The sequence below is a fragment of the Paraburkholderia dipogonis genome (assembly GCF_042680985.1).
Taxonomy (GTDB): domain Bacteria; phylum Pseudomonadota; class Gammaproteobacteria; order Burkholderiales; family Burkholderiaceae; genus Paraburkholderia; species Paraburkholderia phytofirmans.
Map to the genome: position 1 here is coordinate 1 of NZ_JBHUFR010000026.1, position 112,479 is coordinate 112,479.

Below are 112,479 nucleotides of genomic sequence, written 5' to 3' on the forward strand. Positions count from 1 at the left end.
GTCTTGATCTGCTCGTAGAGCGGAGGGGCGGCGAGTGGCAGCACGTTGGCGGGGTCGGATTTCGTCATGGTTCGTGGGGTTGTCTGTACTTGTTATGACAAGTCGAATCACAGTCTAGTGACGGAAGCCCTTCGGGCGAACGAAGATTTTGTGCTTTGTATTTCTCACGTCGTTCGAACCGCTGACCTTGTTGCCCGCGCTGGCGGCGGTTACCGAAAGGCTAGGACTGGTCGCCACGGCGTCCATCACGTTCGACGCGCCGTATCACATTGCCCGGCGTTTCGCCTCGCTCGACCACATCAGCGGCGGACGTGCGGGATGGAATTTCGTGACGACGTCGAACCCGGACGCCGCACTCAGTTTCGCTCTCGACGAACACGTCGAACATGTCGAGCACGACGAGCGCGACCGCGAGTTCTTCGATGTGGTCACCGGCCTTTGGGATAGTTGGGCCGACGACGCGTTTATCCGCGATACGGAAACCGGCACCTGCTTCGATCCGCAGAAACTGCATGTGCTGAACTACAAGAGCGAGAACTTCTCGGTGCGCGGGCGGCTGAATATCGCGGGCCCCGTTCAGGGCTGGCCCGTCATCGTGCAGGCGGGTTCATCCGAAGCGGGGCGTCAGATCGCGGCCGAAACCGCCGAGGTGGTGTGCACCGCGCTGAGCCGTCGAAGGCGGCAAGCGCTTCTACGCCGATGTAAAAGGCCGCATGCACAAACTCGGCCGGCAACGCGACCATATGAAGATTCTGCCGGCCGCTTTTGTGGTGGTGGGCGATGCGCTCGACGAGCGCTCTGATAATCATATAGCCGACCTGAAGGCTGCCGCGCCCTTTTGCCATGCGAGTCCGGCGCGAAGACCGGCGTGCATTGGCGAACCGGGGTGCGGATTGTGTCGAGGCCCGTTAGCGAGCGGCATGTTGTTGCGCAGGCCAATGTTTCCGCACAACGCGTTCCAAGCGTGCATGCCACATGTGAATCGAAGCGTTCAACCGACTCCGCCCGGCCACGGTAGCGCACTGACGGGCGTACCGACTTTTCGTCCAACTATCTCGTAGATCGTTGCATCGTCATGCTCGAATGCGGTGGCCCATTCGTTCAGATGATCGCGCCAGGCACAAAGGCTTCGATCGTCGATGTACTGTCTCTCCGCGATCGATGCCGCGCGCAAGTTTTCCTCCCACAGTTGCAGCGTCCTCACGCAGTGGCGGCGCAGATTGTTGACGTCCGACACTTCCAGACCGCCTGCCCGCATTGCCGTCAACGCATGCCCAAGGTCGGGCAGTTCGTCGTCCGTCAATGAATAGGGACTGGAAAACTCACCGCCGCTTAATCGGACGTTGCCGTTGCCTCGCCCCGCGGACATGATTCCATGACTGACGAGCACGCCGTCTGCCGCGAGGCGTTCCTGCAAGACGGAAAAGTACTCCAGAAGATCGCCGCGGCTGTCGAATTCGAACAGGCCCAGGCTCGTGATCCGGTCGAACGAGCCCTTCACATCGGGGTAGGCTTGCAGGCGGATTTCGACGCGGTCCGTGAGGTTGGCTTTCTTGACGCTCTCGTTGGCCCAATCGAACTGATTTTTCGACTGGGTAATCCCCACGCATCGCGCGCCGAACTTTTCGGCTGCCCGAATCACCAACGCGCCCCAACCACAATCGACATCGAGCAGATGCTGGCCGGGCTCGAGCCCGATTTTCGTGAGGACGTGGTCGATCTTTTTCAGCTGCGCCGTCGCGAGATCTTCATCGCCGCGCTCGAAGTAGGCGCACGAGTAGACCATCAGCGGATCGAGCACCATCGCGTAGCAATCCTGCGGAAGATTTCCGCCATGCTCGCGCAGTGCTTTGCCCATGAACACATTCCCGATGGCCGCATGCTCGCGATGATCCGGGCGACCTTCGTCGTGTGATTGCCAGCTCCGCGGTGCCGTGCGCACCGACGTGCTCATCTGCGAATATACGGTACTGACCCAACGGGTGAGTTTTCCGTCCTGAGGCATCTGTTGTCTCCGTTGTTTTGCTGGATTTCATCGGGCCACATCGGCGCGCCGGCCGGGTACGTCTTCCCGCTTGTTCGTCGGTGCGAAACGCGTGGTCCGCGGAATCCAGACGCGGCGAAACTGCTCCATTTCATGCTCTTCGGCGAACACGGACATCGACGGTTTAACGAGGTCGTGCCTCGATACGATTCCGAGCAGACGTCGCGTATTCTCGTCTTCGACCACCGGCACACGGTCGAGTCCCGTTATGGCGAGGCGGGCGGCCACGCTGCGGCAAGTTTCTCGCGGCAGCGCGATTTCGAGCCTCGCGTGCGAAACGAATGTGCCGATCCGGGCATTGGCCTGCGCGGCGGGAATCAACTCGATCAGCGCCCGCTCCGCCATGCCCACCAAAGTCCCGGCGGAGACAACCGGATACGCGCGGTACTTCTGTCGTGCTCCGAAATAGTCTCGAAGCACATCGGCGACCGTCATGTCGGCATCGATCGTCTGGACGTTGCGGGTCATGACCTCGTCGACATAGTGTCTTTCCAGCGGGTCGATGCTGTACTCGCGATAGATGTGAAAGCCGCGGCGCGCGACCTTTTCCGTCAGGATCGAGCGACGCATGAGCAGAACCGTGAAACCGTAGGCGATTGCCGCGGCCGCGAGCAGCGGCAGCAGCGCGTTGGCGTCGCCCGTGAGTTCGAACGCGAACACGGCCGCCATGACGGGGGCGCGCATCATGCCGCCCAGCGCCGCGGCCATGAAGATGAGCGGCCAGACCGCGGGTTCGCCGCCCGGCATGTAAGGCCCGGCGATCGCGCCCACGCCGGCGCCCATCATCAGCAACGGCGCCAACACGCCGCCCGATGTGCCCGATGCCAGCGCGATGACCCAGATCACGGCCTTGACGAGGACGATCGCGACGACGACGCCCACGGCCAGGTGGTTCTGCAACAGATCGCCGATGACGTCGTATCCGACACCCAGCGTACGCGGCTGAAAATATCCGCCGATACCGACGGCGATGGCGCCCAATGCCGGCCACCACATCCAATGGATGGGCAGTCTGGCGAACAGGTCTTCGATCTTGTAGAGCCCTGAGGACAACCCCCAGGACAGTGCGCCGGCGATGACCCCGGCAATGCCCGATGCGACGAGACCGATCGGGCCCAGCGGCAGCGTGTGCAGCGGAAAGAGCGGACCGCTGCCGAGTAGCAGCGGGCGCGTGAATCCGGCCACGGCACATGCGATGGCGACCGGCAGGAGGCTGCGCGGCCGCAGTTCGAACAATAGAAGCTCGATGGCAAGGAGCACGGAGGCGACGGGCGTGCCGAACACCGCGGTCATGCCGGCCACGGCTCCCGCCACCAGCAACGCCTTTCTCTCGGCGCTCGACAGATGGAAGTACTGCGCGACGAGCGAGCCGATCGCTCCGCCCGTCATGATGATCGGGCCTTCCGCGCCGAACGGACCGCCGCTGCCGATTGCGATCGCCGAGGCGAGCGGCTTGAGGATCGCGACTTTGGGCGACATCTTGCTCTTGCCGAACAGTATCGCTTCGATGGCTTCCGGGATGCCGTGGCCACGAATCTGCTCGGAGCCGAAGCGCGCGATCAGGCCCACCAGGATGCCGCCGAGCACCGGAATCACGACGACAAGAAGTCCGAGCGTGTTCAGCGACGGCGAATGATTGGCCGTGGAGAGCGTCTGGAAGAAGAACAGGTTCGTGAAGAACCGGATGAGGTGCAGCAAGAAATCGGCGGCGACCGTGCTCAACGCCCCGCCAACCGCGGCAATGGCGCTGATGCGCAGAAGTCGGACATCTGTTGCGAAGTCGCCCCTGTGTTCGCTCATGATTCTCCCTGGCCTGAGCGCCGATGATGTCAACCGTCAAGGCGCATTTATATCACAACATGATCTAATGTGCGCACATCGCGAGTCGCGTGGTCGAGCGGATAGCTGCGGGACGCGAGCCTGACATTGCTCGCGCTGCTGCGCGGCGGCTACCCCGACGAGGCGCGGCGCCGGCGCTCGAGAGCGAACTCGTGGCGCATCTTGCACAGATCTGGCGGCAACCCGATCAGGGCATCTGGGAAAGCCGCGGCAAGCCGCAGCAGAATACCGTTTCGAAAGTGATGGCGTGGGTCGCGGTGGACCGCGCCATCCGCGCGGCGACGCAATCCCATCAGCAAGCGCCGCTACGCGAGTGGCAACGGTTGCGCCTCCGCATCCATGCCGACGTTTGCCGCGACGCCTTCAGGACCGATCTCGACTCCTTTACGCAGACGTATGGCGGCGATGAACTCGACGCAAGTCTCTTGCTGCTGCCGCTCGTGGGCTTCATATCGCCGCACGACCACGACCCGCGTATGCGAGGCATGGTTGCCGCGATCGAGCGGCATTTGATGAGCGATGGCCTCGTCTTCCGTTAACGTACCGCGCACGCCGGCTCGTGGGAAATTCCCGCAGGCGTTTTCCCACGTCGCGCTGGTGAATACCGGGCTGACGCTGACTCGCGGACACACGCGCGCGGCAACATCACTCAAGCGAACGGCGACGATTAGCGCGCGGGCCTCGCTCAACCTCATTGCAGTCGCTGGCGAGCGGGTCGGTGGCTGCGCAGGCGAGCGTGTCCGCGGGTTCATCGTGCATCGCATCCGGTGTCGAACGCCCGTACATGTACGAGCGATTGAACGGATAGTCAGATCGTTGGGCGCGCAGGTGGCCGGCGGGCAGACCGCGTCCCGCGGCCCTGTCGTCGGCGCGCGCCACCAGAATCTGGAACAGCGAGGTCCAGCCGCGCTCGAATCCCATCGCCGAGCCGGCCAGATAGAGGCGATATGCCCGGATGATCTTCTCCGCATCGGCGCCGAGTAGGCGGCGCGCCTCGTCGAGACGGGCTTCGAGCGCATCGGCCCAGCACCACAAGGTGCGCGCGTAATGCGGACGAAGACACTCGGCGTCCAGCGGTTCGAGATTGCCGCGCGTCATCGCGTTCAACATGACGCTCACGTGCACCAACTGACCGCCGGGGAAAATGTACTTGTCGATGAAATCACCCATGCCGCCGTCGAGTTGTGGATTGTCCACGCCGCCGGCCGTAATGCTGTGGTTCAACATGAGGCCTCCCGGCTGCAGCAGGCGCTGCATCTTCGCAAAGTACACGGGCAGGTTGGGGCGGCCGACGTGTTCGCACATGCCCACCGAAGCGATCTTGTCGAAGGTGCTGGATTCGTCGAGGTCGCGGTAGTCCTGCAGCAGCATCCGCACGCGGCCCCGCAGTCCCTTTTCATCGACGAGGCGGTTCACGTAAGCGTGCTGGTTTTTCGACAGCGTGATGCCAGTGGCGGTAACGCCGTAGTGCTCGGCGGCCCAAATCAGCAGGCCACCCCAACCGGCGCCCACGTCGAGGAAGCGTTCGCCGGGACGCAGCAGCAGCTTCCTGCAGATGTGATCCAGTTTGGCTTGCTGCGCCTGCGCCAGCGACATGTCGGGCGCGGCAAAGTACGCACACGAATACACACGCAACGGGTCGAGCCACAGCGCGTAGAAAGCGTCGGAAACGTCGTAGTGATGCTGGACCTGCGCGGCGTCGGCGGACCGGCTGTGGTGAGTGCGCTCCCATAGGGCAAAGCGGGCACGCTTGAGGCGGCTCGTGAGCCATCCGGGCGTGTCCTGAGTCGGGTCATGACGAAGAAGCTTGGGAGCGGCGGCCATCAGATCGTGCATCGTGCCGTCGATCTCCAGCCGGCCTTCCACATAGTCTTCCGCCAATCGCCCAATCGCACCCTGGGTCAGATGCAGAAGCGTTCGGATGTCACGGATGACGAACGAGATTCGCGGCTGCGTGGCGCCGATGCGCCCGCCGTCCGGAAGCCGCAGTGAACACGGCAGCGGCAGGCCGGCGAGCTGTTGTTCAGCCGATTGCCGCAAAACGCTAGATAGCATCATGATCGCCGTCTCCTTCAGCGGGTCGGCTCCTAGGTCCGGTGCCGCAGCTGTACTCGCGTGCGGACCATCATGCAGTCGATTATATATCACAAGTTGATATATAAGCTGGTACATACTTGCCGTGTGCTGATAGACGTTTCGTCGCCCATTCGCCATATGATTTGCAGAACGATGGGATCGTCGCGGCGCGCGAAATTCAAGTGCGTGAACGACTCGCCGAGCCGGGTGTCACCGCTGGCACAGCGCTCGCGAGACTCGATAAAGGACATGTGCAAGGCAAAGTGGCCATCGAGGTTTCCAGGGCAATCTGACGCGCGGAGCAAACCATGGCAGGGCGTTTGCATGCGAATCGAGGAGCAGGCTTTGGCGATTGTGTCGAAAGCCGGACGGGCAGCGCTCACGTGAACCAGCGGCATGCGAACTCGGCGGCCAGCGCCGCGCCCGCAAACACCGTGGCAAGCCAGCACAGCGCGCGCAAGGTCCAATGCGCGCTGAGATCGCCTACCGCCGAGCGTTTCATGCTCAGCAGCACGAGCATCACCATGACGGGTGTCGCGGTAGAGCCGTTGAGTACCGCGCTCCAGTAGAGTGCCCGGACCGGTTCGACTCGTGCGAGCGTCAACGCGACGCCGAGCGAAATGCCGAGCGCCATCACGACGACCAATGCCCACGCAACCGGCCGGTTGCGTTGCCTGCCGGCGCGACGGTCGCGCGCGCTCACAGCCGCATTGGCAGCGGAGCCGGCGAGCGGGGGCAATGCGAGGAGGGCCGTACCGATGAGCGCCAGCCCGAGCACGTGCGGCGCATAGCCTCCAGCCAGCGGCCGAAGTACGCTCGCGGCGTCGTACGCATTGTCGAGCCCGTGTCCGCGCGCGTGGAGTGTCAGGGCGGCCGCCGCCATGATAAACAGGCCGGTCGAATTGGAGAGAATGGTCCTGACGAGTGTTTCAAGGCGGTTTTTTTTGAGCTGCCGGTTGCTTCTCGCGCCGTCCGCGCCGACCGCTTGTGGCGGCTGTTCCTCGATCTGCTGTTCGGCCTGGGCGAACAGCAGGTACGGACTGATGGTCGTACCCAGCACCGCCAGCAACATGGTGAAATAGTCCACGCTCCATGTGATTCGCGGTGCGACAGCGCGCAGCGCGAGCGTCGGCCATGACGATTCGCTTATCAGCGTAACGCCGACGTAGGCAAACAGGCACGCTGCGAGCCATTTCAGAATCCGCGCATAGCGCGCATACGGCACGAACCACTGGAGCGCGATCGACAGTACGCCGAAGATTGCGGCGAAGAGGGGCACCGAGCCGCGCCACAGCAGTTGTGCGCCAACGCCCATTGCAATGACGTCGGCCGCAATGTTGAAGACGTTGGCGACGAGAAAGCGCATGACGGCAACGTAGAACAGCAGCCGCGAATAATGCTCGCGCATGTTCAACGTCAGGCCCTTGCCCGTCTGCGCGGCGATCCTCGCGGCGACGAGCTGGAATGCCACCATGGACGGATACGACAGCGCGCACATCCAGAGCATGTCGTAGCCGAATTGCGCGCCGGCCAGCGAATATGTCATCACGCCACTCGGGTCGTTGTCCGTCGCGGTCGAAACCAGTCCGGGGCCGACGTGGGTCGCCCACGAATGCGCAGGCAGCCCGTCGCGCGCATCCGGGCCTTGTTCATGTTCGACGACGAGGGACATGGTTCTCCTTGCGCTGCCGCAAGAGCGAGTACGGTCGTAACCAGGGAACGGCTGACACCGGCTGCCGCTTATCCCCGAACACTGCGGGGATTGCGGGTCAGCGACTGCGAGTCCTGCATCGTCCAGCGAGCGCGGCTGTCAGGGATTTTGTGAGACTTTTGATTCAATGGTGAGCGCCCGGGCATCGCGTGGCGAGATGCAGATGGTGCAAGGGTCGAGCAAAGCGCATTCCTGCACGAGGGCCTCCTGGCTCGCGTCACTATTATCGGCGGCGGGCCGGCGCCGCTACTTCGTGACCGCGCCGCGAATATCGGGCAAGCCGGGCGTGCCGCTCGAATTGCAGGCGCAGGGGCCTTGAGGGGAAAGCGTCCGCGTGATGCGGAAACTGGCGGTGCAGGGCGTTGAATGGAATGAGCCCGAAGCAAAATTGTCCGGCCGCATGGGTTCGCGCCGGCTCCAGTCGACCATTTCCCGAATTTGCCTCGACGCTGCGAGCATTCGTCGGCGCTTCTTCTTTTCCAGCCATTGCAGCGATTCCTGGACAACCTCGGTCGGAATGTCGTCGAACGGCGGGTGACGACCGTGACCCGAAGCGCACGCAGGCTTTTCTCTCGAGCTTAGGACTGGTCCGGCAGCACTTCGCGCTCAAAGCGCACTTGCTGCGCGTCTCGCTCTATCGCAAACAACTCGCTTCTCGATTCGCTGCGTGGCACGAATTCACCGGCATAGCCCAAAATCCGTCGACCGCCTCCTGAGCGATTGACTCTTCGCCGTAGTCCGTGCTGCTGCCGAAAGTTGACAGTGCCCCTGCGACTGGATGTGTTATCGCAGCCAACGAAAACCGCCTGATCCACTCGCCATAACCCCTTACCAGAAAGCCTCCAGAGCGATCGATGTATTGCTGGCGGGACCTCTCATAGACTTCCCGAAGCGCAAACCACGGCACATGCGGCAAGTCATGATGAACCAGATGATAGTTATTGTTCAAAAACAGCAGACGCCAGAACCACGCCGCTTCGTTAATCACGCTGCGATGCTCATGCGCTTGCGCCTCACGATGTTCCTGAAATGAACGGATCGAACTCAACGACAGCGCACCATAACCCGCGCCGACAATAAAAACCCACGCCGGGATCCCGCACGCAAGTTGCATCCAGGCCGCGAGCCCCGCAACGGCGGCGAAGTGCGCAAGCCACAGCGGAACATCGCGCCAATCGCCGCTCTTGACCTTACGCAGCGTATCCACGCCCGTCGCGGCGATGGAGAACGCAGGCCCGACCAGCAAGCGCCCGATAAACGTATTACGGAAAGTCAGCAGCGCGCGAATTGCCCAACCCGAGCGTCGCCATACGAGCGCGCTGACGAAGTAGCTTTCCGGGTCGCGCTCGGAATGCGTCAGATGCGGATCGTCGTGATGCTGAAGATGTGAATCGCGATAGATGCCATACGGAAACCACACGGCGAGCGGCGCGAAACCGAGCAGGGCGTTGACGAACGGCGAACGCGTAGGGTGACCGTGCAGCAGCTCATGTTGCAACGACATGTACCACGTGCCGAGAACGGCCAGCAGCAGCGTGGTGAACGGCAGTCCGAGCACGCGCGCATGCGTCGCCACGCCGAACCATCCGCCATAGATCGTTACGATCAACGTCCAGGTCGGCCATTGCGTGCGCCATGTCCAGTTTGTCGCCATGCGGGCGAGGGTGTTGCGTTGCGCGTCGTCGAGATAAATCGCCATGAACAGGATCGGTCGGAATGCAGGTTCAGACCGATCCTACGGACCCTCACGCATTGCCAGAACCAATTTGTTCAGCAATGCATCCGTGAAAACGTGAAAAGGCGGCCGGCGCTCTAGCGCCGGCGCGTCTCCAAGCCGTGCTGGTCAGGCGCTCAGGGCGCGTTCGCCACGCGGCAGGCGTGATCCTGGAGACCTTCGGCCGTGCCGCTGCCGTCGTCCATGTCGATCCCGCTGTTGACGATCAGCCAGCCGTCCTTGTCAGCGGACGGCCCCGCGCCCGTCACGAGGATGGTTTGCATGGCCATTGCCGCCGCGCCCTGGTTGTCGCGCGCGACGATGCGAAACGGGTTGTCGGCGCCCGCGAGCGAGCTCACGCGCATGATGCGGTAGCGATTACCGTCGAGGGTCTCCCAGTGCCATTCATCCGGTGAATCTTTGGCGTGACGCGCGAGCGCTTCGCTGATATCCGCGCGCATGCAATCGATATGAATGTGCAACTGGTTCTGCGAGCGACGATATTGCGAATTGATTTCGAGGCTCAGTTGATTGTCGGGCAGCGAGCGCTTGACCGATTTTTCGACGTAGGTGCGCGCGTCCCAGGCGTCGACCCAGTAATCCTGCGCATGCGGCGCAAGCACGAGCGGGCTTTCGATACCGGTGATGCGGTCGGTAGGAATCAACAGGTGCTGCGAGCGTCCGACGATATCCTTCAGGATAGCGTAGCGTTTGTTGAGGTCGACAAACGTGCATTGACCCGGCGTGCCAGTTGCCTGCTGGGACGGCACGCAACGCAGATCGACGATTTTCCACAGCGCATTCGAGTCGACCGCGGCGAGGCGGGCGCATGCGCTGGCGGCCAAGGCGAGGGCCAATGCTGCGGCGATTCGCGCGCCGTTGCGTAAAAGGGCCCGCTGCGGGAGAGCGGGCATCAGAGTTTTCATCGGCGTTGTAGTTGAGTTTTTTTAGAGGTTGTGTGAAGGCGGTTGCGGTATCAAAGCACCGGCGCCGGCAACGCGCCAAGCAACTGTTCGAACGCAATGCCGATCGCAAGAAGACGCCGGTCCTCGCCGAGCGGGCCGTCCAGTTCGAGTCCGACCGGCAGGCCGCTCGCGGTCATGCCCGCGGGCAGCGAGAGCCCCGGAATGCCTGAGGTGCTGGCCGGATCGGTATTGTGCAGGAACGCGTCCATGGTGTCGATTGCCGCCGAACCGTCGATCGACACGACCGACGAGCCGTTCACCTCGTCGATCGGCACGGCGGCGAGGCGCGTGGTCGGAAACAGCAGCGCGTCGATCCGCTCGTCGGCGAAGGTCGCGGCCATGTACTGCTGCAATCGCGGCCGCCAATGATTCAGCGCGGCCTCGTAGCGGTCGCCGAGCACATCGCTTAGCACGCCGTCGTAAATCGCGCGCACGTCCGGGCTGGCAATGCGGGCCGCCATTTCGACGACGGTCTTGACGGGCGCGTCGTTAGCGACGAGCCACGCGAGCACGTCGTCGCGTGGCTCATGGATCGCGATCGGGCCGCCCACCATGCCGTTCAGATCGTCCAGTTCGCTCATCGCCACCGGCACGAATACCACGCCCGCCGCTTCGAGCTGCTGCAACGCGGCTCGCGCGACGTCCTCCACCTGCCGCTCGAGTCCTTCCCAGAGCGGCGCGGGCAAGCCGATGCGCAAGCCGTTCAACGCGACGGCCGGCAATGCGCCGGCGCCGGTGATCACGCCGTCGAGCAGCGCAATATCGGCGACGGTGCGCGCCATCGGCCCAACCGTGTCGCGCGTGTGGCTGATCGGCACGACGGCGTCCGGGTCGTGATAGCGCCGTTCGGCGCCGCCCTTGCCGACCGATGGACGAAACCCCGCCGTGCCCGTCAACGCGGCCGGAATGCGGGTCGAGCCGCCGGTGTCGGTGCCTAGACCCGCGGGTACGATGCGCGCGGCAATCGCCGCCGCGGTGCCGCCCGACGAACCGCCCGGAATCAGCGAGGGATCGTAGGGATTGCGCACCGGGCCCGCATGCGCGGCGAGGTTCGTACTCGTGATGCCGAACGCCAGTTCATGCATATTCGCCTTGCCGAGCACGATCGCGCCGGCGTCGATGAGGCGCTGCACCGAGGGCGCATTGGTCTTCGGTATGAAGCCCGCGAGCGCCGGCGTGCCCGCCGAGGTTTGCATGCCCGCCGTGTTGATGTTGTCCTTCACGACGATGGGCAAACCCGCGAGCGGCAAGCGGGCCTTTTCGGCGGCGGGCAAGGCGTCGATGCGCCGCGCGGCGGCGAGCGCGCCGTCGAGCTCGAGCGTGGTGAGCGCATTGAGGCTCGCGAGCGCCGCCGCGCGCGCGAGCAAGGTGGCCACGTAATCGGCGGCGTTGAGGCGGCCGGATTGGATCGCGGCTACGGCTTCGGTAGCGCTCAACGCGAGTTGTTCATCGACGGTCCATGTCATGGCCGGCGTCTCCTTGTCCTGATGGGGTGTCCCGGCGCGAGGGTTTCATGAAGCGCAGGGCGAAGCGCGCCAGCGTGGGCACGAGCTTCGGGCGCAGCAGTCTCGCATCGTAACCGCTCATGCGGCGGTCGTTTTCCGCGAGGCAGAGCGCGAACAGGTCGGGTGCGTTCATTGCCTCGCCGATCACACCGCTGCTCGCGGGCAGAAAATTCGAATCGTGCGCCATGCCTTTCGTGTCGATGCCGCGCGCGATCGCGAGGCGCTGCCAGACCAGCACCAGCCAGATCGCGGCCACGCGCAGCGAATGCCACGGTCTGCGCCACAGCGGCATGGTGCGCCGATACCACGCGACCCAGTTGATGAAAAACAAAATGTGGCGCGCTTCCTCCTGAATCACGGGTTCGAAAGTCTCGACCAGCGCCTCGGGAAAAAAGCCCGACTGCTGCGCGGAGCGGAATAGTCCGAACGCAAAAAAACTGTCGATGCACTCGCTATAGCCCGTGCGCATCCATTCCCATTCGGCGTCGCGCGGCGGCAAATAGTCGGGCTCGGGCGCGATCTCGATGCCGTAGGCTGCGATCAGCCGGGAGAGCACGTGCTTGTGACGCGCTTCTTCGTCGCCGTCCATGGAGATGGCTTCGCGCAGCAAGGGGTCGCGCAATTGCGCGGCATAGGTATGGACAGCGATCGACGCACGGCCTTCGGTTTGCACCGCGATGTCCCAGATGGGCAGCGAACACAGCCGTTCGAGTGCATCGGGCGGCAAGGGCGGCCAATCGAGCACGGCCGGCTTATAAGGGTTGTGGGTTTCAAGCAGCATGCGGCAAAACATCTGCTTGTGCGCCTCGGAACCGATCTTCACGCGAGCGGGGTCGCGGAATGTCCAGTGGCGCAGGGCACGGTCTTCGGCAACATCTGTCAGTGTATCGGACATGGCAGGCGTACAGAGGAGGGCGAACTCGATGTGTCGCCCATTCTGGCACAACCGTTCAAAATCCGATGCCGAGCGGTGCAAGCTCGCTGGCGCCGCTCGCAACTCACAGGATGCGAACGACGCGAGCGGTGACTTTACTGGTGGTTATCGATCCACATGCGTCCCCAACGAAATGCGTAGGCCAGCGCGTGCTCTTCGTCGAAGAAATAATCGAGCGCGTCGAATGAATAGTGCTGGTCGTGATTCGCGGAAGTTTTCTCGATGGTCAGATTGGCGGCGAACAGGCCATTGGGGAGTTGTTGTGCGGCTGGTGCAACTTCGTAACCCTTGTAGCGAATATGTGCGTTCATGATTTTTGGCAGTCGTTATGCCCCGCTTGCGTCGAAAAGGCCGGCACCTCGGACGCAACCCGTAGCGTCACGCGGCCGGTAAATCAGCGGGCAAGGTGAAGCCTAGGCCGCGCTGCGCAGCGGGTGAACCAATCTTTAGTCGTAAGCAAATCAGAAGGGATGTGTGCAGGAGCCCCGATCGGATCATATTCGCTGTGTTCGAACACACTATCCGGGGTTGCGGAATACGGGTCTGTTATGTGCCGCACGGTTCGAGCGAACGACCGCGCCGTGGGCCGCCCAGGCGGGTCCACGGCGTCGTGAAGCGATCGGCAAAGAGGGGATTAAACCGCGTGCAGCAGGCGCGCGGGTTGTGCGTCCTTGAGCGCGTTGCCGAGCGGCGCGGCGTCCGGCACGCGGTGCGCGTTGAACGCCAGCGCGAACTGCGCGGCCTGCTGGCCGACGGTGGCGAGCTGCTCGACGACCTTCGCGTCCGAACAGGTGTCGACGGTGTCGAAGCGCGTTTCCAGCGTGTTGATGCCGGCGCCGAACGGCGTGGGCCAGCCGCGCAACGCGTGGACGATCGAACGTAACGACGTCAGCACCGAGCCCGCGGCCTGCCAGCCATACGCCGTGACGATACAGCCGACTGCGCGGCCGTCCAGATACGGGCGCTCGTCGGCGCGCAATTCTTCGAGCGTATCGAGCGCGTTCTTGACGAGACCGGACACGCCGCCGTGATAGCCGGGCGTGGCGATGATCAGCGCGTCCGCATGGCGCACCGCCTCGATCAGTTCAAGCTGCTCGTCCGTGCGGTGCGGCTGTTCCGGCGCGTAGTGGGGCAGGCTGTGCAGGAAGGTGCCGCCGAACAGACGGGTATTCGCTCCAGCGTCCTGCGCGCCGCGCAGGGCGAAGCCGAGCGCGCGCTCGGTCGACGAAGCGGCGCGAGTCGTGCCGCCAATGCCGATGACGAGCGGCCGGCGATGATGATTGAAACTGGTCAACGAAATGCTCCTTCGGTAGCGGCTCACGGTGCGCCGGCACGGGGCTGCGCGCGGCGGACCGGGGCGAACCGGACTTTGAAGCGTTATCTTAATCAGCGCCGGGCGCCGCACGAAGCGACTTTTTGTTCTAACGATATAACCGCGCGGTTTGCCGGAGCGGCGGCGCGGGCGCCTTCAGCGTAGCCGGAACCTATGCCGCACGCGCTGCAATGCACTTGAAGCCGCGCCGGATAAGCATATGGCGAAGCATTGTTTGGGGGCGCGATGACACGCGGCTATGATCGAATCGTCTCCTCCATGACTCCTCCTTGACATGGGACTCGGCCCCGCCACGCAAATGGCGGGGCCTTTTTTTATCCACTGACCGGGAGTCTCGCGGCCGGGCCACTTCACGATAAAGCCGTTTTCCGCATGTTACGATCGTCCGCAAAGCCAATCACGGCGAGGTCGAGCAAGCAATGGCAACTCTTTATGACACCCTCGGCGTGCCCACGCACGCCACCGACGAAGAAATCAAGCGGGCCTATCGCAAGGCCGCGATGAAGTGGCATCCCGACCGCAACAGCGGCGCCGAAGACGTCGCGCGCGCCACCTTCCAGGAAATCAAGGACGCGTACGCGATCCTCTCTGACGCCGCGCAACGCAAGGTTTACGACGCGGTCTACGCCGAGCAGATGCGCGGTTGGGAAGCGCAGCATGCGCGCCGGCAGAAGGCGCAAGCCGAGCGCGAAGCGGCGGCGCGCGCTGCCGACGAAGCCGCGTACGCCGAGATGGTCTCGCTTGCCATGCGTTTCGCCGACGAAGGCCACAACCGCGACGTGCTGTTCGGTGTGCTGCTCGGGCGTCGATGCGAGGCGGGGCGAGCCGCGCAGATCGCGGACAGCGTGTCGGCGTTGCAAGCGGCGCGGCGCGAAACGGCCAAGGCCGAGACCGAACCCGTCGCGGCGGCTGCGCCGGAGAGTGTCGATGGTTCGGTCAGGACCAAAGCGGCTTCAGCGAAAGATGACGCCGCCGCGCAGGCTTCGCAAGGGCAGCGCGCGAATCAGGACAAGCGCGAAGAACCCGTCAGCGACACGCATCCTGCCGGTGCCCTGAGCGGCCTCTGGTTCCAGTTTCTCAACGGCTTGCGGCTTTGACGCATCACGCCGGTTGTCCGGCGATCCGTGCGAGTTCGGCGGCGAGTTCGGCGACGAGTTCGTCGATATAGGCATCGTTCAGACCGCAGTCCGCGAGCGCGCTTTGCAGCTTGAACACGTACTCCGCGTTCGTGCCGAACAGACCGCTCGCCACGGCCATCGATGGTGCGATCAGCGTCGCTCGCGCGTCGCCTTCGTATTGCGGATTTCCGTGATCCGCCACGAAGGCGATCGCGGATAGTTCGGTGCCGTCCTCGAGCGTGAGTGGCGCCCACGTCGGACGATAGGCGCCCGTCACCGTCTCGCGAATCCAGAGAATGCGCAGTTCTTCTTCGAGCGTCTCGCCGCACAGGCGCAACGCGACGCCCCGCGTGCTGCCGCCTTGCTCGAGCGAGAGCATGCGGCCCGGCTGCTGCGGCGTGCCGCGTCCAGCGATCATGCGGATGCAGAAGCTGCGATGCCAGCCTTGCAGGGTGGCGATGCGGCGGCTGTCGAAGTCCGAGATCGGATTCCACATCAGCGAGCCATAGGCGAAGACCCAGACATCGCCATTGTCCGGACGCTGCCGCATGGTGTGCGCGAGCGACGCGTCGATCTGCGCCTGCGTCCACAACATTCCTTTGGGCAGCGATTCAAAACTTTCGAGGTAGGCGCCCGAGCTTATGGCGTTTCTGTTCAGCATCCCGTCATTTCCGTCGTGGGGTGGCGCTTCGCGCTCGCCGTCGACATGGCGTGCGCATAAAACGTCAGCACCAGTATGCGGGCGGGACTCGCCGGAATAAATCCGTCTTGAGGAAGTAGTGCATCGTCGGCAGCAGCACAATCGGCTGGCGCACAACGCGCGATGTCCTTGTTGCGAGCCGCGCGGCGAGACCACCGAACCCGCAGCCGTGTGACGAATGACGCCCTGGCCGGTAGACCATAGAGGTAGACCGAATTGATATAGAGAGCAGGCTTTAGCGTTCGAATCTGCACTTCTAGAATCAATGACAACGTCCGCAGCATGGGTTCCCGGGGTCGCCCGAACGCCGCCTTGAAGAGCGACGCCTGCTCATTGCCATGCGGTCCTGCTTCGTTTGACTTCCACGCAGTCAATCCAGAGAGGCACGACGGCCATGTTCACTTTCATCGTAGTAGTTGCGGTGGCGGCGTTTGTTCCCTACGTCGCGGCACCCGGCATTGCCAATGGTGTCAAGGCGATCAGCACGCCGCCCGCGGCCATGAGGTTCGACGCCGCGCCCGCGGCGGCATCGGACGGGAGCGACGCGGCCAACCGCATCGTGTCCGGCCGACGCGAGAGCGGCGCTTCGGTCTGACGTGCCCGATCCCGGCTCGAACTCTACCGAAGGCTGAATGAAAGCTTGACGCTTGCGCTGGTACACTTCGGCGCACGCGCGATGCGCGGTGCCCGCGAGTAAGCAAGCCCTGGTGCAAATTTTCGTGGCGCAACAAATTTGAACATCGTAGTGTCACGAGGGCGCAAGACTGAGCCGGCAGAATTGCACACAGAAACAAACAAAAAAATACGGGTACGGGGTAAGCGTGACCAGAAAATACAAGGTGCTGTTTCTCTGTCGCGAGAATTCAGCACGCAGCATCATTGCCGAAGCTTTGTTGCGGGAACTGGCGGGACACCGGTTCGACGCGTTCAGCGCGGGACCGGAACCGGCCGCGCGGGTTCATCCATGCGCGGTCGCGCAATTGCGGCCAGGCATCTCGGACCTCGGCATTCTCAGCCCGAAAAGCTGGCTGGAATTCACCGGTGAATGGGCGCCGCGTATGGACCTCGTCGTCGCGCTGGACGAATCCGTCGACACTCACCACGCACCTGCATTTCCAGGCGAGCCTGTCTCATGCACCTGGGCCTTCGCCGATCCGCTCGCACACGACATTGCCGAGTCCGAACGCGCGCGCGTGTTCGAGAAAGTATTTTGGCAAATCGTGCGGCAGATGAGCGCGTTTATCGAACTGCCGCAATATGCGGCGCCGGCCGGCGCCGCCGCAACGGTCGCGATTCCCGCATTGAGTGCCTCTTCGCAGCGCGTCACGACATGCGGCGCGTGAACGCATTGCGCGTGCGCTCGGAATGCAACGCCATAGTGTTTAGTGCTGCTCCGTCCGGATATACAGCAGGCGCGGGCACTCGGATGCACATGGTCACAGCGGAACAGAGCGAAAACCAAGCGGGACAAGCGCACGTGACAACGCATCACAGTGTGCATGGCACAGGTACATGCGTGCTCGCGGACGCGCCGAACGGCGGTTTCCCACGGAGGACGTGCGGGGTGATTTTTTTACGCTAGCGGCGGAATAATACGGTGGTCTATCGATTGTTCGAACGCGCGAGCGGACTGCCGGCGAACGGGTCGTTCTGCCAGTCCACGCGTTTTTTCGGCTGCGGGGCAGGTGCCGGCGCGGCCGACAATTCAAAGTGGTCGATGGATTGACCTGCGCTGATTGCCTGTTTGAGCCATTGAGGCATTTCGCCCTGGCCGTCCCAGCTATCTCCAGTTGCGCTACGGTAGCGTCCGGCCTTTTGCGCGGCCGGTTCGGATGCCAGCACTGCCGCAAGGTCTTCGGGTTTGATGCCAAACTCTTCCATGCGATGGCGGAGATACGCAATCATGCTATCTCGCTTCCTTTCGTCCATAAGATATTCGTCCTTCTAAAACGTCCGGTGTTCTGTCAATTACAGATTGCAAGGGAAATCCGCGAAAGCATCGATCCATATAAATGGGGACGGCCCGCGGTGTGTTATCGATTGAAGAAATCTCTAAAGGCAGCGTTTAGAAAACGTCGCTCCATATATCGCGGCGCAGCAATTAGCCGAGACGGCCGCCGATCAATTTCATGGGTGTCAATCAGTGAATATTCAAGCGCTTTGCCGCGCGGCGAGGAAGGCTGCGGGTGTCTCGCGCCAAGCCTCATGCCCACAAGGGAAAAAACGGTATTGACGATGCACTAATTGCGGCAGGCCGGTTTCATCTCCACGCTCCGTCTCTCGCCGGTACTTCGCGCGCGGGGCCGATTATTGACGTTATGTCAGCATCATAACGCACTGTGCGGCCAAAGCACGTACCGGCTTGGGTGATTTTGTACAAATCTCTTCTAACCCACTACTTCGGCTGCGGCAGACCGGAGCGGGTGTTCCGCGATTGAATTCCTGAGTGGCCGAGCTATAAAAGAAAACAGCGGAGCCAAAATCCGTGTTTCCAGCCTGCGCAGACTGATTCCGGTCAGCCGCGAGAACGCGTCCGACATCGGTTGCAGGTCTGGCAAATCATTGCTCGTTTAGTTCGATGACTCGCCGCAGCAGTTCGCATCGGCATCGACTCGTCCGTCAGCCCATTGGGCAACCTCGCTTTTTTCGCGGATCTATTCTTTGGAGGACGAGAACTGCTGCGCCGGATTCAAGGAGTCTGGACATGAAACTACGATTATGGATGGCGCTGGCCAGCGCCGTGTTCCTGCTGGCGCCTAAAACGGCGGGTGCGCTGGGCCTCGAAGACCAGCAGGGCGCCGGCATGTCGGGCCGCGCGCTGATGCAACAGAACGCGAACGAATCGGCGCAAGCGACGACCGACATGTCGTTCAGTGAATCGGGACAGGGCATGCCCGGCGCCCAGCCGGTGCAGAACGTGTCCTACGGCGGCGTAGCCGCGGGGCGATCGCAGGCGGGAGGTCCACCGAGCCAGCCCTGCATGTCTTCCGCGCCGCAATGCAGAATCTATTTTGGCCAATGACCGGTCTTTCTCTGGGAATGCGGTGCGCATGTGCGAGCACCGCTTCCCGTCAACTGCCGTTATGCGAATGCCAGCGTGTCTAGCGGATGATCGGCGCGCTCGCTGAAGCGGCCCACCATCGTGTTGAAACTTTGTCCTTCCGCTGCGGCGCCTTCAGTGAATCCGCGCAATTCGTCCAGCAGTGCGCGCCACGACGCGTGCCAGCGCGTTTCCTTGATGCAGGCGCCCAACGAGTCCGCGATGCGCAACACGCCGTTGTCCGGATAGAAAGTGACGGTGAGCGGCATGCCGTCGATCACGCAAGTGGCGGTGCAAGGGCGGGTAGTAAGCATGGGCGATGTCCTTTTATTGTCAGTGGGGAGCGCATGTTGAAAACGCTGACGTGCGCTTCAGCAAACGCTGTGCCCAACTGACGTTCGCGCTTCGCAGTGCCTGCCGCGCCATTCCCACGCCGGGAATCGAGCACGAAGCCGCACCAATAACCCCACATTCGACTGCAATTTTCCGGAGTGGTCAGCGAGCGATTTAATACGATGTTATGGTGTGGTCTATTCGGGTTTTCACCCGCTGATTCTCCAGGCTGCAATCGCGTCACCTCCGGCAAGCAGGCCTATATGGCCTGCTTTTTCAATCGTGCCGGCCGGTCTGCGAATGGATTAGCGCGGTGCGGCCGCTCCAATCTCACCCGTTGTTAATAGACTCGCAAACAATACTATGTTGATCGAAGACAATCTGCCCGCGAGCACAGCCTCGCTGGACGATGGCGCCTCGTCGTCCCTGCGTTCATGGCTGGCTGTCGTGGCTGTCGCCATCGGCGCTTTCGCTTTCGTCACTACCGAGTTCTTGCCGGTCGGACTGCTGCCGCGCGTCGCCGCGGAGCTGGGCGTGTTGCCCGGCACCGCCGGCCTGATGGTCACCGTGCCCGGCGTCATCGCGGCCATCTCCGCGCCGGGGCTGATGCTGGTGGCGGGGCGCATGGATCGCCGGCGAGTGTTTCTCCTGCTCACGGCTTTGCTGCTGGCGTCGAATCTGATCTCCGCTTTTGCGCCGAATTTTCTTTGCATGCTGCTCGGGCGCGCATTGCTTGGCGCCGCGCTGGGCGGATTCTGGACGCTGGCCACGGCAGCTTCGGGGCGTCTCGTGAAACCGAAGGATTCGGCACGGGCCATGGCCACGATACTCACCGGCGTGACCTGCGCCACGGTGATCGGCGTGCCGCTCGGCACGTTCATCGCGAGCTTCGCATCGTGGCGCGTGTCGTTCATGGCGACCGGCGTGCTGGTCGCGGTCGCGCTGGTCGCACAGTTCTTCTTCGTGCCGTCCTTGCCGTCGAGCGCCGCGCTGCGTCTGCGCGATCTGGTGGCGCTGCTGCGCCGCCCGCATCCGCGCCGCAGCATGCTGATGGTGGCGCTCGTTTTCGGCGCGCATTTTTCCTCGTACACGTACATCACGCCGTTCCTGCTGCACAACGCGAATCTCGACATGTCGACCATCACGTGGCTGCTGCTTGGGTTCGGCATCATCGGGTTCTTCTCGAACTTCGCGGTTTCGTCGACCGTGACGCGCAGTCTGAAAGTGTCGGTCGGCGCAATGGTTTCGCTGCTGATGTTCGCACTGGTCTTGTTGCCGCTACTGCAGCATTCGACAATCGGCGTCGTGGCGCTGGTGCTTGCGTGGGGCATTTCCTTCGGCGCGTTGCCGCTGTGCTTCAGCATCTGGATTCAGCGCGCCACGCCGGATTCGCCCGAGGCCGGCTCGGCGTTGTTCGTGAGCATCATTCAGGTGGCGATTGCGCTGGGGTCGCTGGTGGGCGGCATGGTGGTCGACCATGTGGGGATTTCCGCCGACTTTCTGCTCGGTAGCGGCCTCGCGTTGCTGGGGCTCGCCGCGCTGGCGAGCTTCGGCCGCAGCGAGCAGAAGGTCGCCGCCGAAGCGGTGGCTTGCCCCGCGTGCACGGAATAATTGCTGGGCATCGGTTCGGCCGTTCAGACCATGCTCGCGGAAATGCAACCGGAACACAAAAGAGTGATGAATCGACAACGCAATTCAGCTATCAAACGTCGCTTGCGGTGCGCGCTGTTCGCAATGGTCACGCTCAGTTCCGCTACTGCATTTGCTGCCAGCTTCGACTGCGGCCGGGCGCGATTGCCGGATGAAAAGGCCATATGCGCGTCACGGCAGCTGAGCGAGATGGACGTCGAAATGGCCGTGCGCTACCAGATGCTGACGGGCCTGGTCGCGATGGGCGCGCGAGGCAATATGCAGGACGAGCAGCAGGTGTGGCTGAAGTCGAGAAAAGCATGTGGCGGTAATCAGCTGTGTCTGCTCAACGCGTACCGGCGACGCATCGGCACGCTCAAGGACGAATACGCCAACCTCGCGAGCCGCGGGCCGTTCTGAGTGCGCTGGTTGTCTGCCAGAAGCGGATGCGGCATAAGGAGCCGCGAAGGCAAGCCGGATTCAATCCGTCTGTGAGCAGCGCAAGCGCCCGCCGCACCTCTTCCGCACGCGACCGAACGTATCGCTCACGTCCCAGCCTCAACGCGTTACCATGAAAAGCTTCCGCTGCTTTCCCCCCGATTCAGGTCCCGATGCGCTCAACTTTCACCAAATGGCTTTTTATCGTCTACCTCCTGGGTAGCGGCACGCTGTATTCGATCATCATCCTGATCCTGTTTCCGTTTGTCGGACGTGCGGGACGATACTGGCTCGCGAGGCAATGGTGTCGCGCACTGGTTTTCGTCATGCGTTGGCTACCCGGCGTTTCATGTTCGATAGACGGGCTCGACAACCTTCCCGACGGTCCGGCGATCATCCTGTCACGTCATGAGTCGACGTGGGAAACCCTCGCGTTTCTCGCGCTTTTTCCGCGCCGTGTCAGTTTCGTGTTCAAGGAGGAATTGCTGCGCATTCCGTTCTTCGGCTGGGTGTTGCGTGGCCTCGACATGGTCAGCCTGAACCGCGGCTCCGCTCGACAGGCTCACCAGGCGGTGACGAAGGAAAGCGCGGAGCGGCTGGCCAAGGGCGATGTCGTCGTCATTTTCCCGGAGGGCACGCGGGTCGCGCGCGATGCGCCGTTGCGGATGACGTCCGGCGGCGTCCGGCTGGCGTGCGCGACCGGCGTGCCGGCCGTGCCCGTGGTCCTGAACGCGGGCAAGGTCTGGCCGACCAAAGGCTGGCCGGACGGCCGCGGGCATATCCGCGTGGTGGTTGGGCCGCCGCTGTCTCCACACGACATGACGCAGCAGGAATTGAGTCACGCGGTCCACGAGTGGATGAAAAACGAACTGCTGCGGCTTTGATCCTTGCCGAGCCCGCATGTCCGCATGCGACACAGCGTACCGTTCGCCGATGCCATAGCCTGGCGTACCGCTCGATTGAACTGGAACCCAATTGAGCATATGGTGATTGCTCCCTAGTCCAATCGGAGTTCGGTATGCGACGTCTTGCAATGACTGCGGCCGCATTGATGGCCGCTGGTTTCACCCTGTCCGCGAGTGCCCAGGTCGTAGTCACCATCGGTCATTCGGCGCCGCTCACCGGTCCGCAGGCGCCGAACGGCAAGGACAACGAGAACGGCGCACGGCTCGCCATCGACGAGCTGAACAAGTCGGGCGTCACCGTCGCGGGTCAGAAGGTCACCTTCAAACTGGACTCGGAAGACGACCAGGCGGACCCGAAAATCGGCGTGCAAGTCGCGCAGAAACTGGTCGACAGCGGCGTGGTCGCCGTGGTCGGACCGTATAACTCGGGCGTGGCGATTCCAGCATCGCGCGTCTACAACACCGGCAATGTGCCGATGCTGCCGGTCGCATCGAACCCGGCGCTGACGAAACAGGGTTTCAAGAACATCTTCCGGATCGGAGCGAGCGATGAGCAACTCGGCGGCACGATGGGCCAGTTCGCCGCGAAGACGTTGAAGGCCAAAACGGCCGCTGTCATCGACGACCGCACGGCGTATGGTCAGGGCGTCGCCGAACAGTTCGTGAAGGTCGCCAAGGCGAACGGCATCCAGATCATCGAGCAGGAGTTCACCAACTCGTCGGCGACGGATTTCCTCGGCATTCTGACGACCATCAAGGCCAAGAATCCCGACGTGATTTTCTTCGGCGGCTATGCGGCGCAGGGCGCGCCGATGGCCAAACAGATGCGCCAGCGCGGACTCAGGGCAAAGCTGCTCGGCGGCGACGGCATCTGCTCGGCCGACATGGGCAAGGTGGCGGGCGATGCGGCCTCGATCGTCTATTGCGCGCAGGGCGGCATTGCGCTGGAGAAGACAGCAGCCGGCCGCGAGTTCCTGCAAAAGTACAAGGCGGCCTACAACATCGATACGCAGGTCTACGCCGTGAGTTACTACGACGGCGTCAAGTTGCTGGCCGACGCCATGGTGAAAGCGGGCACGACAACGGACAAGGCCAAGCTGACCGCGCAGCTCGCGAAGGAAAACTATAAGGGCGTCGCCGGCACCTATTCGTTCGACGAGTACGGCGACCTGAAGGGCGCGCCGACCACCGTGTACGTCATCAAGAACGGCTTGCCCACGCCCTACGGCCAATAACCGCGGCCGGCCCATCCACTTCACGAAGCAGACATGAAAATTTCACGCACCATCCAGACCGTTGAAGTTCACACCGGCGGCGAGGCATTCCGCATTGTCACCAGCGGTTTGCCGCGTCTGCCCGGCGACACGATCGTCAAACGGCGCGCATGGCTGAAGGAAAACACCGACGATATCCGCCGGGCGCTGATGTTCGAACCGCGTGGACATGCCGATATGTACGGCGGTTATCTGACGGAACCGGTCAGCCCCAATGCCGACTTCGGCATCATCTTCCTTCACAACGAAGGGTATAGCGACCATTGCGGCCACGGTGTTATCGCGCTGTCGACGGCGGCGGTCGAACTGGGTTGGGTTCAGCGTGAGATACCCGAAACGCGCATCGGTATCGACGCGCCGTGCGGGTTCATCGAAGCATTCGTGAAGTGGGATGGCGAACACGCCGGCACCGTTCGCTTCGTCAATGTGCCGTCGTTTATCTGGAAGCAGGACGTGAGCGTCGAGACACCGTCGTTCGGTTCCGTGACGGGCGATATCGCGTTCGGCGGCGCGTTCTACTTTTACACCGACGGCGAGCCGCATGGTCTCGCGGTGCGGGAGTCGTCGGTGGAAGAACTTATCCGCTTCGGCGCCGAGGTCAAGCAGGCGGCCAATCAGGCGTTTCCTGTCGAGCATCCCTACATTCCCGAGATCAACCACATCTACGGCACGATCATCGCGAATGCGCCGCGGCATGCGGGGTCGACGCAAGCCAACTGCTGCGTATTCGCCGATCGTGAGGTGGACCGTTCGCCCACCGGCTCCGGAACGGGCGGCCGGGTCGCCCAGCTTTATTTACGTGGACAACTTGGCAAGGACGACACCCTCGTGAACGAGTCCATTATCGGCACCGTGTTCAAAGGGCGTGTCCTGAGCGAAACGACGGTGGGTGATTTCAAGGCCGTCATTCCGGAAGTCGAAGGCAACGCTTTTGTCTGCGGCTTTGCGACCTGGATCATCGACGAGCGGGATCCGCTCACCTACGGGTTCCTCGTCCGGTAGGCCGGACGACGAACGCCGCCTAGAACCGCTCGACCCACGGGCGGAGTTCGACTTCCCATGTCCACGCGCTGCGTTGCTGACGATGAATGTGAAGGTACTCCCTGGCAATCGCGTCGGGGTCCAGCCATTTGTCGTCGGCGTCTTCCGAGCCTCGCGCGCTGCTGGCAATGCCGCCGTCGATCACGAAATGCGCAACGTGAATATTCTTCGGCGCCAACTCGCGCGCCATGCATTGGGCCATGCCTCGCAGCGCGAATTTGCCCATGGCGAACGGGGTCGAGCCGGGTAGCCCCTTCACGCTGGCCGTTGCACCGGTCAGCAGGACAGTGCCGTGGCCGCGCGCCAACATGCGCATCGCCGCGGCCTGGGCGACGAGGAAGCCGCCGAGGGCGGTGATTTTGAAGGCTTCTTCGAGCTTCTGCGGCTCGATGGCTTCGAGTGGCGCGCGATAGCGGCCGCTCGCGTTGTAGACCACGAGATCGGGAGCGGCGAATGCTTTCTCCACGCGCTCGAAGAGGGCGGTGACCTGGTCCGGCTGACTGGCGTCGCAAGCAACGGGCAGGGCGCCCGTCTCGTTGACGAGTTCCGTCAGCTTGCCGGTGTCGCGGGCGGCGAGCGCGACCTGCATGCCCTCGGCCGCGAACAGGCGCGCTAGCGAGGCGCTCAAGCCCTTGCCCGCGCCGACAATCAATGCAGTCTCGGTTCGACTCATGGTTCCTCCGGAATCAACAGGGAAGCGTCGCGGCGTGGGTGTGCCGCGTCATGCCTTGCTGATTGTAGGCGTTCACCGTGAAATGCACCGGGGTGGCGGAGGGTGGCGCTGCCTGCTCAACCTGACGTTTCGATGACGCTCCAGATCCTTTCGTCGGAATCGCCGGTGAACCGTCTGGCGATAACAGCCCGGCACTTGTCGCAGCGATAGTGCTCGAGGGCTAGCGTGCCGTTGCACTCCGCGACACCGATCAGCGTGAGGTTGTCCTGCCGTTGCACATCGACTGGCAGGCCGTCGATATCGGAGCATCCATCGCAGACTTCCATGGCGCCTCCTGACGTTCGCATCCATCGTTCAAAAGAGCCCGCGTGAGACGGGCGAAGACTGATGCACCCGCAGCAGAGAACGCGGGCAAAACCAGTATCGGACGCTATGGAGCGATTGTGCAAGTGCAAAAAAATAAATTTGAAGGGGTTGGATGGGCGAGCGCCGCGTGCTTCAGTCGACCAGACTGGAACCCGTTCTCGCGACGACCAGAACGACACAACCGCTCGCGGATGAACTCGCATGGCTGGAGCCTGCCGCATAAGTCAGCGCATCGCCGGGCTGGAAACTGACGCCGTCGCTATCGGTGAAGACACCTTCCACAACGACAATCAACTCGGTCGTATCGTGGCGATGTGCGGGGCCCTGGGCTCCCGGGGCGACTTTCATCCAGTAGCTGGACCACGCGCCTTCCTCATCGTCCGACAGTGGAATCCAGAAATAGCCTGGAATGTCCGTGCCGCCGATTTGCAGCGGACGCCAATCGTCGTCATGAATCTTGTAGTGGCGCCGGCCGGCCAAAGCGGTGAAACCAACTGCCGGCATCCCGGTGATTTTCGATGAATTCATAGAGTTTCCTTAGTGCGATGCGTGCCGATCGATTGCGGCAAGTTCTGGCTGCACGTCGAGCATCATCGTAAGCGCTTAATCAGAAGCCGTGTGCTTGCAGTCGCGCTGCATACCGCTGGGCGAACAGTTCGAGGAAATAGACCGTCAACGCGCTTTATGCTTCCGCTCGCATTACCGCACGTCATGCGAAGGCCGGCGTTTCGCCGCGCAGCCAGTCGATCACGCTGCGGGTTGTCGGCGTGATCGTGCGACCGTGAGGAATCACGACAAAATACGCATCGCCGACCTTAACGGACGCTCCAGGGACGCGCATCAACTGGCCGCTATCGAGCAGGTCGCCCAGCAACCGGTGCCAACCGAGCGCGATGCCTTGCCCCTGCAACGCGGCCTGAATCGCATCGGTGTAAAGACTGCAGCGGAGTGCGTAATGCAATTTGGGCGGCCGCAATCCCGCCGACTGGAACCACGCTTCCCAACCCATCCAGCCTTCGGACGTCGAGTCGGACTCGATCAACGCGGCCTTCGCGAGGTCGGCGAGCGAAGGCGGCGAGCCATTCGCTTGCAACCACGCGGGCGAACAAACTGGAAACACTTCTTCGTCGAACAATGGCGAAGACGTGCCGTCCCGCCATTTCCCGTTGCCGTATCTCACTGCGATGTCCACGTCGTTGTGGCGCAGGTCAGCGGTGAACATCTGCGTGGTCAAACGAAGCTTCAACTGAGGTTCGAGAAGCCTCAGCGCCTGAAGCTTGGGCAGCACGCGGAAATGCGAAAAGGCTGCGGTAGTGGCGAGAACCAGTTCCTGTTCCTCAGTCCCGCTCGCGAGCCGGTCGAAGGCACCCGCAATGCGTTGCATCGATTCCGCGACCACGAGGTAGAGCGCCTCTCCCTCGTTCGTCAGTTTGATCGACCGGTGCAGCCGATGAAACAGGCGAACCCGCAGCGACTCTTCCAGAAACTTCACCTGCCTGCTCACGGCCGCTTGCGTGACACCGAGTTCATTCGCGGCCAAGGTAAAGCTGCTCAGCCGCGCGACAGCCTCGGATTCGACTAAAGCCGTCAGCGACGGTATGAGCCTTCGATAACCTTTTGCGCCTTCAGTCGCTGCTTTCATCTTTTGCTTGTGGGGTGGGAGAAGCCTGTGAGGGAAGCGGCAATGCGTCCATTGCGAGCCGCCGGTAAGAGTCGGGCTATGACTTCGGAAGATAAGCGAGCGGCGTGGATCGCCCCGCTTGGTGGTTACCCTTAACGCCCGGTTTGACCTCGTTTGCGAGCACGCGAAGGCATCGGCCCGAAAGCCTTGCTCACTGGCGGTTTGAGCGCATCCGGCAGTTCTCGCGGACGCTTGCCGTCAGCCATGCATAACCGTAGGTATGGCAAAGGGCACAGAAAATGTAGCTGGTTGAAGGTAATTGGCGATGTACGCTGTCATTAACGCAACAAACATTGGAGATACGCAATTCGGCGGTCGAAAATGTTAAGTGTCGGGAGGATAGTCGTGAATTATGCGACTTTGCGACGCTTGCGGCCATGGTTTCTAGACATGGCCCAAGGCGCGCGAATCACCGGCAGCCGCAACGCTCATCCCTGACCCGCACTCGACCGCTAAAGCGCGCGTATTCCTCTGCGCATAGGCGACTCGATAAGGGGCCTCCAGGTTTTCGAACTTGCCAGTTGGAATGACAGAATGACCCCAAACCTCACCTTCGCGTCGGAAGAGGCGGTGTATCCACGCGTCGCCACATCGAGCACGACGTCTTCGATCGCAGCATCCGCAGCCGTGCCGGCGAATGAAATTCTCAAGGTTCAAAACCTCTCGAAGATTTTCGGTCCGAAACCCGAACGCGCAGCGGAGTTATTGCAGCAGGGCCTCGGGCGCAACGAGATTTTCAAACAGACCGGCAATATGGTGGCGGTCGACAATGTCAGTCTCAGCGTCCGGGCAGGCGAGATCTTTGTGATCATGGGACTCTCCGGCTCCGGAAAGTCCACGCTGGTTCGCCTGTTGAATCGCCTGATCGAACCGACTTCGGGCAAAGTGGTTCTGGAAGGTCGCGACATCGCGCCCATGTCCACGCCGGAACTGCGTGAAGTACGGCGCAAGAAGATGGCAATGGTCTTTCAGTCATTCGCGCTGCTGCCCAACCGCACGGTGATCGATAACGTCGCGTACGGCCTCGAAGTCGCGGGCCTCACGAAGCAGGAACGGTACAAGGTCGCGCAAAGCGCGCTGGTGCGTGTCGGGCTCGGCTCCTACGAAAAGCTCTATCCGGGCGAACTGTCGGGCGGCATGCAGCAGCGCGTGGGGCTCGCTCGCGCGCTCGCCGTGAACCCGTCCGTGCTTCTGATGGACGAAGCTTTTTCGGCGCTCGACCCGCTCATTCGCTTCGAAATGCAGAACGAACTGCTGCGCCTGCAGAAAGAAGAACAGCGGACCGTGGTCTTCATTTCGCACGACATCGAAGAAGCGATCAAGATCGGCGGCAGGGTTGGCGTGATGAAAGACGGCCGGCTGGTTCAGGTCGGCACGCCGGTTGAACTGATCCAGACGCCTGCCGACGACTACGTGCGCAACTTCTTCCGCAATGTCGACGTGTCGCGCTTTCTCAAGGCTTCCAGCTTTCTCTCGAACGTCGACCGGGCGCGGATTTCGTGCGACGGCGGTGCGTCGTCGGACCGGTATCTGAATCAGCTTATCGACGCCGGTGTGGAATGCGGCTACGTCTGCGATGAAGCCGGCCGCTATCAGGGCTGCGTCACGCCTGCGTCCTTGCACAAATGCGGGAGCGGACCGATTCGCGATGCGCTGCTGCACGACATGGTCGCGGTGTCGTCGGATGCCGACTTGCACGAACTCTCGAACATCGCCCTCGGCCAGCAACACGACGTGCCGGTCGTCGACGCGGCCGGGAAACTTACCGGTGTCGTGTCGTGCCGCACGATTCTCAAACAGGTCATGGAACGGAGGGCGTCATGAATTCGTCAATTTTCGGGCGCGCGGCGGAAAACGCGGTCAACTTTCTGTTCCAGCATTTTCGCGGCGGCTTCGACGCGTTTTCCGCGGCCTTGGGCGCGGTCGTCAAGCTTCTCGAAGACGGTCTCGGCGCGATTCCTTTCGTCGTGATGCTGGTCGCGCTGGTCGCACTCGCGCTGTGGCGCAAAGGCTTCGTGTTCGCAGCCTTCGTCGGCATCGCGATCGAGGTCATTCACTACATGGGACTTTGGGCGCAAACCATGTCGACCCTCGCGCTGGTGATCGCGGCGACGCTTTGCAGTCTGCTGATCGGTATTCCGCTCGGCATCTGGGGTGCGCGCAACGCTCGCGTGGAAGTGATCGTGCGCTCGCTGCTCGATTTCATGCAGACCATGCCCGCGTTCGTGTATCTGATTCCGGCGGTCATTCTGTTTGGGCTCGGCCGCGTGCCCGCGGTGATCGCGACGATCGTCTTCGCCATGCCGCCGGTGGTTCGCCTTACCACGCTGGGAATCAAGCAGGTGCGAGAAGAGCTGATGGAAGCCGGGCGCTCGTTTGGCAGCACCGACACGCAGCTGCTCTGGAAGATTCAACTCCCGAACGCGTTGCCGTCCATCATGGCCGGCATCAATCAGACCATCATGATGGCGCTTTCAATGGTCGTGGTCGCTTCAATGATCGGTGCGGGCGGCCTGGGTGAATACGTGCTCAGCGGGATTCAGCGGCTCGACATCGGCATCGGTTTCGAAGGCGGTCTCGGTGTCGTTCTGCTCGCCATCATTCTCGACCGTCTGACTGAAAGTTTCGGCGTCAAATCCATCAAGAAGAAGAGCAAGGCGCGCACGTCGAAGCGTGCCGTGCGCGAGACAGCAAACAAACCCGCGGCTACGCAATAACAAAACAGCAAATTCTTTTAATAGCGAAGGAGTACCAGATGAACACCGGAATTCTCAAATCGTATGTGGTGAAGCTCGCCGCAACCGCACTCTGTTCCTTCGGCCTATACAGTGGCGCAGCGATGGCGGCTGCCCCGCTCAAGATTACGATCACGAACTGGGCCGACGTGCTGGCCGTTGCGAACGTGGCGAAGTACGTGATGGAGACGAAGCTGCAGCAGCCTGTGCAGTTTGTTCAGGCGGACATCGGCATTCAGTATCAAGGCGTCGCTCGCGGCGACGTCGATCTGATGGTGGGCGGGTGGCTGCCGGTCACGCACGGCATGTACTACGCGAAGTACAAGAACGACATGGACGACGTCGGCATCATCTATACCGGCGGGAAAAACGGCTGGGCGGTTCCGGCGTATGTGCCAGAGTCCGAGTTGTCGTCGATCGCCGATCTCAACAAGCCGGACGTCAAGAGCAAACTGAACAGCACCATTCAAGGCATCGAACCCGGCGGCGGTCTGATGCAGGCCTCCGAGAAGACCATCAAGGAATACAACCTGGCGGGCTACAACCTGCAATCTTCCAGCGAAGCAGGGATGCTTGCGTCGATCCAGCGCGCGTACCAGTCGAAACAGTGGATTGTCGCCACGGTATGGAGTCCCCATTGGCTGTTCCAGAAGTGGCAAATGCGCTATCTGAAAGATCCGAAAGGCACCTTGGGCGGCGAAGAACAGATCCATGCCTTCGGCTCCAAGCAGTTCGCCACCAAATTCCCGCGCGCGGATGTCTTCATGAAGCATTTCAAGCTGACGCTCGCCGACGTGGAAGCGATCGAGTTCGAGGGAAACAGCACGAACGACTACGCCACCGCGGCGAAGAAATTCGTCGACGCGCACCCGGACAAATTGAAAGCGTGGCTTGAGAAGTAACGTTGGATCCCAGGCGCGTACGAGCGCAGATGCCCGAGGCGGCGCGCCACGAAATATTGCTTTATGACTAGCACGGAGTATGTCTGTGAACGATAACGTTCGATTCTTTTCAGAGAGCCTGCAAGACCGTGACCCGGTCATCTCGTCGGAAATCGCGCTGGAACTGCGTCGCCAGCAGTCCCAGATTGAACTGATTGCGTCCGAGAACATCGTGTCGGCAGCCGTGATGGAAGCGCAGGGAACCGTCCTCACCAACAAGTACGCCGAAGGCTATCCGTCCAAGCGCTATTACGGCGGCTGTGAACACGTCGACCGTATCGAAGCGCTCGCGATCGATCGCGTCAAGGCCTTGTTCGACTGTGAATTCGCCAACGTGCAGCCACATTCCGGCGCTCAGGCAAACGGCGCGGTCATGCTCGCGCTTTTAAAGCCGGGCGATACGGTGCTCGGCATGTCGCTCGACGCAGGCGGCCATCTGACGCATGGCGCCCGCCCGGCGTTGTCCGGCAAATGGTTCAACGCGGTTCAGTACGGCGTCGACCGGGACACGCTGCGCATCGATTATGACGAAATCAGACGCCTCGCTGAGGCGCATCGTCCCAAGCTCATCATCGCGGGCTATTCAGCCTATCCGCGCGCGCTCGACTTCGCGAAGTTCCGGGAGATCGCCGACAGCGTCGGCGCGCTGTTGATGGTCGACATGGCGCACATAGCCGGCATCGTCGCCGCCGGCCGGCACGAGAACCCGGTGCGTTTCGCGGACGTGGTGACGTCCACCACGCACAAGACGCTTCGCGGTCCGCGCGGCGGCTTCATTCTCACGAATAACGCCGACATCGCGAAGAAAATCAACTCCGCAGTGTTCCCCGGTCTGCAAGGCGGCCCGCTCATGCATGTCATCGCGGGCAAAGCCGTGGCGTTCGCCGAGGCTTTGCGTCCCGAGTTCACGACTTACATCGACCAGGTTTTGCAAAACGCGCAAGCACTCGGTGAAGTGTTGAAACTGGGCGGTGTCAACCTCGTCACCGGTGGCACCGATAACCATCTTCTTCTCGTCGACCTGCGCCCGAAGGGACTCACCGGCACGCAGGTGGAAAAGGCGCTTGAACGCGCCGGCATTACCTGCAACAAGAACGGTATTCCATTCGACACGGAAAACCCGACGGTGACATCCGGCATTCGCCTCGGCACGCCGGCTGGCACGACGCGTGGCTTCGGCGTCAAGCAGTTCGAGGAAGTGGGCGCGCTCATGCTCGAAGTCCTGGCGGCGCTGGAAAAACAGCCGGCCGGCGATGAACTCGTCGAGCGTTCGGTGCGCAGCCGCGTTCGCGATATATGCAGCCGTTTTCCGATTTATACGCACGCCGAAACGGTGGTCTAAGGCGGGTGCGGGCGTTTTTTGGTCGAACCGCGCCGCGCATTCGCGGCATTGATTTTCAACACTACGTCGCTGCAATGAACGGCACAGTTTGCCATCACGAAGACATTGCAGTGGCAGTTCGAATTGGGAGAGACACTGATGAGCTTCGAGGGAGTACATGCGCCTTTGGTCACGCCGTTCAAAGCCGACGGCGAAATCGATCATGACCTGCTTGGGCAACACGCGCTCGACCTCGCCGGACGAGGCCTGTCGGGTCTCGGCGTCGGCGGCACGACCGGCGAATACTACGCGCTCAGTTTCGAGGAACGTGTGCGCACGTTTCATACCGTGGCCGAAGCCGCGGGCGGAAAGACGTTCCTGACGGCGGGAATCAACGCCACGACAACACGCGAAGTGTTGCGGCTGGGACAGGAAGCGAAGAAGGCAGGGCTTTCGGCATTGCTGGTAGCCGCGCCGTACTACGCGCAGCCGACCCAGGACGAGCTGTTGCAGCACCTGCTCGCGGTCGACGACAGTCTCGACATGCCGATCATGCTCTACAACTTTCCGGCGCGCACGGGCACGGACATTAGCGACCGCGTGCTCGAGGAACTGATCGAGCGCCGCAACTTTGTCGCCATGAAGGAAAGCACCGGCGACATCGCGCATCTGCATCACCTTGCCACGCATTTCCGCAGCAAGCTCGTGCTGAGTTGCGGCATGGACGACCAGGCGCTGGAGTTTTTCGTCTGGGGTGCGCGGAGCTGGGTTGCCGGCGCGGCGAATTTCCTTCCTGAAGTGCATGTCGAATTGCTCGAAGCCTGCGTCAAACGAAACGACTTCACAACCGGTCGCGAGTTGATGACGCAACTGCTGCCCGTGCTGGAACTGCTTGAGCGAAGCGGCAAGTTTATCCAGTATGTGCGCTACGGCTGTGAACTGGCGGGCACACAGGTGGGCAACGCGCGCGCGCCGCTCGGCACGCTCACGGACGACGAGCGCCGCGAGTTCGCGAAGCTCGTGCAGCCGCTGCTGCGCAAGGGACGCTGATTTGCATGGCCTCGAAACTGGAATTCGCTCGTCTTCCCGCTGCCGACGGTGTGAATGGCTGGTGGGAAAGTCTGCCCGCGCCACCCGCCGTGAAGACCTTGCGCGGCGACAGGCGCTTTGATTTCGTGGTGGTCGGCGGGGGAATCACAGGACTTTGCGCGGCTCGGCGTTTGGCCGAGTTGGCGCCGGAGGCATCCGTCGCGCTCGTCGAGGCGGATCGTATTGGCCGCTCGACGGCGGGGCGCAATTCGGGTTTCTTTGTCGATTTGCCCCACGACATCAGCAGTGAAAGCTATTCGAGAAGTGTCGACGCGGATAAGGCCGACGTGCGGATGCAGCGCCACGGCATCGACTACGTACGGGCGATTGTCCGCGCAGAGGGCATCGAGTGCGACTGGCGCGACGACGGCAAATACCACGCGTCGGCGAACAAACGCGGCAAGGAGGCGCTCGAACACTTCGCTGACGGCTTGCGGCGTATCGGCGAGAAGTTCGAATGGCTCGACGAGGCCGGTATCGCGAAAGTTACCGGCACGTCGTTCTATCACAGTGCGATATTCACACCCGGCTGCAGCACCGTGCAGCCGGCGGCATTGATGCGCGGCCTCGCGCGAACCATGCCGTCGAATGTGGAAGTGTTCGAGCTCAGTGCCGTCAGACGGCTCGAACACATGCCTACCGGCAAGGTGCTGTCCTTTGCCGAAGGCACGATCACGGCCGCTAACGTGATTCTTTGTACGAATGCTTACGCGGCGACTTTTGGCGAACATCCGAATGGCTTGCTGCCGGTCTACACCTTCGCCTCGATGAGCCGCGTCATGAAGCAGGCGGAGATCGAGGCGCTCGGCGGAATCAATTCGTGGGCGCTGATTCCGGCGGATCCGATGGGGACCACCGTACGCCGTCTGAACACGGACCGCATCTGCGTTCGCAATCACTTTGCGTTCCGGCCGGGGCTGGAGGTGTCAGAGGCGGATTTGCGCAAAGCGCGACATCTGCATCAACGTTCCTTCGAGCGCCGCTTCCCTTTACTGAAGAACGTCGAACTGGAATACACATGGGGCGGCGCGCTGTGTCTGTCCGCGAATAGCGGAGCGCTGTTCGGCAAACGGGACGACGGCCTGTACCAGGCGATCGGGTGCAACGGCTTGGGGCTCAGCCGAGGTTCCGCATCGGGAAAGGTCATTGCCGAGTTCGCCCTGGGCATGACGAACGACATGACTCAGCAACTGCTACGGCAACCGAAGCCGCGCCCGCTGCCCATGCGCCCCATTGCCGATGTTGCGGTTTCGGCAGCCATCTGGGTGAAGGAGTTCTCGGCGGGCGTCGAACTTTAATTGATTAAGGATACGAAATGACGACACTTGAGGAATGGAAGCAAAGGGCCGACGCATTGTCGCTGGACGGGCGCGCCTTGATCGCCGGGGCGCGTTGTCAGGCCGCATCCGGTGAGACGTTTCAGACGTTGAATCCGTCGAATGGCAAGGTGCTTGCCGACATCGCGCGTTGTGAGAAGAAAGACGTCGACCGCGCGGTCGTTGCCGCGCGCGAGGCTTTCGGTTCCGGCGTGTGGTCGAAAGCGGCGCCGGCACGGCGCAAGTCCGTGCTGCTCAAGCTCGCGCAATTGATCGAAGACCACACCGACGAATTGGCCGCGCTGGAAGCACTCGAAGCCGGCAAGCCGATTTCGGAATGTCTCGGCTTGGACATTCCGGAGTCGGCCGCCTGCATTCGCTGGCACGCGGAAGTCACCGACAAGCGTTACGACGCGCTTTCGCCTTCGGGCAGTAGCGTGGTGAGCATGATTACGCGCGAGCCGATCGGCGTCGTCGGCGCCGTTCTGCCGTGGAATTTCCCTGCACTGATGCTCGCGTGGAAGATCGGACCGGCTCTGTCGGTCGGCAATAGCGTGATTGTGAAACCCGCGGAGCAAACCTCGCTCGCGACACTGCGCATTGCGGATCTCGCATTGGAAGCCGGCATTCCGGCGGGCGTGTTCAGTGTCGTCACGGGATTCGGCGAGGCCGCCGGGCAAGCGCTGGGACGCCACCCCGACGTGGATTTGATCGCGTTCACCGGGTCCACCGAAACCGGCAAGCTGTTTCTTCACTACTCAGCGGATACGAACCTGAAACGGGTCATTCTCGAATGCGGTGGAAAGAATCCGCAGGTCGTACTGCCCGACGTCGCCAACCTCGACGCCGTCGCGGAGCAGGCGGTCGCCGCGGCCTTCTGGAACATGGGCGAGAATTGCAGTGCCGGTTCGCGGTTGCTGGTGCATGGCGGCATGAAGGACGCGCTGCTGGAAAAAATCGGGCATGTGCTCGAAACGTGGAAGACCGGCAATCCGCTCGACCCCGACGTGAAGCTCGGCGCATTGATCGAGCAGAAGCACTATGAAAAAGTACTCGGTCACATCGAAAAGGCCAAGGCGGAGGGCGCGCGGCTCGTCTGCGGCGGCAAGGCTGTTCTGGTGGACACCGGTGGCTGGTATGTCGAGCCGGCGATCTTCGATAACGTGACGCCTGACATGAGCATCGCACGCGATGAAGTGTTCGGCCCGGTGCTATGCATCATCGAATACAGCGACATCGACGAAGCCGTCCAGATCGCCAACGATACCTGCTATGGATTGGCCGCCTCGTTGTGGACCGATAACGTCAACCACGCGCACAAGGTGGCGGCTAGAATCCGCGCGGGGACGGTGACGGTCAACTGCTTCGGCGAAGGCGATCTGTCGACGCCGTTCGGCGGCTTCAAGCAGTCGGGCTTCGGCGGACGGGACAAGTCGGTCTATGCACACGACCAGTATTGCGAGCTGAAAACCACCTGGCTGAAGCTCGACTGACCACGACACGGCGAGTGCCGAACATCTCAGGAAACGACCACACTATGCGGCTAGGATTCATTGGAACCGGCACCATCACGCGGGCGATCGTCACCGGCCTGCTGCGGGTGGCCGCGCCTTTCGAGAGTATTACCCTGTCGCCGCGCAACGCCGGAACCGCCGCCGCGCTTGCCGCGCTGGATTCGCGTATTTCCGTTTGCCGGACCAATCAGGAGGTGCTCGATTCCTGCGACGTGGCGTGCCTCGCCGTGGTGCCGCAAATCGCGTCGGAAGTGCTGGAGGCGCTCGACTTCACCGCGCGCCACACTATCCTCAGCTTGATGGCCGGCATCTCGATAGCGGACGTGCAGCGGATGACCCGCAGCGGCGGCACCGTGGTTCGCGCGATACCGTTGCCCGCAGTCGCGGCCGCGAGGGGAAGCACAGCGATCTGCCCGCCGCACGAAGTGGCGCGGCGCCTGTTCGCTTCCGTGGGCGCCGCAGTCGAAGTCGACGACGAAAGAAAGTTCGATGCGTTGTCGGCAGTGACCGCGACCATGGCGAGCTTCTACGCGGTGCTCGAAACGCAGGCGGCATGGCTGGTCAAGCAAGGCGTGGAGTACGACTCGGCGCGGGCGTATCTTTCCGCTTATTGCGTCGGACTTGCCAACGACGCGGTCGAACGCGCGCAACCGTTCTCGTCGCTGGTGGAGCAATCCATGACGCCCGGCGGAATCAACGAACAACTCCACACCGAACTCTCGCGCCGAGGCTCGTACTCGCACTACAGCGACGCGCTGGACCACGTGATGGGCCGCATCGAAGGAAAGGCGTAGTCTCGGCGCCTTTCACTTTCATGGTGCGTTAGCGTGGCGAGTCGTCGGCGCCCGCCGAGGCGGGTTGACCGCACTTGCCGCCGCGTCGGGCGAAGCCCAGAATGATCGGCATGACGCACGCGGCGTACCGCCGAAGGCGACGCGCGGTGACTATTGTCGGCCCGACCTCCCAATGACTGTCCGCTGCCGGTTTGCGGTCTCCCCACGTTTGACCGCCTTCAAGGTGATGAACATGCAGAAGAAGCAACTGTTTGCCGACCGATTATTGGCGCAAATGCCGTCGCTCCGCGCATTACGGTGCTTTGTGACGGCCGCGCGCTACGAGAGCTTCACCCAGGCAGCGGATGTGCTGTGCGTGACGCAGGCGGCGATCAGCAGGCAAATCAAGGAACTCGAGGATACGCTGGACGTCGCGCTGTTCGAACGAACCGGCCGGCACATCGCGTTGACGGACGCCGGCCGTATTTTGTACAACGCCTCGTACCTGTCGATCATGAATATCGCCGAGGCCGCCGAAGTGGTGCGCCGCTCGGACAAGCACGTGCTGAACATCTGTATTTCGCATACGTTTTCCGCGTTGTGGCTGTCGTCCAGGCTGCCGCGTTTTCGCAGGAAATTCCCGGAAATCAAACTCAACGTGACGGTGACCGAGCACTTCATGGAGCTGGACGAGCTCATGCAGCCGGACGTCATCATCACGAAGAACCCGCCGCGCGAGCCCGAGTACGACGTCGAGCCGCTGTTTCACGATGTCGTCTATCCGGTCTGCAGCCGGGCGTTCTTCGAGAGTCATTTCCAGAGCAAGGCGCTCAAGCCGTTGGACCTCTTGATGCAGCCCACGCTGCATCTGTCTTTGCTGGGCCGTGCGCAGGTTTGCGAGCATGTCGACTGGCGCGTATGGCGCAACTGGTTTCAGCAGGGCGACGGCTCTGAAAGGTATGCGCTGGGCGAGCATTTCGAAAGCAACGACTATCGGCTGCTGGTTTCGCTGGCGCAGGCCGGCGAAGGCACCTTGCTCGGCTGGCATCACCTTGTGCATCGTCAGATCGACGAAGGAACGCTGGTGCGCCCGGTGCAGGATGCGCTCGTCTTTCATGACAGACATCACTACGTCATCACTCACAAGAATGCGAGGAACCGCCCGGAATACGAGAAGTTCCGCGAGTGGATCGGCGCCGAGGTCGACGAGATGATGAAGGAGTGGCCCGGCGCGCCTTCCGCTGCGACGCAGTAGGTTGCCGCACGCTGAACGGCGGTCCATGGTCCAGCGTGCGCGATGTACTGCTGCGGCGCCAGGACCAGCCGCGCTTAGTTTGGCAGCATCCGCCGATCCACTTTTGTTATCGCCCCCTCCAATACTCGAATTGTTGGCGAATCGCACCGCTCGTATATTGGCTGAACCGTCAGCGCAAGCGCACCCGCAGCACTGACACACAAACAGCCGGCATACAACAACACAAAGGCACGCCGCTCAGGCCTGCCACAGGAGCACAGCGATGAATCGAATCGATCTGGAGGGGCGCGTCGTCGCCATTACCGGCGGCGCGCGTGGCATCGGCTACGCGGTGGCGCAACGGGCGCTGAACTCGGGCGCGTCGGTCGCGCTATGGGACGTGGACGCAGAACGCCTCGCACGCAGCCAGCGTGAGCTCAGCGAACTGGGCAAAGTCACGGCGGTCTGCGTCGAACTCACGCAGGAAGCCGCCGTCGCCCAAGCCGTGGCGCAAACCGTCGCCGATCACGGCGCGATCGACGTGCTGATCAATTGCGCCGGCATCACCGGCGGCAACGGCACCACGTGGGAACTGGAACCCGACGTCTGGCGCCGTGTGATCGACGTCAACCTGATCGGCCCGTATCTCACCTGCCGCGCGGTCGTGCCGCAAATGCTCAAGCAGGGCTATGGCCGGATCGTCAATATCGCGTCGGTGGCCGGCAAGGAAGGCAACCCGAACGCCTCGCACTACAGCGCCTCCAAGGCAGGCCTTATCGGCCTGACCAAATCGCTCGGCAAAGAACTCGCGACGAAGAACATTCTCGTCAATGCCGTCACGCCCGCCGCGGCCAAAACCGAGATCTTCGACTCGATGTCGCAGCAGCACATCGACTACATGCTCTCGAAGATTCCGATGAACCGCTTTCTGATGCCCGAAGAAGCGGCGTCGCTGATTCTGTGGCTCTCGTCCGAGGACTGCGCGTTCAGCACCGGTTCAGTATTCGATCTGTCCGGCGGGCGCGCAACATACTGAGGCGCTGTGGCATGACGCGCGCCTGAACTCGGCAGCGGTCCACAAGATAAGAAAACGCAGAGCCGCCGAGCGTGCGCGCTCTGCGAAGGAGACGACATGGAAGCGCATGCGCCCGTTTCACTCGAGGCGATCAACAGCAAGGTGATGCGACGGCTGCTGCCGTTTCTGCTGCTGATGTACGTGCTGGCGTTTCTCGATCGCGCCAATATCGGTTTCGCGCAAAAGGCCTTGCAGCACGATACCGGCCTGTCGAACGCGGCTTTTGCGTTCGGTGCGGGCGTGTTCTTCATCGGCTATGCATTATTCGAAGTCCCGAGCAATCTGCTGCTGCATCGGGTCGGCGCGCGTGTATGGATGTGCCGGATCATGGTGACATGGGGGCTCGTGTCGGCAGCGATGTGCCTCGCTCATACGCCCACGGCTTTCTATTCGCTGCGGTTTCTGCTCGGCGTCGCCGAGGCGGGTTTCTTTCCCGGCGTGATCTATTACCTCACGCACTGGTTTCCGCAGTCGGCCCGAGCGCGCGCGGTGGGTGTCTTCTATTTCGGCGCGCCGCTGGCGTTTATTTTCGGCAGTCCATTGTCGGGCTCGCTCCTCGAATTGCACGGTGCACTCGGCCTGACCGGCTGGCAATGGCTCTTTCTGGTGGAGGGCGCGCTGGCTTCGGCGGTGGGCGTGTGGGCCTTCTGGTATCTCGACAATCGTCCCGAAGACGCGCGTTGGCTCGAGCCGCAAGAGCGCGCCAGCCTGCGCGCGGCTCTCGACGAAGACGCGCTGCTCGCGTCCGCTCACGGTCCGCATCGCATTCTCGCGGCGCTGGTGGACCGTCGCGTGTTGCTGCTGTCGGCAATCTATCTGCTGATCCAGATGAGCGTGTACGGCGTGATCTTTTATCTGCCGCAGCAAGTGGCCGCATTCCTCGGCACGACGGTCGGCTTGCGTGTCGGACTCGTCGCCGCGTTGCCGTGGCTGTGCGCGTTGGCCGTGACCTGGTATGTGCCGCGCCGTGCGGATCGCACGGGTGAGCATCGGCGCTGGGCGGTGGTGTTGCTGATCGTCGCCGGACTCGGCATTGGCGTGTCGGGACTCGTGCATAGCCCGCTGTTCGGCCTGCTCGCGCTGTGTTGCGCGGCGAGCGGTTTCATCGCGGCGCAGCCGCTCTTCTGGACCTTCCCCACGCGGTATCTCACAGGCGCCGCCGCGGCGGGCGGCATCGCGTTGATCAATTCGCTCGGCGGACTCGGCGGCTTCATTGCGCCGAGTCTGCGCACCGCGGCGGAACACGCGTTTGCGTCGACCTCGGCGGGACTCGTCGTGCTGGGCGTGTCGAGTCTGCTTGCCGCGCTGCTGATCGGCACGCTCTTACGCCGCGATCCCGCCAAGTCGCGCGCAACTTTCGAAACCTTACTGCATCGCGCCCGCTAGGCGCTCGCTCGACGCACTCATAACGGAGCTCCATTCATGGCCATGCCTACCATCCGGCACGTGCGTGCCTTCATCGTCCGCGGCGGCGGTGCGGATTATCACGACCAACCCGGCGGACACTGGATCGACGATCACATCTCCACGCCGATGGCGCGTTATCCAGAGTATCGTCAGAGCCGCCAGTCGTTCGGTATCAACGTGCTGGGCACGCTCGTGGTGGAGATCGAAGCAAGCGACGGCACCGTCGGTTTCGCGGTGACGACGGGCGGCGAGATCGGCGCGTTCATCGTCGAGAAACATCTCGCGCGTTTTCTCGAAGGCCAACTCGTGACCGACATCGAGAAGATGTGGGATCAGATGTACTTCTCGACTTTGTACTACGGCCGCAAGGGCGTGGTGCTGAATACGATCTCGGGCGTCGACCTCGCGTTGTGGGATCTGCTCGCGAAAGTGCGCAAGGAGCCGGTGTACCAGCTATTGGGAGGTCCGGTGCGCGACGAACTCGTGTTCTATGCAACCGGCGCGCGGCCCGATCTGGCGAAGGAAATGGGTTTCATCGGCGGCAAACTGCCGTTGCAGCATGGTCCGGCCGAAGGCGAAGCGGGCCTCAAGCAGAATCTGGAGAAGCTCGCGGACATGCGCAGCCGCGTCGGCGACGACTTCTGGCTGATGTACGACTGCTGGATGAGTCTCGACGTGCCGTACGCAACGCGGCTTGCGCAAGCCGCGCACGAATACGGCCTGAAATGGATCGAAGAATGCCTGCCGCCCGACGACTACTGGGGTTACGCCGAACTGCGCCGCAACGTGCCGCGCGGCATGATGGTGTCGACCGGCGAACACGAAGCGACGCGCTGGGGCTTTCGTATGCTGCTGGAAATGCAATGCTGCGATCTGATTCAACCGGATGTCGGCTGGTGCGGCGGCATTACCGAATTGATCAAGATCTCCGCGCTCGCCGATGCGCACAATGTGATGGTGGTGCCGCACGGTTCGTCGGTGTATAGCTATCACTTCGTGGTCACGCGGCACAACTCGCCGTTCGCCGAGTTTCTGATGATGGCGCCCAAGGCCGACGAAGTCGTGCCGATGTTCACACCGCTGCTGCTCGACGAACCGGTGCCGGTGAATGGGCGCATGAAGGTGCCGGACACGCCGGGTTTCGGCGTGCGGCTGAATCCGGAATGCGCGTTGGTGCGGCCTTATCCGCGGTGATTGCGCGTAATCCGCCGCAAGGTAGAAACATCAAAGGAGAATGACGTGCTGCTCAAGGACAAGGCCGTAATCGTCACCGGCGGCTCGCGTGGCATCGGCCGCGCGATAGCGGTTGCGTGCGCCGCCGAAGGCGCGGACGTGGCGATCAACTACTGGGGCGATAACGACGCGTCGTATGGACGCCGCTCCTCCGTCGCGGAAGTGGTCGCCGAAATCGAGGCGCTGGGGCGGCGCGCGATTGCGATCGAAGGCAATGTCGCCGCGCGCGAAACCGGTCAGGAGTTAGTGCGCCATACGGTCGAAGCTTTCGGCAAAGTCGACGTGCTCGCCAGCAACGCCGGTATCTGCCCGTTCCATGCGTTTCTCGATATGCCGCCGGAAGTGCTGGAGTCGACGGTGGCGGTCAATCTGAACGGCGCGTTCTACGTTACGCAAGCCGCCGCGCAACAGATGAAGTTGCAAGGCACGGGCGGCGCGATCGTGGCGACGAGTTCGATCAGCGCGCTAGTGGGCGGCGGCATGCAAACGCATTACACGCCGACCAAGGCCGGCGTGCATTCGCTGATGCAATCCTGCGCCGTGGCGTTGGGACCGTACGGCATTCGCTGCAACTCGGTGATGCCGGGCACCATCGCCACCGACCTGAATGCGGAAGACCTCGCCGACGAAGCGAAAAAAGCCTACTTTGAAAAGCGCATTCCGCTCGGCAGGCTTGGCCGTCCGGAAGATGTCGCCGATTGTGTGACATTCCTCGCTTCCGACCGCGCGCGCTATGTGACGGGCGCGGCGTTGCTGGTGGACGGTGGTCTCTTCGTCAACCTGCAGTAACGCGCCGATGCCGATGTCAGTTCACCGGAGCCGAAGACGCGACCACGGAGTCGGCAGCGGCCGCGGTGGTGTCGTCGCGCTTGAGCTTGCGCGAGAAACCGCGCAACAGGTCGATGAAACGCAATGCCGGTTCGGCGAGTGGTTCTTCCTTGCGCGTGAGAATGCCGAAGCCGGAGAGCGACTTGCCGATTTCGAGCGGCAACGCGACGAGCAGTTTGCCGCGCAAATGATCGCGCACCACCGACTCGGGCAGCATCGCCACCGCATCGTAATTCTCGAGCAATTGCAGCGTGGCGAAGATCGACGCGCATTCGGTCAGATTCACCGGCGTGGCGAGTCCGGCACGCGCGAGTTCCTCTTCGAACAGCACGCGCGCCGGACTAGTGACGGGTTGCGCCACCCACGGCCAGTCGATCAGTTCACGCAAGCTAAGGCGCGCGCGCTGCGCAAGCGGATGCACCGAGCGCACCACCAGCAACAAGGTCTCGCGCGCGAGCGGTTCGAAACTGAAATCGTTGTGTTGCAGGGGGCTTGTCAGTCGCCCGAGCGCGAGGTCGACTTCGCGGCGATGCAGCAATTGCACGACCTGGTCACTGGTTTCGCCGAGAATGCGCACGTTCAGCAGCGGGCTCTCGGTCTTCAGCGCGGCGACCGCCATGGCCAGCAGATCGGGCGCGGCGCCCATGATCGCGCCGACCGTCAATTGCCCATGACCGCCGCGGCGCTTCACGTCGAGGTCTTCGGCGAAACGGGTCAGCTCGGCGAGCGCGCGCCGCGCGTAAGCCAGCGTGACGACGCCGAGCGGCGTGGGCGTCATGCCGCGCGCGTTGCGCTCGAACAGCAGGAAGCCGAACGCTTCTTCGATATCGCCGAGCATGCGGCTCGCGCTCGGCTGGGCCACGTTGACGGCCTCGGCGGCCTGATGGAGATTGCGCGCGTCGTCGAGCGCGACGAGCAGCGCGAGGTGCTTGAACTTGAGCCGATTGACGAGTGCGACGGTGGCTGAGTGTTGGCTCATGGGGCGGGTGCGATTCGGTTTGTGGATCGCCCAATCCCAACTACGGATTGAGATGCTATCGACGCAGGAATTATAGTCGCATCAGACGCTTCCACGTTCGCTGGAAAAGCGCCCGGATACGACGGGAGATAGGCCGCAATGGAGACAATCGCTTTCCGGATGGTGCTCAACCCCGGCATGCGCGAGGAATACGAAAGACGTCATGCGCAAATCTGGCCCGAGCTGGTTGACGCGTTGCACAACGCCGGTGTGCGCGACTACCGGATTTTCTTCGATCCCGACTCGAATCATCTGTTCGCCATCCTCACGCGCAACAGCCATCACACCATGGACGAACTGCCGCAACTCGACGTGATGCGCAAATGGTGGGACTACATGGCCGACATCATGCACACGGCCCCGGACCACACGCCGGTGCAGCAGCCGCTCGAACCGGTCTTTCATTTGAACTCGCTGAGTTGAATTGAGTCGATTCGATCCGACTGGCTCTCAAACCTCGAAACGATTATCACCGGACGGAGGATGTCGCATGCAGGTGGTCGATTCGCATATTCACTTGTGGGATCTGAAGACGCATCGCTATCCGTGGCTGGAAAACCCGGGCGTGTCGTTCGTGGGCGACGCGCGCGATCTGAAACACGACTACCTGCTCGACGACCTGTTGCGCGAAGCGGGCGACATCGACGTGCTGAAACTCGTGCACGTGGAGGCGAATCACGATCCCGCCGATCCGGTCGAAGAAACGCGCTGGCTGCAGTCGATTGCTGATCGCAAGGAATCGCGCGGCATGCCGAACGCGATCGTCGCCGCCGTGGATCTGTCCGCACCGAATGCGCCGGCCGTGCTCGAAGCGCATGCGTCGTTCGCCAGCACGCGTGGAATACGGCAGATTCTGAACGTGCACGAGAACAAGCTGTTCGATTACGTCGGCCGTCATTTCATGCGCGAGCCGCAGTGGCGCGAGCATTTTGCATTGCTGCGCCGTTACGGCATGTCGTTCGATCTGCAACTGTATCCGTCACAGATGGAAGAGGCGGCAGCGCTGGCGCGCGAACATGACGACACGCAGTTCGTGATCAATCACGCGGGCATGTTCGTCGACCGCAGCAGCGTGGCCGGCTATCGCGCATGGCGCGAAGGCATGCGCTTACTCGCGGATTGCCCGAATGTCGCCGTAAAAATCAGCGGACTCGCGATGTTCGATCATCGGTGGACTGTGGAAAGCCTGCGGCCTTACTTGCTCGAAACGATCGACACGTTCGGTGTCGAGCGCGCAATGTTCGCGTCGAACTTTCCGGTCGACCGGCTGTTCGGCTCTTACGCGGATTTGTGGCATGCGTATGCGGCGATTGTCGAGGGCGCGAGCGTCGCTGAAAAAGAAGCATTGTTTTGCCGCAACGCGGAACGTTGCTACCGAATTTAGAAAGAAGGAGACACGCAGTGCAGCAACCCACATCCGCTGTGCCAAGGCTCGAATTACGGCATGCGAGTAAATCATTCGGACGGGTTCGCGCGCTATCCGACGGCGATCTCGCGCTCTGGCCCGGCGAAGTGCATGCCTTGCTCGGCGAAAACGGCGCGGGCAAATCGACGGTCGTGAAGATTCTGGCGGGCGTGCATCAGCCGGACACCGGCGAATTGCTGGTGGACGGCGAGGCGCGCCGCTTCGCGACGCCCGCCGAGGCACGCGACGCCGGGCTAGCGGTCATCTATCAGGAACCGACGCTGTTCTTCGATCTGTCGATCGCGGAGAACATCTTCATGGGACGGCAACCTGTGGACCGCATCGGCCGGATTCAGTACGACGCGATGCGCCGCGAAGTGGACGGCTTGCTGGCGTCGCTCGGTGTCGATCTGCGCGCCGATCAACTGGTGCGCGGTTTGTCGATTGCCGATCAGCAGGTGATCGAAATTGCCAAGGCGTTGTCGCTGAACGCGAACGTGCTGATCATGGACGAACCGACCGCGGCGTTGTCGCTGCCGGAAGTGGAGCGGCTCTTTACCATCGTGCGCAAACTGCGCGAGCGTGACGTGGCGATCCTGTTTATTACGCACCGTCTCGACGAAGTATTCGCGCTGACACAACGCGTCACGATCATGCGCGACGGCGCGAAAGTTTTCGACGGTTTGACCGCCGATCTCAACACCGATTCGATCGTGGGCAAAATGGTCGGCCGCGATCTGGAGACGTTCTATCCCAAGGCCGAACGGCCGCCCGGCGAAGTGCGGTTGTCGGTACGCGGCCTTACGCGCGTCGGTGTTTTCAAGGACATTTCGTTCGACGTCCACGCAGGCGAAATCGTTGCGCTCGCCGGACTGGTCGGCGCGGGGCGCAGTGAAGTCGCGCGGGCGATCTTCGGCATCGATCCGCTCGACTCAGGTGAAATCTGGATCGCCGGCAAACGTCTCACCGCGGGGCGGCCCGCGGCCGCCGTGCGCGCCGGGCTCGCACTGGTGCCGGAGGATCGTCGGCAGCAAGGGCTCGCGCTGGAATTGAGCATTGCGCGCAATGCGTCGATGACGGTGCTCGGCCGGCTCGTCAAACACGGGCTCATCTCCACGCGCAGCGAGACACAGCTCGCGAATCAATGGGGCACGCGCCTGCGTCTGAAAGCGGGCGATCCCAACGCGCCGGTCGGCACGTTGTCGGGCGGCAATCAGCAGAAGGTCGTGCTCGGCAAATGGCTCGCCACCGGACCCAAAGTATTGATCATCGACGAACCCACGCGCGGCATCGACGTCGGCGCCAAGGCCGAGGTGTATAGCGCGCTCGCCGAACTGGTGCGCGACGGCATGGCGGTGCTGATGATTTCGAGCGAATTGCCGGAAGTGCTCGGCATGGCCGACCGCGTGCTGGTGATGCACGAGGGGCGTATCAGCGCAGATATAACGCGCGCCGACGCCGACGAAGAACGCATCATGGGCGCCGCGCTAGGCCAACCCATGCCACCGCTGGGGCACGCCGCATGATGCGCCATTCCTCCACTCATCCCGCGCCGGTGCAGGCGCCGGTCGCGAAGCGAGCGGCGAGTTCGCAGGGCGGTTTTGCGGCGAGCATCGCGAAGAGCCGCGAGACGACGCTCTTCGTCGTGCTGGTTCTGCTGATCGTGGGCACGGGGCTCGCCAAGCCGCAGTTCCTGAATCTGCAGAATCTGCGCGATGTACTGCTGAATGTGTCGATTATCAGCTTGCTGACGGCCGGCATGACGGTGGTGATCCTGATGCGCCACATCGATCTTTCAGTCGGCTCGACGGTCGGCATCAGCGCGTATGCGGTCGGCAGTCTGTATGTCGCGTTTCCGCATATGCCGGTGATCGTCGCGTTGGCTGCGGGGCTCGCTATCGGTCTCGTGGCGGGCACCATCAACGCGCTGCTCGTTGCGGTGGGGCGCGTTCCATCGCTCGTCGCCACGCTCTCCACGCTGTACATTTTTCGCGGCGCGGACTACGCGTGGGTGCACGGCGGGCAGATCAACGCGACCAGTTTGCCCGATGCGTTTTCGCGTCTAGCCACCGGCACCTTGCTCGGCATCCCGACGCTGGCGCTGATCGCGGTCGTCGTGCTGATCGGTCTCGCAGTCTATCTCAAGCAGTTTCGCGGCGGCCGCGAACACTACGCGATCGGCTCGAATCCGGAGGCGGCGCGTCTCGCCGGCGTGAACGTCGAACGTCGCGTGATGGCGGGTTTCCTGTTGTCCGGTGCGATTGCCGGTTTTGCCGGTGCGTTGTGGCTGGCCCGCTTCGGCACCGTGGATGCGAGCACCGCGAAGGGCATCGAGTTACAGGTCGTAGCTGCCGCCGTGGTGGGCAGCGTGGCGATTACCGGTGGTGTCGGCACGATACTCGGCGCCACGCTCGGCGCGCTCGTGCTCGGCGTGATCAGCATCGCGCTGGTGGTGCTGCACGTGTCGCCGTTCTGGGAACAGGCTATCGAAGGCGCGCTGATCGTCGCCGCGATTACCGCGGATACCTTGCTGGCCCGCTCCGTCGCCAAACGCATGATGAGGAAACGCGATCATGGCTAAACCCGATTCCGCGCTGCTCACGCGCAAACGCGAAACGCCGCTGCAATGGGAAGTGCTGCTGGTGATCGTGCTGATTCTCTCGCTCGCACTCGGACGCTTGTTGTCGCCGGTGTTTCTGACCGGCGCGAATCTGAGCAACGTACTTGCCGATCTGACCGAAATCGCGTTGATGGCGCTGCCGATGACGCTGATCATCGTCGCCGCCGAAATCGATCTGTCGGTGGCGTCGGTGCTCGGCGCATCCAGCGCGTTGATGGGCGTGCTGTGGCATATGGGCTTGCCGATGCCGCTCGTGATCGTGCTGGTGCTGGTGGCCGGCGCGTTGGCCGGCTTGCTGAACGGCCTCGTGATCGTCAAGCTCAATCTGCCTTCGCTCGCGGTCACGATCGGCACGCTGGCGCTGTTTCGCGGCCTCGCCTACGTATTGCTCGGCGACCAGGCCGTGGCGGATTTTCCGGCGGCTTACACGGCGTTCGGCATGGACACGCTGGGCGGGAGTTTCATACCGTTGCCGTTTGTCATCGTGATCGTCGGCGCGATTGTGTTCACTGTGCTGCTGCAATCCACGGCGTTCGGCCGCAGTCTCTACGCGATCGGCGCGAATCCGACCGCCGCGGCGTTCTCCGGTATCGAAGTGGCGAAGATCCGCTTGCGCCTGTTCGTGCTGTCCGGCGCGATGAGCGCGCTGGCGGGCGTCGTCTATACGCTGCGCTTCACCAGCGCGCGCGGCGACAACGGCGAAGGTTTCGAACTGTCGGTGATCGCGGCGGTGCTGTTCGGCGGCGTGAGTATTTTTGGCGGACGCGGCTCGATGATCGGCGTGCTGCTCTCGCTGCTCATTATCGGGGTGCTGAAAAATGCGCTCACGCTCGACGACGTGTCCAGCGAAACGCTCACCATCGTCACCGGCGTGCTGCTGCTGGCGTCGGTGCTGATACCGAATCTGGTGGCGCGCTGGCGCGCGGCGCGCGACCGGCGTTTCATCGCGAAGTCCGCTTCTTCCCTCTAATGTTTTTTGCAAGGCCTGCGTCTCTCGAACAGAAAGTCCAACAATCGATAACCCGGACAACACCACGTCCAACAACAAGGCAGGAGACACTCTATGTTCAAACCTCTACGTCACACTGGCACCGCGGCGCTGTGCGTCGCGTTGCTCGCGATCAGTTGCGCCGCATCCGCCGCCGACCTGAAAAGCGGGCTGAAAATCGCATTCGTGCCCAAGCAGATCAACAACCCCTACGAAGTGATCGCCGACGACGGCGGCATGGCCGCGATCAAGGAGTTCAAGGGCGTGGGCAAGGCGGTGGGACCGTCGGACGCGGGTGCTTCGTCGCAGGTGCAATACATCAATACGCTGATCACGCAGCGGCAGGACGCGATTGTGATCGCCGCCAACGACGCCAATGCGGTTGTGCCGTATCTGAAGAAAGCGATGTCGCAAGGCATCAAGGTGGTGACGTTCGACTCGGACACGGCGCCCGAGGGCCGTCAACTGTTCGTCAACCAGGCGAACGCGGAAGGCATCGGCCGTGGTCAGGTGCAACTGGTCGCGAAGCTGATGGGCGGCGAAGGCGAGTTCGCCGTGCTGTCGGCCACGCCTAACGCAACCAATCAGAACACCTGGATCAAGTGGATGCAGGAGGAGCTGAAAAAGCCCGAGTATTCCAAGATCAAACTCGTGAAGATCGCCTACGGTAACGACGACGATCAGAAGTCGTTCACGGAAACGCAGGGCCTGTTGCAGGCGTATCCGAATCTGAAGGCGATCGTCGCGCCGACCACGGTGGGTATTGCGGCTGCGGCGCGTTATATCTCGACTTCGTCGAGCAAAGGCAAGGTGGCGGTGACCGGACTCGGCACGCCGAACCAGATGCGCGCGTTCGTGAAGAACGGCACCGTGAAGGCATTCCAGTTGTGGGATCCGGGTCAACTCGGCTACCTGGCCGCGTATGCCGCGGCGGCGTTGGCGTCGGGCACGATCAGCGGCAAGGAAGGCGAGTCGTTCGACGCCGGCAAGCTCGGCAAACGCACCATTGGGCCGCAAGGCGAAATCATTCTCGGACCGCCGACCACGTTCGATTCGAGCAATATCGACAACTTCAATTTCTGAGCGACGATGCTGCCGCGCGGAGGTCGCGCGGCTGACGTGATCGCCAGGGCATGAAGCACGAGGCGCGCGGCCGATGCACGGCTCACGCGCCTCGTGCTTTTTATTTGCAATGCGCCCTGAACGGCGTCATGCCTGCTGCACACTCACTCACGTTTTTCGCGTGAAGCGTGATGGTCTTTGCGGTGCCTTTGTATTTGCAGACGAGATAGGGGTCGATCTGGTCGATGTCCCAGCGATCCACGCGGCCAGCGCGTACGGGTACAAGACTCGCCATCTGGTCCGGCGGACCACATCGTACAAAGCCGCGTTGTTCAGGGCGTGCCGCACGCCGGAATCGAGCACGCTAACCGGACAGGCGACCGGCGCTGCCACCGCGGCGCCGCTTGCCAATGCGTAGAAGAGCGCACAAAGCGTTTTACTCGACCACATGGAGTTGATCTCCGTCGTTTGTTTTCAGTCTTGCCAGGTGAGACATTCTCTAACCTTTCTCATTCACGTGGTTTGGACATGAATCCACACCTCCCTGTGTGAACCCACGGTCACGGCGGATGCTGTGAACGGATCAAACGTAACATCACATTGGCCGTATTTGATTGGGGAACATTCCGCTTTGCACATGGCAGAGGTCGGAAACATAGCGTCAGGCGTGTTGCATCAAGAACGGCCGCGACAGCTTGTCGACCATACACGGAGCGCGCAGGACATTAGCGCAGTTCGCATTCCGGCGAGCAGAAAACCTCAGAAGCGCTGCTGAACACCCACGGTGACACCCACCTGCGTATCCGACGCGCCAGCCTGGTCACGCGACACGCTGACCAGCTTTCCATGCCCGGTCATCGCATAGGCGCCCGACAAATACAGCACGGTGTGTTTCGACAGGGCATACTGCCCGCGCACCGAGAACAGCGTCGGATCGCCGCCGTCGCTATTCGTGACATCCTGATGGTAGACCGCGCCGGACAGCGTCACGACGGGTGTCACCTCGTATTGAGCTCCGATCCAGTACGTGCTGCTGCGCTGCGTTTGCTGTTGGGTGCGGAACGTGCGTTGATAGGTCCGATAGCCCGCCATCGCCTTCACGGCGCCGAAGTCATAGCTCACACCTGCATGAACGCCCTGGATGTAATCGGTAATGTCGGCGGGTGTGACGCTGTCGCTCGCGCCATTCTGCCGGTCAAACGTCGCGACCGCCGCAAACGGACCCTGCTCGTAGCCGAGACCGACGTTGTACTTCGAGCCTGTCTTCATGCTGCCGGGCACATTGCCGAAGCCGTATAGCGCCCCGAACTTTAATCCGGAGTACGTGCCGTCGTAACGCACGGCGTTGGCCGAACGCACGAAGATCAGGTCGCGCCGGCCGGCTGCCGCTGTCGATGAGACGCCCCACGAGTAGTTCGGCGCATAACCCATCGGGTCGAACGGCAGCATGTAGTCGAAGGTGGTCGTGAAATTGCGGCCGAGCGTGAGTTGCCCATAGCGGTTTTTCAGACCGATAAAAGCGCGGCGGGCGAAGATCGAGTCAGGGCCGTCGTCGAATCTTCCGTTGGCGATGTTGATGCCGCTTTCCAGCTGGAACACCGCCTTCATGCCGCCGCCGAGATCCTCGACACCCCGTAAACCCCAGCGCGAGATGTTCCTGCCGCCAGACACCAGACGGACAGCGTCGCCTTCGCGGCCCGCGCCGTTCGCATGGTTCACGTACTCGACCCCCGCATCCATAATGCCGTACATGGTCACGCTCGATTGCGCCTGCACGCCGGCTGCAAGTCCGGAAAGTCCGGCGCAGGTGAAGCTCAAAGTGACCTTCTTCATGTTCGACTTCATGAGCCGTCTCCCGTAATTGGTTTTTTTGCCGGTAAGGGCGCTGTTGCTGTCAACTCGCCTGAGCAAAGGCCCAGCAATCGTTGGCGGGGAATTCGATCCAGTGCCGGCCCGCTGCGCGGGGCACATGCCCGAACGCGCGCAGGCGCAACTCGCCGCAATGGAACAGGTACTCCCAGCGATCGCCCAGATACATCGACGTGACAAGTTCGGCTTCGAGCCGGTTCGCGCCGGGACCGTCGGCGACCTGCACGCGTTCGAGGCGAATCACGGCATGCGCGTGTTGACCGGCGGTGAGCGCTTCGCGCGCTTGCGCCTGGAGTTGCCAGCCGACGCCGGCAAGCGTCACGCGTTCGCCGTCGATGGCGGCCACGCGCGCGTCGATGCGGTTGTTGCTGCCCATGAATTCGGCGGTATAAAGCGAGCGCGGCGCGCCATACAGATCGGCGGGCGTGCCTTCCTGTTCGATGCGGCCGTTGCGCAGCAACAGGATGCGGTCAGACATGGCCATCGCTTCGGTCTGGTCGTGCGTCACGCACAACGCCGAGAGGCCCAATGACACGATCAGCTCGCGCAGCCACGCGCGCGCTTCTTCGCGCAGCTTGGCGTCGAGATTGGAGAGCGGTTCGTCGAGCAGAATCACCGGCGGGTTGTAGACGAGCGCCCGCGCAATCGCAACACGCTGCTGCTGGCCTCCGGAGAGCTGATACGGATAACGCGCGGCAAGGTGGCCGAGGCCGAGCTGATCGAGCGCGGCCTGCACACGCTTTTTCTGCTCGACGGTTGAGACGCGCCGCAGCTTCAATCCATAGCCGACATTCTCGGCCACCGTGCGATGCGGCCACAGTGCATACGACTGGAACACGAGCCCGAGCGAACGCTGCTCGACCGGCAGATCGACACGCGCGGCGACGTCGAAAAACGCCTTGCCGTCCAGTTCGATGCGCCCCGCCGACGGCTGTTCGAGACCGGCCACCGCGCGCAGCAGCGTGGTCTTGCCGCTGCCCGACGCGCCCAGCAGACACACCACTTCGCCGGGAATCAGCTCGAACGACACGCCTTTGAGAATCGGGTTGTCGCCATAGCTGAGAAAGAGGTTGTCGACCTTGAGCTTATCCATGCAATTTCACTCCGAAGCGCAGCGCGACGCCGAGTCCGGCGCCGACCATCGCGATGTTGATGACAGAAAGCGCCGCGACCTGATCGACCGCGCCGGTCGCCCACAACGACACCAGCAGCGCGCCGATCACTTCGGTGCCGGGCGAGAGCAGATAGACGCCGGTCGAGTACTCGCGCTCGAAGATCATGAAGATCAGCAGCCACGCCGCGAGCAAGCCGAAGCGCACGAGCGGCAGCGTCACGTCGAGACTCACGCGTGCACGTGTGCCGCCGACGCTGCGTCCCGCTTCTTCGAGTTCGGGGCCGACCTGCAGCAGCGCGCTCTGAATCAGACGCATGCCGTACGCGAGCCACACGACCGTGTACGCGATCCAGATGCTCCACATGGAGTTCTTCAGTTCCTTCAGTCCCGGTACGAAAAGAAAGATCCACAGGAACGCGAGACCGGCGAGCAACCCCGGCACCGCGCGCGGTAGCAGCACGAGGTAATCGAGCAGACGTGTGGCCCAGTCGTTCCGGCGATGGCCTGCAAACGCAACGAGCGAATAGAAGCCGACAGCGAGCGCACCACCGATCACGCCGATGCCGAGCGTGTTCAGAATGGCGCGCACCAGGTTGTCCTGCTCGAATAGTTCGGTGAAGTTGGCGAGCGTGAGCACTTCGGCGAGAGGCACGCCTTGCCCCCAGTGGGTGACGAACGCGCGCAACGTGATGCCGGAGATCGGCACGAAGACCGTCAGCAGCAGCCACAACGCGACGATCGCGAGCGCGACCCAGCGCCACGCGCCGAGCGGCAGCACGGTCTGACGTCCCGCCTTGCCCTTGACCGTGGCGAAGCGGTTCGCGCTCTTCAGGAGCCGCCGTTGCAGCAGTACGAGCGGGAAGGTGATCGCGACGATGCACATCGCGACCGCGGCCATCAGGTGATACGAAGGCACGCCGAGCTTGTTGGTGAGCTTGTAGAGATACGTGGCCAGCACGAGGTGCCCTTCGGGATCGCCGAGCACGAGCGGCAGGCCGAACACTTCGAAACCGAGGAAGAACACCAGCACGCCGGCGAACAGCAGCGCGGGCAGCGTCATCGGCAGGCTGACGTCGAGCGCTACGCGAAACGGCCGCGCGCCGGCGACACGCGCTGCTTCTTCGACGTCAGAGCCGAGATTGCGCAGCGCCGCCGACGAATACAGGTACACGTGCGGCACATGCGTGAGACCGACGATCACCGTGATGGCGAACACCGAGTAGACGGTCCACGGCGCTTCGGCGGCGCCGAACAGCTCCATCCACCAGACCGAATAGAAGCCGACCGGTCCGGCCGCGACGACGTAGCCGAAGGCGAGCACCATCGGCGAGACGAACACCGGCGTGAGCAGCAGCGGTTCGAGCCAGCGACGGCCGGGCAGGTCGGTGCGCACCATCAGGAACGCGAGAATGCCGCCGAGCGGAATCGAGATGAAGAGCATTCCGGCTGCAATGACAAACGAGTTTTTCAGTGCGGACCAGAAGTCCGGGTCGCTGAAAATGAATTCGAAACCGGTGAGGCCGAAGCTGCGTTTCGCGTCGAAGAACGGCGCGTTCAGCACGCTCTGCAACACGATGAAGCCGAGCGGCAGCGCCACCGCCACTGTTAGAACGGCGATGACGAGCCAGCGCAGCAGCCCCATGAACGGCTGAAGTGCGCCGCGCGGTATCGCTTCGCCGGAGCGGCCGTTTGCCGCGTGCGATAGCGCGGCGCGGTGTCCGGTTGCGCTAGTGGAAGGCATGAGGGTTCCCCTGCGGCACGCTGGCCGCATATCGACAGGTCTGGAAAGAAGGGCCGCCGCGCGTGTCAGTGCGGCCGCCTGGGTGTCAGACGCGAACGGCTAGCGCCTGATCGACTGTTGCCACTGTTTGAGGAATTCGAGGCGCTTGGACTGATCGAGATAGACCAGCAGGTCCGCGCCGATAGGGACTGGTTTAAGCGAGTTGCCGAGTTGCTTCGTGAGGCCCGCCATCGACGTTTCGCCTTCCACGTCGGCGCGAATCGAGAACAGGTTCGCCTGATTCACCAGCAACGTCTGGCCGCGTCGCGAGAGCAGGTAGTCGACCCATAGCTTCGCGGCGTTCGGGCTTCGTGCTTTCTTCGAAATCGTCACGAGCCGGCTCGCGACCAGCGTGTAATCCTTCGGGTAGACATAGCCGATCGACGGATCTTTCTTCGCCTTGATCAGCGCATACGAGCCGAGAATGTTGTAGCCGATCAGGTTCTCGCCCGAGGAGATGCGCTCCATCATCGCGCCCGTGCTCGATTGCAGCTTCGGGCCGGTGGCGCCCATGGCCTTGACCAGATCCCACGTGACCTGCGGGTTGACGCGTGCGTCCTGGGTCAGATAGTTGAAGCCGACGCCGGACTTTTCGATGTCGTAGGTGGTGACGCGGCCCTTGAACCTGTCGGGTTTGGCTTGCAGCAGTTTGATCAGATCGGCGCGCGTTTGCGGCACCTCGTTAGCCGGCATGAGGCGTTTGTTGTAGACGATCGCGAGCGGCTCGTACGTGGTGCCGTACGCCTGCTTCTGGTACTGCGCCCACTGCGGCAGCTGCCTGGCTTCGGGGGATTCGTATGTGGTCATCAGGCCGTCGTTGACGAGCTTGATCTGCAGGTCCATGGCCGAGCTCCACAGCACATCGGCGCTAATGCTGCCGGCCGCGTTTTCGCTGATGTAGCGGTTGTACAGCTCGGTGGTGTTCATGTCGTTGTATTCGACTTCGACGCCGTAGAGGCTTTCGAAATCCTTGATGAGTGGACGTACCAGCGCGGTGTCCGTGACCGAATAGACGATCAGCTTGCCTTCCTTTTTCGCGCCGTCGATCGTAGCCTGGTAGTCGCCGGGGTAGCCTGATGGAATGGCCGCCCACGCCGAATTTGCTGCGAATGCGACAGCGACAGTCAGGGCCTTGAAGATAGTTTGCACGTCGTCCTCCAGATAAGTTGGTGTTGGTTTTATGTAGGCGAATGAAGACAGTCCGATCACGTCCGCTTGTTCGTCGGTTGCGCTGACCGGCGAGACACTTGCCGTTGACTGCATGCACGAGCGCGGATCCTCCGGCCGCGGGTCGCGCACTCAGGGCTGCGCGCTGGTGATTCTCGGCATCGGTTTGTCCCGGCTTGTCCTTGCTCGACGGGACTGGAAGTGCTGCGCCGTTTTCAGGTTCGTCGCAATGCAGTGCGACGTGCTGATGCTCAACGCGCACGTCTCGGCGGTAGAGCGCGTGCGCGGTCTCGATCCCGGTGCCGGCGACTGTTTTCGCCAAGCCATTCTCGCTCACGGAACCGGATGCGCGCGCGCGTGCGCTGCTACGTCGCAGCCACGGAGATATCAATTTCGCAAAAGATAGGGTGACTAACGATCGCCAGAGAGGGGGCATTTAGGGCGGCTGAATCGCGCTTTACAGCAGACGGGGTGTAGCGTGCGGCGGTGGCTCTTGCTATTGCGGCTCGGTGAGGACCGAGGCTATACACTCGAGCAGGCGGCTGTGCCGCTTCATAAGGTCGCGCGAAGCATGACGCTCGACTGATTGCGGGTGACATGCTCGCACGGCATCAATCCCGCTTTTGGGCAGGACGTGCCTGTGGAAGTGACGGGCCAGATCGATCTACTAGCGGAACGGGGCGGCGATCTGACCGATAACGCCATGCGGCGTTAATCAACCACTCAGCCGCTCAGCGGTGAATCGAAAAGCGCTGTGCGTAAGAAGTGGGTGAGATATTGTCGCCCCACGTTTCGCCGTCGATCAAAACCCGAGAAACGCCATGTTCCGGCACAGCCACGTTCACAGCGACGGCCGCCTCGCGATACAACTGCGTCTGGTTGATCCGCGCGGCAATGTCCGCATAGTCCGCTCGCGCGTCGATCATGCCCCAGCGTTCGAACTGCGTGAGAAACCACGCGCCTTCGAACGCATGCGGGTAGTTCACCGCGCCATTGTCGAAGAAACGCATGGGCAGACCGCCCGGCGCGGAAGCGGCAATCTGGTCGCCCAGACGCGCCGCAATCAACGTTTCATCGATGCCGACATACTCGGGCCGCGCGAGCCAATGCGCGATTTCTTCGCGATGTCCCGCGCCGTCGAGCCAGCGGCATGCTTCGAGCATAGTTTGCACGAGCGCGCGCGCGGCATTCGGATTCGCGCTGACAAAATCGCGCCGGCACGCCAGCACTTTGTCGGGATGATCCGGCCACACGTCGCTCGTATAAGCGATCGTTCTGCCGACGCCGAGCGCTTCGGCCTGCGCGTTCCAGGGCTCGCCGACACACAGGCCGTCGAGTCTGTCTTCGGCGAGCGCCGCGACCATTTGCGGCGGCGGAATCGCCACGCTCTCGATCTCGCGCAACGGATCCACGCCTTGCGACGCGAGCCAGTAGTACAGCCACATCGCGTGCGTGCCGGTCGGGAAGGTTTGCGCGAAGACCGGTTTGCGGCCGAGCGTCGCGAGTGCCGTGGGTAGCGTGCCGTGTTCGGCGAGCGCATCGGCGAGACGGTTCGACAGCGTGATGGCCTGGCCGTTGCGGTTGAGCACCATCAGCACGGCCATCTCCGTTTGTGGCCCGCCCAGGCCGAGTTGCACGCCGTAGACGAGTCCGTAGAGCGCATGGGCCGCATCCAGATCGCCCGACAGCAGTTTGTCGCGCACGGCGGCCCACGACGGCTGACGCGACAGCTCCAGCGTGAGGCCGTGCGCATGGCCGAATTCGAGCAGCTTGGCGGCGACGAGCGGCGCGGCGTCCGAAAGCGCCACGAAACCGAGCCGCAAATGCGTCTTCTCGAGTTGCCCCGAGGCGGACGTGGCGGCGAGTGAAGTAGGAGAGTTCATGGACGGCGCTTCATTTGAGCGAGTCAGCCGCCGCGACGATGGCGCGCGCGACCTCGGCGAGTTTGACGCCCTGGTTCATCGCGCGTTTGCGCAGGTTGGCGTAGGCGGCGTGTTCGGTGATTTTCTGCTGATCCATCAGGATGCGTTTGGCCCGGTCGATCAGCTTGCGCTCGGCGAGTTCGTTCTCGACTTGCGCGAGACGTTCGCGCAACTGCGATTCCTGTGCGAAACGCGCGAGCGCGACTTCGAGGATCGGCGCGAGACGCTCGGTCGCGAGACCTTCGACGAGATAGGCCGTGACGCCCGCGCCGACGGCGTCGCGAATCAATTGCTGGTTGGCGTCGTGGCTGAACATCAGCACCGGACGCGGCGCGGTGGCGTTCATCACGGCAAGCTGTTCGAGCGTGTCGCGCGACGGCGATTCCGTATCGATGATGATGACGTCCGGCCGCTCGCTCTGCACCACGCGATGCAGCGCTTGCGGCGTGGCTGTGCTCGCCAGCATCTCGTAGCCGAGGCGGGCAAGGGCGTCGCGGAGGTCGCCGATGGGCTTATCGGTGTCGGTTACGAGGAGAACGCGCAGCATGGAGTGGGGTTTTATCGACGGCTAGCTAACCATGAAGCAACGGTTATGCCAGCCGATGCATGCGACGGCGAAGCGAAAGCAATCACGGACTTAGCGGCTGCACGGACAGCCGCGGCTGCACCTGCGCGGGGCACGCCGGGCCGATGCACCGAAGCGGCGCATGATGGCGCCGCTCACTTCATCGGCGCCATTCGCCGTAACTGCGGGGCGAGAACAGCAAGCCGACCGCGATCATCGCGACGACGCAGCCGGCCAGCATGATCCACGCGACGCCGAAACTCCCGCTCCAACCGCGCACGACGCCGGCCACGACCGGCGCAATAGCCGCCACGATGAAGCCGACGCCCTGGGTGAACGCGACCAGCTTGCCGGCCACACGATGGTCGGCCGAATGATCCATGGCGGTCACGAGCGTCACCGAGAAAGTCCCGCCCAGTCCCGCGCCTGCCACACCGACCCACAGCAGGGGCGCGGCGTCGGGCCAGACGGTCAAGCCGAGCAGACCGGCCAGTTGCGCGGCGAGGCCGAGCGTGAGCCACGGCCGGCGATCGCGGAACGACGCGGCGGCGAGCGGCAGCAACAGGGCCGCGGCGGCCTGGAACACCGTCATGCCTGCCAGCAGCGAACCGCTGGCCGCGACGCCCATGCCGCGCTGCTGATAGAACGCCGGCAGCCATGCGACGAGACTCGTATAGCCGCCGTTGACGATGCCGAAGAAGAGGCCGAGTGTCCATGCACGCCGCGTGCGCCAGAGCGAAAGAGTGTCTGCATTCGTGGACGCAGCGTGGGCGGCGGCGCCGTTCGATGAGGACAGCCGGTTCAGCGCCCACCAGCAGAGCAGCGCGACGCAAGCCGGAAGCGCCCACACCGCGAGCCCAGCATGCCATGACTGCGCCGCGCGACTCACCCACGGACTCAAACTCGCGCCCAAGCCGCCGCCGCCCATCATGGACGCGGAGAACACGCCCATCGCGAGCGGCACGCGCGCATGAAAGCGCTGCTTCATCACGACGGGCAGCAGCGCCTGGATTGCCGCGACGCCCACGCCCGCGAGCAAGGCCGTGGCGAGCAGTGCGGCACCGCTCGACGCCGTCCAACGTGCCGCGCAGGCCAGCGCGATGGCCAGCAAGCCGAGCGCAACACCGCGTGTTTCGCCGATCGTGCGAGTCAGCGCACCCGCGCCGAACGCACCGACGCCCATCGCGACGACCGGCAGGCTGGTCAGCAACGACGCGCCGTAGAAGCTGAGGCCGGTTGCGGTGCGGATCGTCGTCATCAAGGGGCTGATCGAGGTGAGCAGCGGACGCAGATTGATGCCGATCACGACGATCGCCGCCAGCCAGACGACGTCCTGCCAGCCTGGCGCCGCAGTGGCGTGGCGAGCGGGAGTGCGGGTCGGGTTGGCGCGGGAGGGCGAATTCACAATGGTCCTGGTGGAGAGCGATGGCAGCATGAAAAATCGTGCGAGGCGCTGTTTTGGTCAACCATAATAACAAAAATGGTTAACCATTTTCGTGATGCCCGGTATAACGGCAAGCGCTTCGCGAGCGCGAGCTTCACGGCAGCGGATCGAGCCTTGCAGCTAAATATCGATTTGTTCCTGCAACGCAAGACTGTTTGTCGGACGAGGGTGTTCGAAATCCGAATCAATGCGCCTACATTGGCGTCTATCGGAGCGGTCGGCGCGATCGGCATTGCGGCCGGACAACCCATATTCGAAGACACGGGGATACGCGGCGCTAATAGCGCCCGCATCCCGCCATAGGAGCAGACATGAGCGAAGGAAATCAGGCCGCTGTGCGCGAGCTGAGTCATTTTATCGACGGCCGGCGCGCCACTGGCGCGAGCGGGCGGTTCGGCGACGTATTCGATCCGGCGCAAGGCCGGGTGGCGGCTCGCGTGCCGGTCGCGAATGCAACCGAAGTCGACGCGGCCGTCGCCGCCGCGAAGGCCGCGTTTCCGGCCTGGAGCGAAACCGCGCCGCTCAAGCGCGCCCGTTTGATGTTCAAGTTCAAGGAACTGCTTGAAGCGCATTCGGACGAACTCGCCGAGCTCATCACGCGCGATCACGGCAAGCTGCTTTCGGACGCGAAGGGCGAGGTGGTGCGCGGTATCGAAATCGTCGAATTCGCGTGTGGCATTCCGAACCTGCTCAAGACCGATTTCACCGATCAGATCAGCGGCGGCATCGACAACTGGAATCTGCGTCAGCCGCTCGGCGTGGCGGCCGGCGTCACGCCCTTCAATTTCCCGATGGTGGTGCCGTGCTGGATGTTCGTGATGGCAGCGGCATGCGGCAACACGTTCGTGCTCAAGCCCTCGGAGCGCACGCCGTCGGCATCGATCCGGCTGGCCGAGCTGTTCATCGAGGCGGGCTTTCCCAAAGGCGTCTTCAATGTCGTGCATGGCGGCAAGGCCGTCGTCGACGCGCTGATCGAGCATCCCGACGTGGCCGCGATATCTGTCGTCGGCTCGACGCCGGTCGCGGAATACATCTACAGCGAAAGCGCCAAGCGCGGCAAGCGCGTGCAGGCGTTGGGCAGCGCGAAAAACCATCTGGTCGTCATGCCCGATGCCGATCTCGATCAGGCAGTGGATGCGTTGATCGCGTCGTCGTATGGCTCGGCCGGTGAGCGTTGCATGGCGACCTCGGTCGCGGTGGCGGTGGGGCGTATCGGCGATGAACTGATCGAGCGTCTCGCGCCGCGCGTGCGTTCGCTCAGGATCGGCGGCGGCATGGAGCCGGATCTGGACATGGGGCCGCTCATCAGCGCCGCGCATCGCGCCAAGGTGTTGGGCTATATCGATGCGGGCGTGGCGGCGGGCGCGAGACTTGTCGTCGACGGTCGCGGCCATAGCGTGCCCGGCCACGAAGAGGGCTTCTTTCTCGGCGGCTCGCTGTTTGACGACGTGAAGCCCGATATGAGCATCTATCGGGAAGAGATTTTCGGGCCGGTCCTCTCGGTGGTCCGCGTGCCGGATCTCGCGAGCGCGATTGCGCTCGTCAACGCGCACGAACTGGGGAACTGCGTATCGCTCTTTACATCCGACGGCGGCGCGGCGCGCGCATTCTCCCGGCAGATTCAGATCGGCATGGTGGGCATCAACGTGCCGAGCCCGGTGCCGCCGGCGTGGCATTCGTTCGGAGGCTGGAAGCGCTCGCTGTTCGGCGATCATCACGCATACGGTGAGGAGGCCGTGCGGTTTTACACGCATTACAAGAGCATCATGCAGCGCTGGCCCGACAGCATCGCCAAAGGTGCGGAATTCGCGATGCCTGTCGCGCACTAAGCCGGTCCGGGCGTTGCGACGCCTCTCCGTACTGCATTGACAACCCACGCGGGCGACGTGCGACGTCGCCCGCGCGACGAGCGGGGCCCGAAGAGAGCGGTTGCCGGGCTTCAACCCTGCCAATCGTCATGCCGTAAAGATTTTCAGCGTAAAATGCCGCTGCCGCCGCGATATGCCGGCGTAAAGCTCTCAAGTCAGCGATGCATGTCGATCTTCTTACCCTCTACCTCCTTGTCGTCGGAACGCTCCTCGCCAGTTGCGCGATGACCCTCTGGGAGCATCGAACTCATCCCCGCCGCAGCAGGGAATTAAGGGTCCTGGCAGCCGGTTACGCGACCCTCGCGATCGGCTGTGCCGCCGCTTTGTTTCGTCGCGACCTGCCCGGCGCGATGGGCTCGGGCTTGAGCAATTTCGTGATTGTCGGCGGCTATCTGTTGATCCTGCGCGGCGTTGCGTTCCTGAATGGCCGGAAATACGACGCGGCTTCGCTGGTCATGCTCGTGCTGGTGGCGCTGACATGGGCCGTGTGCGGCGCGCGCTGGCAGGACGTCTTATGGAACTACGTGAGCGCGATTCCAATCGCCGTGGCTTCCTGCCTGACGTCGCGTGAGCTGCTGCGAAGCGACGGAATGAAATCGCTGAAGTCGCGGCACATCGCCGTGATGGTGTCGGGCGGCCATGGGCTCTTCTATGCCGCCAGGGCATTCGTCTTGCCCTGGTTGGGGACGTTGTATGGGCAAGGTCTGCTGTCCGTCGTCAGCAAAATCACGATGTACGAAGGCGTGCTGTATTCGGTAATTTTGCCGATGACCCTGCTGACGCTGATTCGCGAAGAAACGCATGGCCGGCTGCTGCGGGAATCGCAAACGGATTATCTGACCGGTCTTGGCAATCGCAGATGGTTTTTCGAAGAGGGCGTACGCGTCATGCGCGAAGCCGGCGTATCGCGGCCCGTTTCACTTCTTGCCTTCGATCTCGATCATTTCAAGCGGATCAATGATCGATACGGTCACGAGACGGGAGACGCGGTTCTCAAGTCGTTCGCGGCAATTACACGCAGCGTGGCGGGGCCCGAAGCGATGCTTGCGCGCATCGGCGGAGAAGAATTCGCTGCCTTGCTGCCTGGCCATGACAGCCTGCGTGCCGAGGAAGTGGGCGATGCCATTGTTCGACGTTTCGCGGGAACCGTCTTGCACAGGATTAACGACGTCGACATACGAGCGACGGTCAGCATAGGCCTCGCGCAGCAGTCCGCAAGCGAAGCACCCACGCTCGCCGACCTGCTGGCAGCCGCCGACCAGGCGTTATACCGCGCGAAGTCGCTTGGCGGTAATCGGCTTGAACTGGCGCGGACCGCCGTGGGCGGCACGGCCACCTGCTGAAGGCATTGCCTGGATTCGTCGCGCTTCCCGACTTAAGCGCCTTTGAGTGTGCCAATCATGAAAAGTAGTTCGAAAGGCGGCCTTGTCTATTCCACCGATGGCGGGCGAATGTGTCCCGAATGCAGCCGGGCGCTCACGCAATGTGTCTGCAAGACGGTCGCCAAAACACGCGCGGCAGGTGATGGCGTGGTGCGAGTGTCCCGGGAGACCAAGGGCCGAGGCGGCAAAAGCGTGACGCTCGTGAAGGGGCTCGCGCTCGATCCTCTTGCCTTGGCCTCGCTAGGCAAGCAGTTGCGCACGGCCTGCGGTTCTGGCGGGACCGTCAAGGATGGCGTGATCGAAGTGCAGGGCGATCATTGCGAGCGGGTGATCGAGGCGCTAAAGAAGGCTGGCTATGATGCGAAGCGGGCCGGGGGTTGAGCTCAGCCACTTTCTGATCGATGATCGGATTAAGTGCTCGTTCCCGCAGCCACATGCTGGAACCCAACGCGGTTCGCAGACCTGAAAAGCGGCTTTCTTCAAGGCCGGTCACGTCGTACTCTTCAACCCCGACCCCGCTCACAAGAGCTTTTCCAAACAGAATCAACATCGCTCGCGAGATCGGCGAGGCCTGGTCGCGCCGCCAAAATTTTGGCGTAAGCTGAGCGCTTGACCGGAGGGTGACGTCGAAGGCAACTCTGCGAACCGGGCTCGGTCAACTCGCGTTCGTCTCTTGCATAAGGAGGAAAGCGATGCGGACGATGAAGGCAGTGCAGGTGGCAAAGGCTGGCGGACCCCTGGAACTCGTCGAACGGGACGTGCCGGAACCGGGCGCCGGACAGGTGCTCATCAAGATCCAGGCGTGCGGTATTTGTCACAGTGACATGTTGACAAAAGAAGGGCAGTGGCCGGGCCTCGAATATCCTCGGGTGCCGGGACACGAGATTGCAGGTGTCATCGATACGGTGGGCGCGGGCGTTGAAGGATGGACGGCGGGGCAGCGCGTCGGCGTCGGCTGGCACGGCGGACATTGCGGCCGGTGCGAGCATTGCCGTCGCGGCGATTTCGTTCTGTGTCAGCGCGCGCTCGTGCCTGGCATCAGCTACGACGGCGGCTATGCCGAGTTCATGGTGGCCCCGGTCGAAGCGCTCGCGCGCATTCCGGACGATCTTTCCGATGTCGACGCCGCACCGCTTCTGTGCGCGGGCATCACGACATTCAACGCGTTGCGCAACAGCGGCGCACGCGCCGGAGATGTAGTCGCCGTGCTGGGCATCGGCGGACTCGGTCACCTCGGCGTGCAGTTCGCGCGAAAGATGGGCTTCGTCACGGTCGCTATCGCGCGCGGGCAGGACAAGGCAAGTCTCGCGAAAGAGCTGGGCGCGCATCACTACATCGACAGCACGACGGAGAATGTCGCGCAAGCGCTGCAGGCGTTGGGCGGCGCTCGCGTCATTCTTGCAACCGTCACCAGCGGCAAGGCAATGAGCGCCGTGGTGGGTGGCCTGGGATTGAACGGCAAGCTGATCATGGTCGGACTCTCCGAAGAGCCCGTCGAGGTGCCGATCGCGCAGTTCATCATGGGGCGCAACTCGGTGCAGGGCTGGCCGTCGGGCACGTCGGCGGATTCTCAGGACACGCTCGCCTTCAGCGCGCTAGCGGGCATCAAGCCGATGATCGAAGAATTCCCGCTGACCAAAGCCGCCGAGGCCTACGACCGGATGATGAGCGGCGCTGCGCGATTCAGGGTTGTGCTCAACACGGGCCAATAAGAGCGCGACTGACGGCCGGAGCCGATGCCGCTAGAATGCCTGCCGATATCGCTCCGTTCCCGACTACTGAATTCATGGCTCCACGTCCCCGCCGTTCGTCGCCCGCCGACACCGAAGCGCCCACGCAAGCCGCACGCGACGACGATGCGGTCAGCGTCGAAGAGCGCATTTATGCGTCCATTACGGCGGCGTTGCTGCAAGGGCGGCTGCGGCCGGGCGCACAGCTCGTCGAACGCGATCTCGCGGCCGCGTTCGGCTGCACGCGCGGCGCGCTGCGCAAGGTGCTGGCGCGGCTGGGCTTCGAGGGCAAGCTCGTGCTGGAGGCCAATCGCGGGGCGTTCGTGCCGTCGCCGTCGGAAGAGGACATTCGCCAGGTGTATCGCGCGCGGCAGATCGTCGAGGCGGGCATCGTCGCGGCGCTGTGCGGGGCTTTGAGCGCGACGCACAAGCGACGCCTGCGCGCGCATGTGCGCCGGGAGGAAAAGGCAACGAGCGCGGGCGCCGTGGAAGAATCTGTGCGCCTTGCTGGCCAGTTTCATGTGCTGCTGACGGAGCTGGCGGGCGGCACGGAACTGCTCGGGCTGGTCGGCCAGCTGGTCGCCAGGACTGAGCTGTATAAAGCGTTGTTCGACCCGTCAAAGGGTTCGACCTGCTCCGCGGACGAACACACGCAAATCATCGACGCACTGGATGCGGGCGACCTCGAGGTTGCCCTATCGGCTATGCGCGAACATCTGGCGGAACTGGAGGAGCGGGTAGTCGAGCAGGTGCGCAAAAGCGCCGCCGGAGAAGATCTTGGGGCGGTGTTCGGGCTTTAAGCGTGCGTGTTGAGGAGGGGTGAAACCCCAACTGGCAAAACAAAGCGCCAGTGCCAGAGAAATTCAGGCAAAACCAGGCTGCGACAAAGCGATGCCGCAGCGCGCCGCTCAGGCTCGAGTCAATGGATCACGAGTCAAGCCGGAGAAGGCGCGCGAATGGCTTCGCGTACGACTCAAACGCAATGGATCACGCCAGGACCGTGCGAGGCGCGGTCAGCGTGCCGCCGGCCTTAACGGCGACGGAATTGCGTGTTGCGAGCACCGCCGCCACCGGTGGCGCGCTCGTCTTTGTGACGGAAATTGATCCGGCCTTTGGTCAGGTCGTAGACCGACAGTTCCAGCGTCACGCGGTCGCCCGCGAGAATACGGATATGGTTCTTGCGCATGCGTCCGGACGCGTAAGCGCCAACCACGACGCCGTTGTCGAGCGTCACGCGGTAACGGCTGTCCGGAAGTACTTCGTCGACGATACCGTCAAGTTCAAGCAGTTCTTCTTTCGCCATGCATAACTCCTGGTCGATGGGATAAGGGGTGTTGGTCGCCCACGCCGGGCAGCACAACATCATATTGGGGCAAAAGCGGGCTTTTCGAGCCCGCCGTACTGCGGTATCGGCCTATGTGCCGATAATACCGCTCAAAGATCGGCGACGGACTGGCCGTCTACACGGCCGTCGATCAATTGTTCGGCGTGGGCCATGCACGCAATGCGCGCCTTGCCCGTGCCGTCGAACGGAAACAGGTACTGCAGACGGAACACACGCCCGTCGGCGGACGGATTGGCGCCCACGCGGCAGATGCGCACCGACGCGTCGTAGCCGGCGTCCGGATTGCGGCTCGTCTGGCCGTCCGTCGGGCGGCGCGGATAGACGAGCGGGTGAATTTCATAACCCTTGTACGTCTTGACAACTGAATTCATGAAGCACGTGTCCTGTATTACGTGGCCGGCGTGTCACGCGTGTTACGCGCGGCACGACAGGCCGGGCAGCGCAGCACCTTGGGGCGCGCCGCCATGGAAAAAGGTTGGCACAGGCCCACTGGCAAGGGCTTGAGCGCGGCCGCGCAAAATCGCGGATTCGATGGAGAAGAAACACGCTGATGTCGCGCGGACACCGGGCGCGTAAATGCTGAACACTCAGCTGCACAACTCGCGACGGCTAATGCATGCGACGCATTGCCGGAGTGACGGGATCGCCGACGGGCGGCGGTCGAACAGTCGGGGGTGGTGCGCAGACGCCGGTTCGAGACTATCCGGCGTTGCCTGATGTTGCCTGGCCTTGCCTAATAAATGCGAATGCGGGGCACAGCTATTCCAATATGATGCACTAAATGGGGCTAATTGGATAGCAAAAAGTTCCACGCAGGGGCAAACCGCCCGGCAGACGGGGCTTCGAGGGCGACACAGCGGTCGCGGCCGGCATGCCGGGGTATGAGCGGCACGCCGGGTGACGGGCCGCCCCGTGGGGGCGCGGGCGCTGGACGATCGACAGACTCGTGCTTCAGCGGGAAGTTTCGGCGACGCGCTTTTGCAACTCGCGCGACGCCGCCAGCGGAATGCGGGCGTCATCCCAGCCGGCCAGCCATTCGACTTCCTTCGAGGTGAAGATCTGTCCGTGATTGCGCAGCGTGTATTGCAGCGAATCGATGATGTGATTGCGGATGATTTCCGGCGTGCCTTCGTCATCGAGCACGGCGCGAAACGCTTCAAGCGTGGCCATCTGTTGCTCCGTGAAATAGATGGGTCTTTTATCGCACGAAAAAAATTCGCTCGCCAGGCGGACAAAATTCGCCGCGTGACGAAGCGCATCAGCGTTCGTTTTTTGCGGGCGTGCCCAGCGTGATGGTCGCCGGGCTCGGGCCGCGTGGCTACAATGGCGAGTTGCCGCATCCTTCGAACATTGCGACTGCCCCATGCGCAACCCAAACGTGTCTCCCGTGAAAGACCTGCTGCTCGAGCGCTACGCTCCCATCGCCGACGGCATCGCGGCGCTTTTCTACCCGTGTGCCGAAGTGGTGATTCACGACCTGCGCGATCAGACCATCGCCTACCTCGTGAACAACCTGTCCAGGCTCGAAGTCGGCGGGCCGTCGGTGCTGGACGAAGTCCATTACGCGGCGCGCGGCCAGACCATCGGCCCGTATGAGAAGCTCAACTGGGACGGCCGGCGCATGCGTTGCGTGAGCAACATCCTGTTCGACGACGACGGCAAACCGGCCGGCATGCTGTGCATCAACTTCAATATCGCGGTGTTCGAAGACGTGCGTTCCACGCTCGATCTGTTCATCAAAGGCGGCAATCTGACGGACGCGCCCGCGGAGGAACTGTTCCGCGACGACTGGCAGGACCGCATCAACACGTATCTGCACACGTGGCTGCGCGAGCGGCAGATCGGCATCAATGCGCTCACGCGTGAGCACAAGCGGGAAATCGTCGAGGCGCTGCACGCACAAGGCGCGTTTCGCGGCCGCAGTTCCGCGAACTACGTGGCCGCCGTGCTGACGATGGGGCGCGCCACGGTCTATAAGATCCTCAAGCAGATGAAAGAGAGCGGCTGACGGTTCGGCCGTTGCCGTGCTTTTTCGTCGAGTTGGGTCGATTCAGGGAGAAAAGAATGGTGCGTTACCGACACTACAAAGGCGGGATTTACGAACTGGTTTGCGAGGCCACGCTCGAGTCCGATCCGAAGGTTACGATGATCGTCTACAAAGCCGCCAATGGTACGATCTGGACGCGTCCGGCTTCGGTATTTTTCGAAATGGTCGAAGTGGACGGCGCCAAGGTGCCGCGCTTCGCGCCGATCAACTAGTCGCTATCAACAACAGGAAATCTGCATGCGTCTGCTGCTTGCCATCATTCTGCCGTGGTTCCAGTTTTTCACGATCGGCCGCCCGTTCGCGGGCATCATCTGCCTGATTCTGCAGATCACGCTGATCGGCTGGATTCCGGCCGCCATCTGGTCGGTGTATGCGCTGAGCCAGTACAACACCGACAAGAAAATTGCCCGGGCGATGGGCAACGGGCGGTAAGCCCTGGCTGCGCGGCGCGGATGCGCCGCGTTTTACTTGAGCGGCGGTAGTTCGGCCGCGTCCGGTGCTTCGATCACCACGTCGGATTCCGCGATCGCTACGCACGGCAGAATATAGCCTTCCTGTTTTTCTTCCCGGCTGAGCCCGGGCCATTCGATCGTGTAGCGCACGCGTCCCGCCGTCATTTTGCACAAACACGTGCGGCACGTCCCATTGCGGCACGAGCGCGGCAAACGCAGATTCGCGAAGCCGGCGGCTTCGAGAATCGTCAGCGAATCGGGCGCTTCGAAGCTGTAGCCGAGCGGCTCGACGCGAACGAGAGGCGGGCGGGTGGAGTCGGACATCGTGTGAGTCTGTGACGGATTGCGCGACACTTTACACGTTGCCGCTTCAGTTGCCGCTTCAGTTGCCTCTTGAGTTGCCTCTCCCGTCGCGTTTTCAATGAGTCGGACCGCCGCGCCTCAAATATCGGTACACCGTATTGCGCGCGAGGCCCAACTCACGCGCCGCCGCCGACACATTGCCGTCGAGCCGTTCGAGCGTTTGCGCAATCAGCGTGGCCTGCCATGCCTCCATCTTGCTGGTCGCCGGCTGCCCTTGCGTTGGCGCCGCGGCGCGGACCTCGTCGGAGGACCCGGAGTCCGCACGCGCCGCAGGCGACCGCTCGCAAGGCTCGGCCGTGGTGTCGATGCAATCCTGCAAAAAGTCCTCGGGCAAATCGTCGAGTTCGATCTGCTCCGCGCCTTCGGCCATGATGCTCGCGGTGCGCAACACATTGGCCAGTTGCCGCAGATTGCCCGGCCAGCGGCATTGCGCGAAGCGTTCGAGCACGTCGGCGGACACGCGCCGCGGCAAGCGTTCGCCGGCAGGCTGCAACTCCAGCATGCGCGTGACGAGCGCGCGAAGATCGGTGCGCTCGCGCAGCGCCGGCAAGGTCAGCACGAGTCCATTAATGCGGTAATACAGATCTTCGCGGAACGTGCCGGCTTCGATCATTGCGCGCAGGTTGCGGTGCGTCGCGCAGACGATGCGCAGATCCACCGGAATCGCCCGCGTCCCGCCGAGCGGGACCACGTTGCGCTCCTGCAGCACGCGCATGAGGCGCACTTGCTGGGCGAGCGGCATGTCGCCGATTTCGTCGAGGAACAGCGTACCGCCGTCGGCCTGCACGATCTTGCCGACGCTGCCGCGTTTCTTCGCGCCGGTGAACGCGCCGTCTTCGTAGCCGAACAACTCCGCCTCGATCAGCGTCTCGGGCAACGACGCGCAATTCAGCGCGATAAAAGGCGCGGCCCGGCGCGGCGAATCGTGATGGATGGCGCGCGCGAGCCACTCCTTGCCGGTGCCGGTCTTGCCGAGCACCAGAATCGGAATATCGCGGCCGCGCAGTTTGGCGACGCGCCGCAGAATCGCGGCGACTTGCGCGTCGCCGGTATCGAGCGTTTCGAGCGTGGCCGGCGGCGCGGGATCGGCGCAGCGCGACGCATGACGCGCGTCGCCGGACAACGGCGCACGTGATGTGCCGGCAAGACTCTCCGACGGCGCGACATAACGCGGCAGCGCATAGTCGCCACGCGCCACCACGCGCACGCCGCTTGGCAGCGTCAACAGAATGTTCTCGCCGGGTGCGCGCGCAATCTGCTGCAACAGCCTCGGGAAGGCCACGCCGAACAGCGCATCGAACGGCTGCCGTTGCAGTTCGGCGAGCGCTTGCCCGAATTGAAACAGCGCACTGCGATTGGCCGACAGAAACGTGCCGTCCGGCGCGAACGCCGCGAGCCCTTCGAACAGGGTGCCGATGAATTCCCCGCGCGCGTGAAAGTGCACGCGGATTGCGTCGGCGAATTGATTGGAGAACAGATGATTTTCGATCATCTGCGCCGACATTCTCACGAGCGCCAGCGTGTGCTTGTGAAAGCCGCGCGTGTCGCCGCTCACGTCGAGCGCGCCGATGGTGCGCCCGAACGGATCGGCAATCGGCGCGCATGAACAGGTGAGAATCCGGTTGGCGTGCAGGAAGTGCTCTCCCGCATGCACGACGGTCGGCTGACCATCGACGAGCGCGGTGCCGATCGCATTGGTGCCGCGATCCGCCTCGGCCCACGACACGCCCGGACACAGTGCGACGCGATTGGCCTTTTCGACGAAGTCGCTGTCGCCGAGACTGTGCAGGATCACGCCATGATTGTCGGTGAGCAGCACCATGCTTTGCGTATCGACGATCTGCGCATGCAGCGTCTCCATGACCGGAAGCGCATGTGTAAACAGCGATTGATTGCGCTCGACGAGTTCACGCAGCGCAGGCCGGGCCAGCGGATGAAAGTCCGGCGTCTCCGACGCGCGCAAGCCGATTTCGAGCGAGCGGGCGTGAGCGTGCGCGATGACATCGGGCCGACTGATAGCAGGCGGCGTGGCGGAACGTTGGGTCAAGGCATGTCTCCGGTGAAACGGACGGGTACGTTGCCCTCCGCTCGGTGCCGCAGCGCAACATGCGCGCACACGGCCGAACACCGATATTACAGGACGAATCGTGCTGCGCACGGCAGGGAAAAAACGGAGGCGGCCAGCGCGGCACGCCTCGAAAAAACTCGCCCGGCACCAAAATCAGGCAAACGAAAAGGAAAACTTGCGCCGCGGCCGAACTCGTCTAAAGTGAATCAAATCACCTCCGCGGGCCGCGAACTACTCCGCTGCCGCAGTCGGGTGACAAGCCCGCGTCGTCAGCATTGGACAAGGAGGTTGGCGCTAGCGACGCGATCAGACGCAACCGGCGTGCGCACTACCAGGCTACACCATGCGCAGCACCTACCTTCCAGGTGAACTCCCATGCAGATCCTATTCCCGAATGAAACTCCTGAATATTCAGGTCGCGAGCTCACCTTGGCATTCCCGGCGATGGTCGATGGGCAGAGGGTGGAATGCATGATTACGGCGGAGGCACTGGAAGACCACTACGGCGCCGCATCGCCGCGTCTGGAGGACATGGTCGGCGCATTCGACACGCATCGCGCCCGGATCGAAGCCGCTACGCGTCGCCTGATCTCGGAGACGAGGGCGCAATGTCTCGTGCTGAGAAGCGGCTACGTGCGCTTCTACGAGGCCAACTGGCGTAATTGACTGAGGGCGTTTCCGACCTTTCGGCCGGTCGACGCCGCAAGCAGGAAAGCCGCGCAAGAAGCACAAGCCCGGGAAACCCACGCGCGGCATCGAAACCATTCAACCCGTCCGCGGCCAGCCGTGCCGCCGGCGTCCAGACGCGGAGCGCGCGCGATTACGAGCGCCGCAGCGCTCAGATCATCCGCCGCAGCGTCCGATCCTTGAGCACCACGTGATGCGCGATCGCCGCCAACGCGTGCAAGCCGATCACCCAATAAAACGCATTGCCGAGCCACTCGTGCGCCGTCTTGAGCAACGGACGCGCAACAGGATCCGCGCCGACCAGCGTGTAGTCGATGTCGAGCCACGCCAGCGTGACCGGGTGCCCGCCGGTGTTGATCATCAGAATGCCGAGCAGCGGCTGGACGAAGATAAAAACGTACAAGGCGAGATGCGCGGCCCGCGCCAGAAAGGCGAGCAGCCGGTTGCCGTCCACCTCGGCGGGCGCGCCAGCCCATAGTCGCCACAGCAGACGCAGAGAAGCCAGCGCGAGCACCAGCGAGCCGCACCAGAAATGCACGCTGCTCCAGAATACGCGGCTGTCGCTACCTTTCGGCCCGCGAATCTCGATCGCCAGATAAGCCAGCGCGATCAGCAGAAACATCGCCCAGTGAAAGAAAATGGCGGGCGCTGTGTAGCGGTCCGAGGTGCGGCTGTAAGACATGTAGGGGACTCCCGTGTCCAGGTCGATCGTTTTTTGAATCATCGGATGATAAACGGTGCCCGACCCGAATGGGCACCGTCAATAAGCTGCCGTTGATCCAGACCGGAGTTCGGCGCACGGGCGCCCGTGCCCCTATTCGCTGCCGAGGTAGAAATAGCGGAACAGGAAAATCGCCGCGATGATCCACACCACCAGCTTCACCTTGCGCGCCTGGCCGGTCAACAGCTTCAGGCCCGCATACGAGATGAAGCCGAACGCGACGCCGTTGGCGATCGAATAGGTGAAGGGCATCAGCAGCGCGGTGAGCGCGGCCGGCACGACTTCGGTGGCGTCGTCCCACGGCAGGTCGAGCATTTCGCGCAGCATCAGGCACGACACGTAGAGCAGCGCCGGCGCCGTCGCATAGCCGGGCACCACGCCTGCCAGCGGCGCGAAAAACAGCGCCGCGAGGAACAGCAGGGCCACGGTGATGGCCGTCACGCCCGTGCGTCCGCCGGCTTGCACGCCCGATGCGCTTTCAATATAAGCGGTCGTCGACGAAGTACCCAGCATCGAGCCGGCCAGAATGGCGGTGCTGTCGGCAAGCAGCGCGCGGTTCAGCCTATGCATCTTGCCTTCCACTAGCAGCCCTGCACGATTGGCCACGCCCATCAGCGTGCCGGTCGCGTCGAACAGTTCGACGAGGAAGAACACGAGAATCACGTTGAGCACGCCGCTCGACAGCGCGCCGCGAATGTCGAGCTGGAACAGCGTCGGCGAGATGGACGGCGGCGTGGAGACGATGCCGTGAAACTGATTGCCGCCGAAGAAAAAGCTCAGCACCGTCACGCCGACAATCCCGATCAGGATCGCGCCGCGCACCCGCAAGTGATCCAGCGTGACGATCGCGAAGAAGCCGATCACCGCGAGAATCACATGCGGGTTGTGCAGGTCGCCGAGCGTCACGAGTGTCGCGGGACTGCCCACCACCACGCCCGCCGACTTCAGCGAAATGATCGCGAGAAAGAGGCCGATGCCGCCGGTGATGGCAATGCGTATCGAATGCGGAATGCCGTTGACGATCACCTCGCGCACGCGGAACAGCGTGACGATCAGGAACAGACAGCCGGAAATGAACACCGCGCCGAGCGCGGCCTGCCAGGTGAAGCCCATGCCTTTGACGACGGTGTAAGCGAAGTACGCGTTCAGCCCCATGCCCGGCGCGAGCGCGATCGGATAGTTCGCGTAGAGACCCATGATCAGCGAGGCGAGCGCGGCCACGATGCAGGTCGCGACGAACACCGCGTCTTTCGGCATACCGGCGTCGCCGAGAATCGCCGGGTTGACGAAGATGATGTAGGCCATCGTCAGGAAGGTGGTCAGGCCGGCGAGCACTTCGGTGCGCAGGTTGGTGCCGGCGGCTTCGAAGCCGAAGTAGCGTTTTATGGAGTCCATGAGGCGGGTCTCTCGTCGTTCAGAAAGCGTTTGTTGTGATTGGGCGGTGAAGGCGCCGCGTCGCCGGGCTAGGGCGCGGGGCCACGGCCGGATTGTAGTCAGGATTGGCGACGGCGTGCCGCATTGTGCGGCCCGGTGGCCGTGTAAAGGCTCATTCGACGGGCGGTTCGCCGGGAGATTGTGGCGCCGATGCATCAGGCTGCGGCCGTTGGCGCGAGAGCCAGCGGTCCAGTTCGCCCGCGAAGCTTTTGCTGTCGCGCTGGCTGAAGGCCGCAGGCCCGCCGGTATCGACGCCGCTGCTACGCAACTGGTCGAGCATCGAGCGCATGCGCAGCCGTTCTTCGATCGTGCCGGGCGTGTACCAGTTGCCGCGCGGATCGAGCGCCTGCGCGTTTTTGGCCAGCACGGCGGCGGCGAGCGGGATGTCGGCGGTGATCACGAGATCGCCCGCGGCGACGCGTTCGGCGATCAGGTCGTCGGCGGCGTCGAAGCCGGCCGGCACCTGGATCGCGCGGATCAGCGGCGACGGCGGTACGCGCAGAAACGAATTGGCGACCAGCGTCAGCGTCGTGCTGGTGCGGCGCGCGGCACGGTACAGCATGTCCTTGATCACGACGGGGCAGGCGTCGGCGTCAACCCAGATTGACATGGTTCGGATTCCGGCAGCGGGTTGTCGAAGGGGCGAGATGATACCTTGCCAGCGCGCAGGGCAGCGCGGCAAGCGAATTTACGATGTTGCGGGGAAGCGGGGAAGCGGGAAAGCAAAAAGCAGAAAACCAGGAAAGGCATGCGGGCCCGACCACACCCGCGACCGTTGCAGTCGCAGGCAACCCCGCATGCCGCGCGGTGGCCCGCGTTACTGGGTCATCGTCCCACCCGATTCCTGCGCGCGCCGTGCCGCGACGACGCGGCCCGCGCGTTGCGCATTCTGCGGATAGTCGATCCAGTCGAGCGGATCGTAGCCGGCGGCACGCCATTCGGCCAGATCGGCCTTCACCTGGGCGCGCGTTTTCGGCGCCGACGGATCGTAAGGCCGCGCCGACTGCGCAAACGCGGTGCTCATACTCACGGCGGCCAACAGCGCGCCGAGTCCAACTAAAGAAACGATTTTCATGACGAGCTCCTATGGAGCGGTTAAAAACGACCCCGGCATTTTAGTTTTGGTATGCATTTCGAGTAAGGCGATTGAAGGCAATGCACCATTTCGCCCAGTGAATCAAACCGGGCTGAATGATCCTGCGGCTCACGGCGCCGACGGCTTGCTGAAACGGTCCAATACAGCGCTCAGCAGGTCGATTGGCAGCGGGAAGACGATCGTCGAGTTCTTGTCGGCGGCAATCGTCGTGAGGGTTTGCAGGTAGCGCAACTGCATGGCCTGGGGCTGGCGCGCCAGCGTCTGCGCCGCTTCGAGCAGGTGCTGCGAGGCCTGCAATTCGCCTTCCGCGTGAATCACCTTGGCGCGCCGCTCGCGCTCGGCCTCGGCCTGGCGGGCAATCGCGCGGATCATCGTTTCGTTGATATCCACGTGCTTGATTTCCACGATCGACACCTTGATGCCCCACGCGTCGGTCTGGGCATCGAGCACTTTCTGGATATCGGCATTGAGCTGTTCGCGCTCGGCCAGCAGTTCGTCGAGTTCGTGCTTGCCGAGCACCGCGCGCAAGGTCGTCTGCGATAACTGGCTGGTCGCCTCGAAGTAACGCGCCACCTGGATCACGGCTTTCTCCGGATCGACCACACGGAAATACACCACCGCGTTGACCTTCACCGAGACGTTGTCGCGCGTGATCACGTCTTGCGGCGGCACATCGAACACGACGGTGCGCAGATCCATGCGCACGGCCTGCTGCACGATAGGAATGATCAGCACGAGGCCCGGCCCCTTGACCTTCCAGAAACGCCCGAGCATGAACACCACGCCGCGTTCGTACTCGCGAAAAATCCGTATCGATGAAGCAATCAGCGCGGCCGCCAGCAGAATCAGAACGCTGGTGAAGCCGAATGTGAAACCGATCATGAGCGTTCTCCTTGTTGTCGTGCTTCCGTGGGCACCACGGTCAACGTCAGGCCGCGCCGCGCGGTGACGCGCACGGCATGGCCCGCCGCGACCGGGGCCGTGCTGGACACCCGCCAGCGTTCCCCATGCACTTGTGCCCAACCGGCCAGCGCGCCGTCCGCGGTGAGGTCCGCCGGCGAGAGACCGCCGTCGAGCACCACGCCGACACTGCCGATCATTGCCTCCGAACCCGTCACCACCGGACGGCGCCGCGCGCTCAGCGCGAGCCGCGACACGCCCAGCACGAACACCACGCTGAACACGGTCACGGCGGCGATCATCGGCAAAGGGATGCCGTAGCCGGGCACGTCGGTATCGATCAGCATCAGCGCGCCGATCACGAACGCCACCACGCCGCCGAAGCCGAGCGAGCCGAAGGTCGGCAGAAACGCCTCGCCGATCAGGAAGGCGATACCGAGAAAGATCAGGCCGAGGCCGACGTAGTTGATGGGCATCATCTGCATGGCGAACAGGCCGAGCAGCAGGCTGATGGCGCCGACCACGCCGGGCAGCACGAAGCCCGGATTGGCGAATTCGAAGAACAGGCCGTACATGCCGATCATCAGCAGGATCAGCGCGACGTTGGGATCGGTGATCACGGCGAGGAAGTGGCTGCGCCAGTCGGCTTCCAGCGTGACGATCCGGGCGTTGGCTGTGTTGAGCTTGACGTTGCCCGCGCTCGTGACAAGCGTGCGGCCGTCGACCTGGCGCAGCAGGTCGGGCACATCGCGCGCATTCAGATCGACGACGTGCTGCGCGAGCGCATCCGCCGCCGACAGGCTCACGGCTTCGCGTACCGCGCGCTCGGCCCAGTCGGCGTTACGTCCGCGCATCTGCGCGAGGCCGCGGATGTAGGCGGCGGCGTCGTGGACCTGCTTGCGCATTTCGGTCGATTGGGTGTCGAGCGGCAGGGCGCTGGCGGAGCCGTTGGGCGCGGATGCCGTGGGTTTGCCCGGGTTGCCGGCGCCGGTATCGCCGGCGCCGTTACCCGCAGCGCCGGCATTACCACCACCACCCGCACCGCCACCAACGCCCGGCAACCCCGGCGTTCCGCCGCCCCCCGGCGGTTCGGCGCCGCCGATGCCCATCTGGATCGGTGTCGCCGCGCCGAGATTGGTGCCCGGCGCCATCGCCGCAATGTGGCTCGCGTAGACGATATAGGTGCCGGCGCTCGCCGCGCGCGCGCCGCTCGGAGCGATGAAGGTGGCGACCGGCACCGGCGAGCCGAGAATCGCCTTGATGATCTGCCGCATCGACGTGTCGAGCCCGCCTGGCGTATCCAGTTGCAGCACGGCGAGTTGCGCGCGATCTTCAGCGGCGCGCTGCAGGCTGCGCACGATGAAGTCGGCGCTGGCCGGACTGATCGCTCCGTTCACTGGAATGACGACAACGCTGTTCGGGGCGACGGCGGCGCGCAGCGTCACGTTCGATTCGCACGACGCGAACCCAAACGCCAAAAGCATGCCGAGCACGGTCATGCCGCGCATCAACCGGCTCGCCATGCCGCCGCGGATAAGCGACATGCGCGAGCCGGACTGCCGGAACGGGAGACGTGGATACGTGCTCATCGCTGACGGCTGCCGCGCCCTGCCGACATGTATCGGCCGACGCGGGCCGATACCCCAAAAGAAGGCTGGCCTGCTCCTTACAGCTTAGTCCGATTCCGCCTTGCGCGTGAAATCCGCGCGGGCCGGCCGGTAGTCGGTCGGCCGCATGCCGGTCCACTTGCGAAACGCGCGATGAAACGCGCTCGGTTCGGCAAATCCAACTGAGGTCGCGATGTCGGCGATGGTGCGGTCGGTGTCCTGCAACTCACCGATTGCAATATCGCGCCGCAGGTCGTCCTTGATCGACTGGTACGTATAGCCTTCCTGTTTCAAACGCCGCCGCATGGTGGCCTCGGCGACGTGCAGGCGTTCGGCCATCTGATCGGCGGCGGGCCAGCCGGACATCGGCATGGCGCGCAGCATCTTGCGCACGCGCGCCGCGAGCGAGCCCGGATTGCGGTACTTGACGATGAAGCTGCCCGGCGCGTCGCGCAGGAAGGGTTTGACGGACTTGGTCGTCTGGATCACGGGCAACTCCAGAAACGCCGGCGCGAGATCGACGTGCGACTCGGCCTGCTCGAAGCTCATGTGATCGCAGAACATCAGCCGGTACTCGTGCGCGGCGGACGGTTCGGCGCAGCGAAAGCGCGCCTCGAGCAGCGGAATGCGCCGCCCGACCAGCCAGCACAACAGCCCGTACACCACGATGAAGTAGGTCGCATAGGCGAACATCGCCGGCGGCGGCGCACCGGCGTTTTCCACGAAGCGCAGGCGCACGCGCTGCGCATCGGTTTCGATCTGCACGCCGAGATCGTCCAGCACCAGCCGCATGAAACCGACCGCGCGCGCCAGCGCCTGCCCGCCGTTGCGCGCGGTGAGCGCCGTCTGCGTCATGGCGATGAAGCTGCCGCTTTTCATGCGATGCGAATCCTGGCCGAAGAACTCGTCGTCCAGCGCGCGGGCAATCGCGGCCCACAGCGCGCCATATTGCGCCGACGACACGCGGCTTTTCGGCGACGCCAGCATTGGCGCGGCGATGCCGGCGGCTTCGGCAAGCGGCAGCGCGTCGAGGCCGCGCGAGCGCGCCAGCGCGAGCGCTTCCTCGACCATGCTGACGGAAATCGTCCCTTTATCGTTTTTCATGCGTGTCCGGTTTGACTGCGAAGCTGGCAAAAGCGCTCAACATTTTCCTTATGGCGATTCGCCAAGTGCCTGAAATCGCGTGCATATGTGGATTCATATCGTACCAGCATGGCAAATGCGCTCAGTCAGATTGATCGGGCTGAGCATCGAACCTGCCGGTCGGCTTGCCTACACTGGGCCTCAATCGATCGCGCTCCGCCTGGCCTCACAGACACGAACGTGAGGCGGCCAACCAGCCGCGATCAAACGCACAGCACAGGACCGAGCTCCATGGATAGCTTCTACACCGACGAACAACGGATGATCCGCGACGCGGCTCGCGACTTCGCCACCGAACAGCTCGCGCCGCATGCCGGACAATGGGATCGCGACGCGCAACTGCCCGCCGAGGTCGTCAGGCAGATGGGCGAACTCGGTTTTCTCGGCATGATCGTGCCGGCGGAATGGGGCGGCTCCTACACGGACTACGTGGCCTATGCGCTCGCCCTCGAAGAGGTCGCTGCGGGCTGCGCCGCCTGCGCCACGCTGATGAGCGTGCATAACTCGGTCGGCTGCGGGCCGATCCTCAACTTCGGCACGGAGGCGCAAAAAGACCGCTATTTGCAGGACCTTGCAACCGGCCGCCGTATCGGCGCATTCTGTCTGACCGAGCCGCAGGCCGGCTCCGAGGCGAACAATCTGCGCACCCGCGCCGTGCTGCGCGACGGCAAGTGGATTCTCAACGGCAGCAAGCAGTTCGTGACGAACGGCTCGCGCGCCGACCTCGCGATCGTCTTCGCTGTGACCGATCCCGACCGTGGCAAGCGCGGCCTGACGGCCTTCATCGTGCCGACCGATACGCCGGGCTTCAACGTCGGCAAGCCGGAGCATAAGCTCGGCATTCGCGCTTCGGACACCTGTCCGATTTCGCTCGACGACTGCGCCGTGCCGGAAGCCAATTTGCTCGGCGAACCGGGCGAGGGCTTGCGCATTGCGCTGTCGAATCTCGAAGGCGGGCGCATCGGCATTGCCGCGCAGGCAGTGGGCATCGCGCGGGCCGCGTTCGATGCCGCGCGTCTCTATGCGAACGAACGCATCCAGTTCGGCAAGGCGTTGAAGGACCATCAGACCATCGCCAACATGCTCGCCGATATGGCCACGCGTTTGAATGCCGCGCGGCTGCTCGTGCATCACGCGGCGCGCCTGCGCACGGCGGGTAAGCCGTGCTTGTCGGAGGCTTCGCAGGCCAAGCTGTTCGCGTCGGAACTGGCCGAGGAGATCTGCTCGAACGCGATCCAGATTCATGGAGGCTATGGTTATCTGGAGGACTACGCGGTGGAGCGCCACTATCGCGATGCGCGCATCACGCAGATTTACGAAGGGACCAGCGAGGTGCAACGCATGCTGATCGCGCGGCATGTGTAAATGCAAAACGAAGCGGCATTTGAGTGCAAAATAGCCTGGCCGCCGGATAGAAAGCGGTGCAGCAGCGGGACAAAAAAGCGAAGCGGATACACCGCGCCAACTGGAGACGACAATGACTGCAGCGAAGGCCTTTTTCGACGCGCGTGACCTGTTATTGCGCCATCGAACCGACTACGACCGCGCCTACCGCGAATTCGCGTGGCCGGCACTAGGCGAGTTCAACTGGGCGCTCGACTACTTCGACGTGATCGCGCGCGATAACGACAACCCGGCGCTGTGGATCGTCGACGATCCCGCCACCGAAGGCCTGCGCCTGTCGTACGCGCAAATGTCGGAGCGCTCGGCGCGCATGGCGAATTTCCTGCGCGGCGTGGGCGTGGGCCGCGGCGATCGCCTGCTGCTGATGCTGCCGAACCGCGTCGAACTGTGGGACGTGATGCTCGCGGCCATGAAGCTCGGCGCGATCGTGCTGCCCGCCACCACCCAGCTTTCCGCCGACGACGTGCGCGATCGCGTGCAGATCGGCGGCGCGAATTTCGCCGTGGTCGATAGCGCGGAGCTGGCCAAATTCGATGCGCTCGAAGCGCCGCTCACGCGCCTCTCGGTGGGCGCGCCGCGCGACGGCTGGATCGACCTGGCCGCGGCCTATGACGCATCGCCGCAATTCACGCCCGAAGGCGTCACGTTGGCCACCGATCCGATGTTGCTGTATTTCACGTCAGGCACCACCTCGAAGCCCAAGCTGGTCGAACACACGCATCAAAGCTATCCGGTCGGCCATCTGTCAACGATGTACTGGATCGGCCTGCAACCGAACGACATCCATTGGAATATCAGCTCGCCGGGCTGGGCCAAGCACGCGTGGAGCTGCTTCTTCGCGCCGTGGAATGCGCAGGCCTGCGTGTTCGTTTTCAACTTTGCGCGCTTCGTGCCGAAAGACACGCTGAACGCGCTGGTGCGTTTCAACATCACCACGCTGTGCGCGCCGCCGACTGTCTGGCGCATGCTGGTGCAGGAGCATCTGAGCGACTATCCGGTGAAGCTGCGTGAAATCGTCGGAGCCGGCGAGCCGTTGAATCCCGAGGTTATCGAGCGCGTGAAGCACGCGTGGGACATCACGATCCGTGACGGCTACGGCCAGACCGAGACCACCTGCCAGATCGGCAACTCGCCGGGCCAGCCGGTTGTCGCGGGTTCGATGGGGCGTCCGCTGCCGGGCTACACGATCGAACTGATCGATGCCGATGACCAGCCCGTCACCGAAGGCGAAATCTCGCTGCCACTTGCGCAACGGCCGCTCGGCCTGATGACCAGCTATGCGAACAACGCCAGCGCCACCGCGCAAGCCATGCGCAACGGCTTCTACCGCACGTCCGACGTGGCGCTGCGCCGCGACGACGGCTACTACGTCTATGTCGGCCGCGCCGACGACGTCTTCAAATCGTCCGATTACCGCCTCAGTCCGTTCGAGCTCGAAAGCGTGCTGATCGAACACGAGGCGATCGGCGAGGCTGCGGTGGTGCCGAGCGCCGACGCGCTGCGTCTGTCGGTGCCCAAGGCGTTCGTCACTGTGCGCCAGGGTTACGAAGCCGGCCCCGAACTCGCGCGCGCCGTATTCGCGTTCTCGCGCGAAAAACTCGCGCCGTACAAACGGATTCGGCGCCTGCAATTCAGCGAATTACCCAAGACCATCTCCGGCAAGATTCGCCGCGTCGAATTGCGACGCCGCGAAATGGAGCGCGAGGCCGAACCCGCGCGCCTGCCCGACGAGTATTGGGAAGAAGATTTCCCTGATCTGCGTTGATTCTCTGCGTCGATCCTTTTTGATTCCCGTCACTGTCCGGCCGCCTCGCGGCCACCGCGGAGGAGTTCCAGCATGAGCGCAAATGCAGCCGTTGCCACCGTCAAGTTGCTGATCAACGGCGAGTTCGTCGAGTCGAAGACCACCGAATGGCGCGACATCGTCAATCCCGCCACGCAAGAGGTGCTGGCGCGCGTGCCGTTCGCCACCGCCGCTGAAGTGAACGAAGCCATCCGTTCCGCCCACGCCGCGTTCAAGACCTGGAAGGACACGCCGATCGGCGCGCGCATGCGCATCATGCTGAAGTACCAGGCGCTGATTCGCGAGCATTCGCCGCGTATTGCCAGGACCTTGAGCGCGGAGCAGGGCAAGACGATTCCGGATGCCGAAGGCGATATCTTTCGCGGCCTCGAAGTGGTCGAGCATGCATGCTCGATCGGCACCTTGCAGCAGGGCGAATTCGCGGAGAACGTGGCGGGCGGCGTGGATACCTACACGCTGCGCCAGCCGATCGGCGTGTGCGCCGGCATCACGCCGTTCAACTTCCCGGCGATGATCCCGCTGTGGATGTTCCCGATGGCGATCGTCTGCGGCAATACCTTCGTGTTGAAGCCTTCCGAACAGGATCCGCTCTCGACCATGCAACTGGTCGAACTCGCGCTCGAAGCGGGCGTGCCGAAGGGTGTGCTGAATGTTGTGCACGGCGGCAAGGAAGTGGTCGACGCGCTCTGCACGCACGAACTCGTGAAGGCCGTTTCGTTCGTCGGCTCGACGGCGGTCGGTACGCACGTGTACCGCCTCGGCAGCGAGCACGGCAAGCGCGTGCAATCGATGATGGGCGCGAAGAACCACGCCGTTGTCCTGCCCGATGCGAACCGCGAGCAGACCTTGAACGCGCTTGCCGGTGCGGGTTTTGGTGCGGCGGGGCAGCGCTGCATGGCGACCTCGGTGGTCGTGCTGGTGGGTGCCGCGCAGCAATGGTTGCCGGATCTGGTCGCCAAGGCCAGGACGTTGAAAGTCAACGCGGGCAACGAACCGAACACGGACATCGGCCCGGTGGTTTCGCGCGCGGCGAAGCAGCGCATTCTCGGCTTGATCGAAACGGGCGTGAAAGAAGGCGCGACACTCGCGCTCGACGGCCGCGACATTAAAGTGCCCGGCTACGAGCAAGGCAACTTTATCGGCCCGACGGTTTTTTCCGATGTCACCACCGAGATGGAAATCTATCGCCAGGAGATTTTCGGCCCGGTGCTGGTGGTGCTGAACGCGGCCACGCTCGATGACGCCATCGCGCTGGTCAACCGCAATCCGTTCGGCAACGGCGTGGGCCTGTTCACGCAGAGCGGCGCGGCGGCGCGCAAGTTCCAGAGCGAGATCGATATCGGCCAGGTCGGCATCAACATTCCGATTCCGGTGCCGGTGCCATCCTTCAGCTTTACCGGTTCGCGCGGCTCGAAACTCGGCGACCTCGGCCCCTATGGCAAACAGGTCGTGCAGTTCTACACGCAGACCAAGACCGTCACCGCGCGCTGGTTCGACGACGACACCGTCAACGACGGCGTCAACACGACCATCAGCCTGCGCTGAATGTTGGCGTCCACGGGAGACATCATGAAAATAGGTTTTATCGGACTCGGCAACATGGGCGCGCCGATGGCGCACAACCTGCTCAAGGCGGGTCACGCGGTCAACGTATTCGACCTCAACGCGCAAGCCGTGCAGGCGCTCGTGGATGCGGGCGCGAAAGCGGCCGCATCGCCGAAAGCCGCGGTAACCGACGCGGCATGCGTGATCACCATGCTGCCCGCCGCCGCGCATGTGCGCAGCGTGCTGAGCGCGGACGACGGCGTTTTCGCCGGCATCGCGAAGGGCGTGACGATCGTCGATTCGAGCACGATCGATCCCGCGAGCGTCAAGGCGTTCGCCGAACTCGCGCAGCAGAACGGCAACACCTTCGTCGATGCGCCGGTTTCAGGCGGCACCGGCGGCGCGGCGGCGGGCACGCTGACCTTCATGGTCGGCGGCAGCGCGAGCGCGTATGAGCAGGTCAAGCCGGTGCTCTCGGCGATGGGCAAGAACATCGTGCATTGCGGCGATACCGGCACGGGCCAGGTCGCGAAGATCTGCAACAACCTCGTGCTCGGCATCACGATGGCGGGCGTCGCCGAAGCCATGTCGCTCGGCGAGGCGCTCGGCATCGACCCGAAAGTGCTGGGTGGCATCATCAATACATCGACGGGGCGCTGCTGGAGTTCGGACACCTACAATCCGATGCCCGGCGTGATCGAGACCGCGCCGTCTACTCGCGGTTACACGGGTGGCTTCGGCACGGATCTGATGCTTAAGGACCTCGGCCTCGCCACCGACGCCGCGAAAACCGCGCGTCAACCGGTTTATCTCGGCGCACTGGCGCAACAGCTTTATCAAACGATGAGCGCGAAAGGCGCGGGACGTCTCGACTTTTCCGCGGTCATCAAGCTGTATCGTCAGGACGGCCTGGGCAGTAAGGACGGAGGCGCGGCATGATCGAACTCGACTACGCGCACGACGGCGCCGTCGCGCAACTCACGCTTAAGCGGCCGCCGGTCAACGCGTTTACGCCCGAGGGCTTGCTGCAATTACAGGGGATCGTCGAACGTTTGAACGGCGAGGCGCGCGTGCGCGCCATCGTGGTCACCGGCGACGGCCCCAAGTTCTTCAGCGCGGGCGCCGACCTGAACACCTTCGCCGACGGCAATCGCGAAGTCGCACGCACGGCGGCGGCGCGTTTCGGCGCGGCGTTTGAAACCTTGCAGAACGCGCGGCCCGTGGTGATCGCGGCGATCAACGGCTATGCGATGGGCGGCGGTCTCGAATGCGCGCTGGCTTGCGATATCCGCATCGCGGAACAGCATGCCTTGCTGGCGTTGCCCGAGACCGCGGTCGGCTTGCTGCCCTGCGGTTGCGGCACGCAGACGCTGCCGTGGCTGGTCGGCGAAGGCTGGGCCAAACGGATGATTCTGACCGGCGAGCGCGTCGATGCGGCGACGGCGCTGCGCATCGGCCTAGTCGAAGAAGTAGTGGAGAAGGGCGCGGCGCGCGAGGCGGCGTTGGTCATGGCCGCGCGCGTCGCCACCTTGAGTCCGCAGGCGGTCGGCTTCAGCAAGACGCTGATTCATCAGGGCCGCAATGGCGTGCCGCGTTCGGCGGCGCTGGCGCTGGAGCGCGAGCGCTTTGTCGATTTGTTCGACGGCGCCGATCAGCGCGAAGGCGTCAATGCGTTCCTCGAAAAGCGCCCGCCGCGCTGGCAGGTGACGCAGGCCGCGCAGACCGACGCCTCGCAACCGGAGACGCGTCAATGAGCGCCTTGCAAAGCGTCGCGCACGATACAAGCCTCGAAGCGGAACGCGAGATCCTGTTTCGCGTGGTGAATCGCGTGGCGATCATCACGCTGAACCGGCCGGCCGCGCTCAATGCGCTTTCGCATGCGATGGTGCGCGAGCTCGCCGTGCTGGTCGAGCATTGCCGCACCGACGACGGCATCGTCGCGCTCGTGCTCAAAGGCGCGGGCGCCAAGGGTTTCTGCGCCGGCGGCGACGTGCGCGAAGTGCAGCGGCTCGCGAAGAACAGCGACAGCCGCTGGCTCGCGTTCTTCGTCGACGAATACCGGCTCGACTATGCGCTGCACATGTTTCCGAAGCCGGTGGTCGCGTTGCTCGACGGCATTGCGATGGGCGGCGGCATGGGGCTCGGCCAGGGAGCGCGGCTGCGCATCGTGACCGAGCGCAGCAAGATCGCCATGCCGGAGACGCGCATCGGCTTTCTGCCGGACGTCGGCGCGACGCGTTTTCTGAGTGTGATGCCGGCGGAACTCGAGTTGTATGTCGGGCTGACCGGCGTGACCTTGTCCGGCGCCGACGCGTTGCGCCTGCAACTGGCGGATCTGTGCGTGCCGGCCGAATGGCTCGCCAGTTTCGAAGAGCGTCTGCAGCGCATGCCGCTCGAAGGCGATCTGATGTCCGCCTTGCGCGGCGTGTTCGAGCCGCCGTGCAATATCATTCCGCACGCGCCGCTGGCGGTGTTCACCCAGCTGATCTTGCGGCATTTCGATCGGCGTTCGAGCATCGACCGGATGGTCGCGACGGTGCGGCACGATTTGCTGCGCGAGCCGCCGCGCGAGGTGAAGCAGTGGTTGCAGTCCACCTACGACGCGCTGACCGGTCATTCGCCCACCATGCTGTACGTCACGCGTGAGGCGCTGTTGCGCGGCCGGCAGATGACTCTGGCCGAGTGCTTTCGCATGGAACTCGGCATCGTCAAACGCGTGATCGAGGAGGGTGACTTCTGCGAAGGCGTGCGGGCCCAGTTGATCGACAAGGATCGCAAAGCCCGCTGGGCGCCCGCCACGCTCGCCGAGGTGCGGCCGGAGCGCGTCAGGCATTTTCTCGCCTCGCCGTGGAAGAGCGATGCGCATCCGCTGGCTGCGTTGGGGGCGGAGCAGAGCTGACGTGACATTGCGTTAAAGCGGGGCGGCCGTTGCGCCCGCTCCCCGCTTGCAAGCCGAAGAACCGGGCGCCATGCCGTCCGACGACAACGTTCTGCGCTCGCAGACGAACCGGCACCAGTTGCCGCAGATCATTTCACTCGCTGCCGGCGACCTTTTCTATTCCATACCCTGCGCCGCGCCGCGGAGCCTCAAGGTCTGGCAGCGTCGAACCCTCCAAGCCTCCAGGCTCGAAGCCTCAATCTCCCGTCTCCAAGCCGACCTGTACGCCACCTTCGCCCGGTTTTCTAACCAGTGGACGGCGCTCGGGAACGAATCATGCTGCTGAGTTTGGTTGACCTGACGCTGCTAGCGTCGGTGCACGTAGAAGAGGCCGCAAGCCACGACTCGCTGTATCAGGCGGTCACGTGCATTTGCCGCTGTCGGGCGGGGTTGCGCCGGGACAAGGCGAGTTCCGCGGCGAGCGCCGGCAGCGATTGCCGCCGCGCCCGCTCGAGTTCGACGGCCGGCGTCTTTCGTGCAATTCAACCATTTCAAGGAAACCGTCATGGACAGGAATCGTGTCGAAGGTGCAGCGAAACAGGTCAAGGGTTCCGTGAGAGAAACGATCGGCAAGGTCACCGGCAACCGGACGACGCAGGCCAAGGGCGCGGCGGAGAAGTTGACGGGCAAGGTGCAGTCGAAAGTAGGGCAGTTCGCCGATGCCGTGCGCGCTCGCGTGAAGCGGTAACAGTAACGACGGTAAGCAGGATCGAGCGCCGGCTCCCGCCGGCGACGGCTTGTTGACCCGGTTCAAAGGAGAGGATCGATGAATTCAAATCAGTTCGAAGGTACGGTGAAGGATGCAGCGGGCAAGGTGCAGGACGCCGTCGGCGGCCTGACCGGAGATGCGGAATTGCAAGCCGAAGGCAAGGTCCGTCAGTTAGCCGGCAAGGCGCAGGCGAAATACGGCGACAGCGTCGATCAGGTCGCCGAAACGACGCGCAACAATCCAATCGGTGCGTTGCTGATCGCGCTCGGCGTCGGCTTTCTGCTCGGCAAGCTGATCTGATTACATCGCGCGCCGCGCCTTGCGTTTGTTTTGTGCGCGGGCGCAGGCGCGTCCTTTCTTTCCTGCGTTTTACGCTGCTTTGATTGCACAGCGCGCCCTGGCTCGCCAGGGCGCGCTGTGTCTGCGATGCCTGCCCGGTGTTCCCGGCGCGTTCGAGGCGCCGGATCTCATCGTCTATTCGAGGAAGGTTCATGCTGGGATTCGATGTTCGCACAGCCAGACAGGTCTGGACCGCGCTTCTGATCGCGCTGCTGTTTTTCTGCATCTATATGGCGTCGTCCACCGTGCTGGTGGCGGTGTTCGCGGTCTTCTTCAGTTATCTGATCTATCCGATGGTCGATCTCGTCGAGCGCATCCGGCCGCGCCGTATGCCGCGCGTGGCGTCGATCGCGCTGGTGTTCGTCGTGGTCGTCGCGGTGATCGCGGTGGTCGGATCGATCTTCGGCGTGCAGTTGCAGGACGAGGCGACGCATCTGCTCGCGCAACTGCCTCAGTTGATGAAGTCCGATGTGCCCAACCGCATTCCGTTGCCGCATTTTCTGGAACCGCTGCGCGAGCGGATCGTCGATTTCGTGCGCGGCCAGATCGAGACGGGTTCCGACAAAGCGGTGCCGATGGCGCGCAGCGTCGGCCTCGGCGTGATGCACGCGGCCAGCAATCTGATCTACCTCGTGCTGATTCCGATTCTGAGCTTCCTGCTGATCAAGGAAGGTCCGCAGATGCGCGAGGACTTTCTCGATCTGCTGAACGACCGGCATCGCACCTTGTGGGCGGAGATCGTGACCGATCTGAACGTGCTGTTGTCGAAGTACGTGCGGGCGTTGCTGTTTCTGTCGCTGGCTACGCTGATCTGCTACGGCGTGGCGTTCTCGCTGCTCGGCGTGCCTTACGCGTTTCTGCTGGCGGTGAGCGCGGGTTTGCTGGAGTTCGTGCCATTCGCCGGGCCGCTCGGCGCTGTCGCGATCACGCTGGTGGTGGCCGTGTTCAGCGGCTATCCGCATCTGCTGTGGCTGGTGATCTTTATCGCGCTCTACCGGCTGTTTCAGGACTACGTGCTCAATCCGTATCTGATGAGCGAAGGCGTGGAGGTCAGTCCGTTTCTCGTCATCGTCGGCTTGCTTGCCGGCGATCAGCTGGGCGGCGTGGCGGGGATTTTCCTGGCCGTGCCGGTGATTGCCATGCTGAAAATCATCATTGGACGGGCCCGCGTGTTCTATGCGGCTTCACACGATGAAGGCGAAGCCGCGCGCCGCGCGCTGACCGGCAAGACCGATTAATCCATGAGTCCGCGCGGCGCCTTGCAAGAGAGCGCCGCGCGAGCCGCGCGATCAACTTTCGCCGATCGCTTCACCGTGCATCACGCCCGGCGCGGGCGCGTCGGCTTGCGCGCCACGCACGCGGGACACCCACAACACGCCGGCTAGCGCGACCGCCACCGAAGCCCAGCCGACAGTCCCGTACCCCACGATCTGACCGTCCGGCGAACTGCTGAGCATCAAGCCGCCGATCCACGCGCCGCATCCCGTGCCCAACGCCTGGAGCGCGCTGTTCGCGCTGAGGAACGCGCCGCGCCGCGCAGGCTCGGGCACGATGGTCAGCAGTGCCTGCATCGGCACCATGCGTCCGGACATCAGCACCATGAACACCGGGAAGAACATCACCAGCGCGTAGAACGGCAGATTCGGCAGATGGGTGACGAACAGCACCGGCGCGAACGCGAGCACGGCGGCGATTCTGAACACGCGCCGCGTGCCGTACTTGTCAGCGAGCCTGCCCACGCGACGCGAAGTGAAGAACGTCGCCGCTCCGCCGGCCATATAGAGCCATGACAATTGCTCGGGCGCCACGCCGTGATTGGCAACCAGCACCGGCGAAATGAACGGAATCACCAGCATGTGCGCGACCATCATCATGAAGGTCAGTGCAAACGCATTCAGATGCCGCGGGTTGCTCAGGAGCCGCCACAAATCCGGCAGCACCTCCGCGAGCGGCGGCTGACGACGGCTCAAATGCTCCGCCAGCGACGGCACCAACTGCCGTCCCGCCGTCCACACGAGCAGCGACAACGCCACCAGCAGAAAGAACGGCGCCGCCCAGCCGAAGTGCGCGCCCAGCATCACGCCGGCCGGCACGCCCGCGATCGCCGCGAGCGAAAACGCCGTCATGATCGTGCCGGTGGCGGCGCCACGGCGCTGAACCGGAATCACGTCGCTGACGATCGCCATGATCACCGAGCCGAGCACGCCGCCCGTGATGCCGGCGAACGCGCGTGCGGCAAGCAGCAGCGGAAAACTGCTCGCCAGCGCGCACGCCAGATTCGACAGCGCGAACAGCGCATACATGGTCAGCATCAGACGGCGCCGGTCGAAGCGGTCGATATAGGTCGCCGCGAACAGGCCGGACAGTCCCGAGCACCACGAATACGCCGACACGGCCGTCGCGAATGCAGCTGGCGTGATGGCAAACGCCTGCATGATCTGCGGGCCGAGCGGCATCATCACCATGAAGTCCATGATGATGGTGAACTGCGTCAGCGCGAGCAGCCACAGCAGGCGGCGCTCGTGCTTTGCGCTTATTGAGTACATCGATCGATTCCTTGTTGTTGTTTTTGGAAGCACAGTGCTCGCGCGCCTGGCGGAGCCTCGTCATCGCACACGCCGCAAGGCGCATGCGATTAGGCTGACGGCCGACGCTCAATCGTCGAGCGTTTCGTGCACCGCCTCGGCGCCCTGTTTCCAGTAGCTGGCCGCGCGAATGCGTGATTTGGCGACGCCGCGTTCTGTGCACAGGTGATAGCGCACCGCGCGTATGGTCGCGGATTCGCCGGCTGCCCATACGTAGCCTTCGCCATCTTCGGGCAGGTAGATGTCGCGTACCGCCTGCAGCAAGGCGTCGCCGCGCACACCCGCTTCGCTGCGATAGCGCCAGACGAGATGCAACTCGGCTTGCGTGGTGAATTCGATTCGCGCCGACGGATCGGCCACTTCGATCACCGCCGCGACGCGCGTGCCGGCCGGCAGCTCTTCGAGGCGCCGGGCGATGGCGGGCAACGCGGTATCGTCGCCGATCAGCAGATGCCAGTCGAAACCCTTAGGTATCACAAGCGAACCGCGCGGGCCGCCGATGCCGAGATACTGGCCCACTTTGGCTTGCGCCGCCCACGTCGCCGCGGGGCCCGCTTCGTGCATGGCGAACTCGATGTCGAGTTCGCGCGCCTCGCGATCGAAGCGGCGCGGCGTGAAATCGCGTGCGACCGGACGCGGCTGGCCGGCGGGAAACACCGGACCGTCGGGGCCCGCTTCCGGCAGCACCGGTTTGTCCGCGCCGGGTTCGGGGAAGAACACCTTGAGGTGGTCGTCGAACGATGCGGAGACGAAGTCGTGCAGATCTTCGCCCGTGAACGTGACGCGGATCAGATGCGGGGTCAGCACGCGCACCTGCTTGACTTGCAGCAGACGGAATTTCAGCGGATGGCGTACGCGGTGGACGGCGAGGCCGGTTTGGCTATCGGGTTGGTTCGCGGCTTGATGGTCTTTAGTCAGCATGAGGGTGCTTCTCCTGTTCGTTCGATGAGCGAGCGTTTACGCGCGCAAGCGGGGCTCCCGGCGCGCATGAGCGCGCCGTCAACGGGCGGTGCGAGTTCAGACGGCCGGCCCGGCGTTGTCGCCGTTCTTGCTGCTGTCCGGCTCGATTTCGCTTTCGATTTCTTTGGCCGCGCGCAGCAGAATTTCAGCGATGCGGCGCTGTTGCGCCGCCGGCGCGTTGTCACGGCGCAGCAACGCATGCTTCAACGCGCGGCGCGCTTCGCTCAGCTCGGGCAGCCAGCCGCCTTCGCTGATGTCGGCCGGCTCTTCGCCGGCAAACGCGCGGCGCACCGAATCCATCTTGCGGGCAATATGGCTCAGCTTGGCCAGCATCAATTCGACGCGGTCGCGGTTGGCGGCCAGATATTCGCGGCCGGTTTTCGACAGCTCGTAGCGCTTGCGGTTGCCTTCGAGCTGCACGGTCACGTAGCCGAGTTCTTCCAGATACGTGAGCGCCGGATAGACCATGCCCGGGCTCGGGCTGTAAAAACCGTTGGAGCGCGTTTCAAGCGCCTTGATCAGTTCATAGCCGTGGCTGGGCTGCGAGCCGATCATCGAGAGGAGCAGCAGTTGCAGGTCGTCGGAGCTGAATTTGCGGCCGCGCGGAAAACCGTCACCGTCGCCGCCGAAGCCGCCCGCGCCGCCGCCGAAGCGCCCGCCACGACCGCCGCCGCGATGCTCGTGATGCCGGCCGATGGCGTGCCACAGCGCGTGCAGCGCGAAGCGGTCGTGGCCGTGACGAGTTGGGCCGCTGTGGGGGGCGGTACGGGATTCGTCGTGCTCATCGCGGCCGCGTTCTTCGCGGTGGTCGTGGTCGCGGGCGAAGGCATGCCAAAAGGCATGGAGTGTGCCACGCTCGTGGCCGAGGGGGAAACTGTCGTCCGCCATGCGCGGACGGGAAAAACGGTGATGATGACGCATCTTGGGTACTCCGTTTGTGTCTTAAGATGTGTCTTAAGATATATATCTAAAGATAGTTTGTCAAATTCCTTTTTTGCGATGGTCGTCTTTCATGCTCTCGTGAAATTGATCTGAAGCGCCGGATTGCTTCTCCGCGCGGCATCGGCGGTAGCCGAGACGCGACGAGCATGCTTGCAATTCGGTGTGTTCGGGGGGCTGGTGAAGGGGCGGCCCGCGCCGCGTATCGAGATGATCGACGAGTTCAACTCGATCGAGTTCGAGGATGGGGTGAACGAGCGGGTGGTCGGGGCGACCGCTTATGAGACTGTACCGGCGGAGGGAGTGGGGGTGGGCGAGGTAGGTTGCAAGGGCGGGCGAGCGCCGCGCGCTCACCCGCCCATCACACTCAAAAAATCGACTGCCCCGTATAAGTCGTCAACCACTCCAGCGCCAGCACCCCCGCCGCCGAGTTGCCATTGCTATCCAGCGCCGGCGACCACACGCACGCCGCCATCTCCCCCGGCAGCACGGCGACGATCCCGCCGCCCACACCGCTTTTCGCCGGCAAGCCGACCCGGTAGACGAAATCGCCCGCCGCGTCGTAAGTGCCGCAGGTCAGCATCAGCGCGGAAAGGCGTTTGGCCGAACTCGTGTCGAGAATCCGTTCGCCGGTGGCCGGCGCCACGCCGTGATTGGTCAGGAATAGCGCCGCCTTCGCGAGCTCGACGCAACTCATCGAGATCGCGCATTGACGGCAATAAGCATCGACCACCACTTCCGGCGGCATCTCCATGTTGCCGAAGCTCGCCATGAAATGTGCCATCGCGCGGTTGCGGTGGGCGTGCTGCAGCTCCGACTGAGCGACGCGCGAATCGTAGTCGATGCCGGTTTCGCCCGTGAGCCGTCGCATGAATTCGACCAGCGCCGTCTCGGCCTGCACGAAGCGGCGGCACAGCACATCGGTCACGACCAGCGCGCCGGCGTTGATGAACGGATTGCGCGGCTTGCCGCGCTCGCTTTCAAGCTGGACGAGCGAATTGAACGCGGTGCCCGAGGGCTCCCGGCCGACGCGTTCCCACAGTGCGTCGCCGAGCAACTGGAACGCGAGCGTGCAGGCGAACAGCTTGGAAATGCTCTGAATGGAAAAGCGCGTGTCGGCCTCGCCGGTGCGGAAAATTTCACCCGACGCCGTGACGATCGCCATGCCGAAACTGTCGGCGGGCACCGTGGCGAGTTCGGGAATGTAATCGGCCACCTTGCCGGCGCCCAGAAAAGGCTGCAGATCGCCGCGGATCTGTTCGAGGATGGATGCGTAGTTCATTGGGCTCGGACCGTTGGAGCCGCAATTCTACTGGCAAGCCGGAGCGAATTGCTCGTGCGGCACAGCGCCGTGCGCCGCAATCCGGCACACGCGACGTTCGGCGAGCGCCTCGACCGGCTATGCTAATCTTGCTGCCTTTCCGGCAACAACAGGGCAAAACGGACTCCATGATGGAGACTTTCGATCCAGACGGCGTCGAGCAACCGGTGTTCGTGACGGCCGAGCGGTACGAGACGCTGGACGAACCGTTGGCCGCCTATCGTCGCGCGCGGCTGATCCACGTGAGCGCCGGGGTGCTGATCGTGCGCACCGAGACCGAGCGCTGGGTGGTGCCGCCGGGTCACGCGGTCTGGATGCCCGCGGGTCTGCTGCACCGCTTGTCCGCCGCGGGTCCCGTCGAATTTCATTCGCTCCATGTCGCGCCTGACGCCGCGCCGCTTGCGCCGCACAGCGGCGCCGTCGTGCCCGACCTGCTGGTGGCGGCGTTGCTGATCGCCGCGGCCGATCTGCCGTACGACCAGCCGTTCGACGAACCGGCCGCGCGTCTCGTGCAAGTATTGCTGGACCGGCTGCCGGGTCTGCGCTCTGCGCCGCTAGGGTTGAACTGGCCGCGCGATCCACGCGCCCAGCGGATCGCCGACGCGCTGAGCGCCAATCCGTCCGACGCCGCGGTACTCGAAGATCTGGCCGCGGCCGCCGGCGTGACGGCCCGCACGGCGGCGCGCCTGTTCGTCAAGGAAACGGGGCAAACTTTCGGGCAGTGGCGCCAGCAACTTCGCCTGCTGGTCGCATTGGAACATCTCGGCGGCGGCGCGAGCGTCACGCAGGTGGCGCTCGAAGTGGGCTACAGCGACGTGTCGTCGTTCATTGCGGTGTTCCGGGACGCGTTCGGCGACACGCCCGCGCGCTATTTCCGCTAACGCATCACCGTCGCCCGCCCCCGGTAGCAGGCTGCTCGAGGCAGCCTCAAGGACACTGTCGCACTCTCAATGCGCGCCGGCCGCGTCCGGGCCGCCACCGCCCTTGGCCGGCCGCGTAATCCAGATCAGCGGAATGATCAGAATGAAGATGACCGCCGAGACGAAGAAGATATCGTTCAGGCCCATCATGGCCGCCTGCGTGTTCACGGTGAAATCGAACAACGCATGGGCCGATTGCGGATTCATATGCAGCAGCGACTGGGTCGAGTCGATCTGCTGATTGAAGGTCGGGTTATTGATGGAGGCCTGCTCGGTGAGCCGCGCGTGATGCAGCACGGTACGGTTGTTCCATTCGTTGCCGGCGATGGAGGTGCCCACCGCGCCGCAGAACACGCGGGCGAAATTGGACAGACCCGCCGCCGCGGGAATCTTGTTTGGCGGCTGGCCGGCCAGGATGATCGCGGTCAGCGGCACGAAGAACAGCGCCATCGGAATGCCTTGCAGCAGAGTCGGTAGGACCAGATGCCACGTGTCGATCTCGATCACATATTTCGAGCGCATGTAAAACACGATCGCGAAGCCGACAAACGCCATCGTGGCGATCACGCGCGCATCCGAGCGCGGCAGCACGCGGCCCATCACCGGAGCGAGGATCACCGCGAATATGCCGAGCGGGGCGGTGACGAGACCGGCGTCGACGGAGCGGTAATTCAGATACTCCTGCATCCATTGCGGCAGGAGCACGAGATTGCCGAAGAACACGCCATACGCGACCGAAATCGCAATCGTGCCGCCGAGAAAATTGCGCTGCTGAAACAGCCGCAAATCGACGATCGGATGGTCCTCGGTCAATTCCCACACAAGGAAGAACGCGAAGCTGATGAGCGCGGTGATGCCGAGAATCACGATCACCGGCGACGCGAACCAGTCGAGATCCTTGCCCTTGTCCAGCATGATCTGCAGCGAGGCGACCCACGTGATCAGCAGACCGAGTCCGACCACGTCGATGGGCGGCTTGCGGGTCGGCGACTCGCGGGTCCGATAGATCATCCACGTGACGCCGGCCGCGAAAATGCCGACCGGAATGTTGATGTAGAAGATCCATGACCAGCTGTAACTATCCGTGATCCAGCCGCCCAGCGCCGGGCCCGCAATCGGGCCGACGGTCGCGGTCATCGCCCATAAGGAAAGCGCGGTCGACGATTTCTCCTTCGGATACGAGCCGAGCAGAATGGCTTGCGACAAAGGAATCAGCGGGCCGGCCACGGCGCCCTGAAAGACCCGCGCGAGCAGCAGGATCGGCAGCGTCGGCGCAATGCCGCACAACCACGATGCCAGCACGAACATCAGGATCGCGCCGACGAACAGCTTCACCTGGCCGATGCGTTGCGTGAGCCAGCCGGTGAGCGGGATCGACACGGCGTTGGCCGCGGCGAACACGGTGATGACCCACGTGCCTTCATCCACCGAGACGCCGAGGTTGCCCGAAATGGTTGGGATCGCAACATTGGCGATCGACGTGTCCAGCACATTCATGAAGGTGGCGAGCGCGACGGCAATCGTGGCGAGCACCAGTTGGCCGCCCTTCAGCGGCGGCGGTGGTGCGGGCGGCGGCGCGGCGGGCGCGGAAGTGGGCTGGCTCAAGCGGTTCTCCGGATCGGTGTGCCGCGGACGGGCTGCGTTGAGGTTGTATTTCATGCCGGCGCGATGCGCCGGGCCGCAGGTCCGCTGAATGCTCGCAAAAGCATACCTGCATTCACGTTTGGACGTCGTCGGCGCGCGCAAAGGCGAGGGCGAAAACAAATCCGGCAGCGTATGCTCGCGGCTGAGGCTGCATGCAGCGCACGGCGCTATCCATGACGACGCGGTGCAGTCGCGCGTGCGGGACGACCATCCACGAATCAAGAGAGAAAAGGAACGAATATGGCCTGGGAGCAATTCGAACACGGCTGGCGGCGCGCGCCGGTGAGCGCGCCTGCCAAAGGGCTGGTGGTGCTGATGCACGGCGTCGGCAGCAATGCGCGCGACCTGATGCCGCTGGCGGACATCTGGAGCGAGAGCCTGCCCGATGTGGCCTTCACCTCGCTCGACGGCACCGACGCCTTCGACGGCGGCTTCGGCGGGCGCCAGTGGTTCAGCCTGCGCGACGTCGACGAAGGCAATCGCGAGGCGCGCGTCGCCGCGGCCTATCCGGCGTTGCGGCGCATGCTCGAAGCCGAACTCGCGCACTGGCAGGTGTCGTTCGGGCGCCTGGCGCTGGTCGGATTCTCGCAAGGCTCGATCATGGCGATGCACCATGTGGCGACCAGCGCGGAAGGCGCGGCCGGTGTGGTCGCGTATTCGGGGCGGCTCGCCTCGGTGATCGTCGCGCAAAACGGCACGGCGCTCACGCTGATCCACGGCGAGGACGACCAAGTGATCCCGGTGCAGGAACTCGAATCCGCCGCCGACGCCTTCAACAGCGCCGGCTATACCGTCGACGCCTACGCGCTGCCCGGCACCGGCCACACGATCAACGCCGATGGCGTCGCGCTCGGCCAGGAGGCGCTGGAACACGCGCTGGGCGCTTTGTCGCGCGGCTGACACGCTCCGATCGAAAAGCCGCGCTAAAGATTCTGATCTGCTTGCCGTTAACTGCTCATAAGCATGAAAATCACCCCCGCCGCGCGGACCGCGGAACGCCCGACAGGGCGGCCCAAGCGGCTCGGGTGACCGGGGGCGCATTTTCCAGACTGCCCGGTACGGGCGGATAACGACACATCAGAGCCTTCCTATGGCCAGACCGACGCCGCATTACCCGCTTTTCGATCGCTTGTTCCGTCAATCCGTGACGGTGGACCTCGGCACGGCCAACACCCTGATCTATACCGACGACGGCGGCATCGTGCTGAACCAGCCGTCCGTCGTGTGCTTCGAGAAAGACACCGCCGACCGGCCAAAACGCGTCGCCGCGGTCGGCACCCAGGCGCGCCAGATGCTGGGCCGCGCGCCGACCAACCTCGAAGCGGTGCGGCCGATGCGCCACGGCGTGATCGCAAACTTCTCCGCTGCCGAACACATGATCAGGCAATTCGTCGAGATGGCGCGCCCGCGGCCGCTGTTCAGCCGCCGCGCCGCGTTCACCTTGTGCGTGCCGGCCGGCGCGACCCAAGTCGAGCGCCGCGCGATCAAGGAAGCGGCCGTGGCGGCCGGCGCGTGGAAGGTGAGCCTGATCGGCGAATCGCTGGCGTCGGCGGTCGGCGCCGGTTTGCCGGTGTCGGAGGCGACCGGTTCGATGGTGGTCGATATCGGCGGCGGCACGACGGAAGTCGGCGTGATCGCGCTCGGCGGCATGGCGTATAGCGGCTCGATCCGCGTGGGCGGCGACAGCTTCGACATGGCGATCGTGAGCTACGTACGCAATCTGTACGGCGTGCTGCTCGGCGAACAGACCGCTGAGCACGTCAAGAAAAGCATCGGCTCGGCCATGCGCGACGTGCCGCGCGAGCATATGAACGCGACCGGCCGCAGCGTCGACGACGGCCTGCCGCGCACGGTTCAACTGAGCAACCACGATATCGCCGATGCGATCGAAGGTCCGCTGCGTCAGATGATCGGCGCGGTCAAGCGTGGGCTCGAAGAGGCGCCGGCCGAACTGGTGACCGACATCGCCAGCAACGGCATCGTGCTGACGGGCGGCGGTGCGCTGCTCGGCAACCTGAGCCGCCGCCTGACGGACGAAATCGGCCTCGACGTGCGCGTCGCCGATGAACCGCTGACCTGCGCGGTACGCGGCGCGGGCACGGCGGCCACCGCCGGTCTGCTGGACGAATTCGCTTACGAATGAGTTTGCGCGTGGGGCTGGCGGCGCTGCTGCTATCGCCATGCTCGCGTCCGGCCGCTGAAGCAGGCTCCGAAGCAGCCTTCCACGCCGCTCGACAGGCTATGTGACAATACGCTTCGCGTCCCAGATTCAGGGACTTGCACGCGTTTCCTTTCCCCCATTCCATGTCGAGTCGACAGCGCCGCACTCAGGCGTTGCCGCGCTACCCGCAACTACTCGTGAATCAATCTTTGCGCGCTGCGTCTTCTTCGGCATCTTTCATCGAACTGCGAAGCGGTTTGCGCATGCCTTACGTGCAAGCCGGCGAAGGTGAATTGCTGCTGTTCGTGCACGGTTCGTTATGCGACTACCGCTACTGGCAGCCGCAACTCGCGGGCCTGTCGAAGCGCTATCGTTGTGTCGCGGTGAGTCTTACGCACTACTGGCCGGCGGCCGATACCGAGCCCGGCCTGCCGTTCAGTTGGAGCGAGCACGCGAACGAAGTGGCGGAATTCATCGAGCGGTTCGGCGTGGGGCCGGCGCACGTGGTGGGACATTCGCGCGGCGGTTGCGTGACGTTTCATTTCGCGCGGCGTCATCCTGAACACGTGCGGACATTGACGCTCGCCGACCCGGGTGGTCCGTTGCAGATTGCCGGACGCCCGCCCGCGAGTTTGCCGGAGACGGTCAATGCGTTGCGCGCGAAAGCGGCGCAACTGATCGAAAGCGGGGAGGTGGAGGCGGGCCTGCAGCTGTTCGTCGACTCGGTCAGCCGGCCCGGATTCTGGGCAATGAGCACGCCGGGTTTTCGCAGGATGGCGACCGACAATGCGCACACTCTCGCGCCTCAATTTCGCGATCCGTTACCCGCCTATGTTCCCGAGCAAGCCGCCGAGGTGCGATGCCCGGTTCTGCTGATCGACGGAGAAAAGAGTCCCGAGATGTTTCGCCGTACCGCGGCCGCGCTGCAAAACTGGCTGCCGGATGCGCGCCGCGAAACGGTGCGCGGGGCGTCGCACGGAATGAACCTCGCGCATCCGTCGGCGTTCAATCGTTACGTCGACGAATTCATTCGTTCAGTAAGCGCGCAATGTGCACAACGAGCGCAATGAGCGCAATGAGCGCGTAATAAACGTGCAATCAATGCACGACAGCACCGCGCCGGTTGGCTCGCGCTCGCGACGATGATCCGCAAGCTGGCTCGATCCCGGCAACCCTTCAAACGCTCGAGCTTATGCCTTGCGATGCGCGTCTTTATCGAGCGCGCGTTCCGCCGCTTCGCCGACGAGGCCGTGATAGTACAGATGCACGCCGATCGCGAGCGAGTCGTTGCGGATTTCGTGGAACGCTTTCCACGCTTTCACGGGGTCTTTGAACAGCAGATAGTGCGCTTCCTGCGCGATCAGATCCGCGACTTCATGCAGGCCGTGGCCGTGCAGCACATCCACGAGCGCATCGAGGCTGCGATGCGTGCGCGCGTCGGTACGCGGGTAAAGCATATGCAACACCGCTACGTCTTGCGTCTTCAGCGCTGCCGAGAGCGCGACGACAATGTCCTGGTGATTCAGCGCGGTGACGATGTTCTCGTCGGTGTGGACGTGATCCGGAAACAGCGTTTCGAGCGAGGCGTTCATGGGGTCCTTCCTGTTCTTCTGGCTGATTAAAAAAGCCCGCCGCAGGACGGCGGGCCAAACACAGCGATGTGTTCGCAGGGGAAGCAAAACACGAATGCAGTATCGCAGATGCACCCTGGCGTTCGCAGCCCGCCTGCCGCAACACATTGTTGCGATAAGCGCTCAGCTTTCATTTTGCTGGCGATGCGTGCAGCGCGGCGCGCAGCCGGTATCGCCGCGACGCCGAGCCTTGCAGGAGGAAATGCGGGCAACGAATGTTGCGCGAGCCGAGATGCATTGTTGCGGTCAATCGTCGCAATGGGAGGGCCGCGGGACCTTAAAATGCCGAGCGGAGCCTGAGCATGCCAAAGCGCTTACGACGATCGAGCATGCCGGCACGTGTGCGATGTGAAAGTAAAAGGAACGTGTAGATGAACTCGAAGACACACGCAACGCTGAGCTTTTCCGACAGCGACCAGACTATCGATTTGCCGATTTATCAGGGCACGCTCGGACCGGATGTGATCGACATCCGCAAGCTATACGGCCAGACCGGCAAATTCACGTACGACCCGGGCTTCATGTCGACGGCGGCATGCAACTCCGAAATCACCTATATCGACGGCGACAAAGGCGAGCTGCTGTACCGCGGTTATCCGATCGACAATCTGGCGCAGAACGCCGACTTCCTCGAAACCTGCTACCTGCTGCTGAAGGGCGAATTGCCGAACGCGCAGCAGAAGGAAGAGTTCGTCAAGACCGTCACGCAGCACACGATGGTGCACGACCAGATGCACTTCTTCTTCCGCGGTTTCCGTCGCGATGCGCACCCGATGGCGATTCTGGTCGCCGCGGTGGGCGCGCTGTCGGCGTTCTATCACGACTCGCTCGACATCGCCAATCCGCTGCACCGCGATATCTCCGCGATCCGCATGATCGCGAAGCTGCCCACGCTGGTGGCGATGGCGTACAAATACACTGTGGGTCAGCCGTTCGTTTATCCGAAGAACGACCTGTCGTACAGCGCGAATTTCATGCGCATGATGTTCTCGAACCCGGCGGAAGAGTACAAGGTCAACGACGTGCTGGTGCGCGCGCTGGACCGCATCCTGATCCTCCATGCGGACCACGAACAGAATGCATCGACCTCGACCGTGCGTCTCGCCGGCTCGTCGGGCGCGAATCCGTTCGCGTGTATCGCGGCCGGTATCGCATGTTTGTGGGGCCCGGCGCATGGCGGCGCGAATGAAGCCGCGCTGAACATGCTGGAAGAAATCGGCTCGGTCGACAACATCCCCGAATTCATCGCGAAGGTGAAGGACAAGGATTCCGGCGTGAAGCTGATGGGCTTCGGTCACCGCGTCTACAAGAATTACGATCCGCGCGCGAAGCTGATGCGCGAGACCTGTCACGAAGTGCTGGAAGAGTTGGGCCTGCACGACGACCCGCTGTTCAAGCTCGCCATGGCGCTCGAAAAGATCGCGCTGGAAGACGAATACTTCGTGTCGCGCAAGCTGTATCCGAACGTCGACTTCTACTCGGGTATCGTGCAGCGCGCGCTCGGCATTCCGACGGCCATGTTCACGTGCATCTTCGCGATGGCGCGCACGGTCGGCTGGATTGCGCAGTGGAACGAAATGATCGCCGATCCGGAACAGAAGATCGGCCGTCCGCGTCAGCTGTTCGTCGGCGAATCGCAACGCGAAGCCACGCCGCTGGCCAAACGCTAAAGCGTCGGGCACGCATCCGCCCGACGCCCGCGCGGCGCTTTCACGAGGAGCGCCGCGCCCTTCCTCTGCACGTCCTGTGCCACTGAAAAAAAACCGAAACTCCCTTGTGATAAGTTCGTCTGATGCGGACAGACCCTCTACAATCGGAAGCGACTCAGGTAGCAACCGGATGTAGACCGAACGCAACAGCGAACCCATAGGAGTGACCCTGATGCAGCAGCCAGAAGCCCTCGGCGGCCTTTCGGGCGGAATAGATCACCGCGAACCCGAGCCGGACGGCGCATTCATCCCGACAGAAAACCTCAATGTGGCGAGCGCCACTCAGCATGTGCTGAAGTCGGGCGACACCTTCATCGTCAACGATCCGCTTGGCGATATTACCGGCCACGACGACGGCCTGTTCGTCAACGACACCCGTGTTCTCTCGCAACTGCGCCTCACTTTCGGCGGACGCGCGCCGTCGCTGTTATCAGGCAGTGTCAGCAGCGACAATACGTCGTTCACCGCGCATCTGACCAATCGTCCGTTGCCGCCGCTCGGCGGTGACAGCACGCCCGAGGGCGTGATCCACGTCGAGCGCGTGCGGGTGCTGTCGGGCACCGTGCTCAACGAAGCCATCGAACTCACCAACTACGGCACGAGCGACGCCGTGGTGCCGCTGTCCATCTCGTTCGCCAGCGACTTTCGCGACATGTTCGAAGTGCGCGGCCTGAAGCGCGCAAAGCAGGGCCGCGTCGAACCGGCGCGCGTCGAGAATCGGGAAGTGCTGCTCGGCTACGTGGGCCTCGACGATGTGGCGCGCAATGTGCAGATCGCTTTCTCGCCCGAACCGGACAAACTGTTCGCCGACCGCGCCGATTACACCGTCAAGCTGCCGGCTCAGGCGTGCGTGTCGATCTATCTGTCGGTGTCGGTGCAGGTCGTGGCGCAGACGGACAAGCCGATTGCCGGCGTCTCGCAGCCCACGCATGCATTGAGCGAAGCGCACCTGTCGCAGATCGATGCCGAGCGTCCGCGTGTCGGCCGTGCTGCCGTGCGCGCCGCGCTCGTCGACGCCCACCTCGTGATGCGCGAGCGCCGCCGCGTCACCGCGCGCGTGCGTTCCAGCAATCCGCTGTTCAATGCGTGGATCGACCGCTCGCTCGCCGACCTTGGCCTCCTGACCACGGACCTCGTGACCGGTCCGTACCCGTATGCCGGCATTCCGTGGTTCTCCACGCCGTTCGGCCGCGACGCCGTCATCACCTCGCTTCAAACGCTGTGGCTGCAGCCGCAATTGGCCGCGGGCGTATTGCGCTTTCTTGCCGAACATCAGGCGCGCGAGAATTCACCGTTTCGCGATGCCGCGCCCGGCAAGATCATGCACGAGATGCGCAAGGGCGAAATGGCCGCGACCGGCGAAGTGCCGTTCGCGCTGTACTACGGCGGCGTCGACACCACGCCGTTGTTCATCGTGCTGGCCGGCGCCTACGCGGCACGCACAGCCGACCTCGCATTGATCGACGAATTGTGGCCGGCGCTGGAGCGCGCGGCGCAGTGGGTCGCGGGCGTGTGCGACAAGAACCGTTACGGGCTGCTCGACTATCAGCGCGAATCGGACGGCGGTCTCGCGAATCAAGGCTGGAAGGACAGCCACGACTCCGTCTTTCACGCCGACGGCCGCTTCCCCGACGGGCCGATTGCGCTCGTCGAAGTGCAGGCCTATGCGAGCGCCGCGTTCGACACCATGGCGCACTTCGCGAAGCTGCGCGGCCTGCATGACGCGGCGGCGCAATACAGCGAGCGTGCGAAGAAAATCCGTCAGTGCGTCGAAGAAAAATACTGGATGGAAGAGGCCGGCTTCTACGGCATCGCGCTCGACGGACACGGCGAACTGTGCCGCGTGATGGCTTCGAACGCGGGACACTTGCTGGCCTTCGGTCTGCCTTCGCGCGAGCGTGGCGAAGCGGTGGTGCGCGCGCTCGACTCCACGCTGTTCCACACCGGCTGGGGCGTGCGCACGCTGGCCGCGAGCCAGTCGCGTTTCAACCCCATGGCGTATCACAACGGCTCGGTCTGGCCGCACGACAACGCGCTCTGCGCGCGCGGCCTGTCGCGCTACGGCGGCAAGGCGGCGGCGGTGCGTCTGTTGCAGGCGCTGTTTCAGGCGGCGGTCAACTTCGACATGCGCTTGCCTGAACTCTTCTGCGGCTTCCTACGGCGGCGCGGCGAGCCGCCCACCGCGTATCCGGTCGCCTGTCTGCCGCAGGCGTGGGCAGCGGGCTCGCCGTTCATGATGCTCGAAGCGTGTCTGGGCATCACGATCGACGCCGAGCGGCGCGAAGTGCTGATCGAGCAGCCGATGCTGCCCGAAGGCATCGACTGGCTCGAAGTGGGCGACCTGCGGGTGGGCGATGCCTCGGTGTCGATCACGTTCCGCCGCATCGGCGACAAGGTGGTGGCCTCGGCGGAGCAGGGCGACGTGCGGGTGATCGCGCTTCTTTGAACAGGTGTTGAAAGCGCGTCGAACCGTTGGGTTGGCTCGCAAACCATAGCTGTTCAAGTGACGCAGGCTAGATGATCGATATAAAGCGGTTGTAAAAGGTTCATGGCGCGCGGCTCGCAAACCAATCTGGCTTGCGACTCGCGTGCTTCGAAATCGAAGTTGCAAACGAAATTTAGCCTGCAATCACGATACCGCTCCTCTCCATCGAAGCGCCGTTGTCGCGCGATGACCCATTCCAGATGATTCATGAGCCGTGTGAGGCAAAATGTCCACATCGAGAATGTGGAGGGTGATCCGTGGGCGTCAACTTCGATTTAAACGACTTGCAGGCGTTTCGCGCGGTGGTGGAACTGGGGAGCTTCCGCAAGGCCGCCGAGGCGGTCAGCATCTCGCAGCCGGCCTTGAGCCGCCGCATCGAAAAGCTCGAGGAGGCACTCGGTGTGCGTCTTTTCGAGCGCACCACGCGCAGTGTCACGCTTACCACCGTTGGCCGTGTGTTCGCCCCGAGCGCGGAACAACTGCTCAATGATCTCGACGTCGCCCTGCTCGGCATCCGCGACGTTTCTTCCAGCCGACTGGGCCATGTGACGATCGCCTGCGTGCCTTCGGTCGCCTACTATTTTCTGCCGAACGTGATCGCGAGCTATCATCGCCGCTTCCCGCGCATCAGGGTCAAGCTGCTGGATTCGAGCGCGAATGAGGTGCTTGGCGCCGTCATCAGCGGTGAGGCGGATTTCGGCGTGAGTTTTATGGGCAGCCAGGAGTCCGAGGTCGAGTTCAAGGTCCTGCTGCAGGAGCGCTTCGTTGCCGCTTGCCGTCGTGACCATCCGCTCGCGCTCAAGAAGCGTGTTACCTGGAACGAGCTTTACGAGCACGAGTACGTCTCCCTGGACAAGACTTCCGGCAACCGCCTTCTGCTCGACCAGGCGCTCTCGACCGTCGCGCCGCGTGCGCCGAGCGTCTGCGAGACGCGCCACGTCACCACCATGCTCGGCCTGATCGAAGCGGGGCTGGGCGTCGCCGCGGTACCGTCGATGGCCATGCCCGGACGCGAACACCCCATCCTCACAAGTGTGCCGCTCGTCGAACCGGTGGTGAAGCGGCGGGTGGGCATCGTGACACGCCGCGGACGTCCGCTTACACCGGCCGCGCGGGAGTTTCACAAAGCCATTGTCGAGATGAGGCGCGGCGGCGTCGCAGACAGCGACGCATCGGACAATAACGCGTCCGCGAAAAAGCAGCCAGGCGGGAAGGCCGCATCGTGAGGGTGGCGAGATCGCTTCGTTCACTCTATGTGCAGGTCCTGCTGGGCGTGGTGCTCGGCATCGCGCTCGGTCATTTCCTGCCTGAAGTCGGTGCGCGGCTCAGACCTTTCAGCGACGCGTTCGTCGGTCTGGTGAGGATGATGATTGCGCCGATCGTTTTCTGTACTATCGTCTCGGGGATCACGTCGCTTGCGAGCGGGAAGGCGATCGCGCGCACGATCTTTCAGGCGCTGGGCCTCTTCTATTTGCTGACCGCCGTGGCGCTCGCGCTAGGCCTCGTGACCGCTTTCGCGCTCCAGCCCGGCGCGGGTATGCACATCGACGCGCAGCATCTCGACACAAGTATCCTCGCGCAATATGGGAAGCACGCGCAGCCGCGCGGCCTGGTCGCGTTTGCGCTGAACGTCATCCCCGAAACGATGCTTGGCGCCTTCGACAAAGGCGAGGTGTTGCCAGTCCTGTTGCTCTCGCTGCTCTTCGGCTTTTCGCTCAATGCCTATCCGAAGGCGGGCAGGCCGGTGCTCGCCCTCATCGACGGCATCGCCCAAACCCTCTTTCGCGTCCTCGCGATGATCATGCGACTGGCGCCGCTCGGCGCATTCGGGGCGATGGCGTTCACGGTGGGCCGCTTCGGCATCCGCTCGGTCGGCTCACTCGGCATGCTGATGGTGTCCTTCTACGTGGCGTGCCTGCTGTTCGTTGCGCTGGTGCTCGCCGCGCTCGCGCGGTTCCACGGTTTCGCGCTTTGGCGGCTGCTGCGCTATCTGCGCGAGGAGTTGCTCATCGTTCTCGCGACGTCGTCGACGGAGCCGGTGCTGCCGCGCCTGATCGTGAAGCTGGAAGCGCTCGGCTGCGACAAGGGGGTGGTGGGACTCGTGCTGCCCGCCGGCTATTCGTTCAATCTCGACGGCACCGCGATCTATTTGACACTCGCCTCGGTGTTCATAGCGCAGGCGTGCGACGTGCCGCTTACCGCGCCGCGGATCGCGCTAATGCTCGCGGTTATGCTGCTCACTTCGAAAGGGGCGGCGGGCGTGTCGGGTAGCGGACTCGTGGCGCTGGTCGCGACGCTGACGGTGATTCCCGATTTGCCCGTAGCGGGAGTGGCGCTACTGGTAGGCATCGACGGTTTCATGTCCGAGGCGCGCGCGCTGACCAGCGTGATCAGCAACGCCTGCGCAGTGATCTTCGTGTCGATGTGGGAAGGGGCTTGCGATCGTACGCGTCTCGCGCAGATGCTCGGGGCGACTGCGCCCAGCGGCGCGGACCACCCCGCGAGAAATACGCCGGGAACCTGACAGGAAGGCCGCCTGAAGCAAGCCTTCCTGTCAGGTTCGCGTCAATGAGAGGAAACGGTGTCGAGCCCGGTCGATTTCACGTCTGTCTGTACGCCGGGCGAAGCGAGATAGTCGAGGAGGGCTTTCGCTTCCTTCGGATGCTGTGCACCGACAGGAATGCCGGCGGCGAAACGCGTGACCGACTGCAGGGACTCTGGAATCTTCCCGACGAAAGTCGCCCCTTTGACGGGCAGCAACTCGCTCACCTGCTGGAAGCCGATTTCGTAATCGCCGTTCGCCACCACCGAGGCGACTGGAATGCGCGGGATCATCTTCGCCTTCGACTTGACCTGATCTTCGATGCCGAGCTTCTTGAACAACTCCCGCTCGATATAGACACCGCTTGCGCTGTCCGAGTAGGCAATCGACTTCGCATGCAGGAGGGTCTGCCGAAGCCCGTCCGCGGAGCTGATATCAGGCTTCGTCGCGCCTTCGCGTACGACCATGCCGATGCGCGAATCCGCCAGTTCGACCCGCGATCCGGGAATGACCTTGCCTTCCTTGATCAGATCGTCAAGTGCGTATCCGACCATGATGACGGCATCCGCGGGTTCGCCGCGTTCAAGCCTGTTGGGGATCGCTTCAGGCGATTTGCCCATTGACGGACCCAGCGCGGTGTCGAGCGTGTTGCCCGTCTCGGACGCAAACCTGGGACCGAGCACCTTGTACGCCGCGGTAAAACCACCCGAGCTCATGACGTGCAGGTCGGCGGCCTGCACGTTTGCCGCCACGGCCGAGGTTGCAACGAGCGTTGCCGCGCAAAATTTCAGGAACAGTTTTTTCATGGTGGTAGTCGTGTCGGATTGCGTGTGTCTGCAAACATGCAGAAGCAGAGACGAATCAGTGCGCGGGAGTCAGCGTCGCTGCGCGGCGGCGATACAGGGCGAAGGTCGCAAGAAGGGCGCACGCCGCGGCGAAGCTCATCCAATAGCCGGGTGCAGCCTTGTCGCCGGTCATGTGAATGAGTGCCGTGGAGATCGCCGGCGTGAAACCGCCGAATACCGCCGTCGCGAGGCTATAGGCGAGCGAGAAGCCCGCGACGCGTACCTGCGCTGGCATCACTTCCGTCAGCGCGACGACCATCGCGCCGTTATACATGCCGTACATGAACGAGAGCCAAAGGAGTGCGAGCAGCATGTTGACGAAGCTCGGCGCGTGGGCGAGAAACGACAGTGCCGGGTATGCGGTCAAGATGGCGAGCAGCGTCATGGCGACGAGCAGCGGCCGGCGGCCGATCCTGTCGGAGAGGGCTCCGCCGATCGGCAGCCACACGAAGTTCGATACGGCGACACACAGCGTCACGAGCAAACTGTCGGCGGTGCTCAGGTGCAGGACCGTCTTGCCGAAAGTCGTCGCGTAGACCGTGATGAGATAGAAGCTCGCGGTGGTCATCGCCACCAGCATCATGCCTGCAATCACGACGGCCCAGTTCTCGACCAGCGTGCGCAAGACCTCCTTCATGCTCGGGCGATGCTGGCGCGCCTTGAATTCCTCGGTCTCCTGCAGATTACGACGCAGCATGAAGATGAACGGCACGATCATGCAGCCGACGAAGAACGGTACGCGCCATCCCCACGCCGCGATGGTGGCGGCGTCCAGCGACTGGTTGAGCGCGAAGCCGAGGGCCGCGGCCACGACGATCGCCACCTGCTGGCTCGCGGACTGCCAGCTCGTGAAGAAGCCTTTGCGGCCGGGCGTGGCCATCTCGGCCAGATACACCGAGACGCCGCCCAGCTCCGCACCCGCGGAAAAGCCCTGCAAGAGCCGCCCGAGCAGCACCAGCGCCGGCGCCGCAAGGCCAATGGTGGCGTAGCCCGGCACGAACGCAATCAGGATGGTGCCGGTCGCCATGATGGAGAGCGTCACGATCAGGCCCTTGCGGCGGCCCACGTCGTCGATGTAAGCGCCGAGCACGATCGCGCCCAGCGGGCGCATCAGAAAACCGGCGCCGAAGACCGCGAAGGTCATCATCAGCGAGGCAAATTCGCTCGCGGCCGGAAAGAAGACGTTGGCGATCTGGGTCGCATAGAAGCCGAACAGAAAGAAGTCGAACTGCTCCAGAAAGTTTCCGGCCGTTACGCGGAAAACCGCCGCGGCCTTTGAACGTGCCGGCGAGAGGGTAGAGGGCGAGGGGGGCATCGATGTGTCTCCTGAAATCCCGGACGTTGCGGTGGTCCGCTTTCTGTCCTTTCAGGAATATTGGCCCTTGGGCGGTAAAACGATAAGTGCAATCTTCTGAACGATTGATGCGCTCTGGTTATCAATCGGCACGGCGTTGGGCGCTACGGCGCGTTAGCCGTTCACCGGCGCGGGGTGGTGAGCATCAAGGGCAGCGCTCAGGCTGACGAGTCTGAAAGTATTGCCGTGCCAACGTAATCCAGTATTGAACACCCGCTGGAATGATCTCGTCGTTGAAGTCGTACTTCGGGTTGTGCAAACCCGGTGCGGCCGTGCCGGCTTGGGCATTGCCGATCAGCACATACGTGCCGGGCCGCTCTTCCAGCATGAAGCCGAAGTCTTCCGATGTCATGTTGGCCGGCACGTCGGCGTGCGTACGTTCATCGCCGAAAGTCTCGCGAATCACGGCTTCGCATAGTTGGGTCTCGGCGCGCGTGTTGATGGTCGCCGGATAGTACTGGAAGAACGTGACATCGACCTGAGCGCCGTGAGCGGCCGCCAGCCCTTCGCACATCATCTGGATATCACGCTGCAATTTCTGCTGCAGTTCTGACGAAAGCGCGCGTATCGTTCCGCGCAACTCAGCGCTGTCCGGAATGACGTTGTCGGTGTCGCCTGCGTGGATCATGCAGACGGAGATCACGGCGGGATCGACAGGGTCCTTGTGTCGCGCTGCGATGGTCTGGCAGTGCAGCACCATCGAACAGGCCAGCGGGATAGGATCGAGGCCAAGATGCGGCTGCGCGGCGTGGGCGCCCTTGCCTGTGACCGTAATCTTGAAGCGCGAACCGGCCGCCATGATCGGGCCGACCCGCAAGCCGAAATGCCCGCCTGGCAATCCAGGCCAGTTGTGCATGCCGAACACCGCCTCGGTGGGATAGTGTTCGAACAGACCCTCGTCGATCATCTTTCGCGCGCCCGCGCCGCCTTCTTCTCCAGGCTGAAACACGAAATGAACGCTGCCGGGTAATTGCGGCATGCCCTTCAGAATGCGCGCGGCGCCGAGCAGCATCACCGTGTGGCCGTCGTGGCCGCATGCGTGCATGATCCCGTGCGTGCACGACGCGTGCGTGAATTTGTTGGCTTCGTGGATGGGCAGCGCATCCATGTCCGCACGCAGCACGATGCCCCAATCCGGATTCTTGCCCGGCAAGCTTGCCACGACGCCCGTTCCGCCCAGTCCGCGCGATACCGTATAACCGAGTTGCTCGAGCTCACGCGTGACGACGTCGGCCGTCCGGTGTTCTTCGAAGCGCAACTCAGGATGGGCATGAAGGTCGCGGCGCAACTTTGCCCAATGCGGCTGATGCGCGGTTAGCGATGTCTCGGGAATGTCGGCGGTTTCCAATCTCAGCACCTTTTCGAAAGCTGACAGCTTCAGGTTGTCGACGTCACTGCGTGACGTCTTGCGATCGCTTAATTGTAGTACCCGAGGATCGACTTCACCTCCATGTACTCTTCCATGCCTTCGATCCCGTACTCGCGGCCGTTGCCGGATTGCTTGTAGCCACCGAACGGGGCCTGCGGGTCCCACGCCGGGTAATTCAGATGGACCTGGCCTGACTCGATGCGTGCAGCGACCTGGCGCATCAGCGTTTTGTCCGTGCCCTGGACATGCGCGCCAAGGCCGTACACGGTGTCGTTCGCGATGGTGATGGCTTCTTCCACAGTGTCATACGCGAGGATCGCTAGGACGGGCCCGAAGATCTCCTGCTGGGCAATGGGCATGTCCGTGCGTACATCCGAGAAGATTGTCGGGCGCGCGTAGAAGCCTTGGCTCAAACCGACGGGTCTGCCTGCACCGCCCACGATCAGCTTCGTGCCGTCGTCCACGCCCGCTTCGATCATCTGCTGCACCCGGCTGAACTGCGCGCGATTCGCCAGCGGACCGTGGGTCGTCGCCTCGGCGAACGGATCGCCGACAATCATCTGTTGGGTCGCCGCCACGGCGAGTTCGTCCACCTGGGCCATCACACTGCGCGGGACGATCAGCCGCGTAGGCGCGCTGCATGACTGCCCCATGTTGCGAAACGCGGCCGCTACGCCGAGCGTGACCGCACGCGGCAGATCGGCATCAGGCAACACGATGTTGGGTGACTTGCCGCCGAGTTCCTGGGCAACGCGCTTGACCGTCGGCGCGGCCGCCTGGGCGACCAGCACGCCCGCTCGCGTCGAACCGGTGATCGACACCATATCGACCAGCGGATGGGAGGACAGAGCGGTCCCCACTTCCGGGCCCGTGCCGCTCACGAGGTTGAACACGCCCGCCGGAATGCCCGCATCGGCGATGACCTCGGCAAACAGCAGGGCGCTCAACGGCGACAACTCGCTGGGCTTGAGAACGACGGTGCAGCCGGCAGCCAATGCCGGCCCGACTTTCGCGGTGATCTGATAGATCGGCCAGTTCCACGGCGTGATGAGCGCGCACACGCCGATCGGTTCGCGGGCGATGGCGGTGGTGCCGCGCTGGGCGACGAACGGGTACGTGGCGAGGTTGTCGCGTGCGACGCGGATATGTTCGGCCGCGAGCGGCACATGGGCACTGCGCGCGTAGCTGATTGGCGCGCCCATTTCCATCGACAGGGCAAGCGCGAACAGTTCCGCTCGTTCGAGGAAGAGGGCGTGAACGCGGTCGAGTAGCACGGCGCGCTCTTTGGGCGAAGTCATCGACCAGCTCACGAATGCTTTGCGCGCGGCCTGCACGGCGCGGTCGACGTCGCTGGCGTTCCCCAACGGGATGTCGCAGAGCGTCTCTTCGGTGGAAGGGCAGACCACGGCGGTGCGTTCCGTACCGACAGGCGCGATCCATTCGCCGTCGATAAAGAAGCGGTCCAGATGGCCAGCCTGCGTCAAATGAAGAACCGGTGATTTCATTGCAGCTTATCCTTGCGTCGATACCGTGCGCTCGCGGCAGGCGAAAGCGCGCAAATAGAAGTCGAAATCGTCAGAAGTCAGCGACCTTGCCCCACATCGATTTGTCGAACCGCTCGGGACGATAAGGCTCGGGGTCGACGATCGGCGTCGCGCCGGTGACCATATCCGCCACGAGATGACCGCATCCCGGCCCGATGCCGAAGCCGTGGCCGCTCAGGCCCGCAGCCAGTACGAAGCCAGGCAGCGACTGCGTTTCGCCGATTGCGGGGATGCCGTCAGGCGTCATGTCGATATAGCCGGCCCATGAGGCGGCCACGCGTCCTTCGCCGATTACCGGACACAGATCGATGGCACGCCTGCGAATCTCCGTGAGCGTGGCTTCATCGACGCTTGGGTCCAGCACGCGCATCTTTTCCATCGGCGTAGGCTGATCGAGCCGCCAGCGGGTCATGCCTTCATGGCCCGAGCGCACGCCTTCCAGACCGCCCGCACTGAGGCTTTGCCAGCGGCGCGCGAACATCGGCAGAAAGTCTTTGGCATAGCGAAATTTTTGCAACGTGGGGTCGAACTTCCCCAATCCGCTGATAGCGAGCGAATAGGCGTCGTCGCCACGTCGCGTGATGGTGATGTTTTTCGTGTGCAGCGCGTCCGGCAAAGTGCCGCGTGGCAGCGACACGGACATGAGCGACGAGCGAATGGTCGCCTGGGGCAGGCGGATGCCGAGTTGCCGGCAAAACGTCGAGGCCCATGCGCCGCCCGACAGGACCGCGGTCTTCGTGCGGATCACGCCGTGCTCGGTCACAACGCCGCTGACCCTGCCGCCCTCGGTTTCGATTCCGCGTGCCGCGCAGTTCTGATGAACCGTGCCGCCCAGTTTGATGATGCTGCGTGCCACGGCCGGAGCGGCGTTGGCCGGGTCGGCCGTGCCGTCGGTCGGCGCGAACACGCCGCCTTTCCAGTTGCGCCCGGTTGCGGCAGCCCGCTCGTTGGCCTGTTTGCTGCCGAGCACTTCGGTTTTGACGCCCGCCGTGCGGGCGAATTCGCACCAGCGCGTCCATCCGCCGAGTTCGTCGTCGTCATTGCTCAGATACAGCAGGCCGCTGCGGCGAAAGCCGGCGGATTCGCCGGATTCGTCTTCGAACTGCTGCCACAGTCGCAGGCTTTCGGTCGCAATCGGCAATTCGCGCG

General features: G+C 63.3%; 105 protein-coding genes and 2 pseudogenes (1 of these 107 only partly in view). 58 read left to right on the plus strand and 49 right to left on the minus strand.

Going from position 1 to position 112,479, the window contains the following annotated elements; genetic code table 11:
* Positions 1-163: 163 nt before the first annotated feature.
* A pseudogene (locus tag ACFSNN_RS29800) lies at positions 164-794 on the plus strand (NtaA/DmoA family FMN-dependent monooxygenase); the annotation flags it as partial.
* Positions 795-991: 197 nt separating this feature from the next.
* Here the strand turns inward: ACFSNN_RS29800 and ACFSNN_RS29805 are convergent.
* Positions 992-1,858: an SAM-dependent methyltransferase gene (locus ACFSNN_RS29805; protein ID WP_134465603.1), complete on the minus strand. Its 867-nt coding sequence runs from the start codon at positions 1,856-1,858 to the stop codon at positions 992-994.
* A gap of 174 nt (positions 1,859-2,032) precedes the next feature.
* Positions 2,033-3,844, minus strand: a complete 1,812-nt coding sequence (locus tag ACFSNN_RS29810; RefSeq protein WP_134463967.1) for a chloride channel protein — start codon at positions 3,842-3,844, stop codon at positions 2,033-2,035.
* A 191-nt stretch (positions 3,845-4,035) separates the two neighbouring features.
* On the opposite strand from ACFSNN_RS29810, the gene ACFSNN_RS29815 reads away from it, so the two are divergent.
* Positions 4,036-4,422 carry a glycoside hydrolase family 15 protein gene (locus tag ACFSNN_RS29815; RefSeq protein WP_166799363.1) on the plus strand — a complete coding sequence of 129 codons (387 nt, stop codon included), beginning with the start codon at positions 4,036-4,038 and terminating at the stop codon, positions 4,420-4,422.
* 106 nt (positions 4,423-4,528) lie between these two features.
* Here the strand turns inward: ACFSNN_RS29815 and ACFSNN_RS29820 are convergent, their stop codons facing one another.
* Positions 4,529-5,941 (minus strand): class I SAM-dependent methyltransferase, encoded by a 1,413-nt coding sequence (locus ACFSNN_RS29820; protein ID WP_134463971.1) that lies wholly within the window; start codon positions 5,939-5,941, stop codon positions 4,529-4,531.
* Positions 5,942-6,338: 397 nt separating this feature from the next.
* Positions 6,339-7,631, minus strand: a complete 1,293-nt coding sequence (locus tag ACFSNN_RS29825; protein WP_134463975.1) for an NRAMP family divalent metal transporter — start codon at positions 7,629-7,631, stop codon at positions 6,339-6,341.
* A 578-nt stretch (positions 7,632-8,209) separates the two neighbouring features.
* Between ACFSNN_RS29825 and ACFSNN_RS41405 the strand changes: the two are divergent.
* Positions 8,210-8,386: pseudogene (locus tag ACFSNN_RS41405) on the plus strand (IS6 family transposase); the annotation flags it as partial.
* On the opposite strand, the gene ACFSNN_RS29830 reads toward ACFSNN_RS41405, so the two are convergent.
* From ACFSNN_RS29830 to ACFSNN_RS29855, 6 genes are all read right to left on the minus strand, one after another.
* Entirely contained in the window at positions 8,305-9,369 is a 1,065-nt protein-coding gene (locus tag ACFSNN_RS29830; protein ID WP_244322978.1) for a fatty acid desaturase, read from the minus strand. The pseudogene ACFSNN_RS41405 and the gene ACFSNN_RS29830 overlap by 82 nt on opposite strands.
* Positions 9,370-9,521: 152 nt before the next feature.
* Positions 9,522-10,310 (minus strand): CDP-diacylglycerol diphosphatase, encoded by a 789-nt coding sequence (locus tag ACFSNN_RS29835; protein ID WP_134463977.1) that lies wholly within the window; start codon positions 10,308-10,310, stop codon positions 9,522-9,524.
* A 50-nt stretch (positions 10,311-10,360) separates the two neighbouring features.
* Positions 10,361-11,815: an indoleacetamide hydrolase gene (iaaH, locus tag ACFSNN_RS29840; RefSeq protein ID WP_134463979.1), complete on the minus strand. Its 1,455-nt coding sequence runs from the start codon at positions 11,813-11,815 to the stop codon at positions 10,361-10,363.
* The gene (locus ACFSNN_RS29845) at positions 11,796-12,749 is read right to left on the minus strand and encodes a ferritin-like domain-containing protein (protein ID WP_134463981.1); all 954 of its coding nucleotides are present in this window, start codon (positions 12,747-12,749) and stop codon (positions 11,796-11,798) included. Before ACFSNN_RS29845 ends, iaaH begins: the two co-directional genes overlap by 20 nt.
* Positions 12,750-12,883: 134 nt before the next feature.
* A complete protein-coding gene (locus ACFSNN_RS29850; RefSeq protein WP_012427561.1) occupies positions 12,884-13,099 on the minus strand; it encodes a transcriptional regulator in 216 nt (71 codons plus the stop codon).
* A gap of 323 nt (positions 13,100-13,422) precedes the next feature.
* A complete protein-coding gene (locus ACFSNN_RS29855; protein ID WP_134463983.1) occupies positions 13,423-14,082 on the minus strand; it encodes an NADPH-dependent FMN reductase in 660 nt (219 codons plus the stop codon).
* A gap of 458 nt (positions 14,083-14,540) precedes the next feature.
* Here ACFSNN_RS29855 and ACFSNN_RS29860 point away from each other — a divergent pair, with 458 nt between their 5' ends.
* Positions 14,541-15,218, plus strand: coding sequence for a J domain-containing protein (locus tag ACFSNN_RS29860; protein ID WP_134463985.1), 678 nt, complete (start codon positions 14,541-14,543; stop codon positions 15,216-15,218).
* A 4-nt stretch (positions 15,219-15,222) separates the two neighbouring features.
* Here ACFSNN_RS29860 and ACFSNN_RS29865 read toward each other — a convergent pair whose 3' ends face one another.
* Entirely contained in the window at positions 15,223-15,900 is a 678-nt protein-coding gene (locus ACFSNN_RS29865) for a gamma-glutamylcyclotransferase (RefSeq protein WP_134463987.1), read from the minus strand.
* Between the two features lie 433 nt (positions 15,901-16,333).
* Here ACFSNN_RS29865 and ACFSNN_RS29870 point away from each other — a divergent pair, with 433 nt between their 5' ends.
* Together ACFSNN_RS29870 and ACFSNN_RS29875 are read left to right on the plus strand one after the other, a co-directional pair.
* Entirely contained in the window at positions 16,334-16,534 is a 201-nt protein-coding gene (locus ACFSNN_RS29870) for a hypothetical protein (protein ID WP_134463989.1), read from the plus strand.
* Positions 16,535-16,760: 226 nt separating this feature from the next.
* Entirely contained in the window at positions 16,761-17,282 is a 522-nt protein-coding gene (locus ACFSNN_RS29875) for an arsenate reductase/protein-tyrosine-phosphatase family protein (RefSeq protein ID WP_134463991.1), read from the plus strand.
* Between the two features lie 259 nt (positions 17,283-17,541).
* Here ACFSNN_RS29875 and ACFSNN_RS29880 read toward each other — a convergent pair whose 3' ends face one another.
* Positions 17,542-17,868 (minus strand): H-NS histone family protein, encoded by a 327-nt coding sequence (locus ACFSNN_RS29880; RefSeq protein WP_012427555.1) that lies wholly within the window; start codon positions 17,866-17,868, stop codon positions 17,542-17,544.
* Between the two features lie 775 nt (positions 17,869-18,643).
* Here ACFSNN_RS29880 and ACFSNN_RS29885 point away from each other — a divergent pair.
* Positions 18,644-18,961, plus strand: a complete 318-nt coding sequence (locus ACFSNN_RS29885) for a hypothetical protein (RefSeq protein WP_134463993.1) — start codon at positions 18,644-18,646, stop codon at positions 18,959-18,961.
* A 59-nt stretch (positions 18,962-19,020) separates the two neighbouring features.
* On the opposite strand, the gene ACFSNN_RS29890 is transcribed toward ACFSNN_RS29885, so the two are convergent.
* Positions 19,021-19,293: a hypothetical protein gene (locus tag ACFSNN_RS29890; protein WP_134463995.1), complete on the minus strand. Its 273-nt coding sequence runs from the start codon at positions 19,291-19,293 to the stop codon at positions 19,021-19,023.
* Positions 19,294-19,675: 382 nt separating this feature from the next.
* Here ACFSNN_RS29890 and ACFSNN_RS29895 point away from each other — a divergent pair, with 382 nt between their 5' ends.
* From ACFSNN_RS29895 to lhpH, 5 genes are all read left to right on the plus strand, one after another.
* Positions 19,676-20,923, plus strand: a complete 1,248-nt coding sequence (locus ACFSNN_RS29895; RefSeq protein WP_134463997.1) for an MFS transporter — start codon at positions 19,676-19,678, stop codon at positions 20,921-20,923.
* Complete coding sequence (locus tag ACFSNN_RS29900; protein ID WP_377767126.1) at positions 20,924-21,361, plus strand: lysozyme inhibitor LprI family protein; 438 nt, start codon at positions 20,924-20,926, stop codon at positions 21,359-21,361. It begins immediately after the preceding gene.
* Positions 21,362-21,552: 191 nt separating this feature from the next.
* Positions 21,553-22,263 carry a lysophospholipid acyltransferase family protein gene (locus tag ACFSNN_RS29905; RefSeq protein WP_134464001.1) on the plus strand — a complete coding sequence of 237 codons (711 nt, stop codon included), beginning with the start codon at positions 21,553-21,555 and terminating at the stop codon, positions 22,261-22,263.
* Between the two features lie 134 nt (positions 22,264-22,397).
* The gene (locus tag ACFSNN_RS29910; RefSeq protein WP_134464003.1) at positions 22,398-23,519 is read left to right on the plus strand and encodes a branched-chain amino acid ABC transporter substrate-binding protein; all 1,122 of its coding nucleotides are present in this window, start codon (positions 22,398-22,400) and stop codon (positions 23,517-23,519) included.
* Positions 23,520-23,552: 33 nt separating this feature from the next.
* Positions 23,553-24,560: a trans-3-hydroxy-L-proline dehydratase gene (gene lhpH / locus ACFSNN_RS29915; RefSeq protein WP_134464005.1), complete on the plus strand. Its 1,008-nt coding sequence runs from the start codon at positions 23,553-23,555 to the stop codon at positions 24,558-24,560.
* A 19-nt stretch (positions 24,561-24,579) separates the two neighbouring features.
* Here lhpH and ACFSNN_RS29920 read toward each other — a convergent pair whose 3' ends face one another.
* From ACFSNN_RS29920 to ACFSNN_RS29935, 4 genes are all read right to left on the minus strand, one after another.
* The gene (locus ACFSNN_RS29920; protein WP_134464007.1) at positions 24,580-25,272 is read right to left on the minus strand and encodes an SDR family NAD(P)-dependent oxidoreductase; all 693 of its coding nucleotides are present in this window, start codon (positions 25,270-25,272) and stop codon (positions 24,580-24,582) included.
* A gap of 116 nt (positions 25,273-25,388) precedes the next feature.
* Complete coding sequence (locus ACFSNN_RS29925; RefSeq protein ID WP_134464009.1) at positions 25,389-25,598, minus strand: hypothetical protein; 210 nt, start codon at positions 25,596-25,598, stop codon at positions 25,389-25,391.
* A 172-nt stretch (positions 25,599-25,770) separates the two neighbouring features.
* Positions 25,771-26,166 carry a cupin domain-containing protein gene (locus ACFSNN_RS29930; RefSeq protein WP_134464011.1) on the minus strand — a complete coding sequence of 132 codons (396 nt, stop codon included), beginning with the start codon at positions 26,164-26,166 and terminating at the stop codon, positions 25,771-25,773.
* Between the two features lie 181 nt (positions 26,167-26,347).
* Complete coding sequence (locus tag ACFSNN_RS29935) at positions 26,348-27,280, minus strand: LysR substrate-binding domain-containing protein (RefSeq protein WP_134464013.1); 933 nt, start codon at positions 27,278-27,280, stop codon at positions 26,348-26,350.
* Positions 27,281-27,853: 573 nt separating this feature from the next.
* Between ACFSNN_RS29935 and ACFSNN_RS29940 the strand changes: the two genes are divergently transcribed.
* From ACFSNN_RS29940 to ACFSNN_RS30000, 13 genes are all read left to right on the plus strand, one after another.
* The gene (locus tag ACFSNN_RS29940) at positions 27,854-29,143 is read left to right on the plus strand and encodes a quaternary amine ABC transporter ATP-binding protein (RefSeq protein WP_134464015.1); all 1,290 of its coding nucleotides are present in this window, start codon (positions 27,854-27,856) and stop codon (positions 29,141-29,143) included.
* Positions 29,140-30,036: an ABC transporter permease gene (locus ACFSNN_RS29945; RefSeq protein WP_134464017.1), complete on the plus strand. Its 897-nt coding sequence runs from the start codon at positions 29,140-29,142 to the stop codon at positions 30,034-30,036. The genes ACFSNN_RS29940 and ACFSNN_RS29945 overlap by 4 nt, the downstream gene beginning before the upstream one ends.
* Before the next feature lie 38 nt (positions 30,037-30,074).
* Positions 30,075-30,956: a glycine betaine ABC transporter substrate-binding protein gene (locus ACFSNN_RS29950; RefSeq protein ID WP_134464019.1), complete on the plus strand. Its 882-nt coding sequence runs from the start codon at positions 30,075-30,077 to the stop codon at positions 30,954-30,956.
* A gap of 79 nt (positions 30,957-31,035) precedes the next feature.
* Positions 31,036-32,337 (plus strand): serine hydroxymethyltransferase, encoded by a 1,302-nt coding sequence (locus ACFSNN_RS29955; RefSeq protein ID WP_166799365.1) that lies wholly within the window; start codon positions 31,036-31,038, stop codon positions 32,335-32,337.
* Between the two features lie 138 nt (positions 32,338-32,475).
* Positions 32,476-33,366 carry a dihydrodipicolinate synthase family protein gene (locus ACFSNN_RS29960; protein ID WP_134464023.1) on the plus strand — a complete coding sequence of 297 codons (891 nt, stop codon included), beginning with the start codon at positions 32,476-32,478 and terminating at the stop codon, positions 33,364-33,366.
* A gap of 5 nt (positions 33,367-33,371) precedes the next feature.
* Positions 33,372-34,703 (plus strand): NAD(P)/FAD-dependent oxidoreductase, encoded by a 1,332-nt coding sequence (locus ACFSNN_RS29965; protein ID WP_134464025.1) that lies wholly within the window; start codon positions 33,372-33,374, stop codon positions 34,701-34,703.
* 17 nt (positions 34,704-34,720) lie between these two features.
* On the plus strand, positions 34,721-36,214 hold the full coding sequence (locus tag ACFSNN_RS29970; RefSeq protein WP_134464027.1) for an aldehyde dehydrogenase: 1,494 nt from the start codon (positions 34,721-34,723) through the stop codon (positions 36,212-36,214).
* 44 nt (positions 36,215-36,258) lie between these two features.
* Entirely contained in the window at positions 36,259-37,029 is a 771-nt protein-coding gene (locus ACFSNN_RS29975) for a pyrroline-5-carboxylate reductase (protein ID WP_134464029.1), read from the plus strand.
* A gap of 232 nt (positions 37,030-37,261) precedes the next feature.
* Entirely contained in the window at positions 37,262-38,263 is a 1,002-nt protein-coding gene (locus tag ACFSNN_RS29980; protein WP_134464031.1) for a LysR substrate-binding domain-containing protein, read from the plus strand.
* Positions 38,264-38,525: 262 nt separating this feature from the next.
* Positions 38,526-39,278: an SDR family NAD(P)-dependent oxidoreductase gene (locus tag ACFSNN_RS29985; RefSeq protein WP_121308937.1), complete on the plus strand. Its 753-nt coding sequence runs from the start codon at positions 38,526-38,528 to the stop codon at positions 39,276-39,278.
* Positions 39,279-39,374: 96 nt separating this feature from the next.
* Positions 39,375-40,703: an MFS transporter gene (locus tag ACFSNN_RS29990; RefSeq protein WP_134464033.1), complete on the plus strand. Its 1,329-nt coding sequence runs from the start codon at positions 39,375-39,377 to the stop codon at positions 40,701-40,703.
* Between the two features lie 36 nt (positions 40,704-40,739).
* Positions 40,740-41,918, plus strand: a complete 1,179-nt coding sequence (gene rhmD, locus ACFSNN_RS29995; protein ID WP_012427543.1) for an L-rhamnonate dehydratase — start codon at positions 40,740-40,742, stop codon at positions 41,916-41,918.
* 45 nt (positions 41,919-41,963) lie between these two features.
* On the plus strand, positions 41,964-42,746 hold the full coding sequence (locus ACFSNN_RS30000) for an SDR family NAD(P)-dependent oxidoreductase (RefSeq protein WP_134464035.1): 783 nt from the start codon (positions 41,964-41,966) through the stop codon (positions 42,744-42,746).
* A gap of 16 nt (positions 42,747-42,762) precedes the next feature.
* Here the strand turns inward: ACFSNN_RS30000 and ACFSNN_RS30005 are convergent, their stop codons facing one another.
* On the minus strand, positions 42,763-43,764 hold the full coding sequence (locus ACFSNN_RS30005) for a LysR family transcriptional regulator (RefSeq protein ID WP_134464037.1): 1,002 nt from the start codon (positions 43,762-43,764) through the stop codon (positions 42,763-42,765).
* A gap of 138 nt (positions 43,765-43,902) precedes the next feature.
* On the opposite strand from ACFSNN_RS30005, the gene rhaM reads away from it, so the two are divergent.
* From rhaM to rhaS, 6 genes are all read left to right on the plus strand, one after another.
* Positions 43,903-44,226 (plus strand): L-rhamnose mutarotase, encoded by a 324-nt coding sequence (gene rhaM / locus ACFSNN_RS30010; protein WP_134464039.1) that lies wholly within the window; start codon positions 43,903-43,905, stop codon positions 44,224-44,226.
* 67 nt (positions 44,227-44,293) lie between these two features.
* Positions 44,294-45,187 carry an amidohydrolase family protein gene (locus ACFSNN_RS30015; RefSeq protein ID WP_134464041.1) on the plus strand — a complete coding sequence of 298 codons (894 nt, stop codon included), beginning with the start codon at positions 44,294-44,296 and terminating at the stop codon, positions 45,185-45,187.
* A 17-nt stretch (positions 45,188-45,204) separates the two neighbouring features.
* Positions 45,205-46,734 (plus strand): sugar ABC transporter ATP-binding protein, encoded by a 1,530-nt coding sequence (locus tag ACFSNN_RS30020; protein WP_134464043.1) that lies wholly within the window; start codon positions 45,205-45,207, stop codon positions 46,732-46,734.
* Positions 46,731-47,789 carry an ABC transporter permease gene (locus ACFSNN_RS30025; protein WP_134464045.1) on the plus strand — a complete coding sequence of 353 codons (1,059 nt, stop codon included), beginning with the start codon at positions 46,731-46,733 and terminating at the stop codon, positions 47,787-47,789. Before ACFSNN_RS30020 ends, ACFSNN_RS30025 begins: the two co-directional genes overlap by 4 nt.
* Positions 47,782-48,798: an ABC transporter permease gene (locus ACFSNN_RS30030; protein ID WP_134464047.1), complete on the plus strand. Its 1,017-nt coding sequence runs from the start codon at positions 47,782-47,784 to the stop codon at positions 48,796-48,798. Before ACFSNN_RS30025 ends, ACFSNN_RS30030 begins: the two co-directional genes overlap by 8 nt.
* Positions 48,799-48,891: 93 nt before the next feature.
* On the plus strand, positions 48,892-49,899 hold the full coding sequence (gene rhaS / locus ACFSNN_RS30035; protein WP_134464049.1) for a rhamnose ABC transporter substrate-binding protein: 1,008 nt from the start codon (positions 48,892-48,894) through the stop codon (positions 49,897-49,899).
* A gap of 100 nt (positions 49,900-49,999) precedes the next feature.
* On the opposite strand, the gene ACFSNN_RS30040 is transcribed toward rhaS, so the two are convergent.
* From ACFSNN_RS30040 to ACFSNN_RS30075, 8 genes are all read right to left on the minus strand, one after another.
* The gene (locus ACFSNN_RS30040) at positions 50,000-50,173 is read right to left on the minus strand and encodes an STY0301 family protein (RefSeq protein WP_377767124.1); all 174 of its coding nucleotides are present in this window, start codon (positions 50,171-50,173) and stop codon (positions 50,000-50,002) included.
* 464 nt (positions 50,174-50,637) lie between these two features.
* Entirely contained in the window at positions 50,638-51,723 is a 1,086-nt protein-coding gene (locus tag ACFSNN_RS30045; protein ID WP_134464051.1) for a porin, read from the minus strand.
* Positions 51,724-51,772: 49 nt separating this feature from the next.
* Positions 51,773-52,840, minus strand: a complete 1,068-nt coding sequence (locus ACFSNN_RS30050) for an ABC transporter ATP-binding protein (RefSeq protein ID WP_134464053.1) — start codon at positions 52,838-52,840, stop codon at positions 51,773-51,775.
* On the minus strand, positions 52,833-54,602 hold the full coding sequence (locus ACFSNN_RS30055) for an ABC transporter permease (protein ID WP_134464055.1): 1,770 nt from the start codon (positions 54,600-54,602) through the stop codon (positions 52,833-52,835). Before ACFSNN_RS30055 ends, ACFSNN_RS30050 begins: the two co-directional genes overlap by 8 nt.
* A gap of 99 nt (positions 54,603-54,701) precedes the next feature.
* On the minus strand, positions 54,702-55,790 hold the full coding sequence (locus ACFSNN_RS30060) for an ABC transporter substrate-binding protein (protein ID WP_134464057.1): 1,089 nt from the start codon (positions 55,788-55,790) through the stop codon (positions 54,702-54,704).
* 749 nt (positions 55,791-56,539) lie between these two features.
* On the minus strand, positions 56,540-57,691 hold the full coding sequence (locus tag ACFSNN_RS30065) for a CmpA/NrtA family ABC transporter substrate-binding protein (RefSeq protein ID WP_134464059.1): 1,152 nt from the start codon (positions 57,689-57,691) through the stop codon (positions 56,540-56,542).
* A gap of 10 nt (positions 57,692-57,701) precedes the next feature.
* A complete protein-coding gene (locus ACFSNN_RS30070) occupies positions 57,702-58,277 on the minus strand; it encodes an ANTAR domain-containing response regulator (RefSeq protein ID WP_012427528.1) in 576 nt (191 codons plus the stop codon).
* A gap of 178 nt (positions 58,278-58,455) precedes the next feature.
* A complete protein-coding gene (locus ACFSNN_RS30075; RefSeq protein WP_134465604.1) occupies positions 58,456-59,700 on the minus strand; it encodes a cyanate transporter in 1,245 nt (414 codons plus the stop codon).
* A 350-nt stretch (positions 59,701-60,050) separates the two neighbouring features.
* Here ACFSNN_RS30075 and ACFSNN_RS30080 point away from each other — a divergent pair, with 350 nt between their 5' ends.
* The 5 genes from ACFSNN_RS30080 (at position 60,051) to ACFSNN_RS30100 (ending at position 65,519) form a co-directional block, all read left to right on the plus strand.
* Positions 60,051-61,568: a CoA-acylating methylmalonate-semialdehyde dehydrogenase gene (locus tag ACFSNN_RS30080; protein WP_134464061.1), complete on the plus strand. Its 1,518-nt coding sequence runs from the start codon at positions 60,051-60,053 to the stop codon at positions 61,566-61,568.
* Positions 61,569-61,768: 200 nt separating this feature from the next.
* Positions 61,769-62,950, plus strand: coding sequence for a GGDEF domain-containing protein (locus ACFSNN_RS30085; RefSeq protein WP_134464063.1), 1,182 nt, complete (start codon positions 61,769-61,771; stop codon positions 62,948-62,950).
* Positions 62,951-63,007: 57 nt separating this feature from the next.
* Positions 63,008-63,370, plus strand: coding sequence for a translation initiation factor Sui1 (locus ACFSNN_RS30090; protein ID WP_134464065.1), 363 nt, complete (start codon positions 63,008-63,010; stop codon positions 63,368-63,370).
* 311 nt (positions 63,371-63,681) lie between these two features.
* The gene (locus tag ACFSNN_RS30095) at positions 63,682-64,701 is read left to right on the plus strand and encodes an alcohol dehydrogenase (protein WP_134464067.1); all 1,020 of its coding nucleotides are present in this window, start codon (positions 63,682-63,684) and stop codon (positions 64,699-64,701) included.
* 74 nt (positions 64,702-64,775) lie between these two features.
* Complete coding sequence (locus ACFSNN_RS30100) at positions 64,776-65,519, plus strand: GntR family transcriptional regulator (RefSeq protein WP_166799366.1); 744 nt, start codon at positions 64,776-64,778, stop codon at positions 65,517-65,519.
* A 230-nt stretch (positions 65,520-65,749) separates the two neighbouring features.
* On the opposite strand, the gene infA is transcribed toward ACFSNN_RS30100, so the two are convergent.
* The 3 genes from infA to ACFSNN_RS30115 all read right to left on the minus strand — a co-directional run bounded on the left by infA (position 65,750) and on the right by ACFSNN_RS30115 (position 67,234).
* Positions 65,750-66,022 (minus strand): translation initiation factor IF-1, encoded by a 273-nt coding sequence (gene infA / locus ACFSNN_RS30105; protein ID WP_012427521.1) that lies wholly within the window; start codon positions 66,020-66,022, stop codon positions 65,750-65,752.
* A 131-nt stretch (positions 66,023-66,153) separates the two neighbouring features.
* The gene (locus ACFSNN_RS30110; protein ID WP_012427520.1) at positions 66,154-66,435 is read right to left on the minus strand and encodes a hypothetical protein; all 282 of its coding nucleotides are present in this window, start codon (positions 66,433-66,435) and stop codon (positions 66,154-66,156) included.
* A gap of 580 nt (positions 66,436-67,015) precedes the next feature.
* Positions 67,016-67,234: a hypothetical protein gene (locus ACFSNN_RS30115; protein ID WP_106277571.1), complete on the minus strand. Its 219-nt coding sequence runs from the start codon at positions 67,232-67,234 to the stop codon at positions 67,016-67,018.
* A gap of 193 nt (positions 67,235-67,427) precedes the next feature.
* Between ACFSNN_RS30115 and ACFSNN_RS30120 the strand changes: the two genes are divergently transcribed.
* From ACFSNN_RS30120 to ACFSNN_RS30130, 3 genes are read left to right on the plus strand one after another with little or no spacing between them, the layout of a single operon-like run.
* A complete protein-coding gene (locus tag ACFSNN_RS30120) occupies positions 67,428-68,072 on the plus strand; it encodes a helix-turn-helix transcriptional regulator (protein ID WP_134464071.1) in 645 nt (214 codons plus the stop codon).
* A gap of 56 nt (positions 68,073-68,128) precedes the next feature.
* Positions 68,129-68,323 (plus strand): DUF1653 domain-containing protein, encoded by a 195-nt coding sequence (locus tag ACFSNN_RS30125; RefSeq protein WP_134464073.1) that lies wholly within the window; start codon positions 68,129-68,131, stop codon positions 68,321-68,323.
* A 25-nt stretch (positions 68,324-68,348) separates the two neighbouring features.
* On the plus strand, positions 68,349-68,543 hold the full coding sequence (locus tag ACFSNN_RS30130) for a YqaE/Pmp3 family membrane protein (RefSeq protein ID WP_028194701.1): 195 nt from the start codon (positions 68,349-68,351) through the stop codon (positions 68,541-68,543).
* A gap of 32 nt (positions 68,544-68,575) precedes the next feature.
* On the opposite strand, the gene ACFSNN_RS30135 is transcribed toward ACFSNN_RS30130, so the two are convergent.
* Entirely contained in the window at positions 68,576-68,887 is a 312-nt protein-coding gene (locus ACFSNN_RS30135; RefSeq protein WP_134464075.1) for a 2Fe-2S iron-sulfur cluster-binding protein, read from the minus strand.
* A gap of 94 nt (positions 68,888-68,981) precedes the next feature.
* Positions 68,982-70,973: a sigma-54-dependent Fis family transcriptional regulator gene (locus ACFSNN_RS30140; protein WP_134464077.1), complete on the minus strand. Its 1,992-nt coding sequence runs from the start codon at positions 70,971-70,973 to the stop codon at positions 68,982-68,984.
* A 396-nt stretch (positions 70,974-71,369) separates the two neighbouring features.
* Between ACFSNN_RS30140 and ACFSNN_RS30145 the strand changes: the two genes are divergently transcribed.
* The gene (locus ACFSNN_RS30145) at positions 71,370-71,660 is read left to right on the plus strand and encodes a DUF1488 family protein (protein WP_012427513.1); all 291 of its coding nucleotides are present in this window, start codon (positions 71,370-71,372) and stop codon (positions 71,658-71,660) included.
* A 172-nt stretch (positions 71,661-71,832) separates the two neighbouring features.
* Here the strand turns inward: ACFSNN_RS30145 and ACFSNN_RS30150 are convergent, their stop codons facing one another.
* From ACFSNN_RS30150 to ACFSNN_RS30180, 7 genes are all read right to left on the minus strand, one after another.
* Positions 71,833-72,363, minus strand: a complete 531-nt coding sequence (locus tag ACFSNN_RS30150; RefSeq protein ID WP_134464079.1) for a cytochrome b — start codon at positions 72,361-72,363, stop codon at positions 71,833-71,835.
* 132 nt (positions 72,364-72,495) lie between these two features.
* Entirely contained in the window at positions 72,496-73,797 is a 1,302-nt protein-coding gene (locus ACFSNN_RS30155; protein WP_134464081.1) for an NCS2 family permease, read from the minus strand.
* 151 nt (positions 73,798-73,948) lie between these two features.
* The gene (locus ACFSNN_RS30160; protein WP_134464083.1) at positions 73,949-74,446 is read right to left on the minus strand and encodes a YaiI/YqxD family protein; all 498 of its coding nucleotides are present in this window, start codon (positions 74,444-74,446) and stop codon (positions 73,949-73,951) included.
* A 207-nt stretch (positions 74,447-74,653) separates the two neighbouring features.
* Positions 74,654-74,911, minus strand: a complete 258-nt coding sequence (locus tag ACFSNN_RS30165; protein WP_134464085.1) for a DUF4148 domain-containing protein — start codon at positions 74,909-74,911, stop codon at positions 74,654-74,656.
* Positions 74,912-75,040: 129 nt separating this feature from the next.
* Positions 75,041-75,814 (minus strand): slipin family protein, encoded by a 774-nt coding sequence (locus ACFSNN_RS30170; RefSeq protein WP_134464087.1) that lies wholly within the window; start codon positions 75,812-75,814, stop codon positions 75,041-75,043.
* Positions 75,811-77,421, minus strand: coding sequence for an NfeD family protein (locus ACFSNN_RS30175; RefSeq protein WP_377688834.1), 1,611 nt, complete (start codon positions 77,419-77,421; stop codon positions 75,811-75,813). Before ACFSNN_RS30175 ends, ACFSNN_RS30170 begins: the two co-directional genes overlap by 4 nt.
* Positions 77,422-77,505: 84 nt before the next feature.
* A complete protein-coding gene (locus tag ACFSNN_RS30180; RefSeq protein WP_134464089.1) occupies positions 77,506-78,543 on the minus strand; it encodes an AraC family transcriptional regulator in 1,038 nt (345 codons plus the stop codon).
* Between the two features lie 270 nt (positions 78,544-78,813).
* Between ACFSNN_RS30180 and ACFSNN_RS30185 the strand changes: the two genes are divergently transcribed.
* The 10 genes from ACFSNN_RS30185 to ACFSNN_RS30230 all read left to right on the plus strand — a co-directional run bounded on the left by ACFSNN_RS30185 (position 78,814) and on the right by ACFSNN_RS30230 (position 88,559).
* Positions 78,814-79,947: an acyl-CoA dehydrogenase gene (locus tag ACFSNN_RS30185; protein ID WP_134464091.1), complete on the plus strand. Its 1,134-nt coding sequence runs from the start codon at positions 78,814-78,816 to the stop codon at positions 79,945-79,947.
* Between the two features lie 112 nt (positions 79,948-80,059).
* Positions 80,060-81,751: an AMP-binding protein gene (locus ACFSNN_RS30190; RefSeq protein ID WP_134464093.1), complete on the plus strand. Its 1,692-nt coding sequence runs from the start codon at positions 80,060-80,062 to the stop codon at positions 81,749-81,751.
* A gap of 72 nt (positions 81,752-81,823) precedes the next feature.
* A complete protein-coding gene (locus tag ACFSNN_RS30195) occupies positions 81,824-83,335 on the plus strand; it encodes a CoA-acylating methylmalonate-semialdehyde dehydrogenase (RefSeq protein WP_134464095.1) in 1,512 nt (503 codons plus the stop codon).
* A gap of 24 nt (positions 83,336-83,359) precedes the next feature.
* Positions 83,360-84,274: a 3-hydroxyisobutyrate dehydrogenase gene (gene mmsB / locus ACFSNN_RS30200; RefSeq protein WP_134464097.1), complete on the plus strand. Its 915-nt coding sequence runs from the start codon at positions 83,360-83,362 to the stop codon at positions 84,272-84,274.
* Positions 84,271-85,089 (plus strand): enoyl-CoA hydratase, encoded by an 819-nt coding sequence (locus tag ACFSNN_RS30205; protein ID WP_134464099.1) that lies wholly within the window; start codon positions 84,271-84,273, stop codon positions 85,087-85,089. Before mmsB ends, ACFSNN_RS30205 begins: the two co-directional genes overlap by 4 nt.
* Positions 85,086-86,234 carry an enoyl-CoA hydratase/isomerase family protein gene (locus ACFSNN_RS30210; protein WP_134464101.1) on the plus strand — a complete coding sequence of 383 codons (1,149 nt, stop codon included), beginning with the start codon at positions 85,086-85,088 and terminating at the stop codon, positions 86,232-86,234. The genes ACFSNN_RS30205 and ACFSNN_RS30210 overlap by 4 nt, the downstream gene beginning before the upstream one ends.
* A gap of 70 nt (positions 86,235-86,304) precedes the next feature.
* Positions 86,305-86,559, plus strand: a complete 255-nt coding sequence (locus ACFSNN_RS30215; protein WP_134464103.1) for a hypothetical protein — start codon at positions 86,305-86,307, stop codon at positions 86,557-86,559.
* A gap of 219 nt (positions 86,560-86,778) precedes the next feature.
* A complete protein-coding gene (locus ACFSNN_RS30220; RefSeq protein WP_134464105.1) occupies positions 86,779-86,961 on the plus strand; it encodes a CsbD family protein in 183 nt (60 codons plus the stop codon).
* A gap of 78 nt (positions 86,962-87,039) precedes the next feature.
* A complete protein-coding gene (locus tag ACFSNN_RS30225) occupies positions 87,040-87,282 on the plus strand; it encodes a CsbD family protein (RefSeq protein ID WP_134464107.1) in 243 nt (80 codons plus the stop codon).
* A 191-nt stretch (positions 87,283-87,473) separates the two neighbouring features.
* Complete coding sequence (locus tag ACFSNN_RS30230) at positions 87,474-88,559, plus strand: AI-2E family transporter (protein WP_134464109.1); 1,086 nt, start codon at positions 87,474-87,476, stop codon at positions 88,557-88,559.
* Between the two features lie 51 nt (positions 88,560-88,610).
* Here the strand turns inward: ACFSNN_RS30230 and ACFSNN_RS30235 are convergent, their stop codons facing one another.
* The 4 genes from ACFSNN_RS30235 to ACFSNN_RS30250 all read right to left on the minus strand — a co-directional run bounded on the left by ACFSNN_RS30235 (position 88,611) and on the right by ACFSNN_RS30250 (position 93,087).
* Positions 88,611-89,867 carry an MFS transporter gene (locus ACFSNN_RS30235; protein ID WP_134464111.1) on the minus strand — a complete coding sequence of 419 codons (1,257 nt, stop codon included), beginning with the start codon at positions 89,865-89,867 and terminating at the stop codon, positions 88,611-88,613.
* Between the two features lie 108 nt (positions 89,868-89,975).
* Complete coding sequence (locus ACFSNN_RS30240; RefSeq protein ID WP_134464113.1) at positions 89,976-90,827, minus strand: siderophore-interacting protein; 852 nt, start codon at positions 90,825-90,827, stop codon at positions 89,976-89,978.
* Positions 90,828-90,923: 96 nt separating this feature from the next.
* Positions 90,924-91,787, minus strand: coding sequence for a PadR family transcriptional regulator (locus tag ACFSNN_RS30245; protein WP_134464115.1), 864 nt, complete (start codon positions 91,785-91,787; stop codon positions 90,924-90,926).
* Positions 91,788-92,172: 385 nt separating this feature from the next.
* Complete coding sequence (locus tag ACFSNN_RS30250) at positions 92,173-93,087, minus strand: glutaminase (RefSeq protein WP_134464117.1); 915 nt, start codon at positions 93,085-93,087, stop codon at positions 92,173-92,175.
* Positions 93,088-93,254: 167 nt separating this feature from the next.
* On the opposite strand from ACFSNN_RS30250, the gene ACFSNN_RS30255 reads away from it, so the two are divergent.
* Entirely contained in the window at positions 93,255-94,007 is a 753-nt protein-coding gene (locus ACFSNN_RS30255; protein WP_134464119.1) for an AraC family transcriptional regulator, read from the plus strand.
* A gap of 66 nt (positions 94,008-94,073) precedes the next feature.
* Here the strand turns inward: ACFSNN_RS30255 and ACFSNN_RS30260 are convergent, their stop codons facing one another.
* Positions 94,074-95,705, minus strand: coding sequence for a DHA2 family efflux MFS transporter permease subunit (locus ACFSNN_RS30260; RefSeq protein ID WP_377747419.1), 1,632 nt, complete (start codon positions 95,703-95,705; stop codon positions 94,074-94,076).
* Between the two features lie 225 nt (positions 95,706-95,930).
* Here ACFSNN_RS30260 and ACFSNN_RS30265 point away from each other — a divergent pair, with 225 nt between their 5' ends.
* From ACFSNN_RS30265 to ACFSNN_RS30275, 3 genes are all read left to right on the plus strand, one after another.
* On the plus strand, positions 95,931-96,590 hold the full coding sequence (locus tag ACFSNN_RS30265) for an alpha/beta hydrolase (RefSeq protein ID WP_134464121.1): 660 nt from the start codon (positions 95,931-95,933) through the stop codon (positions 96,588-96,590).
* Positions 96,591-96,780: 190 nt separating this feature from the next.
* Positions 96,781-97,833 (plus strand): rod shape-determining protein, encoded by a 1,053-nt coding sequence (gene mreB / locus ACFSNN_RS30270; RefSeq protein WP_134464123.1) that lies wholly within the window; start codon positions 96,781-96,783, stop codon positions 97,831-97,833.
* 281 nt (positions 97,834-98,114) lie between these two features.
* Positions 98,115-98,921 (plus strand): alpha/beta fold hydrolase, encoded by an 807-nt coding sequence (locus ACFSNN_RS30275; protein ID WP_134465606.1) that lies wholly within the window; start codon positions 98,115-98,117, stop codon positions 98,919-98,921.
* A 120-nt stretch (positions 98,922-99,041) separates the two neighbouring features.
* Here the strand turns inward: ACFSNN_RS30275 and ACFSNN_RS30280 are convergent, their stop codons facing one another.
* Positions 99,042-99,443, minus strand: a complete 402-nt coding sequence (locus tag ACFSNN_RS30280; protein WP_012427389.1) for a hypothetical protein — start codon at positions 99,441-99,443, stop codon at positions 99,042-99,044.
* Positions 99,444-99,853: 410 nt separating this feature from the next.
* Between ACFSNN_RS30280 and gltA the strand changes: the two genes are divergently transcribed.
* The 4 genes from gltA to dctA all read left to right on the plus strand — a co-directional run bounded on the left by gltA (position 99,854) and on the right by dctA (position 106,200).
* Positions 99,854-101,152 (plus strand): citrate synthase, encoded by a 1,299-nt coding sequence (gene gltA, locus ACFSNN_RS30285; protein ID WP_134464125.1) that lies wholly within the window; start codon positions 99,854-99,856, stop codon positions 101,150-101,152.
* Positions 101,153-101,363: 211 nt separating this feature from the next.
* Positions 101,364-103,637 (plus strand): amylo-alpha-1,6-glucosidase, encoded by a 2,274-nt coding sequence (locus ACFSNN_RS30290; RefSeq protein ID WP_134464127.1) that lies wholly within the window; start codon positions 101,364-101,366, stop codon positions 103,635-103,637.
* A gap of 296 nt (positions 103,638-103,933) precedes the next feature.
* Positions 103,934-104,902, plus strand: a complete 969-nt coding sequence (locus ACFSNN_RS30295; protein WP_134464129.1) for a LysR family transcriptional regulator — start codon at positions 103,934-103,936, stop codon at positions 104,900-104,902.
* Positions 104,899-106,200, plus strand: coding sequence for a C4-dicarboxylate transporter DctA (dctA, locus tag ACFSNN_RS30300; RefSeq protein WP_134464131.1), 1,302 nt, complete (start codon positions 104,899-104,901; stop codon positions 106,198-106,200). Before ACFSNN_RS30295 ends, dctA begins: the two co-directional genes overlap by 4 nt.
* 41 nt (positions 106,201-106,241) lie before the next feature.
* Here the strand turns inward: dctA and ACFSNN_RS30305 are convergent, their stop codons facing one another.
* From ACFSNN_RS30305 to ACFSNN_RS30325, 5 genes are all read right to left on the minus strand, one after another.
* On the minus strand, positions 106,242-107,024 hold the full coding sequence (locus ACFSNN_RS30305) for a substrate-binding domain-containing protein (protein WP_134464133.1): 783 nt from the start codon (positions 107,022-107,024) through the stop codon (positions 106,242-106,244).
* Between the two features lie 55 nt (positions 107,025-107,079).
* Positions 107,080-108,378, minus strand: coding sequence for an MFS transporter (gene tcuC, locus ACFSNN_RS30310; protein ID WP_134464135.1), 1,299 nt, complete (start codon positions 108,376-108,378; stop codon positions 107,080-107,082).
* Positions 108,379-108,562: 184 nt separating this feature from the next.
* On the minus strand, positions 108,563-109,765 hold the full coding sequence (locus tag ACFSNN_RS30315; RefSeq protein ID WP_134464137.1) for a M20 aminoacylase family protein: 1,203 nt from the start codon (positions 109,763-109,765) through the stop codon (positions 108,563-108,565).
* A 68-nt stretch (positions 109,766-109,833) separates the two neighbouring features.
* Entirely contained in the window at positions 109,834-111,291 is a 1,458-nt protein-coding gene (locus ACFSNN_RS30320) for an aldehyde dehydrogenase family protein (protein ID WP_134464139.1), read from the minus strand.
* Between the two features lie 70 nt (positions 111,292-111,361).
* A protein-coding gene (locus ACFSNN_RS30325) for an NAD(P)/FAD-dependent oxidoreductase (RefSeq protein WP_134464141.1) crosses the window boundary here: on the minus strand, positions 111,362-112,479 show its 3' portion. It continues 208 nt past the right edge of the window; the window shows 1,118 of its 1,326 coding nt (coding positions 209-1,326); its start codon lies beyond the right edge, outside the window — the gene reads right to left on this strand; its stop codon occupies positions 111,362-111,364.

Bases quoted from the DNA above. Each gene is read 5' to 3' on its own strand.
- ACFSNN_RS29805 (WP_134465603.1), bottom strand. From the start codon at position 1,858: ATGGGCAAAGCACTGCGCGAGCATGGCGGAAATCTTCCGCAGGATTGC.
- ACFSNN_RS29810 (WP_134463967.1), bottom strand. From the start codon at position 3,844: ATGAGCGAACACAGGGGCGACTTCGCAACAGATGTCCGACTTCTGCGC.
- ACFSNN_RS29820 (WP_134463971.1), bottom strand. From the start codon at position 5,941: ATGATGCTATCTAGCGTTTTGCGGCAATCGGCTGAACAACAGCTCGCC.
- ACFSNN_RS29825 (WP_134463975.1), bottom strand. From the start codon at position 7,631: ATGTCCCTCGTCGTCGAACATGAACAAGGCCCGGATGCGCGCGACGGG.
- ACFSNN_RS29830 (WP_244322978.1), bottom strand. From the start codon at position 9,369: ATGGCGATTTATCTCGACGACGCGCAACGCAACACCCTCGCCCGCATG.
- ACFSNN_RS29835 (WP_134463977.1), bottom strand. From the start codon at position 10,310: ATGAAAACTCTGATGCCCGCTCTCCCGCAGCGGGCCCTTTTACGCAAC.
- iaaH (WP_134463979.1), bottom strand. From the start codon at position 11,815: ATGACATGGACCGTCGATGAACAACTCGCGTTGAGCGCTACCGAAGCC.
- ACFSNN_RS29845 (WP_134463981.1), bottom strand. From the start codon at position 12,749: ATGTCCGATACACTGACAGATGTTGCCGAAGACCGTGCCCTGCGCCAC.
- ACFSNN_RS29850 (WP_012427561.1), bottom strand. From the start codon at position 13,099: ATGAACGCACATATTCGCTACAAGGGTTACGAAGTTGCACCAGCCGCA.
- ACFSNN_RS29860 (WP_134463985.1), top strand. From the start codon at position 14,541: ATGGCAACTCTTTATGACACCCTCGGCGTGCCCACGCACGCCACCGAC.
- ACFSNN_RS29865 (WP_134463987.1), bottom strand. From the start codon at position 15,900: ATGCTGAACAGAAACGCCATAAGCTCGGGCGCCTACCTCGAAAGTTTT.
- ACFSNN_RS29870 (WP_134463989.1), top strand. From the start codon at position 16,334: ATGTTCACTTTCATCGTAGTAGTTGCGGTGGCGGCGTTTGTTCCCTAC.
- ACFSNN_RS29880 (WP_012427555.1), bottom strand. From the start codon at position 17,868: ATGGACGAAAGGAAGCGAGATAGCATGATTGCGTATCTCCGCCATCGC.
- ACFSNN_RS29885 (WP_134463993.1), top strand. From the start codon at position 18,644: ATGAAACTACGATTATGGATGGCGCTGGCCAGCGCCGTGTTCCTGCTG.
- ACFSNN_RS29890 (WP_134463995.1), bottom strand. From the start codon at position 19,293: ATGCTTACTACCCGCCCTTGCACCGCCACTTGCGTGATCGACGGCATG.
- ACFSNN_RS29895 (WP_134463997.1), top strand. From the start codon at position 19,676: ATGTTGATCGAAGACAATCTGCCCGCGAGCACAGCCTCGCTGGACGAT.
- ACFSNN_RS29905 (WP_134464001.1), top strand. From the start codon at position 21,553: ATGCGCTCAACTTTCACCAAATGGCTTTTTATCGTCTACCTCCTGGGT.
- ACFSNN_RS29910 (WP_134464003.1), top strand. From the start codon at position 22,398: ATGCGACGTCTTGCAATGACTGCGGCCGCATTGATGGCCGCTGGTTTC.
- lhpH (WP_134464005.1), top strand. From the start codon at position 23,553: ATGAAAATTTCACGCACCATCCAGACCGTTGAAGTTCACACCGGCGGC.
- ACFSNN_RS29920 (WP_134464007.1), bottom strand. From the start codon at position 25,272: ATGAGTCGAACCGAGACTGCATTGATTGTCGGCGCGGGCAAGGGCTTG.
- ACFSNN_RS29925 (WP_134464009.1), bottom strand. From the start codon at position 25,598: ATGGAAGTCTGCGATGGATGCTCCGATATCGACGGCCTGCCAGTCGAT.
- ACFSNN_RS29930 (WP_134464011.1), bottom strand. From the start codon at position 26,166: ATGAATTCATCGAAAATCACCGGGATGCCGGCAGTTGGTTTCACCGCT.
- ACFSNN_RS29935 (WP_134464013.1), bottom strand. From the start codon at position 27,280: ATGAAAGCAGCGACTGAAGGCGCAAAAGGTTATCGAAGGCTCATACCG.
- ACFSNN_RS29940 (WP_134464015.1), top strand. From the start codon at position 27,854: ATGACCCCAAACCTCACCTTCGCGTCGGAAGAGGCGGTGTATCCACGC.
- ACFSNN_RS29945 (WP_134464017.1), top strand. From the start codon at position 29,140: ATGAATTCGTCAATTTTCGGGCGCGCGGCGGAAAACGCGGTCAACTTT.
- ACFSNN_RS29950 (WP_134464019.1), top strand. From the start codon at position 30,075: ATGAACACCGGAATTCTCAAATCGTATGTGGTGAAGCTCGCCGCAACC.
- ACFSNN_RS29955 (WP_166799365.1), top strand. From the start codon at position 31,036: ATGTCTGTGAACGATAACGTTCGATTCTTTTCAGAGAGCCTGCAAGAC.
- ACFSNN_RS29960 (WP_134464023.1), top strand. From the start codon at position 32,476: ATGAGCTTCGAGGGAGTACATGCGCCTTTGGTCACGCCGTTCAAAGCC.
- ACFSNN_RS29965 (WP_134464025.1), top strand. From the start codon at position 33,372: ATGGCCTCGAAACTGGAATTCGCTCGTCTTCCCGCTGCCGACGGTGTG.
- ACFSNN_RS29970 (WP_134464027.1), top strand. From the start codon at position 34,721: ATGACGACACTTGAGGAATGGAAGCAAAGGGCCGACGCATTGTCGCTG.
- ACFSNN_RS29975 (WP_134464029.1), top strand. From the start codon at position 36,259: ATGCGGCTAGGATTCATTGGAACCGGCACCATCACGCGGGCGATCGTC.
- ACFSNN_RS29980 (WP_134464031.1), top strand. From the start codon at position 37,262: ATGCAGAAGAAGCAACTGTTTGCCGACCGATTATTGGCGCAAATGCCG.
- ACFSNN_RS29985 (WP_121308937.1), top strand. From the start codon at position 38,526: ATGAATCGAATCGATCTGGAGGGGCGCGTCGTCGCCATTACCGGCGGC.
- ACFSNN_RS29990 (WP_134464033.1), top strand. From the start codon at position 39,375: ATGGAAGCGCATGCGCCCGTTTCACTCGAGGCGATCAACAGCAAGGTG.
- rhmD (WP_012427543.1), top strand. From the start codon at position 40,740: ATGGCCATGCCTACCATCCGGCACGTGCGTGCCTTCATCGTCCGCGGC.
- ACFSNN_RS30005 (WP_134464037.1), bottom strand. From the start codon at position 43,764: ATGAGCCAACACTCAGCCACCGTCGCACTCGTCAATCGGCTCAAGTTC.
- rhaM (WP_134464039.1), top strand. From the start codon at position 43,903: ATGGAGACAATCGCTTTCCGGATGGTGCTCAACCCCGGCATGCGCGAG.
- ACFSNN_RS30015 (WP_134464041.1), top strand. From the start codon at position 44,294: ATGCAGGTGGTCGATTCGCATATTCACTTGTGGGATCTGAAGACGCAT.
- ACFSNN_RS30025 (WP_134464045.1), top strand. From the start codon at position 46,731: ATGATGCGCCATTCCTCCACTCATCCCGCGCCGGTGCAGGCGCCGGTC.
- ACFSNN_RS30030 (WP_134464047.1), top strand. From the start codon at position 47,782: ATGGCTAAACCCGATTCCGCGCTGCTCACGCGCAAACGCGAAACGCCG.
- rhaS (WP_134464049.1), top strand. From the start codon at position 48,892: ATGTTCAAACCTCTACGTCACACTGGCACCGCGGCGCTGTGCGTCGCG.
- ACFSNN_RS30040 (WP_377767124.1), bottom strand. From the start codon at position 50,173: ATGGCGAGTCTTGTACCCGTACGCGCTGGCCGCGTGGATCGCTGGGAC.
- ACFSNN_RS30045 (WP_134464051.1), bottom strand. From the start codon at position 51,723: ATGAAGTCGAACATGAAGAAGGTCACTTTGAGCTTCACCTGCGCCGGA.
- ACFSNN_RS30050 (WP_134464053.1), bottom strand. From the start codon at position 52,840: ATGGATAAGCTCAAGGTCGACAACCTCTTTCTCAGCTATGGCGACAAC.
- ACFSNN_RS30055 (WP_134464055.1), bottom strand. From the start codon at position 54,602: ATGCCTTCCACTAGCGCAACCGGACACCGCGCCGCGCTATCGCACGCG.
- ACFSNN_RS30065 (WP_134464059.1), bottom strand. From the start codon at position 57,691: ATGAACTCTCCTACTTCACTCGCCGCCACGTCCGCCTCGGGGCAACTC.
- ACFSNN_RS30070 (WP_012427528.1), bottom strand. From the start codon at position 58,277: ATGCTGCGCGTTCTCCTCGTAACCGACACCGATAAGCCCATCGGCGAC.
- ACFSNN_RS30080 (WP_134464061.1), top strand. From the start codon at position 60,051: ATGAGCGAAGGAAATCAGGCCGCTGTGCGCGAGCTGAGTCATTTTATC.
- ACFSNN_RS30085 (WP_134464063.1), top strand. From the start codon at position 61,769: ATGCATGTCGATCTTCTTACCCTCTACCTCCTTGTCGTCGGAACGCTC.
- ACFSNN_RS30090 (WP_134464065.1), top strand. From the start codon at position 63,008: ATGAAAAGTAGTTCGAAAGGCGGCCTTGTCTATTCCACCGATGGCGGG.
- ACFSNN_RS30095 (WP_134464067.1), top strand. From the start codon at position 63,682: ATGCGGACGATGAAGGCAGTGCAGGTGGCAAAGGCTGGCGGACCCCTG.
- ACFSNN_RS30100 (WP_166799366.1), top strand. From the start codon at position 64,776: ATGGCTCCACGTCCCCGCCGTTCGTCGCCCGCCGACACCGAAGCGCCC.
- infA (WP_012427521.1), bottom strand. From the start codon at position 66,022: ATGGCGAAAGAAGAACTGCTTGAACTTGACGGTATCGTCGACGAAGTA.
- ACFSNN_RS30110 (WP_012427520.1), bottom strand. From the start codon at position 66,435: ATGAATTCAGTTGTCAAGACGTACAAGGGTTATGAAATTCACCCGCTC.
- ACFSNN_RS30115 (WP_106277571.1), bottom strand. From the start codon at position 67,234: ATGGCCACGCTTGAAGCGTTTCGCGCCGTGCTCGATGACGAAGGCACG.
- ACFSNN_RS30120 (WP_134464071.1), top strand. From the start codon at position 67,428: ATGCGCAACCCAAACGTGTCTCCCGTGAAAGACCTGCTGCTCGAGCGC.
- ACFSNN_RS30125 (WP_134464073.1), top strand. From the start codon at position 68,129: ATGGTGCGTTACCGACACTACAAAGGCGGGATTTACGAACTGGTTTGC.
- ACFSNN_RS30130 (WP_028194701.1), top strand. From the start codon at position 68,349: ATGCGTCTGCTGCTTGCCATCATTCTGCCGTGGTTCCAGTTTTTCACG.
- ACFSNN_RS30135 (WP_134464075.1), bottom strand. From the start codon at position 68,887: ATGTCCGACTCCACCCGCCCGCCTCTCGTTCGCGTCGAGCCGCTCGGC.
- ACFSNN_RS30145 (WP_012427513.1), top strand. From the start codon at position 71,370: ATGCAGATCCTATTCCCGAATGAAACTCCTGAATATTCAGGTCGCGAG.
- ACFSNN_RS30150 (WP_134464079.1), bottom strand. From the start codon at position 72,363: ATGTCTTACAGCCGCACCTCGGACCGCTACACAGCGCCCGCCATTTTC.
- ACFSNN_RS30155 (WP_134464081.1), bottom strand. From the start codon at position 73,797: ATGGACTCCATAAAACGCTACTTCGGCTTCGAAGCCGCCGGCACCAAC.
- ACFSNN_RS30160 (WP_134464083.1), bottom strand. From the start codon at position 74,446: ATGTCAATCTGGGTTGACGCCGACGCCTGCCCCGTCGTGATCAAGGAC.
- ACFSNN_RS30165 (WP_134464085.1), bottom strand. From the start codon at position 74,911: ATGAAAATCGTTTCTTTAGTTGGACTCGGCGCGCTGTTGGCCGCCGTG.
- ACFSNN_RS30170 (WP_134464087.1), bottom strand. From the start codon at position 75,814: ATGATCGGTTTCACATTCGGCTTCACCAGCGTTCTGATTCTGCTGGCG.
- ACFSNN_RS30175 (WP_377688834.1), bottom strand. From the start codon at position 77,421: ATGAGCACGTATCCACGTCTCCCGTTCCGGCAGTCCGGCTCGCGCATG.
- ACFSNN_RS30180 (WP_134464089.1), bottom strand. From the start codon at position 78,543: ATGAAAAACGATAAAGGGACGATTTCCGTCAGCATGGTCGAGGAAGCG.
- ACFSNN_RS30185 (WP_134464091.1), top strand. From the start codon at position 78,814: ATGGATAGCTTCTACACCGACGAACAACGGATGATCCGCGACGCGGCT.
- ACFSNN_RS30190 (WP_134464093.1), top strand. From the start codon at position 80,060: ATGACTGCAGCGAAGGCCTTTTTCGACGCGCGTGACCTGTTATTGCGC.
- ACFSNN_RS30195 (WP_134464095.1), top strand. From the start codon at position 81,824: ATGAGCGCAAATGCAGCCGTTGCCACCGTCAAGTTGCTGATCAACGGC.
- mmsB (WP_134464097.1), top strand. From the start codon at position 83,360: ATGAAAATAGGTTTTATCGGACTCGGCAACATGGGCGCGCCGATGGCG.
- ACFSNN_RS30205 (WP_134464099.1), top strand. From the start codon at position 84,271: ATGATCGAACTCGACTACGCGCACGACGGCGCCGTCGCGCAACTCACG.
- ACFSNN_RS30210 (WP_134464101.1), top strand. From the start codon at position 85,086: ATGAGCGCCTTGCAAAGCGTCGCGCACGATACAAGCCTCGAAGCGGAA.
- ACFSNN_RS30215 (WP_134464103.1), top strand. From the start codon at position 86,305: ATGCCGTCCGACGACAACGTTCTGCGCTCGCAGACGAACCGGCACCAG.
- ACFSNN_RS30220 (WP_134464105.1), top strand. From the start codon at position 86,779: ATGGACAGGAATCGTGTCGAAGGTGCAGCGAAACAGGTCAAGGGTTCC.
- ACFSNN_RS30225 (WP_134464107.1), top strand. From the start codon at position 87,040: ATGAATTCAAATCAGTTCGAAGGTACGGTGAAGGATGCAGCGGGCAAG.
- ACFSNN_RS30230 (WP_134464109.1), top strand. From the start codon at position 87,474: ATGCTGGGATTCGATGTTCGCACAGCCAGACAGGTCTGGACCGCGCTT.
- ACFSNN_RS30235 (WP_134464111.1), bottom strand. From the start codon at position 89,867: ATGTACTCAATAAGCGCAAAGCACGAGCGCCGCCTGCTGTGGCTGCTC.
- ACFSNN_RS30240 (WP_134464113.1), bottom strand. From the start codon at position 90,827: ATGCTGACTAAAGACCATCAAGCCGCGAACCAACCCGATAGCCAAACC.
- ACFSNN_RS30245 (WP_134464115.1), bottom strand. From the start codon at position 91,787: ATGCGTCATCATCACCGTTTTTCCCGTCCGCGCATGGCGGACGACAGT.
- ACFSNN_RS30250 (WP_134464117.1), bottom strand. From the start codon at position 93,087: ATGAACTACGCATCCATCCTCGAACAGATCCGCGGCGATCTGCAGCCT.
- ACFSNN_RS30255 (WP_134464119.1), top strand. From the start codon at position 93,255: ATGATGGAGACTTTCGATCCAGACGGCGTCGAGCAACCGGTGTTCGTG.
- ACFSNN_RS30260 (WP_377747419.1), bottom strand. From the start codon at position 95,705: ATGAAATACAACCTCAACGCAGCCCGTCCGCGGCACACCGATCCGGAG.
- ACFSNN_RS30265 (WP_134464121.1), top strand. From the start codon at position 95,931: ATGGCCTGGGAGCAATTCGAACACGGCTGGCGGCGCGCGCCGGTGAGC.
- mreB (WP_134464123.1), top strand. From the start codon at position 96,781: ATGGCCAGACCGACGCCGCATTACCCGCTTTTCGATCGCTTGTTCCGT.
- ACFSNN_RS30275 (WP_134465606.1), top strand. From the start codon at position 98,115: ATGCCTTACGTGCAAGCCGGCGAAGGTGAATTGCTGCTGTTCGTGCAC.
- ACFSNN_RS30280 (WP_012427389.1), bottom strand. From the start codon at position 99,443: ATGAACGCCTCGCTCGAAACGCTGTTTCCGGATCACGTCCACACCGAC.
- gltA (WP_134464125.1), top strand. From the start codon at position 99,854: ATGAACTCGAAGACACACGCAACGCTGAGCTTTTCCGACAGCGACCAG.
- ACFSNN_RS30290 (WP_134464127.1), top strand. From the start codon at position 101,364: ATGCAGCAGCCAGAAGCCCTCGGCGGCCTTTCGGGCGGAATAGATCAC.
- ACFSNN_RS30305 (WP_134464133.1), bottom strand. From the start codon at position 107,024: ATGAAAAAACTGTTCCTGAAATTTTGCGCGGCAACGCTCGTTGCAACC.
- tcuC (WP_134464135.1), bottom strand. From the start codon at position 108,378: ATGCCCCCCTCGCCCTCTACCCTCTCGCCGGCACGTTCAAAGGCCGCG.
- ACFSNN_RS30320 (WP_134464139.1), bottom strand. From the start codon at position 111,291: ATGAAATCACCGGTTCTTCATTTGACGCAGGCTGGCCATCTGGACCGC.